Annotated in this window: 94 protein-coding genes, 1 tRNA gene and 19 pseudogenes (2 of these 114 only partly in view); 68 read left to right on the plus strand and 46 right to left on the minus strand. The window is 43.8% G+C overall.

The window, feature by feature from the left end; translation table 11 throughout:
• The 3 genes and pseudogenes from glgX to malQ form a co-directional block, all read right to left on the minus strand.
• Window positions 1-584, minus strand: a pseudogene (glgX, locus tag V6N89_RS12815) (glycogen debranching protein GlgX); it reaches 1,505 nt to the left of the window's first position.
• A 34-nt stretch (window positions 585-618) separates the two neighbouring features.
• Window positions 619-2,810 (minus strand): annotated as a pseudogene (gene glgB, locus V6N89_RS12820) (1,4-alpha-glucan branching protein GlgB).
• A gap of 127 nt (window positions 2,811-2,937) precedes the next feature.
• Window positions 2,938-5,139, minus strand: a complete 2,202-nt coding sequence (malQ, locus tag V6N89_RS12825) for a 4-alpha-glucanotransferase (protein ID WP_338517876.1) — start codon at window positions 5,137-5,139, stop codon at window positions 2,938-2,940.
• A gap of 233 nt (window positions 5,140-5,372) precedes the next feature.
• Between malQ and gap the strand changes: the two genes are divergently transcribed.
• Window positions 5,373-6,368, plus strand: a complete 996-nt coding sequence (gap, locus tag V6N89_RS12830) for a type I glyceraldehyde-3-phosphate dehydrogenase (RefSeq protein ID WP_338517878.1) — start codon at window positions 5,373-5,375, stop codon at window positions 6,366-6,368.
• 206 nt (window positions 6,369-6,574) lie between these two features.
• Entirely contained in the window at window positions 6,575-7,426 is an 852-nt protein-coding gene (locus tag V6N89_RS12835; protein WP_346992779.1) for a D-hexose-6-phosphate mutarotase, read from the plus strand.
• Between the two features lie 115 nt (window positions 7,427-7,541).
• On the opposite strand, the gene V6N89_RS12840 is transcribed toward V6N89_RS12835, so the two are convergent.
• From V6N89_RS12840 to zwf, 5 genes and pseudogenes are all read right to left on the minus strand, one after another.
• Complete coding sequence (locus tag V6N89_RS12840; protein WP_346992780.1) at window positions 7,542-8,186, minus strand: bifunctional 4-hydroxy-2-oxoglutarate aldolase/2-dehydro-3-deoxy-phosphogluconate aldolase; 645 nt, start codon at window positions 8,184-8,186, stop codon at window positions 7,542-7,544.
• 3 nt (window positions 8,187-8,189) lie between these two features.
• Window positions 8,190-9,145: pseudogene (locus V6N89_RS12845) on the minus strand (glucokinase).
• Window positions 9,145-10,973 (minus strand): annotated as a pseudogene (gene edd, locus V6N89_RS12850) (phosphogluconate dehydratase). Before edd ends, V6N89_RS12845 begins: the two co-directional pseudogenes overlap by 1 nt.
• A 33-nt stretch (window positions 10,974-11,006) precedes the next feature.
• Window positions 11,007-11,675 carry a 6-phosphogluconolactonase gene (pgl, locus tag V6N89_RS12855; RefSeq protein ID WP_346992781.1) on the minus strand — a complete coding sequence of 223 codons (669 nt, stop codon included), beginning with the start codon at window positions 11,673-11,675 and terminating at the stop codon, window positions 11,007-11,009.
• A 1-nt stretch (window position 11,676) separates the two neighbouring features.
• Window positions 11,677-13,170 carry a glucose-6-phosphate dehydrogenase gene (gene zwf / locus V6N89_RS12860; RefSeq protein ID WP_338517886.1) on the minus strand — a complete coding sequence of 498 codons (1,494 nt, stop codon included), beginning with the start codon at window positions 13,168-13,170 and terminating at the stop codon, window positions 11,677-11,679.
• Window positions 13,171-13,454: 284 nt separating this feature from the next.
• Here zwf and V6N89_RS12865 point away from each other — a divergent pair.
• Both V6N89_RS12865 and pyk read left to right on the plus strand, forming a co-directional pair.
• Window positions 13,455-14,307: pseudogene (locus V6N89_RS12865) on the plus strand (MurR/RpiR family transcriptional regulator).
• A 329-nt stretch (window positions 14,308-14,636) separates the two neighbouring features.
• Window positions 14,637-16,076, plus strand: a pseudogene (pyk, locus tag V6N89_RS12870) (pyruvate kinase).
• A gap of 129 nt (window positions 16,077-16,205) precedes the next feature.
• Here the strand turns inward: pyk and V6N89_RS12875 are convergent.
• Window positions 16,206-16,583, minus strand: a complete 378-nt coding sequence (locus V6N89_RS12875) for a hypothetical protein (RefSeq protein WP_338517887.1) — start codon at window positions 16,581-16,583, stop codon at window positions 16,206-16,208.
• A 336-nt stretch (window positions 16,584-16,919) separates the two neighbouring features.
• Window positions 16,920-17,520: pseudogene (locus V6N89_RS12880) on the minus strand (BON domain-containing protein).
• Window positions 17,521-17,823: 303 nt separating this feature from the next.
• Here V6N89_RS12880 and V6N89_RS12885 point away from each other — a divergent pair.
• Window positions 17,824-18,807, plus strand: a complete 984-nt coding sequence (locus V6N89_RS12885) for an endonuclease/exonuclease/phosphatase family protein (protein ID WP_346993805.1) — start codon at window positions 17,824-17,826, stop codon at window positions 18,805-18,807.
• Here the strand turns inward: V6N89_RS12885 and V6N89_RS12890 are convergent.
• A complete protein-coding gene (locus tag V6N89_RS12890; RefSeq protein ID WP_338517893.1) occupies window positions 18,794-19,345 on the minus strand; it encodes a hypothetical protein in 552 nt (183 codons plus the stop codon). The two genes, V6N89_RS12885 and V6N89_RS12890, sit on opposite strands and share 14 nt — an antisense overlap.
• A 511-nt stretch (window positions 19,346-19,856) precedes the next feature.
• On the opposite strand from V6N89_RS12890, the gene V6N89_RS12895 reads away from it, so the two are divergent.
• Together V6N89_RS12895 and V6N89_RS12900 are read left to right on the plus strand one after the other, a co-directional pair.
• On the plus strand, window positions 19,857-20,786 hold the full coding sequence (locus V6N89_RS12895) for a glycosyltransferase family 2 protein (protein WP_338517894.1): 930 nt from the start codon (window positions 19,857-19,859) through the stop codon (window positions 20,784-20,786).
• 131 nt (window positions 20,787-20,917) lie between these two features.
• Window positions 20,918-23,050 (plus strand): response regulator, encoded by a 2,133-nt coding sequence (locus V6N89_RS12900; protein ID WP_346992782.1) that lies wholly within the window; start codon window positions 20,918-20,920, stop codon window positions 23,048-23,050.
• 65 nt (window positions 23,051-23,115) lie between these two features.
• On the opposite strand, the pseudogene V6N89_RS12905 reads toward V6N89_RS12900, so the two are convergent.
• The 6 genes and pseudogenes from V6N89_RS12905 to V6N89_RS12940 form a co-directional block, all read right to left on the minus strand.
• A pseudogene (locus tag V6N89_RS12905) lies at window positions 23,116-24,001 on the minus strand (WYL domain-containing protein).
• 223 nt (window positions 24,002-24,224) lie between these two features.
• Window positions 24,225-24,764 carry a hypothetical protein gene (locus V6N89_RS12910; protein WP_346992783.1) on the minus strand — a complete coding sequence of 180 codons (540 nt, stop codon included), beginning with the start codon at window positions 24,762-24,764 and terminating at the stop codon, window positions 24,225-24,227.
• Window positions 24,765-24,782: 18 nt separating this feature from the next.
• Window positions 24,783-28,829 (minus strand): annotated as a pseudogene (locus tag V6N89_RS21780) (ExeM/NucH family extracellular endonuclease).
• Window positions 28,830-29,144: 315 nt separating this feature from the next.
• A complete protein-coding gene (locus V6N89_RS12930; RefSeq protein ID WP_338517901.1) occupies window positions 29,145-31,745 on the minus strand; it encodes a M1 family metallopeptidase in 2,601 nt (866 codons plus the stop codon).
• 139 nt (window positions 31,746-31,884) lie between these two features.
• The gene (locus tag V6N89_RS12935) at window positions 31,885-33,780 is read right to left on the minus strand and encodes a methyl-accepting chemotaxis protein (protein ID WP_338517903.1); all 1,896 of its coding nucleotides are present in this window, start codon (window positions 33,778-33,780) and stop codon (window positions 31,885-31,887) included.
• A gap of 154 nt (window positions 33,781-33,934) precedes the next feature.
• Window positions 33,935-34,186, minus strand: coding sequence for a hypothetical protein (locus V6N89_RS12940; RefSeq protein WP_338517904.1), 252 nt, complete (start codon window positions 34,184-34,186; stop codon window positions 33,935-33,937).
• Window positions 34,187-34,359: 173 nt separating this feature from the next.
• Between V6N89_RS12940 and V6N89_RS12945 the strand changes: the two genes are divergently transcribed.
• The 4 genes from V6N89_RS12945 (at window position 34,360) to V6N89_RS12960 (ending at window position 35,978) form a co-directional block, all read left to right on the plus strand.
• Window positions 34,360-34,593, plus strand: a complete 234-nt coding sequence (locus V6N89_RS12945; RefSeq protein WP_338517905.1) for a hypothetical protein — start codon at window positions 34,360-34,362, stop codon at window positions 34,591-34,593.
• Between the two features lie 158 nt (window positions 34,594-34,751).
• Window positions 34,752-35,153 carry a hypothetical protein gene (locus tag V6N89_RS12950; RefSeq protein WP_346992786.1) on the plus strand — a complete coding sequence of 134 codons (402 nt, stop codon included), beginning with the start codon at window positions 34,752-34,754 and terminating at the stop codon, window positions 35,151-35,153.
• A 104-nt stretch (window positions 35,154-35,257) separates the two neighbouring features.
• Entirely contained in the window at window positions 35,258-35,560 is a 303-nt protein-coding gene (locus V6N89_RS12955) for a hypothetical protein (RefSeq protein ID WP_346992787.1), read from the plus strand.
• Between the two features lie 13 nt (window positions 35,561-35,573).
• Entirely contained in the window at window positions 35,574-35,978 is a 405-nt protein-coding gene (locus V6N89_RS12960) for a phosphate ABC transporter substrate-binding protein (protein ID WP_338517907.1), read from the plus strand.
• A gap of 65 nt (window positions 35,979-36,043) precedes the next feature.
• Here the strand turns inward: V6N89_RS12960 and V6N89_RS12965 are convergent, their stop codons facing one another.
• Together V6N89_RS12965 and V6N89_RS12970 are read right to left on the minus strand one after the other, a co-directional pair.
• On the minus strand, window positions 36,044-36,595 hold the full coding sequence (locus V6N89_RS12965) for a substrate-binding domain-containing protein (RefSeq protein ID WP_338517908.1): 552 nt from the start codon (window positions 36,593-36,595) through the stop codon (window positions 36,044-36,046).
• Between the two features lie 19 nt (window positions 36,596-36,614).
• Entirely contained in the window at window positions 36,615-36,953 is a 339-nt protein-coding gene (locus V6N89_RS12970; protein WP_338517909.1) for a LysR family transcriptional regulator, read from the minus strand.
• 109 nt (window positions 36,954-37,062) lie between these two features.
• On the opposite strand from V6N89_RS12970, the gene V6N89_RS12975 reads away from it, so the two are divergent.
• From V6N89_RS12975 to V6N89_RS12985, 3 genes are all read left to right on the plus strand, one after another.
• Window positions 37,063-37,920: a type 1 glutamine amidotransferase domain-containing protein gene (locus V6N89_RS12975; RefSeq protein ID WP_338517910.1), complete on the plus strand. Its 858-nt coding sequence runs from the start codon at window positions 37,063-37,065 to the stop codon at window positions 37,918-37,920.
• Window positions 37,921-37,934: 14 nt separating this feature from the next.
• Window positions 37,935-39,089, plus strand: a complete 1,155-nt coding sequence (locus V6N89_RS12980; protein WP_346992788.1) for an iron-containing alcohol dehydrogenase — start codon at window positions 37,935-37,937, stop codon at window positions 39,087-39,089.
• A gap of 249 nt (window positions 39,090-39,338) precedes the next feature.
• Entirely contained in the window at window positions 39,339-41,231 is a 1,893-nt protein-coding gene (locus V6N89_RS12985; protein ID WP_346992789.1) for a putative bifunctional diguanylate cyclase/phosphodiesterase, read from the plus strand.
• On the opposite strand, the pseudogene V6N89_RS12990 reads toward V6N89_RS12985, so the two are convergent.
• Window positions 41,228-41,900: pseudogene (locus V6N89_RS12990) on the minus strand (nitroreductase). The gene V6N89_RS12985 and the pseudogene V6N89_RS12990 overlap by 4 nt on opposite strands.
• 219 nt (window positions 41,901-42,119) lie before the next feature.
• Between V6N89_RS12990 and V6N89_RS12995 the strand changes: the two are divergent.
• The 6 genes from V6N89_RS12995 (at window position 42,120) to V6N89_RS13020 (ending at window position 48,160) form a co-directional block, all read left to right on the plus strand.
• Complete coding sequence (locus V6N89_RS12995) at window positions 42,120-43,649, plus strand: DUF3369 domain-containing protein (protein ID WP_346992790.1); 1,530 nt, start codon at window positions 42,120-42,122, stop codon at window positions 43,647-43,649.
• A complete protein-coding gene (locus V6N89_RS13000; protein WP_338517916.1) occupies window positions 43,646-45,028 on the plus strand; it encodes a sensor histidine kinase in 1,383 nt (460 codons plus the stop codon). The genes V6N89_RS12995 and V6N89_RS13000 overlap by 4 nt, the downstream gene beginning before the upstream one ends.
• 99 nt (window positions 45,029-45,127) lie before the next feature.
• Window positions 45,128-46,030, plus strand: coding sequence for an aminotransferase class IV (locus V6N89_RS13005; protein ID WP_338517918.1), 903 nt, complete (start codon window positions 45,128-45,130; stop codon window positions 46,028-46,030).
• 14 nt (window positions 46,031-46,044) lie between these two features.
• Entirely contained in the window at window positions 46,045-46,761 is a 717-nt protein-coding gene (locus V6N89_RS13010) for an HAD family hydrolase (RefSeq protein WP_338517920.1), read from the plus strand.
• Between the two features lie 22 nt (window positions 46,762-46,783).
• Window positions 46,784-47,665 (plus strand): helix-turn-helix transcriptional regulator, encoded by an 882-nt coding sequence (locus V6N89_RS13015; RefSeq protein WP_346992791.1) that lies wholly within the window; start codon window positions 46,784-46,786, stop codon window positions 47,663-47,665.
• 48 nt (window positions 47,666-47,713) lie between these two features.
• A complete protein-coding gene (locus tag V6N89_RS13020; protein ID WP_338517925.1) occupies window positions 47,714-48,160 on the plus strand; it encodes a carboxymuconolactone decarboxylase family protein in 447 nt (148 codons plus the stop codon).
• Window positions 48,161-48,216: 56 nt separating this feature from the next.
• On the opposite strand, the gene V6N89_RS13025 is transcribed toward V6N89_RS13020, so the two are convergent.
• On the minus strand, window positions 48,217-49,650 hold the full coding sequence (locus V6N89_RS13025) for a hypothetical protein (RefSeq protein WP_338517926.1): 1,434 nt from the start codon (window positions 49,648-49,650) through the stop codon (window positions 48,217-48,219).
• A 104-nt stretch (window positions 49,651-49,754) separates the two neighbouring features.
• On the opposite strand from V6N89_RS13025, the gene V6N89_RS13030 reads away from it, so the two are divergent.
• The 7 genes from V6N89_RS13030 to V6N89_RS13060 all read left to right on the plus strand — a co-directional run bounded on the left by V6N89_RS13030 (window position 49,755) and on the right by V6N89_RS13060 (window position 54,353).
• On the plus strand, window positions 49,755-51,068 hold the full coding sequence (locus V6N89_RS13030; RefSeq protein ID WP_338517927.1) for an ATP-binding protein: 1,314 nt from the start codon (window positions 49,755-49,757) through the stop codon (window positions 51,066-51,068).
• A gap of 5 nt (window positions 51,069-51,073) precedes the next feature.
• The gene (locus V6N89_RS13035) at window positions 51,074-51,760 is read left to right on the plus strand and encodes a response regulator (RefSeq protein WP_338517929.1); all 687 of its coding nucleotides are present in this window, start codon (window positions 51,074-51,076) and stop codon (window positions 51,758-51,760) included.
• A gap of 91 nt (window positions 51,761-51,851) precedes the next feature.
• A complete protein-coding gene (locus tag V6N89_RS13040; RefSeq protein ID WP_346992792.1) occupies window positions 51,852-52,445 on the plus strand; it encodes a Crp/Fnr family transcriptional regulator in 594 nt (197 codons plus the stop codon).
• Between the two features lie 110 nt (window positions 52,446-52,555).
• A complete protein-coding gene (locus V6N89_RS13045) occupies window positions 52,556-53,182 on the plus strand; it encodes an NAD(P)H-dependent oxidoreductase (protein ID WP_338517933.1) in 627 nt (208 codons plus the stop codon).
• 1 nt (window position 53,183) lies between these two features.
• Window positions 53,184-53,363: a DMT family transporter gene (locus V6N89_RS13050; protein ID WP_346992793.1), complete on the plus strand. Its 180-nt coding sequence runs from the start codon at window positions 53,184-53,186 to the stop codon at window positions 53,361-53,363.
• Complete coding sequence (locus V6N89_RS13055; protein WP_346992794.1) at window positions 53,312-53,638, plus strand: DMT family transporter; 327 nt, start codon at window positions 53,312-53,314, stop codon at window positions 53,636-53,638. The genes V6N89_RS13050 and V6N89_RS13055 overlap by 52 nt, the downstream gene beginning before the upstream one ends.
• Window positions 53,628-54,353 (plus strand): GNAT family N-acetyltransferase, encoded by a 726-nt coding sequence (locus V6N89_RS13060; RefSeq protein ID WP_338517935.1) that lies wholly within the window; start codon window positions 53,628-53,630, stop codon window positions 54,351-54,353. Before V6N89_RS13055 ends, V6N89_RS13060 begins: the two co-directional genes overlap by 11 nt.
• A gap of 102 nt (window positions 54,354-54,455) precedes the next feature.
• Here V6N89_RS13060 and V6N89_RS13065 read toward each other — a convergent pair whose 3' ends face one another.
• Together V6N89_RS13065 and V6N89_RS13070 are read right to left on the minus strand one after the other, a co-directional pair.
• Entirely contained in the window at window positions 54,456-54,950 is a 495-nt protein-coding gene (locus V6N89_RS13065) for an NfeD family protein (protein ID WP_431189802.1), read from the minus strand.
• Window positions 54,924-55,860, minus strand: a pseudogene (locus V6N89_RS13070) (SPFH domain-containing protein); the annotation flags it as partial. The pseudogene V6N89_RS13070 and the gene V6N89_RS13065, both read right to left, overlap by 27 nt.
• Window positions 55,861-56,077: 217 nt before the next feature.
• Between V6N89_RS13070 and V6N89_RS13075 the strand changes: the two are divergent.
• Window positions 56,078-56,992 carry a hypothetical protein gene (locus V6N89_RS13075; RefSeq protein ID WP_338517937.1) on the plus strand — a complete coding sequence of 305 codons (915 nt, stop codon included), beginning with the start codon at window positions 56,078-56,080 and terminating at the stop codon, window positions 56,990-56,992.
• A gap of 39 nt (window positions 56,993-57,031) precedes the next feature.
• On the opposite strand, the gene V6N89_RS13080 is transcribed toward V6N89_RS13075, so the two are convergent.
• From V6N89_RS13080 to V6N89_RS21785, 5 genes and pseudogenes are all read right to left on the minus strand, one after another.
• Complete coding sequence (locus V6N89_RS13080; protein WP_338517938.1) at window positions 57,032-57,730, minus strand: CPBP family intramembrane glutamic endopeptidase; 699 nt, start codon at window positions 57,728-57,730, stop codon at window positions 57,032-57,034.
• A gap of 116 nt (window positions 57,731-57,846) precedes the next feature.
• On the minus strand, window positions 57,847-58,284 hold the full coding sequence (locus tag V6N89_RS13085; RefSeq protein ID WP_338517940.1) for a helix-turn-helix domain-containing protein: 438 nt from the start codon (window positions 58,282-58,284) through the stop codon (window positions 57,847-57,849).
• A 136-nt stretch (window positions 58,285-58,420) separates the two neighbouring features.
• A complete protein-coding gene (locus tag V6N89_RS13090) occupies window positions 58,421-59,689 on the minus strand; it encodes a serine hydrolase domain-containing protein (protein ID WP_338517942.1) in 1,269 nt (422 codons plus the stop codon).
• A gap of 453 nt (window positions 59,690-60,142) precedes the next feature.
• Window positions 60,143-60,289: a hypothetical protein gene (locus V6N89_RS13095; RefSeq protein ID WP_338517944.1), complete on the minus strand. Its 147-nt coding sequence runs from the start codon at window positions 60,287-60,289 to the stop codon at window positions 60,143-60,145.
• 33 nt (window positions 60,290-60,322) lie between these two features.
• A pseudogene (locus V6N89_RS21785) lies at window positions 60,323-60,388 on the minus strand (IS66 family insertion sequence element accessory protein TnpA); the annotation flags it as partial.
• A gap of 154 nt (window positions 60,389-60,542) precedes the next feature.
• Here V6N89_RS21785 and V6N89_RS13100 point away from each other — a divergent pair.
• Window positions 60,543-60,692 (plus strand): annotated as a pseudogene (locus V6N89_RS13100) (IS481 family transposase); the annotation flags it as partial.
• Between the two features lie 58 nt (window positions 60,693-60,750).
• Here V6N89_RS13100 and V6N89_RS13105 read toward each other — a convergent pair.
• The 4 genes and pseudogenes from V6N89_RS13105 to V6N89_RS13120 form a co-directional block, all read right to left on the minus strand.
• Window positions 60,751-61,125 carry a GNAT family N-acetyltransferase gene (locus V6N89_RS13105; RefSeq protein WP_338517945.1) on the minus strand — a complete coding sequence of 125 codons (375 nt, stop codon included), beginning with the start codon at window positions 61,123-61,125 and terminating at the stop codon, window positions 60,751-60,753.
• Between the two features lie 109 nt (window positions 61,126-61,234).
• Window positions 61,235-61,684 carry a MarR family winged helix-turn-helix transcriptional regulator gene (locus V6N89_RS13110; RefSeq protein ID WP_338517947.1) on the minus strand — a complete coding sequence of 150 codons (450 nt, stop codon included), beginning with the start codon at window positions 61,682-61,684 and terminating at the stop codon, window positions 61,235-61,237.
• A 226-nt stretch (window positions 61,685-61,910) separates the two neighbouring features.
• Window positions 61,911-62,039 (minus strand): annotated as a pseudogene (locus tag V6N89_RS21790) (transposase domain-containing protein); the annotation flags it as partial.
• A 599-nt stretch (window positions 62,040-62,638) separates the two neighbouring features.
• A complete protein-coding gene (locus tag V6N89_RS13120; protein WP_338517948.1) occupies window positions 62,639-64,177 on the minus strand; it encodes a sigma-54 interaction domain-containing protein in 1,539 nt (512 codons plus the stop codon).
• Window positions 64,178-64,364: 187 nt separating this feature from the next.
• On the opposite strand from V6N89_RS13120, the gene V6N89_RS13125 reads away from it, so the two are divergent.
• The 6 genes from V6N89_RS13125 (at window position 64,365) to V6N89_RS13150 (ending at window position 69,232) form a co-directional block, all read left to right on the plus strand.
• On the plus strand, window positions 64,365-64,628 hold the full coding sequence (locus V6N89_RS13125; protein ID WP_338517950.1) for a hypothetical protein: 264 nt from the start codon (window positions 64,365-64,367) through the stop codon (window positions 64,626-64,628).
• Window positions 64,629-64,667: 39 nt separating this feature from the next.
• Window positions 64,668-65,267, plus strand: coding sequence for a hypothetical protein (locus V6N89_RS13130; protein WP_338517952.1), 600 nt, complete (start codon window positions 64,668-64,670; stop codon window positions 65,265-65,267).
• Window positions 65,264-66,133: an SDR family oxidoreductase gene (locus tag V6N89_RS13135; RefSeq protein ID WP_338517954.1), complete on the plus strand. Its 870-nt coding sequence runs from the start codon at window positions 65,264-65,266 to the stop codon at window positions 66,131-66,133. The genes V6N89_RS13130 and V6N89_RS13135 overlap by 4 nt, the downstream gene beginning before the upstream one ends.
• Complete coding sequence (locus V6N89_RS13140) at window positions 66,130-66,705, plus strand: NAD(P)H-dependent oxidoreductase (protein WP_346992795.1); 576 nt, start codon at window positions 66,130-66,132, stop codon at window positions 66,703-66,705. Before V6N89_RS13135 ends, V6N89_RS13140 begins: the two co-directional genes overlap by 4 nt.
• Before the next feature lie 147 nt (window positions 66,706-66,852).
• Window positions 66,853-68,013 (plus strand): serine hydrolase domain-containing protein, encoded by a 1,161-nt coding sequence (locus V6N89_RS13145; protein ID WP_338517959.1) that lies wholly within the window; start codon window positions 66,853-66,855, stop codon window positions 68,011-68,013.
• On the plus strand, window positions 68,003-69,232 hold the full coding sequence (locus V6N89_RS13150; protein ID WP_346992796.1) for a hypothetical protein: 1,230 nt from the start codon (window positions 68,003-68,005) through the stop codon (window positions 69,230-69,232). The genes V6N89_RS13145 and V6N89_RS13150 overlap by 11 nt, the downstream gene beginning before the upstream one ends.
• Window positions 69,233-69,519: 287 nt before the next feature.
• Here V6N89_RS13150 and V6N89_RS13155 read toward each other — a convergent pair whose 3' ends face one another.
• A complete protein-coding gene (locus tag V6N89_RS13155) occupies window positions 69,520-70,503 on the minus strand; it encodes a LysR family transcriptional regulator (RefSeq protein ID WP_338517964.1) in 984 nt (327 codons plus the stop codon).
• Between the two features lie 120 nt (window positions 70,504-70,623).
• Here V6N89_RS13155 and V6N89_RS13160 point away from each other — a divergent pair, with 120 nt between their 5' ends.
• The 4 genes and pseudogenes from V6N89_RS13160 to V6N89_RS13175 all read left to right on the plus strand — a co-directional run bounded on the left by V6N89_RS13160 (window position 70,624) and on the right by V6N89_RS13175 (window position 73,296).
• The gene (locus V6N89_RS13160; RefSeq protein WP_338517966.1) at window positions 70,624-70,980 is read left to right on the plus strand and encodes a nuclear transport factor 2 family protein; all 357 of its coding nucleotides are present in this window, start codon (window positions 70,624-70,626) and stop codon (window positions 70,978-70,980) included.
• A 20-nt stretch (window positions 70,981-71,000) separates the two neighbouring features.
• Window positions 71,001-71,575: pseudogene (locus V6N89_RS13165) on the plus strand (NADPH-dependent FMN reductase).
• A gap of 66 nt (window positions 71,576-71,641) precedes the next feature.
• The gene (locus tag V6N89_RS13170; protein ID WP_338517967.1) at window positions 71,642-72,541 is read left to right on the plus strand and encodes a DMT family transporter; all 900 of its coding nucleotides are present in this window, start codon (window positions 71,642-71,644) and stop codon (window positions 72,539-72,541) included.
• A gap of 209 nt (window positions 72,542-72,750) precedes the next feature.
• On the plus strand, window positions 72,751-73,296 hold the full coding sequence (locus V6N89_RS13175) for a hypothetical protein (RefSeq protein ID WP_338517969.1): 546 nt from the start codon (window positions 72,751-72,753) through the stop codon (window positions 73,294-73,296).
• A gap of 195 nt (window positions 73,297-73,491) precedes the next feature.
• On the opposite strand, the pseudogene tnpC reads toward V6N89_RS13175, so the two are convergent.
• Window positions 73,492-74,546: pseudogene (gene tnpC, locus V6N89_RS13180) on the minus strand (IS66 family transposase); the annotation flags it as partial.
• 25 nt (window positions 74,547-74,571) lie between these two features.
• Between tnpC and V6N89_RS13185 the strand changes: the two are divergent.
• The 6 genes from V6N89_RS13185 to V6N89_RS13210 all read left to right on the plus strand — a co-directional run bounded on the left by V6N89_RS13185 (window position 74,572) and on the right by V6N89_RS13210 (window position 80,391).
• On the plus strand, window positions 74,572-75,246 hold the full coding sequence (locus tag V6N89_RS13185) for a hypothetical protein (RefSeq protein WP_338517970.1): 675 nt from the start codon (window positions 74,572-74,574) through the stop codon (window positions 75,244-75,246).
• Window positions 75,247-75,704: 458 nt separating this feature from the next.
• Window positions 75,705-75,965 (plus strand): hypothetical protein, encoded by a 261-nt coding sequence (locus V6N89_RS13190; protein ID WP_338517972.1) that lies wholly within the window; start codon window positions 75,705-75,707, stop codon window positions 75,963-75,965.
• Window positions 75,966-76,043: 78 nt separating this feature from the next.
• The gene (locus tag V6N89_RS13195; protein WP_338517973.1) at window positions 76,044-76,268 is read left to right on the plus strand and encodes a hypothetical protein; all 225 of its coding nucleotides are present in this window, start codon (window positions 76,044-76,046) and stop codon (window positions 76,266-76,268) included.
• Between the two features lie 89 nt (window positions 76,269-76,357).
• Entirely contained in the window at window positions 76,358-77,053 is a 696-nt protein-coding gene (locus tag V6N89_RS13200) for a hypothetical protein (protein WP_338517975.1), read from the plus strand.
• Between the two features lie 4 nt (window positions 77,054-77,057).
• Complete coding sequence (locus V6N89_RS13205; protein ID WP_338517976.1) at window positions 77,058-78,092, plus strand: hypothetical protein; 1,035 nt, start codon at window positions 77,058-77,060, stop codon at window positions 78,090-78,092.
• Window positions 78,093-78,537: 445 nt separating this feature from the next.
• A complete protein-coding gene (locus V6N89_RS13210; RefSeq protein WP_346992797.1) occupies window positions 78,538-80,391 on the plus strand; it encodes a hypothetical protein in 1,854 nt (617 codons plus the stop codon).
• A gap of 198 nt (window positions 80,392-80,589) precedes the next feature.
• On the opposite strand, the gene V6N89_RS13215 is transcribed toward V6N89_RS13210, so the two are convergent.
• A complete protein-coding gene (locus tag V6N89_RS13215; protein ID WP_338517980.1) occupies window positions 80,590-80,991 on the minus strand; it encodes a hypothetical protein in 402 nt (133 codons plus the stop codon).
• Window positions 80,992-81,666: 675 nt separating this feature from the next.
• Between V6N89_RS13215 and V6N89_RS13220 the strand changes: the two genes are divergently transcribed.
• From V6N89_RS13220 to V6N89_RS13255, 8 genes are all read left to right on the plus strand, one after another.
• A complete protein-coding gene (locus tag V6N89_RS13220) occupies window positions 81,667-81,930 on the plus strand; it encodes a hypothetical protein (protein ID WP_338517981.1) in 264 nt (87 codons plus the stop codon).
• A 1,603-nt stretch (window positions 81,931-83,533) separates the two neighbouring features.
• Window positions 83,534-84,574, plus strand: a complete 1,041-nt coding sequence (locus tag V6N89_RS13225; protein WP_338517982.1) for a phage major capsid protein — start codon at window positions 83,534-83,536, stop codon at window positions 84,572-84,574.
• Between the two features lie 62 nt (window positions 84,575-84,636).
• Window positions 84,637-84,987, plus strand: coding sequence for a hypothetical protein (locus V6N89_RS13230; RefSeq protein WP_338517983.1), 351 nt, complete (start codon window positions 84,637-84,639; stop codon window positions 84,985-84,987).
• Between the two features lie 766 nt (window positions 84,988-85,753).
• The gene (locus V6N89_RS13235) at window positions 85,754-86,167 is read left to right on the plus strand and encodes a hypothetical protein (RefSeq protein WP_338517985.1); all 414 of its coding nucleotides are present in this window, start codon (window positions 85,754-85,756) and stop codon (window positions 86,165-86,167) included.
• Window positions 86,164-86,676, plus strand: coding sequence for a ribonuclease H family protein (locus tag V6N89_RS13240; RefSeq protein WP_338517986.1), 513 nt, complete (start codon window positions 86,164-86,166; stop codon window positions 86,674-86,676). The genes V6N89_RS13235 and V6N89_RS13240 overlap by 4 nt, the downstream gene beginning before the upstream one ends.
• Window positions 86,677-86,855: 179 nt before the next feature.
• The gene (locus V6N89_RS13245) at window positions 86,856-87,065 is read left to right on the plus strand and encodes a hypothetical protein (protein WP_338517988.1); all 210 of its coding nucleotides are present in this window, start codon (window positions 86,856-86,858) and stop codon (window positions 87,063-87,065) included.
• Window positions 87,066-87,607: 542 nt separating this feature from the next.
• Window positions 87,608-88,117: a terminase small subunit gene (locus tag V6N89_RS13250; protein ID WP_338517989.1), complete on the plus strand. Its 510-nt coding sequence runs from the start codon at window positions 87,608-87,610 to the stop codon at window positions 88,115-88,117.
• Window positions 88,118-88,423: 306 nt separating this feature from the next.
• Window positions 88,424-88,738, plus strand: coding sequence for a hypothetical protein (locus V6N89_RS13255; RefSeq protein WP_338517991.1), 315 nt, complete (start codon window positions 88,424-88,426; stop codon window positions 88,736-88,738).
• 239 nt (window positions 88,739-88,977) lie between these two features.
• Here the strand turns inward: V6N89_RS13255 and V6N89_RS13260 are convergent, their stop codons facing one another.
• From V6N89_RS13260 to V6N89_RS13270, 3 genes and pseudogenes are all read right to left on the minus strand, one after another.
• Complete coding sequence (locus tag V6N89_RS13260) at window positions 88,978-90,021, minus strand: tyrosine-type recombinase/integrase (protein ID WP_338517993.1); 1,044 nt, start codon at window positions 90,019-90,021, stop codon at window positions 88,978-88,980.
• A 211-nt stretch (window positions 90,022-90,232) separates the two neighbouring features.
• Window positions 90,233-90,309: transfer RNA gene (locus tag V6N89_RS13265), tRNA-Pro, on the minus strand.
• Window positions 90,310-90,418: 109 nt separating this feature from the next.
• Window positions 90,419-90,883, minus strand: a pseudogene (locus V6N89_RS13270) (YHS domain-containing (seleno)protein).
• A gap of 222 nt (window positions 90,884-91,105) precedes the next feature.
• Between V6N89_RS13270 and V6N89_RS13275 the strand changes: the two are divergent.
• A complete protein-coding gene (locus tag V6N89_RS13275) occupies window positions 91,106-91,762 on the plus strand; it encodes a cupin domain-containing protein (protein WP_346992798.1) in 657 nt (218 codons plus the stop codon).
• Entirely contained in the window at window positions 91,722-91,886 is a 165-nt protein-coding gene (locus V6N89_RS13280) for a helix-turn-helix transcriptional regulator (protein ID WP_338517995.1), read from the plus strand. Before V6N89_RS13275 ends, V6N89_RS13280 begins: the two co-directional genes overlap by 41 nt.
• Window positions 91,887-91,926: 40 nt before the next feature.
• On the opposite strand, the gene V6N89_RS13285 is transcribed toward V6N89_RS13280, so the two are convergent.
• The 3 genes from V6N89_RS13285 to apbC all read right to left on the minus strand — a co-directional run bounded on the left by V6N89_RS13285 (window position 91,927) and on the right by apbC (window position 95,295).
• Window positions 91,927-93,363, minus strand: coding sequence for an SLC13 family permease (locus V6N89_RS13285; protein WP_338517996.1), 1,437 nt, complete (start codon window positions 93,361-93,363; stop codon window positions 91,927-91,929).
• A 97-nt stretch (window positions 93,364-93,460) separates the two neighbouring features.
• The gene (gene dcd / locus V6N89_RS13290; RefSeq protein WP_338517998.1) at window positions 93,461-94,054 is read right to left on the minus strand and encodes a dCTP deaminase; all 594 of its coding nucleotides are present in this window, start codon (window positions 94,052-94,054) and stop codon (window positions 93,461-93,463) included.
• Between the two features lie 131 nt (window positions 94,055-94,185).
• The gene (gene apbC / locus V6N89_RS13295; RefSeq protein WP_338518000.1) at window positions 94,186-95,295 is read right to left on the minus strand and encodes an iron-sulfur cluster carrier protein ApbC; all 1,110 of its coding nucleotides are present in this window, start codon (window positions 95,293-95,295) and stop codon (window positions 94,186-94,188) included.
• Window positions 95,296-95,403: 108 nt separating this feature from the next.
• Here apbC and metG point away from each other — a divergent pair, with 108 nt between their 5' ends.
• The gene (gene metG / locus V6N89_RS13300; RefSeq protein ID WP_346992799.1) at window positions 95,404-97,431 is read left to right on the plus strand and encodes a methionine--tRNA ligase; all 2,028 of its coding nucleotides are present in this window, start codon (window positions 95,404-95,406) and stop codon (window positions 97,429-97,431) included.
• Window positions 97,432-97,515: 84 nt separating this feature from the next.
• Here the strand turns inward: metG and V6N89_RS13305 are convergent, their stop codons facing one another.
• Complete coding sequence (locus V6N89_RS13305; protein ID WP_346992800.1) at window positions 97,516-99,150, minus strand: methyl-accepting chemotaxis protein; 1,635 nt, start codon at window positions 99,148-99,150, stop codon at window positions 97,516-97,518.
• Window positions 99,151-99,288: 138 nt separating this feature from the next.
• A pseudogene (locus V6N89_RS13310) lies at window positions 99,289-100,085 on the minus strand (class I SAM-dependent methyltransferase).
• Between the two features lie 85 nt (window positions 100,086-100,170).
• On the opposite strand from V6N89_RS13310, the gene gloB reads away from it, so the two are divergent.
• From gloB to V6N89_RS13325, 3 genes and pseudogenes are all read left to right on the plus strand, one after another.
• Window positions 100,171-100,962: a hydroxyacylglutathione hydrolase gene (gloB, locus tag V6N89_RS13315; RefSeq protein WP_338518004.1), complete on the plus strand. Its 792-nt coding sequence runs from the start codon at window positions 100,171-100,173 to the stop codon at window positions 100,960-100,962.
• 64 nt (window positions 100,963-101,026) lie between these two features.
• Entirely contained in the window at window positions 101,027-102,691 is a 1,665-nt protein-coding gene (locus tag V6N89_RS13320) for a lytic transglycosylase (RefSeq protein ID WP_338518005.1), read from the plus strand.
• 33 nt (window positions 102,692-102,724) lie between these two features.
• A pseudogene (locus V6N89_RS13325) lies at window positions 102,725-103,761 on the plus strand (ion transporter).
• 28 nt (window positions 103,762-103,789) lie between these two features.
• Here the strand turns inward: V6N89_RS13325 and V6N89_RS13330 are convergent.
• On the minus strand, window positions 103,790-104,224 hold the full coding sequence (locus V6N89_RS13330) for an Lrp/AsnC family transcriptional regulator (protein ID WP_338518006.1): 435 nt from the start codon (window positions 104,222-104,224) through the stop codon (window positions 103,790-103,792).
• 327 nt (window positions 104,225-104,551) lie between these two features.
• Between V6N89_RS13330 and V6N89_RS13335 the strand changes: the two genes are divergently transcribed.
• Together V6N89_RS13335 and V6N89_RS13340 are read left to right on the plus strand one after the other, a co-directional pair.
• Window positions 104,552-105,160: an arginine deiminase-related protein gene (locus V6N89_RS13335; RefSeq protein ID WP_338518007.1), complete on the plus strand. Its 609-nt coding sequence runs from the start codon at window positions 104,552-104,554 to the stop codon at window positions 105,158-105,160.
• The gene (locus V6N89_RS13340) at window positions 105,160-105,507 is read left to right on the plus strand and encodes an arginine deiminase-related protein (RefSeq protein ID WP_338520271.1); all 348 of its coding nucleotides are present in this window, start codon (window positions 105,160-105,162) and stop codon (window positions 105,505-105,507) included. Before V6N89_RS13335 ends, V6N89_RS13340 begins: the two co-directional genes overlap by 1 nt.
• 101 nt (window positions 105,508-105,608) lie before the next feature.
• Here the strand turns inward: V6N89_RS13340 and cysS are convergent, their stop codons facing one another.
• A complete protein-coding gene (gene cysS, locus V6N89_RS13345) occupies window positions 105,609-106,991 on the minus strand; it encodes a cysteine--tRNA ligase (RefSeq protein ID WP_338518008.1) in 1,383 nt (460 codons plus the stop codon).
• Between the two features lie 177 nt (window positions 106,992-107,168).
• Between cysS and V6N89_RS13350 the strand changes: the two genes are divergently transcribed.
• The 4 genes from V6N89_RS13350 (at window position 107,169) to V6N89_RS13365 (ending at window position 111,006) form a co-directional block, all read left to right on the plus strand.
• Window positions 107,169-107,663: a peptidylprolyl isomerase gene (locus V6N89_RS13350; RefSeq protein WP_338518009.1), complete on the plus strand. Its 495-nt coding sequence runs from the start codon at window positions 107,169-107,171 to the stop codon at window positions 107,661-107,663.
• An 86-nt stretch (window positions 107,664-107,749) separates the two neighbouring features.
• The gene (lpxH, locus tag V6N89_RS13355; RefSeq protein ID WP_338518010.1) at window positions 107,750-108,481 is read left to right on the plus strand and encodes a UDP-2,3-diacylglucosamine diphosphatase; all 732 of its coding nucleotides are present in this window, start codon (window positions 107,750-107,752) and stop codon (window positions 108,479-108,481) included.
• Window positions 108,482-108,599: 118 nt separating this feature from the next.
• Window positions 108,600-109,214, plus strand: a complete 615-nt coding sequence (locus V6N89_RS13360; RefSeq protein WP_338518011.1) for an OB-fold-containig protein — start codon at window positions 108,600-108,602, stop codon at window positions 109,212-109,214.
• Window positions 109,215-109,290: 76 nt separating this feature from the next.
• Window positions 109,291-111,006 (plus strand): flotillin family protein, encoded by a 1,716-nt coding sequence (locus V6N89_RS13365; RefSeq protein ID WP_346993807.1) that lies wholly within the window; start codon window positions 109,291-109,293, stop codon window positions 111,004-111,006.
• Between the two features lie 77 nt (window positions 111,007-111,083).
• Here V6N89_RS13365 and V6N89_RS13370 read toward each other — a convergent pair whose 3' ends face one another.
• The gene (locus tag V6N89_RS13370) at window positions 111,084-112,322 is read right to left on the minus strand and encodes an aspartyl protease family protein (RefSeq protein ID WP_346992801.1); all 1,239 of its coding nucleotides are present in this window, start codon (window positions 112,320-112,322) and stop codon (window positions 111,084-111,086) included.
• A 144-nt stretch (window positions 112,323-112,466) separates the two neighbouring features.
• Between V6N89_RS13370 and V6N89_RS13375 the strand changes: the two genes are divergently transcribed.
• The 3 genes in view from V6N89_RS13375 to V6N89_RS13385 are tightly spaced (at most 32 nt apart) and all read left to right on the plus strand, a layout consistent with a single transcriptional unit that may run on beyond the window.
• Window positions 112,467-113,174: an ABC transporter ATP-binding protein gene (locus V6N89_RS13375; protein WP_338518014.1), complete on the plus strand. Its 708-nt coding sequence runs from the start codon at window positions 112,467-112,469 to the stop codon at window positions 113,172-113,174.
• Window positions 113,167-113,595, plus strand: a complete 429-nt coding sequence (locus tag V6N89_RS13380; protein WP_346992802.1) for a hypothetical protein — start codon at window positions 113,167-113,169, stop codon at window positions 113,593-113,595. The genes V6N89_RS13375 and V6N89_RS13380 overlap by 8 nt, the downstream gene beginning before the upstream one ends.
• A 32-nt stretch (window positions 113,596-113,627) precedes the next feature.
• Window positions 113,628-115,343, plus strand: partial view of an ABC transporter permease gene (locus V6N89_RS13385; RefSeq protein ID WP_346992803.1) — the 5' portion only. The gene runs 303 nt beyond the window's last position; only the first 1,716 of its 2,019 coding nucleotides appear in the window; the start codon lies at window positions 113,628-113,630; its stop codon lies beyond the right edge, outside the window.

Raw genomic sequence — 115,343 nt, forward strand, 5'->3', positions numbered from 1 at the left:
CCAATGCTTTTAAATGCGATATCACGCTTGGGTGGGCTGCACCTATGAACTTCCCTCGATGGGCTTTAGGAACGTCTGGGTGAAGTTTTGTCAGGCCTTTCACATGCGCTTCATAAACAATTCGTTTGTGTTTGGGCACGCTGGGAGATGATACGGGGCGCTTCGCATACGCTGACTCATCTATCACTATACATTTAGGTATCATGAATTGAGAGTCATGCTTGTACTGTCTTGCGTCCCATTTAATCGGACGACTTAATTTTCTTGCGTACGGGTCAATAAGTAACTTGTGCGTGGGAACAGCGTGTAAGCCTCCCTCACCGCGTTCAACGCGATATCCATAGTACTGACCTAGCCTTTATCCCATTAAAGAAACCATGCCAAACGTCACCTGTTTTCTCAGGCAACATATATTCCACCGTTGCTTCTTCGGTGTCCTTGTTAAAGAAGCAAAGAATCACGGCTTTTGCGTCCGGTGCATACACCGCAAAATTACATCCATCAGAGGATAGCGTTGCCCCTAGAGGAAACGCTTCACCTGCGCTTGGTTCAACTGCTTTTACGGTATTGCAACTTTCGTTCACAAGTCTCTCTTAATTTGTAGAGTGTTCAATGACGTTACACTTCTTCTGTGACATAAAACACAGTAGAAAGAGGAGGTAAATTAATTTCGATTGAATGTTGCCTGTCATTCCATGGGGTTGGCGTTGAAGCAACATGCTCAACCGCATTGAATCCGCTTCCCCAAAATATCTTGTCATCCGTGTTAAGTGCAAGACTTAATCGACAGGCATTATCTACACCTATTCTGAAGTTATTGCGTGGAACTGGCGTAAAATTCGATACCACGTACACTTTTTGTTTGCTTTGCTTCGCATTGCGAACAAAAGACACAACGCTTTGCTCTGAATTGTTGTGGTCAACCCAAGCAAAACCCGCAGGTGTATGATCTTGCTCGTACAGCGCGGGAGTACTGCGGTACAGCTGATTTAATGCTTTATATAGAGCCTGCATGCTTAAGCATGCTTTTCATAATCCAGCAAATGCCAATCCAGACTGCTATCGTGATTCCACTCTCTAGACTGGCCTAACTCATTGCCCATGAAGTTAAGCTTTTTACCTGGGTGACCATACATAAAGCCAGCGTAGCAGCGCAGATTAGCAGCTTGTTGCCATTCATCGCCCGGCATTTTGCGCAACATACTGCCTTTACCATGCACTACTTCGTCATGAGAAATGGGTAGAACAAAATTCTCATCAAAAGCATAGACCATGCTAAACGTAATATCACCGTGGTGGTAGTTGCGATAAGCCGGATCTTTAGCGATATAGTGGAGTGAGTCATGCATCCACCCCATATTCCATTTAAATCCAAACCCTAACCCGCCATCAAATACTGGACGCGATACTTTTGGAAACGATGTCGACTCTTCGGCAATCGTCATCGCATCAGGAAAGTGCTTATACACCTCCTCATTCATCCATTTCAACAGGCTTATTGCTTCGTAGTTTTCATTCCCACCATCAACATTGGGTATCCACTCGCCATCATTACGCGAATAGTCAAGATAAAGCATGGAAGCGACGGCATCAACGCGCAAACCGTCCACGTGAAACTTATCCAGCCAGTACAGCGCATTGGCAACTAAGAATTGACGTACAGTGTCTTTACCGAAATCATAAATACAAGAGTTCCAGTCAGGATGCCAGCCTTTGCGAGGGTCTTCGTATTCATAAACACAAGAGCCGTCAAATCGCGCCAGGCCGTGGCCGTCCTCTGGAAAGTGGGCGGGAACCCAGTCAATAATAACGCCAATGCCAGCTTGGTGACATTGATCGACGAAATACTTAAAGTCGTCTGGATTTCCAAATCTGCTGGTCGGCGCAAACATGCCTACTGGCTGATAGCCCCATGAACCATCGAATGGAAACTCAGAAATAGGAAGCAGCTCTAAATGGGTATAGCCCATTTCACTGACATACGCTATCAAGTCATCAGCGAGTTCACGATAAGTCAGGTATCGCGCGTCTGAATCATCACCTGGGCGCTTCCATGACCCCAAGTGCACTTCGTAAACGCTCATTGGATTTTCATATTTATTGATGCTTCGCGCAGCCATCCATTTTTCATCATTCCACTTATAGGCGCTGTGGTTATAAACTTTTGATGCATGTGATGGGTACTGCTCGGCACTGAAACCAAGAGGGTCGGCTTTGTGCGGAAGGTCATGGCCTCTTGCATCTTTGACCTGATATTTATATCGCTCACCAGCTGTCATACCGGGGATGCATAGCACCCAGTAACCCATCGATGTTTTTTCCATCGGATGGACACGTCCATCCCACGCGTTGAAATCTCCGATTACTGACACTGCACTGGCATTAGGGGCAAAAACACAAAACCTAACGCCCTCAACACTCGTTCCATGTGAATCTGATAACGAGAGCAACTGTGCACCCGCTTGTTTGTACAAGTTTTCTGGGCTTGAGTCGATATAGTGCACTGCATGATATGCGCTATCTTTGAATTGATAAGGGTCGACATAATCGTACTGCACGTCGCCATTATCAATAAAAACGCGATACAGTGCCTCTGCCTGAGCTCTCGATATTGCCCCTTCGAAGAGACCGTTAGACTGGTTTGAAATAAGAGAAACGTCTGCAAGCGCTGCATTTTCCCATTTGACTGTTACTGACTTAGCATCTGGGCGATAAATGCGAAGTAAGTATTTTCCTTTGTCTTCTGTTATACCTAGTTGAGAAAATGGCTGTGAACATAATACCTGTTCTAACTGCTGCGCTAAATGCATTCGCTACTCCTATTAAAAACCCGCACTAAAGCGGGTTTGTTTTAGTAAAGCGTCACTGTCGACGCTTTATCTTACTCGATTAAGAAGTCGTTCGTCACTCCCTAATCAATTCCGACTTTATGACACGCTATTTATTGCTGCTCGCCTGCTTTCTTGCATGTGTAAGCTTAGACGCTAAATCATTTATATCATGTCTGTTGAACATAGACTCGATATTCTCAGTTAGCTTACGACGCCAGTTAGGATATTCGTCAAAAGTGCCCGGAATGTTTACTGGCTTATCCATTTCTAACCAATCTTCTAACTGCAAACTAAGTAATGCGCTAGAGCCACCTGCCATATGAACTTGCATACCGTTATTTAACTCACGATTCATCCCGGTATAATTAACATCGCGGCCTAGATGTTCTGGCACAGAACCATGACCGTGAAGCGTATCAAGTATTGCTTGCTTGTTCTCATGACGATCGGCATAAAGCGTTTGCAAAATCTCTTCTGTAGGATAAAGACCAATGTCTCTACCTAGTTCCAAATCTAAACAGTGCCAATAGCCAATCAAGGTCGGCATATCGTGCGTTGTCAATGTAGACATCGACTGCACCGGATAGTGGCTTGGCGAGAAAAAGCCTCCATCTTCTGCTTGCTCAAAAAAGAACACGCGATAAGAGTACACACCATTTTCTGCAAGCTTACTACGAATTTCTTCAGGTACTGTTCCGAGGTCTTCACCAATAACAAGGCTTTGGTTACGCACACTTTCTAGCGCAAGAATGCCGAGCAGATCGTCGACTGGATAATAAATATAGCCACCGTCTTTCGCATTATCGCCTTTGACTACCCACCACAAGCGCAATAACGCCATAACGTGATCAATACGCAACGAACCTGACGATGCCATATTCGACGCAAAAAGGTCGATAATAGGCTGGTAACCTTGCTCGTATAGTTTTCTAGGATCCATCGGTGGAAGACCCCAATTTTGACCCAACGGACCAAGAATATCTGGCGGCGCTCCAACGCTTGCATCTGTACAGTACAAATCTTTATTACCCCAGATTTCGGCACTACCTTCACTGACGCCTACTGCTAGGTCGCGATAAAGCCCGATAGTCATTCCGGCATCTGTTGCTTTGTTGCTGGCTATTTCCAACTGCTGCGCTGCAATCCACTGCAAGAACAAATAGAATTTAACGTCCTGTTCATTGGCTTTTTTGAATTTAGCCACTGCCGGGTTGTAATAGTCTTTGTATTCTTTCGGGAACACAGGCCATCCCCAGCTTTCTTTGCCCTCTGCTTTTAAATGTGACTGCAAAGCGTCATACACAGCAAGCATATCAAGGCTTTCACCACCAGCTTCCACAAAGGCTTTAAACGCTTTGTTTTGCTTTGTGTTTTTGCGAAGGTATTTTGCGTCGTAGACATCAAATACGGCTCTTAGTGCCGCTAGTTTGATGTGCGCTACTGCTTCGTAATCAACATGCTCTGCATCTCGCGCATGGGCAAGCGTCGTATTGAAGTCATCACTACTGACTACAGCTTGAACCGAATCATTGTCATAACCTTCAATGGCTGTCACATCGATGTATAGATAGTTTAACCAACGTCGTGAGCTTGGACCGTATGGTGAACAGGCGTTTGGATTTGCAGGATACAAGGCGTGAATTGGGTTCAAACCAATAAAGTCTGCCCCTACGCCTGCAGCTTTTTCGATAAGCAATGCCAAGTCAGAAAAATCACCTATTCCCCAGTTGTTTTCACTGCGCACGCAATATAGCTGCACACTAAGGCCCCATATTTTCTTACCGTCTTTTATTTCTTGAGGCGTGTAGCATGCTTGCGGTGCGCGAATAATGCGAGAAGTGCCTAATTGGTCATCATCGGCCATCAAAGAAACACTGTGGTACCCGAGTGGTAAATCCAATGGGAGTGTCACTACGTATTCATGAAACTCGACATCGTCGATGTGCGCCATCGTAGTCATTTCTTGGTCAACAGGCGTGAATCGGTGTTTTAATACGTCACCGTTTTCACACGTTACTACGAGTACGTGCTCGTCGTTGACGAGTTCTATTGGTAGACGAACAGCAAGATTAATGTCTTCGTGACTGCGAACAACTTGGACTGGATCCAGCACAGACAACCAAACTGATTGGACATCTTGTGCTATTTGCGACTGAATCTTTTCGTCGCTTTCGGTGTCATAGCCAAGCGCATTAAGTAATTTTGCTTTGCTTGGTTCTGCGATGGTTGCTGGTTTTCCCCATGCGTCAACGTATTGGGTTTCGATTCCCCGCATTTCAGCCAGTTGTTGCAGAAGTTGTTGTGTCATTGTGTGTTATTCCTGTTATTCGGTGAAAAACGCTTCACGAAAAGCAAAGTGCGTCTACAAACAATTTTTTAACATTATTCTAGAAACAAGGCGTTTTCGAAATCTGAATACGATTGCAAAGGCTGCTGTTCGTAATTTTGCAACACTTTAGCTTTTTATTTTGCTAATTATGGCATTTTGATCCATAATTTATGTAATTTATTTTCATTTTATTTAAATAATCGGGGTACGTTATGACAATTCGCATCGGTATCAATGGGTTTGGCCGTATTGGACGTTTGGTAATGCGCGCAGCGGCAGAGCGTCAAGACATTGAAGTTGTAGCTATTAACGACTTGCTAGACACTGACTACATTGCTTATCTATTGAAGTACGACTCGACACACGGTTTATTCGACGGCGATGTTACGGTAGATAACAATAGCTTGGTTGTAAATGGCAAAACAATCCGTATTACTTCAGAAAGAGACCCAGCAGCACTAAAATGGGACGAAGTAAATGTAGACGTGGTTGTTGAGTCTACTGGCCTATTCTTAACCAAAGAAACAGCAGCGAAGCACCTTGAAGCTGGCGCGAAGAAAGTGGTTATGTCTGCGCCATCTAAAGACGATACGCCAATGTTCGTTATGGGCGTAAACCAAGACAGCTACGATGGCGAAACTATTGTTTCAAATGCATCATGCACAACCAACTGCCTTGCACCGCTTGCAAAAGTACTTAACGACAAATTTGGTATTGTCGATGGCTTGATGACTACGGTTCACGCTACAACGGCAACACAAAAAACTGTTGACGGTCCATCAATGAAAGACTGGCGCGGTGGTCGTGGCGCAGGTCAAAACATCATTCCTTCATCAACAGGTGCGGCTAAAGCAGTAGGTAAAGTTATTCCTTCGCTTAACGGTAAGCTTACAGGTATGGCGTTCCGCGTACCGACTCCGAACGTATCAGTTGTTGATCTTACGGTGAACCTAGCGACGCCAACGAGCTACGAAGACATCTGTGCAGCAATGAAAGAAGCGTCTGAGGGCGAACTTAAAGGTATTATGGGCTACACTGAAGATGCAGTTGTGTCTAATGACTTTGTAGGCGATGCACGCACTTCAGTATTCGACGCAACAGCAGGTATTGCGCTTACTGATACTTTTGTAAAATTGGTGTCGTGGTATGACAACGAATGGGGTTACTCAAATAAGGTTCTAGACCTTGTTGCTCATATTTCAAAATAATTACTCAAATTAATGTAAATATCTCATTTACTTGTAGATAAGTTGAGTTAACCTAAAAGGTGTAAGCGTAGTGTTTACACCTTTTTTGTTTTCAAGCATCCATTATTTTATAAACTTTCTATAATATAAAAATCTGATGCTTATTTTCAGTGGCTACAGTATTTTCGTCGCCATTCAAACCTTCTCTTTTTGTCCAAGGAGGGCTTATGCCGCCTGCTGATTCAGTTAACGTTAGTGAGTCTAACGGACTGACTTTTTTAGAAATAGAAAATTCAATGGCTACTGCTAAAGTGAGCTTGTTTGGCGGTCACGTACTGTCTTTTGTACCTAAAAAAGATAATAAGGAGCGCCTTTGGGTAAGTCCACACGCTTATCTCAACGGTGAAAGACCAATACGAGGTGGAATTCCCGTATGTTGGCCTTGGTTTAGTGATGACCACGGCAGAGACAAAGGCTCCCTTCCCTCTCACGGTTTCCTTCGAACGCAAGTATGGAAGTTTGTTGGCTCTCAAGAAACGTCGAGCGGTACCGAGCTAACTTTGACTCCAAGCTTTTCTCGCGCAGAAGGATTTGAGTACGACTGTAATGTAATGCTTGTTATCAATGTTGGAGAAACCTTAGAAGTATCGCTGATTACGGAGAATACCGGCGTTGTGCCCTTCACCTTTAATTGTGCATTGCATACGTACTTTCACGTTGGTCATATTCAAGATACACGACTAGATTCTATGGAAGGCGAATACAAAGATAAGCTGGCAGATTGGGACATCAAAGAAACACCTTCTCCCTATACCATCAATAGTGAGACAGACCGCATTCATTTGACTCCTATTGAAAAGGCAACCATCAATGTAGAAGACAACGACTTTACTGATGTGTCATCAAGCGGGCACGATTCTGTCGTGGTGTGGAATCCATGGCAAGGCGCTGCATCAATCTCGGATATGGATCCCTTTGGTTATAAGCATATGCTATGCGTAGAAACAGCAATCACAAAGGGAAAAAGCCTTGCACCGGGCGAGCGACATGTAATGACGCAAACGGTTAATCCTTGCTGATGTTCATGTCGCGCTGTTTTGAATAACGCATAAAGTAACTAGTGAAAATCATTTGCTAAGAAAATAAAAAAACCTGCTCGAGGCAGGTTTTTTTATTTAAAGAAGACGTATTGAACTACTGATTTGCACCAGCAACCGCTTCCTTCGCCAGCTGCGTAATACGAGCCCAATCACCCGCTTCTATAGCATCATCTGGCGCTAACCACGAACCACCTACACATTTAACATTTTTCAGTGCTAAGTAATCGTTATAGTTGTTCGGACCAATACCGCCCGTTGGGCAGAAGGTTACGTCAGGGAATGGGCCACTTATTGACTTTATAGCTTTAACGCCACCAGACGCTTCTGCTGGGAAGAACTTCATGTGGGTATAGCCCGCATCTTTGCCTTTCATCAGGTCAGATGTCGACGAAATACCTGGAATAAGTGGAATGTCAGCATCCATACCCGCTTTTAGCAGGTCTGCCGTCATGCCAGGGCTGATAGCAAACTTTGCACCCGCCTCGACTACCGCTTTTAACTGCTGAGCATTGGTTACAGTTCCAGCACCGATAAGTGAATCAGGTACTTCTTGTGCGATGCGCTTAATGACATCAATAGCAGCAGGCGTGCGAAGCGTAACTTCCAGTACTTTAATTCCACCTTCCATGAGCGCTTTAGCCAAAGGAACCGCTTTTTCAACGTCATTAATCACCAATACTGGGACCACTGGACCGGCTGCAAAAATTTCCTCTGGAGTGTATTTCCATTTCGTTGTCATAATTTAGCTCGCTGTATTTTGATTTAGATAGGCAGCAGCACCAAGAAGGCCATGGTCAGGCTCTGCTATCAAATAGGTGGGAATGTCTTTAACGTAATGCTTCATTTGGCCTTTCGCTTCAAAACGCGCTCTAAAATCGCTGTTTTGAATAAACTCAGGGAAGCGGTTTGCGATGCCGCCGCCAATGAAGATACCGCCGGTTGTTGCCATGTTCAGCGCCAAATTACCAGCAAAGCTCCCCATGATGCGGCAGAATTGCGTCAATGTCGCTTCGGCCACTTTGCACGTCCCCGCAAGAGCCGCATCAGTAATCTGTGCAGGCTCAGTAAACGCTACAGGTTCACCTAAGCATGTTTCGCCAATGCTGTGTAAATGTTGTGTAGGCCACGGCCTGACATTACTTCTTCCGCAGAGGCGCGGCCAAATGTCGCTTGAAGATGGCGCCATACAATGATGTCGGTCTCATCAACCGGTGCAAAATCAATGTGACCACCTTCGCCGTCAAGTGTCTGCCAACCGCTCGACGTCATGGTAATGTGTTCGACGCCAAGGCCAGTACCTGGACCAAATACAGCAATATTACCGTTTTCTTTCGCGGTGCCTTCACCAATTTGAACAACTTGCTCTTCACCAAGTACAGGTAGAGAGTGGGCAACTGCGGTAAAGTCGTTAATAACGTAAAGAGCATCTAACTTAAGCTGCGAGCGCAATGCGTTTTGCGAGAACGCCCAACTATGGTTGGTCATTTCAACCTGATCACCGAGTACAGGGCAAGCAATACCAATACAGCCTTCGGAAAATACGTAGTCAGGCATATCTCTAAAATACTGCGCAATGGCAAGATCAATACTCGCAAAGTCATTACACATGTACTTTTTAATGTCTGCCACACCAGATTCAGTAACCCGTGCTAAGCGAATATTGGTGCCACCAACATCCGCTACAAACTTATGCCCCATTACGCTTGCTCCTGTTCGTAAAACAGTGAACATGCACCCTCTTCAGCACCAGTTAAAATTGCACGAATGCTTAAGCAAACATTTCGCGGCCCATGCCCACGTGATGTTTCGCCAAATTAGCTGGCTGTGCTTCGCGAGATGCTAATGTCGCTTCATCAACATGCAGCGTAAGCTCGCCTGTTACTGTGTTAAGCTCAATCAAGTCGCCATCATGTACTTTGGCAAGAAGTCCGCCTTTATACGCTTCTGGGGTTACATGGATAGCTGCAGGTACTTTACCTGATGCGCCCGACATACGGCCATCAGTTACCAATGCAACTTTGAAACCTCGGTCTTGCAGCACACCCAGCGGTGGCGTTAAGCGGTGTAGTTCAGGCATACCAATTGCCGATGGGCCTTGGAATCGAACAACAACGATACAGTCTTTATCCAGTGCACCAGACTTGAAGGCTTCGTCAAGTTCGAACTGGTCTTCAAACACAACCGCAGGCGCTTTCAGCGTACACTGCGGCTCGCGCAATGCAGATGTTTTAATAACACCGCGACCTAAATTACCGTCAAGTACGCTTAGACCACCGTCAGGCTTAAACGGTGTTTCAACCGTAGCGAGTACTTCTTTGTCCAGTGACTCTGTTGGGCCATCGCGCCATTCAAGTTCACCGTCAACCAATACCAGCTCTTTGGTGTAGAAATCTAGACCTTCACCACAAATGGTTTTCACATCATTATGCAGTAATCCAGCATCAAGAAGCTGTCTAATTAGCAGTGACATACCACCAGCAGCAACAAAATGGTTAATGTCCGCTGAACCATTTGGATAAATACGTGTAAGAAGAGGTACTGCACTCGAAATATCTGAGAAATCATCCCAGTTCACAATGTAACCTGCAGCGCGCGCCACAGCGATTAAGTGCATTGTGTGGTTAGTTGAACCATAGGTGGCAAGAAGACCAACAAGGCCATTCACAATCGCTTTAGCATCAACGATGTGACCAATTGGGGTGTAGTTGTCACCTAAATCAGTAAGACGTGTTGCTTGTACTGCAGCAGCTTTCGTTAACGCGTCGCGAAGTGGCGTGCCTGGATTAACAAACGATGAGCCTGGTAAGTGTAAGCCCATGATTTCCACAACCAACTGGTTAGAGTTAGCTGTACCGTAGAAAGTACAAGTACCTGCGGAGTGATAAGACTGTGACTCGGCTTCAAGTAATGCATCGCGACCCACCTTGCCTTCAGCAAACTGCTGTCTTACACGTGCTTTTTCTTTGTTTGGTAGACCTGAAGGCATTGGACCTGCAGGCACAAATACCGTGGGTAGGTGACCAAAGGTCAATGAGCCAAGCAGTAGTCCAGGTACAATTTTATCGCAGATACCCAGCATAAGCGCGCTATCAAACATGTTGTGTGAAAGCGCGATCGCAGCGCCCTGAGCGATGTTATCACGGCTCATCAGGCTTAAGTCCATACCTGATTGACCTTGTGTTACACCGTCACACATTGCAGGAACACCGCCAGCAAACTGCGCTACACTGCCCACTTCGTTCACTGCTTCTTTGATGATAGCAGGGTAAGTTTCATACGGCTGGTGTGCAGAAAGCATGTCATTGTATGCAGAAACGATAGCAACGTTAGCCTTCGTCATTGAACGTAGGTCAGCTTTGTCACTGGATCCGCAAGCAGCGAAGCCATGCGCAAGGTTACCGCAAGACAGAGCACCGCGGTGCGGGCCTTGGCGACGAGCGTTCTCAATCTTTTCTAAATATGCTTTACGCGTCTCTTTACTACGCTCAATAATTCGTTGCGTAACTTCAGCAATTTTTGGGTTCATAATCGTCTCCTATGGCGCCCACATCAGAGTAACCTATGCGCGATTGACAACGGCAGTGATGGGCTTTTGCGCTTCGGTCGCGTTCTCAATAGCATCAAGTAACACTTGCTTTTTCTTTTCGCCTGTAAGGTGAAGAAAAATATTTCGGCTATTTAGCAACGCAGGTAGCGTTAATGAAATACGTTGGTGAGGTGCTGTTGTAGGTTGAACAGCGATGCATGTCTTACCGCTGTTCATATCTAAGCCGTCTAGCACTTGTTCTGAGCACGGGAACAACGATGCAGTGTGACCGTCTTCACCCATTCCCAAAATTAAGGCGTCGAAAGGTTGTGACATGGTAGCAAGAAGCTTTTCGGCTTCGCTAACACCGTCATTCGCATCATCGACGTTACTTTTAAGCGCCACAAAGTGCGCTGCTGCGGCTTTATTTTGAATTAAATTTTGCTTAACAAGCGTGGTATTACTGGCCTCATGACCTTCTTCAACCCAGCGCTCGTCTGCCAATGTGATGTCAACTTTATCCCACTCAAGCTCAGTCTCGCTGAGCTGTTTGAATAAGGCTAAAGGCGTGCGCCCACCACTAACTACCAGCGATGCGCGACCACGGGTTTTAATACCCGCTTTAAGAATACTGACCAAGTCTTGCGCAAACGCATTCGTAAGGGCGTCAGGCGTATCAAATGAAAGTGTAGTAAGTGCCATGTTATTTCTTCTTCGCTGTTTTACTTTCGTACCAGCTGCGGTTTTCACGCGCAAGCAAACCGATAGAGTCAACTGGACCCCATGTACCAGCCTGATACGGCTCCGGTGGCTCACTAGACTGTTTCCAAGCTTCTAGAATTGAGTCAACCCATGTCCAAGCCTGTTCAATTTCGTCACGACGCACAAATAGCGCCTGATTACCTAGCATCACTTCTAACAGCAGTTTTTCATAGGCATCAGGAATACGCTCATCAGCGAACGCTTCTGAGAAGCTCAAGTTAAGCTTTGACTTTTGAAGATCCATTGAGCCCGAGCTTGTTAAACCAGGCACTTTATTCATTACTGTGATCTCAACGCCTTCATCTGGCTGCAGACGAATAACAAGCTTGTTTGGTGGTAAGTTTTTGAAGCTGTCGCCAAACAGGTTGTGTGGCTGACGTTTGAAGTAAATAACAACCTCGCTCACTTTAGTTGGCATGCGCTTACCCGTGCGAAGGTAAAATGGCACGCCAGCCCAGCGCCAGTTATCAATTTCAGCTTTTATCGCGATAAACGTCTCTGTCTTACTCTGCGTGTTGGCGCCTTCTTCCTCTAAATATCCAGGAACTTCCTCACCTTTAACGAAACCAGACGTATACTGGCCTCTTACCGTGCTCTCGTTGATATTAAACGAGTTAATTGGACGTAGCGCTTTGAGCACTTTTAGTTTTTCGTCTCGAATACTGTCGGCATCAAGCGTTGTTGGCGGCTCCATTGCCACTAAGCTCAAAATTTGAAGTAAGTGGTTTTGAACCATGTCACGCATCTGACCTGCATCATCGAAATAACCCCAACGGCCTTCAATACCTACAGATTCGGCAACTGAGATTTGTACATGGTCGATACAGTTGTGGTCCCAGTTCGTTGCAAAAATTGAGTTAGCAAAACGAAGAGACACAAGGTTAAGTACCGTTTCCTTACCTAAGTAATGGTCAATACGATAAATTTGTTTTTCGTCGAAGTATTCGGCGACTTGCTCATTAATGACTTTTGACGATGCCAAGTCATGACCAATTGGCTTTTCAAGCACGACGCGTACACTTGAGTCAATAATTTTACAACTGTGCAAACCACGGCAAATATCGCCGTAGATCGCCGGAGGAGTAGCAAGGTAGCATACCATTGTACGCGTAGGGTCAACGTGGTCATCTAGCACACAGTAGCTTTGGATGTCCTTCATATCTACGCATGCATAGTGAAGACGTGCTTTCATGCGTTCCCATGTTTCTTCACACAGGTCTTTCTCACCGAACTTGATAAGATTCGTATGCACTTCTTCGATGTACTCGTCTAACGTCATTTCATGACGCGCGACACCCACAATAGTGGTGTCTGGGTGCATCAGGTTAGCTTTTTCTAATTGATATAATGAAGGCAATAACTTGCGTCGTGAAAGATCACCCAATGTACCGAAAAGTACAAAATCACAGGGTTCGTAGGAATTATCCAATACCATATTCGTCGACCTTTTAAATGAATGTGTCCGCGGCGTATTGTACAGTTATTTACAACACTAACGACTATTTTTACCGTATAGTTAACACCAAATGTAGTAAAATTACAACTTGAACCAACTACAGGATCTGAATCTTTCTAGTTTCCCTCAGTTTACCCTGATTTAACCTTGCTAAAACAATAAAAAATGTCAAAAAATTACATTTTTCTTGTCACAGACGTCACATTGGGTACTATTACAGGGTACCTTACAATAATTTGCGTTACTTATATTGCTATCTCTGTATGAACATATTAGAAAAAATCACACAAAATAAAGCTGCGTTTAGTAAATCTGAGAAAAAGGTAGCTGAAGTTATATTGGCTAACCCTCAAACCGCCATACATTCTAGTATAGCAACACTCGCTAAAATGTCGGACGTGAGCGAGCCAACGGTAAATCGTTTTTGCAGACGTCTAGATACAAAGGGTTTTCCTGATTTTAAACTTCATCTTGCGCAAAGCTTGGCGAACGGTACACCGTACGTAAATCGCCATGTAGATGAAAACGACAGCCCAGACGAATACACCAATAAGATATTTGAATCCACCATGGCGTCTCTCGAGGTAGCAAGGCAATCTGTCGACGTAAACATTGTAAATCGCGTGGTAGATTTGCTCACACAAGCACAAAAAATTTCATTCTTTGGTCTTGGCGCCTCTGCCTCTGTGGCCCATGATGCACTGAACAAGTTCTTTAGGTTCAATGTCCCTGTCGTGTACTTTGAAGATATTCTTATGCAGCGTATGAGCTGTATGAATTGTTCTGATGGTGATGTGGTTGTGCTAATTAGCCACACAGGACGCACCAAAAGCTTGGTAGAGATTGCTCAGATAGCGCGAATGAACGATGCAACCGTAGTTGGCATTACTTCAGCTAAGCAGTCCGCTGGCGCAAGAGTGCAGTTACGTGCTGTCTTTGGAGGTTCCTGAAGATACGGATATGTATATGCCGATGGCGTCGCGTATTGCTCAATTAACGCTAATCGACGTGCTTGCCACTGGCTTCACACTTCGCCGCGGGAACAAGTTCAGAGAAAACCTTAAACGCGTAAAAGACACACTTCGCGGCTCGCGATACGAAAAGCGCAACGACTAACAAAAACATAACCACGCTGCCATTTGAACAATTCAAATGGCAGCGTGGTTTTCAGTTTTACTGTTTTTAAACGCCACTCATAGATTTTGTTGTCACAAAATAACAATCGACGATATCAAGACTTTGGCGCAGTATTTGTACAAATCGCGGTATTCTGTGCCCCAACTGGTCGAGCCAGTTAGTAGATTTTCTTTCTTTCATTCACATTTTTGTCAAATTCAACTACTATTCTGTAATAAAATTACGTAAAGCGATTACAGGCAGCCCCATTAGGTGCACTGCCTAACACTCTTTGTCTTTCCTAACTACAGAAACAGCGACGGAATCTCATGACTAGAAGAACGAAAATTCTTGCCACCCTAGGTCCTTCAACCGATTCATTGGAAAAAATTCAAGCACTAATTGCTGCGGGCGCGAACACCGTACGAATGAATTTCTCACACGGTCAGGCGGAAGATCATATCGAGCGAGCCAAGCGCGTTCGTCAAGCAGCGAAAAACTTAGGCAAATACGTCGCTATTTTAGGAGACCTTCAAGGCCCGAAAATTCGTGTAGCTCGCTTTGCAGATGGCCCGGTTCACCTTGATATTGGTGCAACTTTCGTTCTTGATGCAGAACTTGGTCGCGACGAAGGTAATGCACATCAAGTGGGCATTGATTACAAAGCCTTGCCTGATGACGTATCTGCTTAGGTGACATTCTTCTTTTAGATGATGGTCGCATTCAGCTTAAGGTTACTGGCGTGGAAGGCCGAAGAGTTATTACTGAAGTCACCGTAGGCGGTAAGTTATCTAACAATAAAGGTATTAACCGCCAAGGTGGTGGTCTATCAGCTGACGCGTTAACTGAAAAAGATAAAGAAGACATCAAAACCGCCGCGAAAATAGGCGTTGATTATCTTGCTGTTTCCTTCCCTCGCAGCGGCGCCGACCTTGATTATGCGCGTGAACTTGCTGAAGCAGCGGGTTGCTTTGCCAAAATATGCGCCAAAGTAGAGCGTGCAGAGACAGTGGCTACGGATGAAGCAATGACCGACATCATCAAAGCTTCTGATGCAGTTATGGTTGCACGTGGTGATTTAGGCGTTGAAATTGGTGATGCCGAGCTTGTAGGTGTTCAGAAAAAACTGATTGCGCGCTCTCGCCAGCTGAATAAAGTTGTGATCACCGCTACGCAAATGATGGAGTCGATGATTGACAGCCCAATGCCAACACGTGCAGAGGTTATGGATGTTGCTAACGCGGTTTTAGATGGAACTGACGCTGTTATGTTGTCTGCTGAGACAGCAGCCGAGTAACTTCCCTATCGAAACAGTAGCCGCTATGGCCCGTGTATGCGAAGGTGCAGAGACGCATCCAAGCGTTAAAATTTCAAAGCACCGCATGGATGAGCAATTTTCATCAACGAGTGAGTCAATCGCGCTATCAGCGGTATACGCGGCTAATCACTTACCCAGTGTAAAAGCTATTGTAGGGCTTACAGAAAGTGGCAGCACGCCAACGCTAATGTCTCGCATTACTACTGCCCTTCCAATTATTGCTATGTCTCGCCACGAATCAACACTCAATACTATGGCTCTTTGCCGTGGTGTTAAGCCTGTTTTCTTTGACTCTTCTGAGAGTGAGCCAGGCCGCCTAAAATACGACGTTGTGGCCTCGCTGAAAGAAAAGGGCCTGGTATCAAGTGGCGATAGCATTATCCTAACTTATGGCGATGAGATGGAAAAAGTAGGCGCGACCAATACGCTCAAGATTGTTGATGTTGAATAATCAACTTCATAAGGTAGCGTTTACTAATCGTGCATGTAAGGTGTGCCGATAGCAGTTATTGGTTCCATTATCCTTAGCAAAACGAATGTAAAAAATAAAAGCGAAGCCAAATGGTTTCGCTTTTATGTCTTAACTAGAAGATAACGTGTAGGTTTGAGACTCTTGTGAAATATGAGTCGCATATTGTGTTAAGTGATGAGAGAGAACGTTTTCAGCACGTTCCACGTAATCATCTCGCTTTCTATCCCACCCTCTTAAATCAGCCTGTTTAGCTTGAGTAATGAACTGCTCCATTCGCATTTTACGTAACAGGTGCGACTTTCGCTTGAGGTCAAATTCAACCCCAGCAAAGTGCTTTTCTAACTTAACTATCTCAGGGTGAAGTTTACGTTCTTTGTCATCTGCACTCGCCTGACTTAACAACGTATTGCCACTATTTGCCATGCCAACCAGAGCGATGAAAAATGAAAAAACTAAAGCTGAAAAAAACCAACGTAACATGTTCATAAAACTCTCCTTGCAAAACTAACCCTGTATTATGCACCAAGGTTACTCATCTATGTGCAACGATAGTTCTGCAGGGATTAGGCCACAAATAAAACCCATTAAAAACAGATGGATAAGTTCAAGGACAGTACAAAGTGGTAAGCGAGTGAGAAAGTTCTACACACATGTTTGAACAATTAACGATGTGGTGCTATTCAAACTTTTTTAAAAGTAAAAGTGTAATTGTGTTTCGCCATCAGCGTCTTGCTGTTTTCAATAACGTCTTGGTTTACTCAATATAAATTTTAGGCACAAAAAAAGGGGCTAGCGCCCCCTTTTTAGCAACGTAAAGACAGGTTAGTTCATCGCAGTTTCCGTTACAATGCGCAGATTATCTTCGACGTCTTTAACATCAGACGCATTCTTAGCAATTTCAATGACTAAATCGCGCTCAGCATCTGAATCGACTTCACCCGTGAGAGTAACGTTTCCGTCTTCTACATCAACATCAATATCGAAACCTGAGATGTCAGTGTCCATGAGAAGTCGCGTTTTGATCACTGTTGCGATTTTAGCATCGGTAAGTTCACTCGTGCCTTCGTCGTAGGTCGACTCCATATCGTCTGAAACACTTGAGTCGCTCTCATTGTTGGCGATTATCGTTAACTTATTGTCAACTGACCTCACACCATCAATGTTTGCAATGAGCTCTTCAGCAAGTTTTTTATCAACCGAGTTTTCAACTTTACCGAGTAAGAATAACATTACCGTTTTTAACGTCAGTGTTGATATCAAAGGAATCAAGGTTGCCATTGAACAACAGCGTCGCTTCTGCTTTGCCGTCAATCCATGCGTCTTTGGCTCCCTTTTCCCATTTATTGTCATTATTCATATCACCTGCATAAGCAGCAGTCGTTAATGATGTAGCAACAATCATAGAAAGTAGTGTACGTTTCATAACATTTCTCCTTTGTCGAAACTCGATTTTACTAATGCCAAATTGATGCCACACATATAAGCAATTGTTTAGTAAAGAAATTAACGAAATTTAAGGATAGTAGGCTTTTCAACTATTTGAAATCTTTGCTTGAATTTAGAAATTTTTACTCAATTCAAAACCTCGGGCTCACTAATGCGTTTTACCAATGCAGTTAAACTTATCCATTGGATACCCCGTAATCAAACTACATCATCTGCACGCTACGAAAAGGCGAGCTTGCGAAAATACTCGCTAGCTAATCATTCAAAGGAAACGAGCGCCATGGACACTATTTTCTATGTTTTTTCTGCTGTTGCGATTGCATTAAGCTTTGTCCCTTTGCTTCCCTCCTCTCATTGGACAGTTCGTGTGTGGGAATTTCCAAGGCTTCAGATTGCGGTAGTGCAGTTTTTACTACTATTGTTAGGCATCGTTTTGCTCGCCGACAAAGGATTAACAGGCTTGCATACTGGTTTATTGGTGGGACTAACGATTGCGCTCATTTATCAAACTGTTTGGATTGTGCCTTACACACCACTTTATAGAAAGGAAGTGAAATCGTGTGAAACGGCGCAGCGCACTACCCTGCGCATATTGTCCAGTAACGTTTATATGCCCAACAGCAATTTCGAGGCGCTACTAGCCCTTGTAAAGAAATTCGATCCTGATTTTCTGGTAACCCTAGAGTCAAATAAAAAATGGCAAGACGGACTTTCTGCGCTATCTAGCAACTACCCGCACCAGCAGAGATGCCCGCTGGAAAACTTGTACGGAATGCACCTATACAGTAAGCATCCATTTCGCAATATCGAACTGCGCTTTCTTGTAGAAAAGGATGTACCGTCTATTAAAGCCGATGTTGAAGTTAATGGTCATAGCATTACGCTATACTTTGTGCACCCGAAGCCGCCAAGCCCAACTGAAAATCATTACGCGGCGCCCAGAGACAAAGAATTGCATATTGTGGGAAAGGAAATTGCCTCGGATATTGAAAAGCATCAATCTATTATTGTTGCAGGTGATCTCAACGATGTTGCTTGGTCACCTACGACTCGTAAGTTCAAGAAAATAAGTGGGCTTCTTGACCCAAGAATAGGCCGTGGTTTTTACAACACATTTCATGCCCACTACCCGCTTGTAAAATGGCCTCTTGATCACGTATTTCACTCGCGTCATTTTGCACTGTCACGCATAGAGCGTCTTGAAGACATAGGGTCTGACCACTACCCCCTATTCACCGAACTGTGTATTTCTAGCGAAGCTTAGCACTTTGCCTTACACACCACATAACGCTCTCGCACGCGTCTTCTCTGCGTTTAAAATGCGCTAAGCCAATCAGTTTAGCGGCATGAGGCCACACAGCTTGTTTTAATACAACTTTGTCTTTGTCGCTTAGTTTTTCGTTATCTAACAGAATTTCAACCGCTTTTTTATTCGGCTTAATGATGCCGGGTTTCGCTCCCGTCACTAGATGTGCGTCTACGCATATGTACTCTCTGGCTACCGGGTCTTTAACAACGCCTATGTATCCTTCATCACAAATAATAGCGGGCCACCCCTCAGAAATGCGGCTTTGGCCAAACATAACAAGGGTAAATGCAACGAGGACAAAAAGTGTCAAACCTATAAATTGCGTACTTAAATCTGGTGCGACGGCAACAATAACACCCACCACTGCAGCAAAGAATATCCAGCCTCCGAAAACACGACGCATCGCATTAGGAGAAATACCAGAAATGACATCGACTGATTTCAGCGAATGTTTATCGTAATGACGAAGAACTACAGAAGATTGCTCTGACACAGTGTTTACACCACTTATGAATTAAACGACCGACTTTATATACGGTTGAAGAAAAGCCATGGACTTACAATTACTATTTTAGACGATTTTTGTGCACAAGAGATTTCAAAGTTAATTTTAAAAACAGTGAGTTACGCGCACTGCGTTAGGATAGCAAAACAAGCACTCCTGGCAAAGCAATTAGATAATCTAGATGTGTAACTCTTTCTCAATTGTGGGTCAGTTATACCGACTCCCACGCAAGTTGTGATAAAGACTAAAGCATTAAAAACCCAATAAAACAACTAAAATCAATAACATAAATAAGGGGCGCGATATTTGCCTACTAAGGTTTGCGGATAATGAATGCGAGCACAATGACTTACGCATTGCTAGACAGTAAAAGTAAATTGACGTTCTGTATGGCAAGCGACTCGTGTTTTTATCGGTATTAAATAAGCGATAGCGAGCACAGCACACCTGTTTTTAGTGTACCTGAGCGACAAATTACTGATGACGAAAGGAGAAGCAAATGACATTGCCTATGAGTGCTATCACTATAGTCAAAAATCGAACGCAACAGCTTTCATCGTTAATCACTCAACTTGAATCAAGCAGCGCGAAACCAAGTGAGTTAATTGTCGTTTGGATGTCATCCCCGTCTGATTTATCGCTAATACAAAGTAGCCACTTTGACGTGATCCACAAGTTTGCTAACCAAGACGAACTCCCCATTGCAAAGGCAAGAAACAAAGGTTTTAGCGAAGCGAGATACAATTCAATTGTCTACTTTGCGGTAGATGCGGTGATATCCCCCACGCTTATTGACGAAGGTTACCGTACCCTTGACGTAAATACGTTGGTGAGTACATCTGTAAAACTGCTTCCTATTGACCTTTGTGATGCCCTTGCTTCATCGAAATCAATTAATGCGTCCAAATCGCAGGCACTATCAAAAGAGAATGATTTAAAGGAAAACTACTATGGAAAGCCTAGTTACGCTAGCACTTGCTGTTCAGCTTTTTTTATTTGTAAGACAGACTTTGAAAACGTCGGCGGTTTCGATGAACACTTCCAAGGTTTCGGGCTAAACGATGAAGACTTCATTACCCAGTGTAAATGCAGCGGGTTAGTCTTAAAAAAGATTTCCACAGTGACATTCACACCGTATCGCCAGCAGCATCGTTGCCCGACAAATCATTTACTTAACTATGTATTAAATGCCAAGCGCTTTTACCGTAAATGGGGGAGTTATCCGTGTAAAGAGGTACTCAGCGCTTTTGCATCCAAGGGATTGATCAATAAAGACTACGAACATTCAGGCCTGAAAGTTACGCGTATGCCCGCACACTCACACAATGAAAAGACAACACCTATTGCAGACAATTTACTGCCAATAAATAGTGTTGAGCGCATAAGCACTGCGAATTCAGCAAAGCATGAAGCTCAAGCGCACGTATAATGGTAGCTTACGGGTTATTCGCGCTTAGTTAACCTATAACGTTCAGAAAATACTTGGAATTTCCCACAAGCGTTTGCGTTACCCCTGTGCATCTATTATCTTGATATGAGTGCTAACAAACTCTCATCCCTATGTCGATTCGCTTTCGCTACATTGTTGCATTATTGCTAACTGCAGCGCTCGTCACGCTATCGTTTTTTGTCGTTCGCAGTTTAATTAACGAACAAAAATACGATGCTGAAATCATCAATATTGCAGGGCAGCAACGTATGCTTTCACAGCGTATCGCCATGCTCATTAAGTCAGGCGAAGCATGTAAAGGCGCCATTGAAGAGATTTATCTTGAGCGAGCGCTTGAAACCTTCACGGTAAATCACCTGAGGTTGACCTCGCTAGACAACCTGCCAAACGCAGTCCAAGACACTTATTTCGGGCCCAGGCAGCTCGACAGTAAAGTTAACAAATACATTAACGAAGCGCAGAATGTGCTTAAAAGCCCGATGTGTGACAACACATTGAGTTTCACTATCGAAGATGTCACAGACTTACTCCAAGACTTAAACAAAGTAGTAGATTTGTTTGAGCAAACAGCATCAGAGCGTGTTACTGATGTCGCGCATATCGAGTTTCTTATATGGTTAGGCGCCTTACTGTTGCTGTGTATTGAAGCGCTCGTTATTTTTTGGCCTTTGGAGAAATTCATCAAGGAAGCGTTTGACCAACAAGTCGCGCTAAGAAACGAAGCCCAAGCGTTAGCAGCACAAGCGGAAAAGGCCAGTAAGGCAAAATCAGAATTTCTGTCGAGTATGAGCCACGAGTTGCGCACACCGATGAACGGCCTATTCGGAATGATTGAACTCGCGCTAGACAACCCGGAAAAAAGCAATATTTATCTTAAAAAAGCACGGGCATCAGGTAAGCAACTCCTTGTGCTTATTAACGATATTCTTGATATTTCTAAAATTGAAGCAGGTAAAGTGATTGTAGAGCAAGCGCCTGTAGATTTACTACAAGTGCTCGATGACGTGGTATCGCTGCAACGCGTGGCTTGTCAAAGAAAGGGATTGGTCTTCAACTATTACAAAGACGCAGCCCTCCCCCATGTCATTGCGGGTGATATTACCCGTATATCACAGATTCTGCACAACCTGCTGAGTAACGCGATTAAGTTCACAGAAAAAGGCAGTGTGACACTACAGGTTTCCTACCTTCGCGATACGCGAAACAACATGCTAACATTTGAAATCACTGATACTGGTATCGGTATTGAGGCGTCTAAAATTGAAGGCATTTTCAATAAATTCGAACAAGCGGATAGCTCCACAACACGCTCATTCGGCGGCACAGGCCTTGGCCTTAGTATAGCGAAACAACTTGCGCAGTTAATGAACGGTGATATTGCGGTTCGCTCTACGATAGGAAAAGGCAGCACATTTACTTTTACCATGTCAGCGGAAGAAACTCAGCTTCCACCTTTGACTGTCAAACCTAGTGCAAACGTGACCTGTGCGATAGTGGATGATCTGCAAACCAGCCGCGAATACATTAAGCATGTAGTATCTACGCTTTCTATACCCAGTAAGAGCTATTATAGCGCCACGCAATTTCTGGCCGACGACCCCTTATCCTATGACGTGATTATTCTGGATATTGCCATGCCCGAAATGAGCGGCATTGACCTCTTGCGCGAGCTCAACAAATCTAAACCGGTAACGTTTCCACGGGTGTTACTGATTTCTGCCGAATTAGACCGCTTAGATTATGAAAATGATATTGCACCGCTTATATGGAAAACCCATGCCAAGCCCATTAATCGTCGCGAACTGGAATATGACTTAACATCTTTACTTCAAAGTGAAGAAGCAACGCCATCGAACTCGCAGGAAGACAATCATAATAAGCGTATACTATTAGCGGAAGACAATGACATTAACGCGGAAGTGGTGAAAACTATGCTTAAGAGTGAAGGCTATAAATGCCTTCATGTGAAAAATGGAAAAGATGCAATTGACGCGTGTAAACGCCATACCTTTGATTTTGTTCTAATGGATTGCAATATGCCCATTATGGACGGTATTGAGGCGTCTAGTATTTTGCGCAACACGATGAACCTGACAACGCCAATTGTTGCACTTACCGCAAATGCATTTTTAGAAGACAAGGAAGAATGTTTGGCCGCTGGTATGAGCGACTTTCTTACAAAGCCACTCGACAAGAACACACTACTCACATGCATACAAAAACACCTAAAGCCGTCACAGTAGTGACACTATAGAGCTCTGCGCATTTTCAGGACACTTTTTGTTTATTCCAATCAGGTTTTAAGCAATTATTGGTAAGCCGTCTGTTGCGATATATATCCAGGCGCTATGGCGAGATTGTCCGTATTATCAAGCGAGCCTTGGTTGCGCAACCACAGTTGATACTCACCAGTTCTTAAGCTGGCATGCTTGGTACAATCCACATTCCAACGACGTAATAAATAGCTAAGCCATGGCAGCACGAACTTCGAGCGTAAGTACCCCCTCCTCCATTGCGTAATCAAGCTCTATCGCTGTCGGATATTTAATGTTTTTTGGGTGGGGAATAATTTCCAAAGGAATTAAGCGTTGCCATTGTTCATCTAGCTCAATACATTCATATGACTCTGGTTCAGACTTCACTGTCACTTTGCTAATTCGAGTAAGGACAAAATCCCTAAAACTCTGAGATTTTCTATCGTACGCCCTAACATGCCATCGCTGCCCGTTATCAACAATACTATGAGGCACGATTTCCCTTGCGGTACTGCCGCTAGACAACGACGTGTATATAACGCTGATAGCGCGCTTGTTGACGATAGCTTGTACTACCTTTGCTACGACGAAAATGTCGGGCACATTCAGTGATGACGCACTTTCAACAGGAAAATGAATATCGCCAATTGCGTCAAAACCATCAGAAATGTCATTTGCCAATTTAACCAGCGTGCGTTTTGCATCATGTTCAAACAAAGGGGCAAACTCGTCGGTTTGAAAATAGCGTTTTTCCCGAGGATCATAATACAAATTGTTGGGTGCGAGCTCTTTGTAAAGGGTAAAGTCCCGAGACCCCGCTGAAAGTCCAACTTGAAAACGGTTTATGAGGTCCTGACGGTGGATAGCACCTTTAAACATTAGGCAAAAATCGATGTAAGCCAAACGTTGGCGTTGCGAAAAGGAAATAGTATCTAGCATAGTAAGCGCGTATTGTTTTTCTTTAGTGTGGTTTATTTTAAGCCGCATGTAAAGTGACAAATATATCTTCAAGAAATGAGCCCTATTTTTTTAAAACATACTCCCTGACAATTACAAAAAAGCCCAAGCAAATTGCTTGGGCTTTTTACGTAGTTTAGTGCTATTTATCTTTTGCTTTGTAGACTACGTAGGGTTAAACCCACCAGCGCGAGTAAAACAATAGCTAACGAACTAGGTGCTTGAGTACCTCAGCAATGGTAAAGCTTACTCCTTCGTTCCCCACGCCTACAAGAGGAAAACCAAACGCGTTAGATAATTGTGCCTCGAAAAGGCTTAGTTCAACCGTCCCCACATCTAATGCCATTAACTGGAAAGAGAACAGAGAAATAGCGTCAAGGCCTGTCTGCGCGGCTTCCGCTCCGTTAAAGAAAGGAATAAACATCGCATTAATGTTTTGAATAGCATTCAAAGACACAAAGTCAAACGCGTTATTACTTAGGTTAAGTTCAGGCATATCACCAAGCGCACCCAAGTCCTGAATAGAATTAACGTCGTACGATATTAATGAACTATTAATAGCGATAGACGAATTAAATCCATAGAAAAAGGTTTTAACGCCATTAGGCAGCAAATCTAAAGCGTTTACTGTCACGTTGATTGTATCACCCACATTATACTCAGCCTTATCGGTGGTAAGGGTAATAAGTGCAGCATTTGCATTAAATGTCATTGCTGCTAAAAGTACTAAGATTAGTTTTTTCATTATATCTATTTCCAAAAATTAAACTGCACAGCCAGCGCGTGAGCACATAGCCATTAATGCTTGAATATCGAAGAAGTTAACCACGCCATCGCCATTAAAGTCGTAGCGTTCGTCGTTTGCTTGACCTGAAATAAAGGCTTGATAGAACATCATAATGTCGTCGTAATCGACGTCGTTATCACCATCCAAATCGCCTACCATTACTGCGTCTGGGAAGTTCATTACGACAACAACGGGGTCGTGGTCTGACGAACGATAAGCGTCGCTGCCGTAGTAGCTAGCAAGCTGAGTTTCAGATTTAAACTCTACGTTGTAATCAAATACACGCGGTTCGTCAGCATTAATGTGCCATACCGTAGTGTCTACAACGTATTCAGTGAGCGAGCTGCTTGTCAACGCATGATCCAAATAGCCTATTTCACCGCCGAAGCTATAAGAATAAGCATTTGAGCCATCAAACAGCTCTACCAAGTTAGAATAGCCCTCTGACTCCAGTGTCAGAATTGGTGTTTCTTTGGCATAAGCGTTAAGGTCACCCATGATGAGTACGCGGTCAGATAACACTTCACTGTTCTGTGCAATTAATGCAAGCAAACCTTGCGCAGCTTCTGTGCGAAGCTCATTCCAACAGCCTTGGCCATCGCCTAAGTCAGCATTATTGCCTGTAGCACTACTACAGCTGCCTTTTGACTTAAAGTGATTAATAGCAAACGCAAAGCTTTCGCCATTACCATTAACACTGAAGTTTTGAACGAGCGGCTGTCTGTTACCAAAATCAAATGGCGCAGCATCAGACGTAATTGGCGAGCCAGTTGGCGTAACAACAGCTGGTTTGTACAGCATGCCCACTGCAATTTCATCGCCACCAAGCTGTGTCTCTAGCGCTACGTAGGCGTATGCATCACTGCCTAACTCAGCGTTTACGCTGTTAACTAAACCAACAATAGCAGAGTCACTGCCGTAACCATCATTTTCAATTTCGACAAGACCAAGCACGTCAGCGTCCATAGCAACGATTGCAGCTACTGTTTTTGCTTGTTGACGCGCAAACTCTTCGGCACTGTCTGCGCCGCGAGAGGTTGGGAAGTCAGGCCCATTGAAATAGTTAAGCACGTTAAAGCTTGCCACTTTTACGTCGCCAAGCGCATTCAATTGTGGTGCAGGAGTTCTAGCGTTGGTACGAACGGTTTGCACATCTCCAACCGGAATCAGGTTATAAGCCCCAAAAGCGAAGTGCACCACGCCTTGCAGGCTTTCTACACTGTCACCTAAGCGCAGCGTGTTGTTGTGCGAAAGTCCGCCCACTGGGAACTCAAGACCGTCACGGTTTTGAGACGTATAGCCATCATCAACTAATAAAGCGTCACGTGCGTTTTGCTGCTCCAGCGCTAGCGCTTCTTGTGAATTTGCTTCAAATTGATTTGTAGGGATCATCAAGCGCTGCGACGATACTGCAAATTGACCGTAACGGCCTAGATTGTAGATGTCAGTCACTTTTAGCGTTTGCTCGAAGCTAACTTGCATGCCTTCGACAGCTTCTAAATCGGCGTCAGCTTGCAATGGTAGAGAAATCGGTGTGTATAGCACTGTGTCACCAGCACCGATAACTTCAACGTCAGCGGTTGACGTTAGCTGCGTTGCGCCAAATCGCTCACCGACTGTAGCGGCTACACGGACCAAATCACCAGGTTGTGGAAGTTGGCCTGAAGAACCTGCATAAACAAACACACCCTCAGACGTTGCGGCGTTGTCATCAGAGTCATTTGCTTCTTCTTGAACGAAGAAACCATCCATGCCAGGCACGACTTTCGTAACAACCGCTTCAACAACCACATCAGTGCCTACCATTGCAGACGCATCACCTTCACCTTGTATAGCACTAATAAGCACTACCGTCGGCGCTGGGTCCACTGGATCAGTTGGGTCTGTTGGATCTGTTGGGTCTGTTGGGTCTGTCGGTTCAGCAATAACACCATTGTGTGCGCCAAACTGATCAAGGGTATCTTTCGCATAGCTGTCCCACTCAGCGCTTGGGTCAAAGCTACTATTGCGATTTGGATTGCCCCCGGTCACCGTGCTCTTGCGCACTAGCGTAACGTCTTTACCCCAGTTTGTTTTTACTGAAAACGTTCCCAACGCATCAACCACTTCACCGTTGTACGTCAATTCAATGTAATCATCACCATTAAAGTTAATGACAAAGTTACTAATTGTTGAGCCGTCTGTCAGCAATGCGTCTGCTTGGCTATTTGCATATGTTGCAACGCCACCAGAAGCAATAGAGCCTTCTAGTTCTAGTACCTTACCGTCATTTTCACCAGACGCACCGTTGCTATAAAGAACAAGGGCATAACCAGATAAGCTTACCGATTCTGACGAACTATTGAAGAGCTCAATACCTTTATTAAAGCCACCACCCTCTACGTACTCTGAAATGTAAACACTGTTGCTTGAAGTGGGTTCGCTTGGGTTAGTATCTGGATTAGTACCGTCACCTAGGTATCAGGGTCTGTGCCACCTGTGTCAGGATCAGTACCACCTGTATCAGGGTCAGTAACGCTTCCATCACAGCTTTCATTGTATATCAATGAAGCTAGTTCAGGCTTGTCGATGAATGGGTTACGGTTGCCTTGGAATTCAAACACACGCTCATTACGACGACGCTCGAAGTCATCTACTGGGTCACTCTCATGCCACTGAAGCAGCACACATAGCTTGCCAAATGCCGCTTCGTCGGTCGTTGTTAGACGATTAAGCAACACTAGGTCTTCTTCTGTATCACCTGCGGTGTTACCGTCGTATCTTACATCCATGTAAAGCATTGAACGTGCAACATCACCTTTTACAGCATCACGAGGCTCAAACGAGTCACCATCTACACGATTAGCTGGTGCTTCACTAAGCGCGCTATCACTGAAATCAAAGTCTAGATTACCGCGTGAACTGTTGACCGAGATATCCGTTGGGCGCAAATGCAAAATATCAGTATAAGCAGTTAGGCTTGAACTAGAAAAACCGTGGCTCTTAGCCCACACGTGCTCTCTATTCCAGTTGTCTTGGTTGGTACTTTGAGAGCCACTTCCGTTTGTACTTTTCGCTTGAGACGTTCCTTTGTAGAACAACAACACATTGTTTGTGTTAGCTGGGTCTTCATCTGTGTATGTCAATGATGTCCAAACTTCTGAGTAGCTCAGCATTCTGTGACCGTTTTCGATGATGTCGTGAGCGGTTGATTTAAGCGTGACCGCATTTTCACTGTTGGCAATAGCCGTATTTAATGCCGCGTAATAGTCAGACTCAACATAGTCACTCGCCAAATTAATTGCTTGTAAGTCAGGGCAATTGAAGCAACTGCCTGATAAAACAAGTAACTCTGTTGATGGCTCACCGCCATTGTCCGGCGTGTCTCCACCATTATCTGGGTTATCGCCGCCTGTGGCGCCCGATGCAACAACTTTAACGCTGTCTAGGTTATAATATTCACTGCCTGCGCCGTTAAGCAGTGCCACACGGACAACCAAGGAAGAACCAAGCCCCTATATTGGCCGTTACCAGTGTATTGTCGAAGTCATCATTAACCGTGTTGCTATCGCCGTTGTTTTGCGTAACTAAATGGAACGCACCACCGTCAAGTGAGTAAAACACATTGATGTAGTCATCATCTTCAAACGTCCCGCTTTCTGATAGCGCAACCTCTAAACTGATATCACCTTGACCACTGATATCAATACTTTCAGTTTCCCAAATAGCTTCTCCGTCAACATCACGCGCCTGCATCGCGTTGTTGTTAACTCTGAACCAGTCGCTAGAAGCTGTAATTTGTGCATTGGTCACATCGATTGACCAGCGATCTACGCCGTCTACCACGACATTATCGCCAACAGGGATTGGGCCTGTTGCCCCTTTACCTTGAAGCGATGCTGCCTCAAAGTTCTCTTCCCATATCGTTGTCGCTGATGCATTTAACGAAAGTAAGCTAAGTGACAATGCGCCAGTAAGAAGGGCATTAACAACTTTAGCTGACTTCCTCAATTGAAGCTTGTGTGTGTTATTCTTGATAATCATTATTTTGGTCGTCCGTTGTATAGGAAGGTATAAAATCCAATACATACGTATACACAGCAAGCACTTAAGCAAAATAATAATATAATCGTCACACTGCTTTAAAATCAGCAACTTGGCGCTTTAAAATAAGTTTATTTATTAGTTAACTCTGCTGTACTACAGGACAGGGAAAGCTGAGTTGTCACAATGCCAATTCACTCAAACGCGATACACTCTTGCGCCTATTTGTTTGCAATTATGTGGTGCACAATGCGAAAGATACGCACAAAAAAAGAGCACCCAAAGGTGCTCTTTTTAGCGTTGCGTTTTTATTTTTTACTCGGCATATGTGCTAAGAAATGCGTCAAAGTCAGACTGAAATGCATCTTTCAAACGCATACATTGCATTGACTCGTCTTTCATTATATCCACGCCTCTAGACATCCCTTGATGCGCTTCAGCGATAGGCGAATAAAATTGCGTTGCCAATTGAAGGTTTGCCTTTTTGCATGTCACTGAGACAAACTCCGGCATACGCGACACGTGGTAGTCTGGCATTTTAGCAATAAGCTTATCTTTGTTTTTGTTCAACCATTCGTACAACATGGAATGGTCATCTAAGTTACGGGCGACACGCACCACCATGTAAAGCGTATTTGCTGGTGTAATGCTGTCAGTAAGCGACAAGTCAAGCATCTTAAATACCGTCGGCTTGTCACTAAAATGCATTGAGTAAATCAAAGTGCTTTTCACATTAGGAAGTTGCGCCTTGTTGAACGCCTCTTTAATGCTCGCAAACCATTTTGCGTTATCTTCACCTTCGCTATACTTAGTGGCAATAGCAATCGCAGTACCAGCAATACCCGACGGCACTGTGCTGGTGTCGTTAATATAACGTTTCGCAATATTCCGGCTTTCATCAATAAGCGCCTGGTTGTTGGCGTGCATTCCAATTAAGGTGTACAGCTGGTTGCGCAAGCGAATAACGTCCGCAGAATCACTGTCGCTTTGCTCTAAGGTGAGTGCCTTCAATAACGGTAAATAATCTTGATTGAGTAATGCGGCAAACTGCTTATCGTTATTTTCATTAACAAGATAATCGAACTCTGCCAACACACTAACCGCTGCACGAATAACGGCAGGGTCTTCATCTTTCGCAAGCGCGTTAAGCACGTTTATTACGCTATCGACACCTACCTCATCAGCATTAAGTAAGGCTTGATAGTTATACAGTACGTTTTTCTTTTCTCGCTTATTTAGCGCATTAATATCGTTTAAAAGCGCGTCTAACTGCTGCTCATCCACTGACCAACGGAAATAACCTGTTGCGTTGTCATTAGGATAAACCCACTTCGCTTCAGCCAGCTGCGGTAATAACGTCGTTTTTTCATCAATAAACACAATATCGTGCTTAATCTCATCGCTAATTTTATAAGTCAGTTTAAGCGGTACGGCCCAAGTTTGCTCTTTGACCTCAGCACCAGCTAGATGAAAACGCGACTGCGAAACTTTGCCATCTTTGCCAATATGAATCAGTGGGTATCCCGGCTGCTCTAAATAAGCTTTCATCATGGCACTTAAGTTGAAGTCTGACACACCATCCAGTGCAGCCCATAAGTCGTCTGCTACTGTGTTGCCCCATGCGTGCTTATTCATGTAGTTGCGCACGCCTTGGCGGAACTTGTCAGTACCAATCAACGACTCAATCATTTGCAAAATTGACTCGCCTTTGGAGTAGTTTAGCCCTAGCCCATCCATCACATCAGGTTGGCTTTTTACCACTTTCTTAACGGGTTTAACTGTGGGGCTGGCATCTGCACCAAATGCGCCTTCTTGAACAATACGGTCAGCATAATTCAATTCTGGATACAGGGTTTTCATAGTATGGCTGGCCGCCCATGAAGCAAACGCTTCATTTAGCCATAAGTCGTCCCACCAAGCCATAGTAACCAAGTTACCAAACCATTGATGCGCAAGTTCATGTGCAATAACGTTCAGTGGACGCGAGCGCTCAGTCACACTGGGGTTATCTTCCAACAAAAGTAAGCTGTCGCGGTAGGTAATAAGCCCAACGTTTTCCATCGCACCATGCGTGAAATTGGGAACTGCCACGAAGTCCATTTTCTTGTAGGGGTATTTGATGTCGAAAAAGTTTTCAAGGGATGCCAATATCTCTGGCGTATGTTTGATAACAAATTTGGTTTTATCTACATACCCTTTTGGAACATAGATACGACCAGGAATTGGCAGCCCAGTCATTTCTGCACTATCAAATGGACCAACTGTGTAGGCAATCAAGTAAGTCGGCATTGGTTTTGTTTTCTCAAACAAAACCGTTTTAACACCGTTGTCTACGGTTAGCTTTTCAACTGGCGTATTTCCCACCACCACTTGGTGCTCTGGCGCGCTTATTGTCATTTGATACGGTATTTTAAATATAGGCTCATCAAAGCTAGGAAAAGCCTTACGCGCATGCATATCTTCAAACTGCGTGAAGATGTAATTTCGCTCTTCAAAGCGTGATAAGTACATACCATCTGACGACGTGTTCACTTTACCTTCAAAGGAAATTCGAAGTGTATACTGCCCCGGCAATATGGGGGATTGTGACATTCCCCAGTTTATGTCGTAGTCGCCTATCGAGACTGTTAATGTTGTTTCTTTGTCCTCTGACACAAGCACGGCTGACGTTACTGTTAAGCCTTGTTGATAGAAACCAACCTTTTTGGTGGTTTCATTCACGGTTACCTGAATATCTGTCGTACCAGAATAAGTAGGAATATCTGGGTCAAGGTTTAGGTGAATGGATTGAAATGTAGGCGTTACTGACTGTGGTAATCGGTAATCTACGTCTGTTGCATGCACAGGTGTGCTAAGCAGCGATGCAAAAGCCGTCATCGTCACTACAGCACGTAGGAGCGCAGTAATTCGTTTCATGTTTTTTATCCGTTATGCGGGAATTTTCCCTTTATTTTTTCACGCGTAAGGATAAAGACGTCATAATGCGATAGCAATCTGGAGCAACGTATAGCGCGCTCCAAATTGTTACTAATCATTTCAGAGCGGCCACCTCAGGCTAAAACTGATAGCGGCGGAGCTGCATTTGCATCTGTTTTATCTGTGAAACCAATTGCTCACAGCTAATTGCGACATCATTGGCATACGCTGTATTTGCATTTCCAACGGCATGAATAGAATTTAACCCCTGTTTAACTTCATCGGCCACCTCTTTTTGCCCTTCAGCCATACTCGTCGCCTCCTGATTTAGCGCAGTAATTCGCGCAACAGCATTTAAAGCCTGCTTCAACGAGCTTCCTGCATGCTGAGTTACTTCCACAGTGCTGAATGCCGTTTCTTTGTTTTGCTGCATTTTATCTGACGCAACTCTACTCCCCTGTTGCAGGCGCTCTATCATGTTCCTGATCTCTTCCGTTGAAGTTTGAGTCCGACTTGCTAGCGACCTCACTTCGTCGGCCACAACAGCAAAACCTCTGCCCTGCTCTCCGGCTCTAGCCGCTTCGATGGCAGCGTTCAAAGCAAGTAAATTAGTTTGTTCCGCGATGGTGCGGATAACTTCCATAACGCCACTTATTTCTTCGCTCGCTTGAGCAAGCTCTGAAATTACTTGCACAGACTCATCCACATCGTGGGCTTGTGACTCAATGTCTTTTATCGTTTGACCTAACACTTGTACACTATTGCGAGTGTCACTGTCGGCAGCCATTGCTGCTTCACTAGAGCTGCGAATGTTATTAGCAACGGTATCCGCATTTTGTTGCAATAACGCTATTGCAGAATCAATTTTTTGTGTTTCGTTAGACAGCTCATCCACTGACGCCTTTGACTTACCCGCAGTAATGTTCAACGTTTCTGACTTGGCAAGCATGCTCTCAGTGGCTTCATCCACGTTTTGTAGTGTTTCCTGCAGTTGACTAAGTAACTGGTTGAAAGCGCTAGCCATAGTTCCAAATTCATCCGCACGCGTAGCCTGAAAGCGAAACGTTAAATCTCCTTCGCCTGACGACAAGTTGTTTACGACATTTATAAACTCTTCCAGTGGTTTGCCTACTATGTGCTTCACCAAGAACCAAATAGTAAAAAGTATGCCCGCACTTGCCAGTATTATTTTGATGATCACTGCCAATACCGCTTTGGTGATAAGCGCAGATTTTTCATCTGAGGACGCAGCAAGAATGATGTCGTAACCCCAGGGAGTGAAAGGTGTTACGGTTACCAGCCAATCTTCGTTGTTGGCAAGTGCTTTGCGCACATCGGCATCACTAACATGCGAAGAGTGCATACGAATGTTTCCTTTAGCATCTCTTAAGGCAACAAAACCATCGTCAAGTACATGACTTTGCGTTATAGCTTCTTCAAGCACATTGAGGTCCGCTGAATAGCCAACGTACCAAATACCGACAACCTCGCCAGCGCTGTTAAACATAGGCTCATATCCTGTTAAATAAGGGCTACCAAGGATATCGACCGCACCATAATAGGCCTGTTTTTTCTCAATTTGCTTGATAGCCTTGCCTTCTGGCGCAAGTTTTGTCCCTATTGCTCGTTGTCCATCTTTAATCACATTTGTGCTTACGCGAATAAAATCATCACCCGTCTTGCTAAATAAGGTTGCAGTCCCTCCCATTACCTCTGTCAATCCATCAACCAACAAAAAGTTATTCGCCTGTGGGTTTGTCCCTAGTAATAACTCGTTTGCTTGGGTTGATTTAACTGTTACTCGGGAAGATTGACGTGGTGAGCCAAGAGCAGCTCCGCGCAGCTTCAGCAATGCCATGCTGCTTTTCACTCGCTCTAACATAATGGCGTCGGTAACCGTGAGAATATTGTTAAGCCGATCAGCGGTCTCTTTTTTCTGTTGCACGATTTGCTGGGTTATTGCGGAGGAGGTTGTAAAAACGGTTATAAGGGCAATCACAAGTGCAAAAAATGCAATGACAGCTGTAACTGCCAAAAGAAATTTTCGTTGAATTGACATGTACTTTTCTCACTTATTATCAAGCGTAACGTGCCAGCACAGCCATGTGAGTTAAGGTGATGAATCCTTTAAGATTAAATTTAGGTCAAAATAGAAGAAGAGCAAACTTTTGCTCTTTATACTGGACAAATTATTTCATCGTTACTTTGCCGCCGATGATTTTTAGTGAGGGCTCACCGCGTATCATAGCGCTGCGCGCAAAATGGCCGCCACAAGATGGGCACACGCCTTCCTCACGGGTATAGTTTTCGACAATTCGCGATTTAAAACATTTCACCAGCGCGCCCTTACCCCCTTTGCGGTATTTGTATAGTTGTCCCTTACATTTTGCGCAGTAAATTTGAACGGTCTTCACTGGTCCTTTGGCATTTGGCTTTGCCATTTCCTCTCCTTTAAGTGCTCCAAGCCCATAAATCACAATCTAACTGCTTACGGTCACATGATTGAAATCTTGACAATTTTTAATGTATCGACTTCTTTTAAAAGGCAACAGCTTAACGAAAGCCTGTTAATAAGAAAATGCATTTACTAATGTTAATGTCAAAGGAAACACACATGAAAAAACTGGCAACATACTGTACGGCAGCCGCTGTACTAATCGGTCTGCCTGCGTTTGCGCAAGCAAATGATGATTTTCGAATCTCCGGATTTGCGTCACTCGTAGGTGGCACAGTGGTAGACGGAGATGGTTATTGGGCAAGACTTCCAGAGGCAGCTGGACAATATGATTCTGGGCTAGAATTTCAAACTGAATCTCGACTTGGCTTACAAGCACGATACCAAGCTTAGGTGAAAAGCTATCTTTAACTGCGCAGGCTATTTTTAGGGGAATAAACGACTTTGAACCCACGCTGGAATGGCTTTACGCATCCTACGAAATAACACCCAGTTTAGAGGTCAATGCTTAGGTAGAATGCGATTGCTAGGTTTATCATTTCTCAGACTATATGGACGTGGGCATTGCTTATCCGTGGTTGCGCGTTCCTTCTGATGCTTATTCTCTTGCGGTAACCAACTATCACGGCATAAGTTTACGCTACATGCTGGATTGGGACGCAGGTACAACAAACTTCCTTCTTTATGGTGGGCAACAAGATACTGATCCAAACGATCTCATTACCACCATCGAGCAATACAAAACGGAGCAGCTCTACAACGAAAATGGCGGATTTAGAGGCGTAAGAGGTATTCGCACGACCAAAGACTACGAGGATATGAAAGGGATAGTCGTCGATACGCAGATTGATTGGTTTAATTTGCGCCTTTCCTACCTTGAAGGCAAAGAGAATTTCACGTTTTTCGCTGAGGGCGACTATCCATCAACCCCCTTTTCGGTGATGAGTGGGTAGATACCCAATTCATCGACGTATCCACGTCGATTGACTATAACAACTGGTTCTTTATTGCAGAGTGGAACGAATACGATACCATCTACACATCATGGTTTGCGTCTTTGGCAAAAACATTTGGCGATTGGACACCTTATGTTTTCTATTCAAATTTCGAAGGCGAATTCAGATTTATCGCGCCAGGCGGTATCTCAGCGGGCTTTGAGGATGGTGCTACAGGAACGCTGGATGACGACTATAATTCAATAGGGGTTGGGCTTCGCTACAACATTAATCCACGAACAGCACTTAAATTTGAAATAACTGACTTTAATGATGACGGTGATGCTGCTGTCTTTATTGATGAAGACCAGGACGGTGATACTGATGCTACTGCGGTAGCAATTTCTTTAGACCTCGTTTTTTAAAGGCGTAATAATTATGAAAAAACTCGCACTTTTATGCCTTGCTCTTGCTATGCCAGTAAGCGCAGCCAATGTTGTAATTGTTAATGCAAACAACGCTTCTGCAACAGACATGGACGCCGTTCAGCGTATATACCTTGGAAAACTAAAAGCCTTCCCTGACGGCAGCAAGGCGCTGCCGCTTACCTACGACCAAGGAGACGGTACTAGGGAGTCTTTCAACAATACGGTGCTGGGTAAATCTGAAAGTCAGTACTCGGCGTTTTGGTCAAAGCTGGTCTTCACAGGGCGTGGCACTCCTCCTGAGACTGTTGCATCTCAAGAAGAAATGGTAAAGCTCGTAGGGACTAACCCAAATACCATTGGTTATGTTGATGAAAGCCTAGTAAACGATACGGTGAAAGTCGTGGGCACATTCTAACGTTGATACTATGCACATCAAAAGGAGGGCTTGGGGCCCTCCTTTTTTATCGCTTCAGACAAAAGTTAGTTAGGGTATTCAGTGAGATAGTTAAGATTAGCAAATGCCATTATCACGTCTTTTGCGAAACCTACCCGAGGGTGCCTTAGCGCTCCCTTTTTCCAAACAAGATAAATATCATTTTCGGGCCCTACATCGCCCAGCGATACTAGCTCCCCCTGTGCTATGCCTTCTTTACATAAGTAGTCCGGCAATACTGAGTATCCAATCCCTGCCTTAATAATGGTGCTGATAGCTCGAATGTCTGGACAAACTGCCGCTACTGGCGATTCGCACGGCGCATTAAACACCGCTGAAAAGTACTGCCTAATTAACGGCAACTGCTCATCGTAAGTTACGACCTTATGCTTGTTTAGCATCTGCGCGGTTATCTCTTTTTCCCTTAGCAACTTGCCCTGTACCCTATTCATGACAAGTATTAGACGCTCTCGATCCAACTTTTGGTATTCGTACATAGCATCACTGGGTTCTGATGCCGTAATGGCCAATTCGACAACATCCGTTTCTAATAGCTTATATGTTTGGGATTTGTTGCCTATGTGCAATACCAAATTCACTTTGTCGGCCTGCAGTAAATTAGCAAGCGCAGGACCTGCGACAACACTTAAATACTCTGCTTAGCCCTGCTAAATGAAGCGTACCGTGATCGGTCGACGCGCGACTTCTTATCGACGCAACTTTTTGTTCCAGCACGTCGATATGACTAGATACTTGAAGCGCAAGATCATCAGCGATAGCCGTGGGCTCGACGCCCCTTGCTTTTCTAATAAAAAGCTCTTTTCCCACAATAGCTTCCATCGCTTGGATATGAGAAGTCACAGCAGGTTGTGACATATGAAGACGAGAGGCAGCACGCGTAATATTACCGCTGCGATAGACTTCTACAAAGGTTTTTAACTGTGTTAAGTAAGACATGGCCCCTACCCATCAGATTTTTGATGACTCATAACAATTTATCTGAGTTCTCCAGATACTCCAAACGGCTTAAGATGCTTGCACAATTTGATGCGACAGGAGTATGTCTATGAAATCAACATTATCAATTTTATCACTCGCAATAGCTGCAAGTATGTCTCACAGCGCTATCGCTGATATTCAAAAACTGGCAAAAGGCGAAGTACTTGTCTTGTTATCAAGTGAAAATATGATGGCACTGTCAGAGGGTAAGCAGGAACCCACAGGCTATTACTTAAATGAGTTTGGTGTTCCTGCCAAAGCATTGGTTGAAGCAGGCTACAAGTTGGTACTTGCCACTCCAAAAGGCAACGCACCTTCGGTTGATAAAAAGTCTGTCATTCCTCAGTACTTTGATGGCAGCGAAGCCCAAATGAAGAACATAGAGGCATTTGTAGCATCGCTAGACGGAATAGATGACACACTTTCATTCTCTGAGGTAATAACTGCAGGTTTGGAAGACTACGAAGGGGTATTTATTCCCGGGGGTCACGCGCCGCTTATTGATTTGGCAAACAACCCTCAAGTAGGACAAATACTTTCTCATTTTCATGAGAACGGTAAACCCACTGCCGCTATCTGTCATGGGCCGATTGCCTTACTTTCTGCGCAGCTCAACCCACAATCTTATGAGATAGCATTGAAAAACGGCGAGCAAGCCACATCCTCTGATTGGGTATATGATGGCTACAAAATGACGATTTTTTCAACGCCAGAAGAAGAGTATTTTGAAAGCACTCTTGATGATGCTTCATTGCTCTATTATCCCGCTGATGCTATGGCTACCGCGGGTGGCAATATGCAGTATAAAGAAATGTGGGCGCCTAATGTAGTCGTAGACCGTGAACTCATTACAGGGCAAAACCCATTTTCAGATGACTTGTTAGCACAAAAGCTGATAGAGCAACTCAACACAATTAGTCAATAAGGACAGGCAAAACTATGCTTAATTTTACATTTAAAAACCAAACCGAAATTTTATTTGGTAAAGGCCAACTAAGCGAAGTGTCTACACGCTTACCGAAAGACGCAAAGGTATTGTTCTTATATGGCGGTGGCTCTATCAAGAAAAATGGCATTTACGACAAAGTTATTGCCTCTCTTGAAGGCGCCGATGTCGTTGAGTTTCAAGGCGTCGAACCAAATCCAGAATTTGAAACATTGATGAAAGCGGTTGATGTGGCGCGAGCAAGCGAGGTTAACTTTATCCTTGCTGTGGGGGGAGGTAGCGTTATTGACGGTGCGAAGTTTGTTGCCGCTGCGGTCAATTTTGCAGGTGATCCATGGGAGATTTTGACCAAAGGCGCTGCTTTTGAAAACCCTCTGCCTATTGGCGCTGTTCTTACGCTACCGGCTACAGGTTCAGAGAGCAATGGAAACTCGGTGGTCAATCGCAAAGAAACGCAACAAAAGCGTGCGTTCTCATCAGAAACAGTGCAGCCCGTATTTGCCGTACTTGACCCTGAGTTCACCTATTCACTGCCGCCTCGTCAAGTGTCGAATGGCGTAGTAGATGCTTTCGTACATGTTATCGAGCAATATCTGACATACCCTGTCAACGCACCTCTTCAGGACCGTTTTGCAGAGGGTATTTTACAGACACTTATTCAAGAAGGGCCCAAAGCATTAGCGACGCCACATGACTATGATGTGCGTGCAAATGTCATGTGGTCAGCCACAATGGCGCTTAATGGTCTGATTGGAAAAGGTGTACCTCAAGACTGGGGGACACATATGATTGGTCATGAGCTTACTGCTTTGCATGGGCTTGATCACGCTGTGACCCTCGCCATAGTATTGCCATCTTTGATGTTCGTACAGCGCGAGAAGAAGCAAGAAAAAATTCTTCAGCTTGGGGAGCGTGTATTTGGCATTAAAGAAGACAACCACGAAAAAGCGATTGATTTAACCATCAAAGCGGTTCAAGACTTCTTCGAAACGATGCAAATTAAAACGCGACTTTCAGATTACGACATTGAGTCATCAGCCATTGACGGTCTTATCGGCAACCTAGAACGTAACGGATTAACCGCTCTCGGTGAACACGGTGATATTGACCTTGAGAAAGCTCGTCAAATCCTGACTTTAGCAGCGTAACTCTATCCCGTAACAAGCTACGCGCGATATGCCTGCACCTTATGCGCACTGGCTGGCTCGCTATGATCCCTCTAACGAGCGATAAAAGCGTTGGTCTTTTAAAGATACAAAAAGCGACATCATGAGTGTCGCTTTTTTATTTTCCCATCGCATATGCACTGTAGAGCTAAAAATACCTTTCAGTCGCGCTAACTTGCTTTTTTTCCTATTGACGGTATGGTTTTCTAAGTACAGTTGTAAGAGTAGAGCATGCTGGAAACTGAAACTCCCCCGATGACCGTAAAGCGCGATGAGCTTGGTAACCTGCGTCGAAAGCGCATTTTACAGATAGGCAATGTGACAAGTGTTGGACTTGGTGTTTGCTTGTTTGTTGCTAGAGGAGTTACGTTTGATATCTTTGCCCTCAGCCTCATTTCCATCCTTTTCGCCACGTTGCTTGCCTATAAATTTATTACCTCGGTAAGCACTTACCTATTGCTAGGCTCTTTGTCGTCAATGCTCTTTGCACTAGCTGCGACAGGCGCGGGGATTTTTGATATGGCGATGCTTGGCTACCCTGGTGTCATCATCTTCGCTGCGCTCTTGGGAGGTCGTACCTTATTTGCAGGTGTGCTCTCTTTTGTATTGGCGCAGTGCGCCCTTATGACATGGTTAATAATGGGAGGAACTATCACACCGCATAGTCCCTTCCTTAGCTGGTCTCATCTCGTATTCATAATGGTTATATTTTGCGTAATAGGTTTTGGCGTGTATGTACTGGTACAAGATATTCGCCGCTTAATGGTCTCGCTTCAGCAAGAGAACGCAAAAGTTGAACAAAACCGAATCCATATCCAACACCTTGCCCATCACGACCCATTAACCAACTTACCGAACCGAATTTTAGGTGAACGCCTTTTTTCAGAAAAGCTAGAAGAAAGTGAGCAAAAAGGGCTTCAGTTAGCATTATTGTTTATAGATTTAGACAACTTCAAGCCCGTTAATGATGCTTTAGGCCATGCTGCTGGCGATCGTTTTTTGCAGAAAATCTCGCAAACCATTACTGATAACCTATCAGTCAATGAACGGCTCATCCGATTTGGTGGCGACGAATTTATAATACTGGCCTCAGAAATACAGGATAAATCACAGATAGACAGTCTATGTCACAATCTAATCTCGTGGTGCTCATCTGAGTTTGAAGTACTGCAAACTAAAATTGTTGTTTCTTGCTCCATTGGCATAGCTCAGGCTCCATATGATGGTATCAAGTTCAAACAGCTTTGCCGAAAAGCGGATATTGCGATGTATGAAGCCAAAAGAAATGGTCGCAACCGATTTGAATACTATGACGCAAAGTTCGATAAAGAGAGCGACGAAAAATTCAAACTTATTCAGCGCCTCAGGCCCGCTGTCGCTAACGGTGAGCTTGAAGTCTATTACCAACCGCTTGTCGACTTGGCTTCAGGCCATATATGTTCGGTAGAAGCGCTAGTCAGATGGCCTCAAGCGGATGGCACCGTTGTGTCGCCCCACAAATTCATTCCTCTTGCCGAGAGCAGCGGCCTCATTACGCCATTAGGAGAATGGGTGTTAAATGAGTCCTGCGAATTTTGTGCTCAGCAACATCAGTTAGGTAACACCGACTTAACCATTGCTGTAAACCTGTCTTTTGCGCAGTTTAAAGATGGTTCTCTACCCAAAGCCGTTGCAGCGGCATTAGAGAAAAGTGGACTTACCCCTGGCGCATTGGAGTTAGAGCTCACCGAAAGCATACTTGCCGAGTCGACCAACAATGTTACGCAACAGCTTGATTATATAAAGGCATTGGGGGTTAAATTTGCCATTGATGATTTTGGTACCGGTTATTCAAACCTTAATTATTTGCGAACATTCAGCGCACACAAACTCAAAATTGATCGTATTTTTGTAAAAACGCTCGGCCTTAACAAAAATGAAGAGCCTCTCGTTTCAGGTATTATTAATATGGCGAAAAGTTTAGGAATGGTCACCGTTGCCGAGGGAATTGAAAACGAAGCGGCATTGGCAAAGCTCATTGAGCTGGGTTGCAACATTGGACAGGGCTACTACTGGAGTAAACCCGTCCGTCATGCTGAAATAAAAACCTTGCTTTACGTAAATAGACAGCGCGCAAAGCGCTAAAAACCATGATAAGTGACGAACTCGCTATTATCAGCCCGGGTAGAACGCACATCATTCGCAGGAAAGTCAGGGTCGGGATAACCTAACGCTATACAGATCATTATGGCTTCATCATCGGGAATGTTGGCATGTTTATGTACTACGTCTGATTGCATGATACCTTGACCATTGATGACACACCCAAGCCCTAAGTCCCATGCTGCTAACACAATGCCATAGGCCAATGAGCCTAATCCAAACTGCGTTATACCCGCAGGTTCCAGTGTTTTATCGTAAGTCAGTACTAATGAAACGGGTGCATCAAACTGCCTAAAACCTCGCATCATCCAGTCCATGCGTTTTTCTTTATCTTCTCGCCCTATTCCCATGACCTCAAAAAGCTGAATAGCCACATCAATTTGTCGTTGTCTGTGGACACCCTCATAGTCCTCTTTGTAGGGAAAATCGCGTTTGTGGGGTTTTCCGGCCAACGTGTTTTCAGTGTTACCTTGTCGAATATTGTCTAAGACATCATAGAGTAACCACATGAATCTTCCAAGTTTGCGTATTGTAAGACGATGGCGCCCATTTCGCCGCATTGATAATTGCATCTACCGTCTCTTTTGTGACGGGCTGCTTGGTAAACCCACGGACACTTTTTCGAGATGCAGCAAACTCAGCAAAATTCATAGCTTTCCTTCTTTATTACCCAAACCAAATGTTAATGTAGAGTAAACAGAGGTACCAATCGATGCAATGGCGGGCGCGGACAATTACAATTGTTTGTTCTTATAGTTATGTATAGCTTAACGAGCGCTATACTTTCGAACAAAATTTAGCTTCTGATTTGCGAGTTTTCACTTTGTGTCATACGTTTTAGGTAACCGTATTGTTTGACTTTAGGTGTGTATGCCACTTTTCAACGATTCTGAGCAGTCATCACAATCGTCAAATCTTGATCCCTGGAAAATAGCGATAATTGACGATGAAAGCGGCGTACACGACGTCACAATATTAACCCTAAAACGGTTCAATTTCGAAAGGCGCGGCGTTACTTTTTTATCAGCACACAACGGGGAAGAAGGCTTAGCACTCTTCAAAATGCACCCCGATATCGCGCTTGCCTTTGTCGACGTTGTCATGGAAACCGATGACGCAGGACTTAAGTTAATTGATAAGATAAGAAACGAGCTAAATAATCACAGCACACGATTAATTTTACGTACTGGTCAACCCGGGCAGGCGCCTGAAGAGGATGTCATTCGCCAATACGACATTAATGATTACAAAGCCAAGACCGAACTCTCATCACTTAAATTAAAGTCATGTGTCTATACCGCAATCCGCTCCTATCGCGACATAACAACTATTGAGAAAAGCAAACAAGGCATGGAGGATGTATTGCGTTCTTCGTCCAGTGTACTGGAAAGCCAGTCGCTATCTCAATTTGGTTCAGCCGTATTAAAGCAACTCCTCACTCTGCTTAACCTCAATAGCTCTGTACTATATCTATCTACTCAGCATACCGATTTGTATGGCGACACGAAAATGACGGTGTTAGGAGCAAGCGGTGACTTAGTGAGTTTATGCACACCAGGAATTTCAGCAGAAATCCCAAAGCCAATAGAAGAAGAAGTAAAAAAGGTACTGCAAAGCCAAACGCATTTTCAATCTGAAAAACGTTTTATTGGTTACTACCCTACAAGTAAGGCAAGCCATAACATCTTATACATTGAACTTGATGGGCCTCTTGATGATTTACAGCGAAAAACGTTAGAAATGTTTGCCTCAAATGTTGCTGTCATTTTTCAAAATTTGACGCAAAAAGAAGACATTCAGCAAACGCAAAAAGAACTCATCATGGTGTTGAGCGACGCCATAGAAATGCGCAGCAAAGAAACCGGTGGTCACGTGAAGCGGGTTATCTTGATGACCGAGCTACTCTCAGAAAAATTGTTCATGAGCCAAGATTTTATAGACACGATTCGCTATGCGGCTGCGCTTCATGATGTGGGAAAAATAAGCATTCCAGAAGCAATACTTCACAAGCCAGGCAAACTGAATGACGAAGAGTGGGAAGTGATGAAAACACATGCCCAAAAAGGCTATGAGTTGCTATCGGGCACAGACAGGATTGTGGCAAAAATGGGCGCCGTCATTGCAAAAACACATCACGAAAAATGGGATGGCTCCGGTTATCCAGATGGCCTAGCAGGCGATGACATACCTATTGAAGGGCGCATAATGGCCATCGTTGATGTTGTCGATGCTCTGTTATCTAAACGATGTTACAAGTCTCCATGGGGCGTTGAGGAGGTTAAGTCATACATAAGAGAAAACGCTGGAAAGCAATTTGACCCTATCATCACGCAAGTTTTGCTGGAAAATTTTGACCAAATTTTGGCATTGCGTGAATTGGCACCGGATGACGACGAATGAGAGATACCTTAGAATCGATATTGCTTCAGGTAAGCCAAAATGCGGATATCGATAAAGGCGAATTGTCTATTGCCTCTAGACTCATCATTAACTCAGTCTGTGAGGGATTAACGATCAGCAGAGCTGGTATATGGTTGTATGACGACGCTATGTCCCTGATAAAGTGCCAACTGCTTATCGACCAAGGTAATCACCTAGACAGTGAAAGCCTTGCGCTTACGCGAAAAGAATTTCCGCACTACTTTAAAGCGCTAGACACCGAGCGCAGTATTGCAGCAAACGACGCCCTCACCCACGCGGCCACATTTGAATTTGCAGAAGTGTACTTAACACCTTTGGGCATAGCCTCTATGCTCGACGTGCCAATAAGACACAGAGGGAAAATGATTGGCATTATATGCTGCGAGCACCAAGGCGAAATGCGCCAATGGCACGAAGATGAAATTGTATTTGCAGCATCATTGGCTGATTTGTATGGACGAGCAGTCAGTGCCAATGAACGTGCGGTGTATGAAGCCAAGCTTATCGAGGCTAACCAGACTCTTGAAGACAACGTAAAACAACGTACTTTGGAGCTTGAAAAAACGTTGCAAACACTAAAAACCGCGCAGGAAAAGCTCGTAGAGTCGGAAAAAATGGCGGCTCTGGGCAATTTAGTTGCAGGTATTGCGCATGAAGTAAATACGCCTTTGGGCATTGCGCTAACGTCAGTAACGAACTGTCGAGACGAAGTTAATGCTATACATCGCGATTTTGAGGCTCAACGTTTATCAGAACAGAGCTTCAAAGAATTCACTCAACATTGTGCGCAAGGACTTGATTTAGCTGAAGCCAGTCTAACAAGAGCGGCCCAGCTTATTCAGGACTTTAAACGCACATCAGCCGACCAAACTTCTCTTGAAGTCGAAACATTCAATTTGGACGATTACATTCCGCGAATCTGCAACCCGTTAAAACCCATGCTCAAAAAAGAAGGAATACGGCTAGAGCTGGACATAACACCAGATTTGGTTATCGAAACATGCCCGGGCACTATCGCACAAATCATAACCAACCTTATTTCCAATGCACAACGTCATGCATTTAGTGAATCACGCGATAATACAACTCCCCAAATCGAAAAGCGGGTTGTGGTGACCTGTAAGCATACTCCCTCGGGTATCGCGCTAAGCGTTAGTGATAATGGCAAGGGCATCCCCCTGGCTATGCATAAGAAAGTATTTGAACCTTTTTTTACAACTGCAAGAGACAAAGGAGGCACTGGGCTGGGGCTTAATATTCTTTATAACTTGGTGACTCAAAAACTCAATGGCGAAATAACGCTCACGTCCCAAGATAACCAAGGTACGACAGTGGGCATACTCATACCCGCCACTTAACAATTGATTGACAATCTGTTCCCACCTCTCTAAAACTGTAGCTCTTATAGCGTTGTCAATTCATAGGTAGTTCGTTGACGCACAACAAGGGAGAAAGTTATGGAAGACGTGAGTACGCATACGGCGATAGAAGACGCACGCAACGAAGACATCCTCATTTACGTTAACGGTGATATTGTGCACCGCGACGACGCTAAAGTGTCCGTTTATGATAGCGGCTTTATGCTTGGCGATGGTATTTGGGAAGGATTGCGGCTTTACAGAGGAAAATGGGCTTTTCTGGATGACCATATAAACAGGCTATTCGAAGCATCGCTTGCCATTGACTTAGGTTTGGGCATGTCCAAAGAAGAGGTAGTGAGCGCACTTGAACAAACGCGCAAAGCCAATGACATGCACGATAACGTGCACGCGAGACTTATGTTTACGCGCGGCGTTAAAAGTAAGCCTTTCCAACATCCTGCCCTTTCAAAACAAGGCCCAACCCTAGTAATTATTTGCGAGCATTCCAAAGCGGCAATTGCACGCCCTATCAAACTAGCTACTGTGCCCCATTTACGTGGCTTACCGATGACGCAAGATCCAAAGCTTAATAGCCATAGCAAACTAAACTGTATTTTGGCCTGTATTGCTGCTGAAAAGTGCGGTGCCGATGAGGCACTTATGCTGGATATCAACGGGTTCGTTAACACCACTAACGCCTGTAACTTTTTTATTGTTAGAAATAATGAAGTGTGGACATCCACTGGTGATTACTGCATGAACGGCATAACACGACAAAAAGTCATCGACGTGTGCCGGGCCAATGGCGTGACAGTGCGAGAAAAGAATTATTCGCTGGTTGAAACCTACAGCGCAGATGAAGCGTTTCTAACCGGGACATTTGGTGCGCAAACTCCAGTATCACATATAGATGGGCGTCAAATAGGCAACGCTCATCCAGGCCCTATGACACAAAAAATAAGGCAATGGTACTTTGACTTAGTTAACCAGACACAATAACAAAGGACGTTGCTATGCGAATTGCCATGTGGTCAGGCCCAAGAAACCTCTCAACCGCCATGATGTATGCTTTTGCAGCACGTGACGATTGTGCAGTGGTAGATGAGCCTTTTTACGCCGCCTATCTTACCGAAACTGGTCTTAAACATCCTATGCAACAGGCCATACTCGATTCGCAGCCTCATGATGCACGGGCGGTCGTATCACAGTGCTTGGGCGATGTACCCGGCAATAAGCCGCATTTTTATCAAAAGCACATGACACATCACATGCTAGCGCATTTCAGCCTTGGTTGGTTAGAAAACACAACCAATGTATTTTTGATTCGCCACCCTGCCCGTGTGGTAGCAAGCTACCAAGCAAAGCGTGAAAACCCAACGCTTGACGACATAGGGTTTGTTCAGCAGCTGCGAATTCTTCGATACGTACGCGATACTCTTGGCCAGAAACCTATTGTTGTAGACAGTGACGCCATTTTAGAAAATCCATCAGCAGCGTTGAATACATTGTGTGACAACATTGGCATACCTTTTCAAACTCGAATGCTTTCGTGGCCTGCAGGCGGAAACGCTGCTGACGGAGCATGGGCACCTCACTGGTATGAATCGGTATGGAACAGCACTGGGTTACAGGCTTCACGGGTAAAACCATTGCCTACGTTGAACAAACCTTTAACCGACATTGTTGAAAGCGCGTTGCCTCACTACAATGAAATGGCAAGCTACTGTTAAGCAAACGAATATAAACACAAGCATGGAAGACGATTTGAACTTTGACCTTACCGACATTCAGTCAGGCATTATTCCAGCTGCCAGTTTTGCCCATGTCAGTATGCGCTTTGTTGGCGTTCCTCAACCGCTTATCCCCTTTGTCCAATCACTATGGTTTTTAGAGGGCGCCAAAGGCAATGAACAGTACTTTACCGAAAAGCTATATCCCAATGCATCATGCAGCCTAACATTTCAACTTGATGCAGCGGGATGTGTGGTGAGAGCACGTCAACACTACTGCCTTGTACGTCAACAGTGGGACGCCAGTGCTTGCTATATTGGTGTTGTGTTCAAACCCGGTGCATTTAAGTCACTGTTCGGGCTTTCCCCGGCAAGTGAAAGTGACGACAAATTACCCTTTATTCCCCTGCGCTCGCACCGGTTTGCGCACTACGATTCGCTCAATACGTTGTGCGACACGCTAGAAAATATGGACGCTACGTTGAGTCCTTCCGTGACATGCGGGCGCTCTGCGTTAAAACAACAAGTATTGATGGTAAAGAGCTGGCTATTGGAGCTAATAACGAACGCGGATACAGTTAGCTTTAAGTGGCAGCCCCTACTCAACATCGCCAACGCTCAGTTATTGTCTCCGGCGCAGTTAGCCAAGGAATGCGCAATGAGCAGAAGAACGCTAGAACGTCACATGCGCAAGTATTTTAACGTTACGCCTCATCAGTTTTTTCAATATTCCCAGCTACGCAAGGCAAGAGAGTTATTGTTGTCGAACCACTACACGTTAAGTGATATTGCTTTGGCCTGTGCATACTACGATCAGGCCCACTTTACCCATGTTTTTAGTCGCAGTACATTTGAAACCCCAAACCACTATAGGCGCCGTAAATTGTCGCAAATTTACAATTAAACAGGCTAACTGCTGATTACACTTTGCTAAATTTTTTAGGAGAGTGCCATGAACAGCGCAATAACACCCAATGAGCTTTATCAACGTTACCCGAACATAGTTACCAGCCTAGCTAACTTAATAAACGACGAAGCACTGCAAAAGCTGCCCTCGACACTTACTCATTTGATAAGACTTCGTGCGTCACAGTTAAACAACTGCAAGTTTTGCCAAGCAATGCATATCGAAGAAGCGCTAAAGGCAGGCGAATCACAAGAAAGAGTTGATGCGGTGTCAACGTGGTTAGATTCGACGCTTTTTAATAAGCAAGAGCAACAGGCTCTGGCATGGACAGAAACCCTCACCCTTCTTCACGCTGAAACTGACGTTACCCTTCAGTTTAACAACACGCTTTCAGTATTTGGTGAGCAGAACCTGGTAGCATTAACATCTATTATTTTGCAAATAAATAGTTGGAATCGCATAGCCATGGGCTTAGGTTTCAATAATAACTAACACGTTTAAACAATCTGCATAAATAAAAAAAGCGGCTCTCGCCGCTTTTTTTGTGTTTATTGACTGAACTCCAAGTTGTCAATAAATGCGCTATCTTCTCCGTTGCTTACGCTACCATCTTTATAGTAACGCCACTCCACAACTGTCTCTCCTTGAGAAATTGCTATGGAATACGTTGACCAATCGCCATTTTGCACTTGCAGAACTTGTTCGTCATTGACATACACCCTAAGAACATCACAGCACGATTCAGAGGAAACTTTTGCATCAAATGATAAGCTACCATCTGCGAACAGGCCCGTTAGTGTAAGTGAACTGGTTTGGTTGTCGTCGATGTTGCCCGAGCGTGCTACCTGTTCACCATCTTGTGGTTCAAACGTACTGACTTCCCAAGGTGCATCGCTAGTGTCTGTTGTACCAAATAAACTTGATAATTCATTTCCTTCAAACGACTCGCTGAAACTTGTAATCGCTTCTGGCACCGAATCAGGATCAAGAGGGTCGGTTTGGTAAAGTAAAACTTCGTCACCATCACTAAACGTATCATTGTCCGTATCTGACTCTATTGGAGAAGTACCATAGGAGTTCACTTCTTCACCGTCACGTAAGCCATCATTGTCTGTGTCGGCGCGCACAACATTGGTTAAGTGTGTATTAACTTCAGCACCATCCGTGAGCCCATCACTATCGGTATCCTCATCGGTAGGGTCTGATTTATTTGTGTATTCTTCAATGTTAGTAAGCCCATCCGCATCGTTATCATCAAATGCATCCATGGCATCTTCATCAGATAACCCGTAAGCTAACTCCCACCATGCAGGCATACCATCACTGTCACCATCACCCATTTCAAACAGCGTAAAAGTAAATTCGCCATTATCACGTCCTACCATGACAAGTTGATTTTCCCAGCGGTACGCAGCCATAATGCTCTGTTCTAATGGTTCGAAATGCTCAAGCGCAAAGCCCTCATGGCTGTATACATTTAAGGTCTGATTACCATCATTGTCTTCACTTATCGCTACAAATACATCATCAAAACTCGCGGCATCGACAATATTGATAGCGGTGTTAAACAATAGTGTTAAGTCTGTGGCGTCGTAAATTGCACCACTACCCAACAGTACTTGGCTACCATTATTTATCACTGTGATTGGGCCAGATATGTACTGATTTGTGTGATATGGGGATTCACCTGACTCTGTGATCATTCCACTGTTTTGGTCGATGGTTTCATAGTGCAAATCATTTGGCGATTGACTATCTCTAAAGAAATACACTCGACTATTCGTTGGGTTCCACGCGTACGCTGTAGAGTAGTAATTCCAGTCCTTACTGTCAGTAAGAACGCCATTCATATCAAGAATGTAGTGTGTACTCCAAGCACCACTTCCATCTTGAGCAAGGATATAGTCTCCTGTAGCGACAAGCCCACCAACAGACAATGGAAGCCGATAGAAATGTTCTTCGCTCGTATTGCTGTTGTTCACATTACGTCGTTATACTCAAAGCTATGAAACTATCTCATAAGCTATTGATTGTCCTTATAGGGTTTACTTGCCTCTCCTTGCTCCTTTCGCTTGTGATGGCGCGTATGAGCTTTGAAAGTGGCTTTAACAAGTTTATCGTCGGTCAGGAGGAGAAACGTTTAGAACATCTCAGTGCTCGTTTAGTGAATGACTTTGTTACCAACGGAAACCGCTGGGACGGCATTGTACTTAATAACGATGGTAGCAGAAGGGCGCCACCATCACGCAGAATGGCGCCTCCAGGTCCACCACCGCATCGTGCGCCATTAAGAAGCGTGGCGCTGCACCCTCCAACGGCAATCTTTGATGCCAACGGCAGTATAGTATCGGGCGTTGTTGATACCAGTGACGAGCATATTGAGGTTTCGGTGGTGCTGCGCTATCAAGAGGAAACCATCGGAACACTTCGAAGCTACCCACCTAAGACGCCGAGTTCAAATTTAGAAACCACGTTTTTAAGCGAGCAACACTCTGCCTTTATGATGATTGGCGTTGTGTCGTTGGCTATTTCGCTGCTCATTGCCCTATTGGTTATTCCCAAAATGCTAGCCCCTTTTAAAGAAGTGCTTAGCACAGTAAAAAACCTGACTGCGCGCAACTATGATGTAAATATCGACACGCAAAGAAAAGATGAATTTGGCGATTTAATGACCCACATTCACGCGCTTGCTGTCGCGTTAAAAAAGCACGAAAGAACGCAAAAACAGTGGTTAGCCGATATATCGCACGAACTTAGAACGCCATTGTCTATTCTTAAAGGTGAGATAGAACTTGTGCAAGCTGGTGCAAGGCAGATGAATGATGCCCAGCTGGCGTCGTTTGACCAAGAAGTAAATCGCCTCTCTAGGCTGGTTGACGATTTGTATCAATTGTCGCTAGCCGATAATGATGGCTTGCACTTTGATTTCACCTCGATTGATTTTTCGGAGCTAGTGACAACGGCACTTGATACGGTTGCAGTTAAGCGTGAAGACAAAAGGCTTACCTTGACAGCCACCATCACACCTACTATTGGGGTGAAAGGCGATGCACAGCGATTGTCTCAGGTGTTGCTAAATATATTGTTAAACGCTATTGAGTATACAGATAGCCCAGGCCACATAATGGTGTTGCTTGGTGCCGATGAAAAATCACTCACATTAGAAATACATGACTCGGCCCCCGGCGTGCAGCCTGATCATTACGAACGCTTGTTCGACCCGCTTTTCCGAGAGGATGCCTCGCGTCAAGCAAGAGCAGAAGGCGCGGGCTTAGGGTTGGCAATTTGCCGAACCATTGTAGATGCGCATAGCGGAAGCATCATTGCTGCACCGTCTTATTTAGGTGGGTTACAAGTGAAGATAATATTGCCCATAGACAAACGTCATTTAAATAGTTGAGGCCTATGACACATCAGCATCATATCCTTATTGTCGAAGACGAAGTTAAAATAGCGAAAATCCTTGCCGACTATTTTGCGCTAGAGGGCTTTACATCAAGCATGGTCCATTGCGGCGCTAAGGCAGAAGAGAAAGTTAAATCGCTTTCACCATCGCTCATCATTCTTGATCGCATGCTGCCTAACGTTGATGGCGTCACGCTTTGTAAGCAAATTCGACGTTATTCTGATGTCCCCATTTTAATGTTGACGGCCAGAGTCGATGAAATTGATAGGCTTATTGGCTTGAACGCAGGCGCAGATGACTATGTTTGCAAACCGTTTTCCCCCAAGGAGGTGGTGGCAAGAGCCCAAGCTATTTTGCGTCGTAGCCAGCCCAAAGCGGCGCCGAGCAGTCTCAGTACATTATCCCATGGTGACTTACATTTAGATTTAGATGCTTATGTTTGCCAGCACAACAACACGATGATTGAGCTTACGCCTGTCGAATTTCGGTTTTTGAAAACACTTATGCAAAAGCCTGGAAAAGTATTTTCAAGAGAGCAACTAATGGAAAAAGGTTACCTTGACGATCGTATTGTTAGCAACAGAACCATAGACAGTCACATGAAGAACCTGCGCCAAAAGCTTGATATTGCGGGCAATGATAGCCCTATTCAAGCAGTATACGCGGTTGGATATAAACTTATCTAATGCCCGAATGCGTAAACTGCGTAAAAGGCGTAAGTCGAATTAATTGCGTTAATACACGCGTACACAGATACCATGTAAACAGGGGGACATTTTGAGTCAAGAAAGCGTGTTGATGCTACGTAAGGTAATGGAAACCTACGCCCCTTTGTCTGATGACACATGGCGCGATATAGCGCTGTTATGTAAAACGCGCACTATTGCCAAAAATACCAGCATTTATGCTGCAGGCGATATCCCCACCAGCTTTGCCTTTGTCGCAAAAGGGTTGATACGCTGCTTTACCTTCAATGAGAGCGGTCACGAGTACAATAAAAACTTTTTCAGTGAAGGACAATTTCCAGGGGCAATGACAGCGTTACTTACCGCTACGCCATCGCGATTGGTATTTGAGACGATTGAAGAAAGCCACGTAGTGACAATAGATTTTGCTGGCTTTCGTCGCTTGTTGTTTAGCAATAGTGAACTGATGGCATTTCAAATACACTACTTAGAAAAAAACTGGTTGCTGCACAAAGATGCGCGAGAAATCGAATTAGTCCAAGATGACGCAACCCTGCGCTATCAACAATTTACTCGGGACTTTCCTGCCCTAGTAGACCGATTACCGCTTTATCATATTGCGTCACACCTTGGCATAACCCCAACACAACTTAGCCGAATACGCAGCAAGCTAACTACATCGTAATTGCCTTTCACGTTTATTTTTTGAAAATCAACCTATGTAAAGGAAACCACCCTTTCATCTCGATAATCTAGCGCCAACTTACGGCAAAAATGAAATATCGAGGTAGAACTATGCATGTTATCGACGCTCTTAACTGGCGCTACTCTGTTAAACAGTTTTCTGACCAGACGTTGCAGCCATGGCAAGTAAACCAACTGCTTGAAGCTACGCAACTCAGTCCGTCCTCGTATGGCTTACAGCCTTATAAAGTATTGGTGGTAACTTCACAAGATGTTCGAGAACGCTTAGTGCCGTTTGCTTTTGGGCAAAAACAAGTGGCAGAAAGTTCACACCTTCTTGTTTTTGCTACCCGCACTGACATTGATACCCCGCTTGTTGACGAATACATTTCACTGGCTAAAGCAAAAAATGGTGCCTCACCAGCGTCTTTGGCCGGATTCGCAGAAATGGCGAAAGGTGCAATTAATGGCATGAATCAAGCTCAAAGAGCACGTTGGGCCGAACAACAAACGTTTGTAGCCCTAGGCAATATGATTACCAGTGCCGCCATGATGAAAATAGACACCTGTCCCATCGGCGGATTTGAGCCCGACGCATTTGACCGCATTTTGGGGCTTAAGGAAAAGCAGCTCACCTCATCGGTTATTTGCCCCATTGGAATACGCGATGAAAATGATAAATACGGTCAATACGAAAAAGTTCGTTTTGATGTAAGCCATCCTTTAGCGGAGCAGTAACATGTGGGCCTTTCCTATACTTGCGGTATTTGCGGGCGCCGCCATTACACTGCAAGCGGGCATGAACGCGCGGCTAGGTGTATTGTTTAAAAACCCATTACTTGCCACGGCCATTGCGTTTTTGTTGGCATGTGTATTTACGCTGATATTCATGATGGCCACACACCGACAGCTCCCCTAGCCAGTGACTTCAAATCCATACCTACATACTTGTGGTTTGGCGGCATTTTAAGTGCGTTTGGCGTGGGCAGCTACTATTACCTTATACCCAAAATGGGCGTAGGAAGCCTAATGTCATTTGCCCTTTCTGGACAACTTATTCTAGCCGTGGTTGCGGGACATTTTGGCTGGTTTGAACAGCCTATCAAACCCATTACCGTGAAAACAATTGTTGGATTGTTTGCAATGGTAGTGGGTATCATCTTCATAAACGGGGGAACAACCAATGCTCATTAATCAGTTAAACCTACACAACTTAACCTCATTGTGGAAAAAATACGGCGCTTCAACTGTCGCTGAAACATTCAGCAGTGCACTATTGGCATCGAACAGTTGGCCTTATCGCGCGTGGGTTGAGGGCAAACCAGACCTAGCGCTTCAGGTGACCAAAACCCCACATAGCCACCGTTTATTTATGCATTCTGGCAACCCTCAAAACCAGGCAGTACAACAAGACCCAACCACTCAACTTAACAGTGATTGGCAACTTGAATTTGAGCAAACTGCGATGTATTTGCCGCTGAAAAATTATCAAACCAAACCGATAGAAGACAGCAGTTTCGTGATGTCTAAAGTAACGGATTACGCGCATCTACAAGAGTGGTTAGCAATAAGTAGCGAGGCCTTCAACTACGAAATGGACGAGAACGTGTTCACGCCGCTTTTAAACGACCCCGATATCGAAATTTATTTGGGAAAAGTAAACGAAAAGCCAGCGGTAAGCGCCCTTCTCTATAAAACACAAAATGTTACGGGCCTGCACCAAATGGGGGTGAAAAACGCCTTTCAAGGGCAAGGTCTGGCTAAAAAAGCTATGTACTTGTTGCTAGACAAAGCCGTGAAGCACGGCTCAGATTTTATGGTGCTTCAAGCATCACCGATGGGCCTTCCTCTTTACCAGAGCTTGGGCTTTGACAGTATTTTTGAGCTTAAATACTTAAAGAGAAAATAAGATACGCTAACGTAATGTAAGTAAGATGGCTTGGCGTATGATTATTCAAGTAAAAAAAGCACCATGAAGGTGCTTTTTTACATACTTTCAAAAACGTCTTACTTAACTTCCCGCAGGTTTAACATGCAAGACACCTACTTCTACTCTGACAACTTCAACCGTTGTACCCTGCGTGATAGGTATCGCAGTTTTTACCGTCCACATAACGCCTGAAAAACGTGCCGAACCTGGTGCACCTGGCGCAACGTCAGATTCTAAATCAAAGGTCGTACCAATCCAGTCAGATTTTACCTCTTTAGGCGTCCGGTCGCGTTGCAGCATTTTAAGAGGTCGCCAGACAATGACAGTAAGCACCGCATCAACTGCGGCTATAACCACAAATGCGGACAATAACGACTCATCAATAATCCCTACATACATAAGCCCAGACGTAAGCATCAGAGAAATGCCTAAAGTCAAAAGCAAAATGGTAGTGAACCCCATAATGACTTCAAGAATGAGCAATACAAGCCCTACCCCGAGCAGAAAGTGAGGCAGATTGGTTAGCATATTGTCCATGGCTACGCCTTCTTTGCCAATGGTATTGGCAATGGTCATTGCCTGTGCAACCACATTACCTATTTCAGTGCTGCTATCTGGAAGCAAAACTACCGAAGATTCTTTTGCTATCTTCTCTTTCGCCACAATAGCCCCTTTCGCTAAGTCTAACTGCACGGCCTTCTGCCCTTCTTCGGTAGCAGCTGCTCTACCTACAGTTTCAAGGGCTTCGGCGTCGGCTTTTGCCACGCGAATAATGGCTTGAGCCTCACCATCGGCTTTTAATATTTGTTGCTCTCTGTCAGCCTCAGCGGCTAGGACAATAGCTTGCTTATCACCTTCAGCGCGATTAATGGCTGCCTGTCGGTCACCTTCAGATTCCAAGATTTGTGCACGCTTTAAACGCTCCGCTTTCATTTGCTGTTCCATCGCATCTAGAACAGAGTTCGGCGGATTGATATCTTTAAGCTCATAGCGCAATACCTGCACGCCCCACGGCGCTGCTGCTTCATTAAGGGCAGAAACAATATTGGTATTTAACAAGTCGCGTTCTTCAAAGGTTTTGTCTAATTCCATTTTACCTAGCTCTGAACGCATTGTTGTTTGCGCCAGTTGAGTAACAGCAAACACGTAGTCTTCGACCCCATAGGTTGCTTTATAAGGGTCAACGACTTTGAAATACAGCACCCCGTCTACGCTTAAGGTGATGTTGTCTCTGGTAATAGCAGACTGTTCTGGAACGTCACCAGCTTGTTCTTTCAACGAACGATTGGCTGCAACCGTATCGATAAAGGGCACAATGAAGTTTAAACCTAGCCTCTAGGGTGGTATTGTATTTGCCAAATCGCTCAATAATGAATGCGCGGTTTTGCGGTACAAACTTAATTGACGATTTTAGGCCAACAACAATTAGCACCAGTAAGATGACTTGATACGAAAATACGTAATCTAACAATGTCTCTAATTCCATTTACAAACTCCTACAATGGGAAAACAACCAGGTTCATATGTTTTTATACCACAAAACAAATTTAGTTTTGTGCACAATAAAGCGCACTATTTGCAAATGCGGTTTTGCGCTACTACATCAACGTTTAGCTCTACACATAAAGAACAATATTAAAAAGAAGTGAAACAACTACACTAAAAGTATAAATAGACAGATAAAAAGATGGGCGACAAGGAACATGAACTGGTACAAATATGCTTTTATTGTTGGTGCTTATGTTCTATGTGTTTGTGATGTTGTCGCTAATGCGCAAAATGATAAAGAGAATGTCAGTGTTCAAAGAATAAAAGTACTACAAGATAGTACCAATCAAGACGGCAGCATTGATTATTTCCATACGCTATTGTCCCAAGCGCTTGACGCCACCACCAAGGAATTTGGTGACTATAGTTTTGTTAGAATAAGCTTGCCCTATTCTCAAGAACGTTCTTTGCATTTTTTGAATGAACGCAACCGCCTTGATGTCATGCATACTATGACCAATTCAGAACGAGAAAAAACCTATAGAGCAGTCAAGGTTCCCTTACTAAAAGGCTTAATGGGATACCGAATGTTGATAACCAATAAGCGTACTCTCGCGAAAATACAGAAGATAACTAGCGGTGAAAGCCTAAAGTCGTTGGTCGCATGCCAAGGCCAACACTGGCCAGACTCTGACATTTTAGAGTATAACGGGTTTCAAGTGGCCAGGGTCGTCGTTTTCGAAGCAATGTACGAAATGCTTTCAAAAGGACGGTGTGACTATTTTCCCCGCGGGATCCACGAAGCATTTTCAGAGTACACGACTTTTATCGAACAATACCCCAACCTTAAGCTTGTCAAAAACGTGCTGCTACATTACGACGCACCAGTGTATTTTTTTGTTGGCAAGACAAACCAATACCTAGCCCAACGATTAGAAACTGGACTGAAACGCCTTGATAACACCGGGCGTTTAGACGCATTATTGAAAAACAATTCCACTACAGCCCGCATATTTCCGCTTGAGCAATGGCAAGGCGTAAGAGTGATCACGCTAGAAAACCCGAAACAAGACAGATTAATTGATACTTCACGCTTCATTAAGCTAGGGAGCCGCACAGCATCACATTGACAAACATCTATGTTTTAAAAAAATGATGCTAATTGAGCGCTACTCTACTTCAAGGTAGAGCGTCGTGAAGGCCAGAGAATCGACAACACCATGAACTAAAATCACTGGCCATAAATTTCTTTTCAATAGTAAGAATGAAATACCAAAGGATAACCCTATTAAACCTGTCGTAACCAAGCCTCTAAAGCCTTGGTAGTGATAGTGTCCATACCCGAAAATGAGTGCAGGAACTAAAACGGCAATAATCGTTGCCAATCGCGAACGTGGCAGGGCTTCTTGCAACCGAGTAATAAGGTATCCTCGGAAAAACATTTCTTCACCAAACGCTGCTGACACCCACACAATACCTAACCACATAAGGAAGTAAGGTAGATTGCCCCGTACTTCACCAAAACGCGCTTCAACACCCTCAGAAACCTTGACTAGGGCTTCTATTTCAAAAACATTAGCAAATACCAGCACACTACCGACTGCCGCGGCAAAACCGATTGCAACCAGTAACGCCTGCGGTACTACCATCAACTTGGGCTTCACGCCTTTTAATGGTGTAAGGCCATAGTGTTTCCATTCCATGCCGCCTCGGCGCATGTAAAGTGTTAGAACAATCAAGGTACCGATAAGTGTAATGGGCCCTGCATATTTGGGTGTCCACTCCAGCACTAACGCTTTTGTCCCAAGCGCAAACACAACAAAAAACAGTATCTCTAGCAAAACAGCAATGCGACTTGAGAAAGCCATAGTGTTACCTCATAGGTGAAAATATGGGCTGACCAACAATGGTGCTTCAAGTATAAAAACGCCCTATTATTCTAGGGCGCATGAAGAAGCACAATTAAATTCAAAACAGATGTGCTCTACCACATCTTCTTTTTGTCTACCCAAGCAATGGCAGCTGCAAACCAGCCTGTCGCCATCAAAAACAAGCTAAGCCAGAGAAATGCAGACGGCTTGGTAGGCTCGCCCCACCCGCCGTACACATAAAATATTGCGCCACAAACAAGTAACATGATAACACTCAACATTGCTTGTTTTCGCTCCTTGAAACCAAGTAGCCCAAACGACACCCACATTGGCACTGACTGCCAAACTTCAGATTTTTTATCTATCATTTTCACTCTCTCTGTTAGTTTAGAAATATCAATTTCAAAAACAGAAGCTAATGATTTTAGTGTTTCTTTACTGGCTGGGTTGCCAGCTTCCACTCGTTGAATTGTTCTAAGACTAAGCCCAGCCATATTAGCAACCTGCTCTTGTGACCAGTGCTTTTCCTCTCTTAAATTCTTAACAATCATAAACTCTGCCTCTGCGGGGTAAAAATTAGTGAAATAATTCGACTGTCGGTGACGACCTTATAGCGCCACCCATGCGTCAGTTCATAAAAATCAAATAGTTAACTAGAAAACACTTTTTTCATGCTAGCCATCTTGGCTACTTGCGCTTTGCTTTCTTCGAAACTCTAAGGTAAACAACCATCAAGATTATCCAGCCCAACGAGCCTACTAAAATGGGAATTACCGACGCATTAATTGCTTTATTCGAGAAGATGAAATCTGGCTTACCGCTTTGCCACAATACCCATTCAAAACCTATTTCAGACGCCAAGGTTTTGTGACCTGAGAACAATGCAATGTAACCGTCGCCAGTAATCGGGTTTACCCTGATACTGGTATTGATGGCAGGGTCATTGCTGCCATCGTGCCCTATGACAAACTGCCCATCTGATAAGGGGGCATATAACATTGCGCCCTGCCCCCAAATGGGTGCCCCCATCACTGTTGCCATTGGCGTAGACAAGGCGTTAACTAATTGAGGTTCAGCAATAATAGATTGAAGCAAAGCCACCAAATCATTGGCCGATGTATTAAGTGCTGTTGCGGCAGACGAGGCATACTGAAATGCAGCTACTTGTTGACCAGCGCTATCGTAAATTGGTGTGCTGTTTTCAGACGATGCAATGAAATTAAAATTAGACCGTGCTAACCCTCTGGGTTTAAGAATATTGTGCGTAACCCACGACTCGTATCTGTCACCCGTGATGTCTTCTACAAGCAATTCGAGAAGTAAATAACTTCCGCCTGAGTATTTAAATTCTGTACCTGGAGAAAGCCCCACTGCAACTTGCTTTTCGTCATTTGAACTGCGGGGGTTATTTAGCGTCTCAATAAGGCCGGGTACGCTTTCATCTTCTGTATAATCACCAAAACCTAGGCCATCGGTTAGCCCTGCAGTATGACTCAACAAACGAGCAATGGTGACCTGCTCATGATCAAATGCACTTTCAGGTAGCTTCCAGCGTTTGATGTAGCGCTCCACGGCGCTGTTTACCGAAATCTTTTCTTGTTGCGCTAGAGTGTGAATAGAAACGGCTGCGATAAGCTTACTCATAGACGCTGCAGGGAATAGCGTATCTCCATTTACTGTTAGAGCGGTGCTTTCATTATTGGCATTATTGGCATTATTGGCGGCTGCATTGTGATAATGACGACCTACTACCTTCCCCTCTTCTAGCAATATCAAAGCGCCATTGCCTTTCAAGTTATCTGACACCGCCATTTTTGCGTATGCCATAAACTCATTATGATCATTTGGTTCTGCCACTGGCGTCATCCAAACACCTTCAAACGACAAGAATAGTGCAACGGGAACCCATAAAATTGCGGGTAATAGCACAAGTGTAATTTTGGCAGCTTTACTCATCTTGAAGCACCTTCTATTTAGTCTGTAACAGTAAAAACGAGTCAACGTTTAAACATTAAACCAGTGCGAGAGTTTTGAATTGATGCCGAGTACAAAAGTTGTTGCAAATCGTGCGGTGTTAGCGTTTTTTCGGAGTTTTCTGCGGCTGTATTGGCACTAGTATGAGATTTAAAGTTTTAGGGTTGAATCAGTGTGATGGAGGAAGAAGCTCTCTGCGCGTAAGCGCATTCCATTAGCGTAATGCTGTATAAGCCAGTAAACACTTCTAATGAGTGTACGTTTGCTATTGGAGATAATAAGTTTATGAGGATAAGGAAGTTGGTCGGTGTGAGAGGATTTGAACCTCCGACCCCTAACACTCAATGAAACCAGAAAAAATAACCAACGACCCCAATTTTTCAATAACTTAAGCCCATAAAACATCGTAAATGTCGGCAGGCTCTACGAACATTTTCATTCGGCCAATGCCTTCATCACAGTAGCAACCCAGTGAGGGTTAATATTGGTTGGCACGGTAAGTTGTGCACTTCCAAGTTGCAAGAGAAGTTCACCACCCATTTCCTCGATGTAGGACTCAACCTTCGTGACTTCGCGTTTCACCTGAAAGAACTTGCTACTTGTTCGTTGAAGCCGAATATCACGGCGCCTGGTATAGTAGGTTTGAACGTTAATCTGCTGCCGACGACAAAACTCCACCACAGTGAGACCGCTTTGTTTTTGTTGCTCAAATAGATTGAGCCAATCTTACACTTCTCTTCGTTGATGTTGCTGCACGGTCATTCTCCTTTGCATAAAAGAACACCATGCCGTAGCTAATTTATGAATTGAATGTGGGGATTACCGGACGCTCACAGAAGAGCTTCAAAAAGATCTGGACGTGTGGATGGATTACTACAACAACGAAAGGACTCATCAGGGCAAAATGTGCTGTGGTAGAACGCCACTGGAAACATTAATCGATGGGAAACAGGCTTGTGCTGAGAAGAATCTAGCTCAAATCTAATCTAACAGCGGCACTTAAAAAACGGGTAACTGTCACATCAAGTCTGAGCTAGTACACATCATTTCAAACAAAGTTCCATTTGCACATCACACCTCGCATAGGGCGATGTCGCCCCTTTGATGTTTTTAAAACCTAACTTTTCATACAAACTCACCGCTGGAGTTAAAATTGAGTTACTCTCTAAATAGAGTCTTTTTAATCCCAAGCACTTAGCTCTTTCTATAATACTTCTACCTAAAAGCATGCCTACTCCTTTACCCTGAGCTTTCGGTGACACAGCCATCTTTGCTAATTCATAGGTAAAAGCGTTTTGTTTGATAAGAGCACAGCAGCCTATCGGCTCCCCCTTCTCTATCGCAATTAAAATGACACCCGAGTCATTTAGAATATAACCTTCAGGATCGTCGAGTGCTTTAAAATCAGGCTCTTCCAATTCCCAATATCTGCTTATCCACTCAACATTAAGCGATTTAAATGCCTTGCGATATTTTGGTGCATAATCAATTACTTTAACCTCAGGCTTGTCACCGTTAACTCTTGCACTAATAGGCTAGGTATCTAAGATGCCTCTCAACTACTTTAACCGTTTCCCATAAATCGAAACCTGTTTCTTCTTTTAATTCATGCATGGCAGCGTCTATGGCATCACACTGTTTTTCCATTAGGGGTACCATTGCTTTGGCCTTTTGATTTAGCGCGACAAGTGTAATCCGAGAATCGTCGGGGGACTTGTAATTAACAATTAAATCCCTCATTTTCAATTCCTTCACGATTTTACTTACTGATACATGTGAATGGTTTATTTCCTTAGCAATATTCACGACAGAATTAGCACCTTTAGATGCGAGCACATAGAATACTGGGAACCATTTAGGCTCTATCTCAAAACCAAACTTCGCGTATGTACTTTCCGCATCTTTCGACACTGAAGCGGCTAATTGCCTTAAAGCAGTACCTAAGGCGATATGCCCCAATTCATTATATGATTTCACTAAAACAAAACTCCGTAACCAGTTACGGATATGGTTAAATAAAACTCTCAACAAGTCAAATGCATTGATACTCAATAATCAAAAAACTCGAATTACTTAGTACATGTCAGTAAAAAAGAACAAACCTCTAAACGATTAACTTTTAGTTGAAACTATTGTCGATACGCCAAATCTCAATTCAAGTCGAATCATAGTTGGGTAAGCTGTAAGCGTCCGGTAATCCCACCTAGCGCTTAGCAGACAACCATGGTAGCAGTAGCTCAACACCGACGTTAGGCTTGCTCAGTTCACCAAGACAAGCCATCACATACTCGAACACATTGAGGTCGTTGGCCTTTGCCGTTTCGATGTTGCTGCACGGTCATTCCCCTTTGCAGAGAGAACACCATGCCGTAGCTAACTTATGAATTGAATGTGGGGGTTACCGGACGGACACGCACTTTCTGCGAAGTTAAAGCCATTAATTGGAGGTGAAAAAGGCCGAAGGCGATTCAATAAAATTAGTGGCGTAATGTTTTTAATGTTTGGAATAGTTTTAGGGCTAACTACCACTAGTTGAATGGTAGCTAGCCCTTCCTAAACAAAGTCGGGGCAATGTTGTTAAAGTGCTTGAAAGTCTTTGGCACGGAGAAGCCGTAACTATCTATATATTAAAGCTCTCAGGCTTTCTAGAGCGATAATGGACGGGCGCTCAATGCTCAATTCATGCAAAAGCTATTAGTCACTTTGCTTCTTCCTAGCAAAAATAAGCCTTCAGAATCATAAGCTTACATATATTTTAAATTAACCATAAATATATTCTTTCTGCAATTCTAGATGCTCTTGTTGCAACCACCAAGATGCGCTTTCTGTTTAACACAAGGTTCTGACTCAGAATATTGTAGTAAAGAGAAACCGCATTGTTTTCCACGCAAAAAAACGTCGGCCAATTAGTTCGGTGAATATGTTTTCGCGTTATTTAAATGGAATGTTTAGTTTGCGCATTCGGCTTCGTAGGGTATTGGGGTTAATTTTTAGTAACTCAGCAGCACCGTTATTGCCATGGATTTGACCATTACAAAACGCAAGTGCGTGTTTTATGTGGGCTTTGATCGCATCATCCAGGCTAAGAATATTGTCTGGGGTAGAAGAATTACTCGTTGTCATTGATTGCGCCTGATTAGGTTGCTTTAGCTCTGGAATTGACAACACTTCTCCTTCATTGATTATCAATGCTCGCTCAATGACGTTTTCAAGCTCACGCACATTGCCGGGCCATTCATATTGGCAAAGCTCTTCAACTAGCGATGGCGTTAATCTGGGAGGCTGACCCAGTTTCAGCAATTGAGCTTTGCGTTTTACGAAGTAGTCTAACAGTGCTGGAATATCTTCTTTTCGTTCACGAAGAGAGGGTACCTTAATGGGAAATACGCTGAGTCTAAAGAAAAGATCTTCCCTAAATGTTCCCTGTTCAACCATCTTATTAATATCTCTGTGCGTCGCTGCGATCACTCGTATGTCGACTGGCAAAGTTTCAGTCCCACCGACTCGTTCTACTTCTGAATTCTGCAGAACTCTAAGCAGCCTAACTTGTGCTGCAAGTGGTAATTCTCCTATTTCGTCCAGAAAAATGGTGCCGCCATTAGCACGCTCAAACTTACCTCGCTTCAGTCCAACTGCTCCTGTAAATGCTCCTTTCTCATGACCAAAGAGTTCGCTGTCCATAAGTGATTCGGGAATAGCACCGCAGTTAACCCTGACAAAGGGGCCGCTATTTCGAGCCGAAACGTTGTGAATATAACTCGCAATGACATCCTTTCCGGTTCCTGTTTCACCTAGTAAGAGTATCGGACTGTCATGCTGAGCAGCTTTGCTTGCGAAGGAGAGAGTTGGTGCCAAACCAAAATCAGCGCCAATAATGGTTGAATTGGCGTCTGCCCCCAATTCCTGTTGTAGCATCCTATTCTCTTCAGCAAGGAGGTCTTGCAAATATAATACTTGGCGGTGCTTTAATGTATTACTGATGGATATTGCGCAGGGCCTATCTAGTAACGCAAAGATTTCGGCGTCCATGTCTGTGTATTTATAGCCAGACTCGCAAATGATAACCATACAGCCTAACACTTCATTTTCTAATGCTGGATTCAGCACCATAATGCTGCAATCTAGCGTACCACCGTATGAAAGCACCATTTGTCGAGCAACGTCGTTGTTGGTGAGATCATTAATGATCAGAACAGATGGAGAATCGATATCGGCATTTCGAGCAGCGACATAACGCTTGAGATCAGCGCCTATGGGCACTTTCCTATCAAGTTGAACTCCTCCATTTTTATTGGCTTCTGCCAGTACATGTACAACACCTAAATCGAAGTCATAAGCCTCTAGGAAAGTCCGATCAATAGGGATGTGTGATTCCAACACCTGAAATGCCGCAAAAAGGGAATCTTTGGGATGCAAGTGTCGGCAAATTGCACTGGTGAAGTTATAAAAAAGCTGATGTTTATTGGACATATCGCTCTCACTTGATTGTGATATTTAACATTATTAAAGTTCTCGTTGTTAAATATCACAACTTAATTTGTTAAATAAAACAACTTTAATTAATGTGCTTTTATAACTTATTGATAAGTAATGAATTATAAGGTTGGCACTAAATCTGTAATAACTCTTGCATCACAGTAACGGAGTAAAAGACAGTATGTGGCTTGAAACACTAATCCTGCAAACGCATCAGTCATATCGCGATGAGATAGAAGCAATCTGTCATGAATTATTTGGGTGTGATGAGCATCTAGCTTCTGCACTCGAAATCTACCTGTATGAAAGTACCGTGCTCAACGTCACTTGTCATCTGCGACATGAGACAGGTGACCATACAGAGCGCTCATTGCAAGCAACAAGGCTAATGGCCGTACTTCAACATTATGGCCCGGTTCAGCACCGTGCTTGGCTACCACTCTGAACCAAATGACGTGATTATTAACATATTGAGGAACTTACTATGCTAAGCCGTAACGAACTAATTACTTCAACTCCACGCATTGGAATCAAAGGTCATTGGGACAAATTCATTGGTCCAGGCGCAAGCATGGCTGAAAACCTAGTGGCTCTTGTTCCTGCTGTAGTATTTGGCGGGTTTGTAGTGGCAATGGCCTTTTATCAAAATGCGGATTGGCACTTAGGTCTATATTTTGCGGCGTGTTTTCTAGCATTTGATATGGTAGGCGGTATCGCCACCACGGCAACGAGGGCGGCAAAAACCTGGTATCACAGACCAGAACAGAATTGGCAACAGCACCTTAAGTTTATCGTTCCACATACTGCTCATCTAGCGTTGTTTGGTTGGTTGTTTGTTGGTGACAATCTTCTGTTTTTTGCTGTTTTTTTAAAGCTTCTTCTGATTGGTAGCGTGGTAATTCTTAGCTCAAGTTTAAGAATTAGACGCAGCATTGCTCATCTTTTGGTTTTTGTCGCAGTGATATTAGGTCAGCTTGATTTTGATATTGATCCGCTGATGCTTTGGTTTATTCCTGCGCTCTTCATCAAGCTGTTTGCAAGCTACCTTCCTGCTGACGGGTTCCAAGAGAGGGATAGCAAATGAAAAACATCGCGGTAGTGGGAGCCACAGGCTATCTGGGGGTATTTATTTGTCAATCTCTGCGAGAGCAGGGATATAAAGTTCGGTGTCTCGCACGTTCAGAAAAGAAGCTTATTGATGAAGGTATTTCGCCTGAGTCAATTCGAGTAGTCGACTTCACTTCACCTAGCTCACTGGAGGGACAACTTGTCGACATCGACTGCGTTATTTCATGTCTGGGGATTACCCGGCAGAAGGATGGGCTCAGCTATATGGATGTTGATTATCAGTGCAACGCAAATGTACTTGATGAAGCTGTGCGAGCAGACGTTAAAAAGTTCATCTATGTATCCGTCTTTCGAGGCGAACTTTTAAAAGACGTCGATCTGTGTAATGCGAAAGAACATTTCGTCGATTACTTAAAGCAGTCCGGCTTAGCGCATTGCGTCGTTAGGCCAACTGGCTTTTTTTCAGATATGCAGGAGTTTTTAGATATGGCGCGAAAAGGTCGTGTCTATCTTTTCGGGGATGGCTCAAAAAAGCTCAACCCTATTCATGGTAAAGATTTGGCTGATGTCATCGTTGATAGCATCAATAAGGGTGAGGCAGTTATGGAGGTTGGAGGTCCACAAGTTTTTAGCCACAAGGAAATTTCAGAGCTGGCTTTCGATTCGTTGGGAATTAACCATAAAACTGCGCTCATTCCAGATTGTTTTCGGAGATTGGTACTGTGGGCAGGTAAACGACTTCTCTCTGAATCGACATTTGGCCCTGTCGAATTCTTTTTAACTGTTATGGCGCATGACATGGTTGCACCAAGTCACGGGCACCGAACGTTGGCAGAGTACTTTGAGCAACTAAATACCAAAAGCGCGGAGATAAATTTATGAGCAAAAAAATATTGATTGTAAACGCTAATCCTAAAACAGAAAGTTTGTGTAAGGCGTTAAGTGAAAAATATGCGGAAGTAGCTGGTGAGAGAAATGATGTGCGTATCCTTCACTTAAACGAGCTAGATTTTCAAATTGATTTAAAAGAGGGATACGACGAAGTTATTCCGCTAGAATGGAGTCTAGAATTTTTCCAAAAAGAACTTACCTGGGCAGAACATGTTGTGATTGTTTCACCTGTGTGGTGGGGAAGTATGCTTACTAAGTTTAAAGGCCTGATTGACAGAACATTTTTGTCAGGTTTTGCCTTTAAGTATGTGAAAGGTAAAACCATACCTAAAAAGCTGTTAAAAGGACGCACATCAGAGATGATCATTACGATGGACACGCCGCCATTTTGGTATAAATGGATGCAAGGAAATGTGATTTATCATCAACTGAAAGAAACAATTTTATCTTTTGCAGGTATTAAGAATGTATCTAAACAGTACTTTGGACCAGTCATAAGTGCTTCTGAAAAGCAGGTACAAAAGTGGTTTATACAGACTGAAAAGTTGGCAAGAAAACATTAAAACTTTTGCTACTTTACTAACAGAAAGAGCGGCCTTGGTTATTTGGGCTGTTTAATTCCTGCTCATTCGGGAATGATCTTTAACTACAATGGAAAGGTGAGTTAGTAGTTTATGTTTATCTTTGAATCGAATTTTGGGTGAAACTATATGATGAACGTCCTTATGTCTTATGTTCTTTTGCTATTGGTAGCTTTTAATGTCCAAGCTAACGACTGGAGAGAGGCTCGAATTGAAGTACAAACTCTGTTCAATAACGCACTATCAGAAGATGATATTTACAACGCGTCTTGGGCAATTTACTCACCTTCAAAAAAGATTGATTGGCACTTTTCTGGTGGACAGTTTAGTAGTGGAGAAAAGGTTACCGGAGCTAATCCATTTTACACTGCGAGTATAGGTAAAACATTTACTTCGACAGCTATTGCCATGCTTTATGAGCGAGGCTATTTAAAGCTGACTGACGAAGTTACCAATTATCTACCAAAAGAGGTAGTTAGCGGATTACATCTGTTTGAGGGGAAGGACTACTCCAGCGAGATAACTATAGAGCAATTATTGCAGCATACCTCAGGTCTACCGGATTATTTTGGGGATGAAACGTATGATGACCTTCCAAATGCAACAGCCTTATTGTTTGCAGAAACAGACAGGATGTGGACGCCAGTAGAATTACTGAACATATCAAAGAAAAGTATGAGGCCGCATTTTAAGCCAGGGGCAAGCTATCGATACAGTGAAAATGGCTACGTGTTGCTAGGCTTAATAGTTGAACAGGTTAGCGGGCTCCGTTTGCATGACTTTTTTCAACAACATATTTTTACGCCATTGAATATGAACAATACATATATGCATTTGCGAGCTAAGCCTAGATTTGCCACAAAGAAAATGTCGGAGGTCTACGTTCAAAATACCAATATATCTACGTTTAAAAGCTTGAGCTTGGATTGGGCTGGTGGTGGATTAGTCTCAACAGCAAGAGATCTGAATAGATTTCAAATGGCACTGCATACCTTTCAGCTGGTAACAGCCGAAACCTTGGAAAAAATGCAGCAATGGATACCAGAAAGCAAAGGCCTTTATTACGGTTTTGGCTTACGTAAAGTGAGTAGCGCGGAAAGGTTTTCATCGAACTTCAACCTCAACATGATTGGACACACGGGAAGTACATCTTCGTTTATGTTTTATTGCCCTGACTTAGATATCTATTTGTCAGGCACATTTAATCAGATCAATCAGGCACAAAAATCTATAACCGCTCCATTCTCCATATTAACCTATTTACAAGGGGATGAATCAAATGAAAAGTAAACTCGTTCTTGCGTTAATTCTTATATCTAACGTTGTCTTGGCGCAGGGCAGTCGTACGGAACAATGGAGATCAGACTTAACAAGCTATCATCAGACATTGGAGCAAAACCATATAGATTTGTATCACCAAATCAACAGAGCTGAGCTTGAGAAGGAGCTCGATACAATTCATGACGCTATTGAGCATTTATCGGACTGGGCTATTGCAACAAGGCTTATGAAGCTCACGCGACGAATTGGCGATGGTCATACTGCCGTTTCCCTTGCTAATTGGGACACCCATGCGTTCCCAATAGGCGTAGAAAAAATCAGTAATCAATGGCGGCTCGTTAAAGTACCTACAGATCAAAGTAAAATGTTGGGAGCGAGCATTGAAACAATCGATGGGGTAAAAATCTCTGATATTGAGCAAACGCTGTCGCATGTCGCTCAATATGTTGAAAACTCTTATTCTGAAGTCGTTCGAATAGGAAGCTATATGCCAATTGGTGAATTGCTTCATGCGTTGAGCATTACCAAGTCACCCAAAAAAGCTGTATTTGGGTTACGGACAATTGAAGGGAAAGAGTTGAATCTGACATTGCCAGCTATATCCAAAACTGAACTAGAGCAGCGCAAATATAAGTACTTAAACGTTACTAGTGAAGCTATTGTTAAGCCTCAAGATGCTGATTTCGAATACTTGTGGTATGCGCCCATTAAAGATACAAAAGCCACTTACATTCGGTTTGACAGCTATCCAAGATTCGAAGAAATGGTGCCTTTTGCTGAAAAATTATTTATGTACACCACTCAAAATCAAAGTGAGCAACTGGTTATTGATTTGAGACACAACGGTGGTGGCGATCTTTATATTGGTTTGGTGTTAGCTAATGCACTAAACCTCGTTGATACGGTCAATTGGAAAAATGGAGTATACGTATTAACAAGTGGTGTTACTTTCTCTGTAGGTGCGAGCAATGCAGCGCTGTTTCGCCAGTTACTTAACGCAACAATAGTTGGCACACCAACAGGCTCAAATCCAACAGGTTACCAAGACATGGGCGAGTTTGTTTTACCTAATTCAAAGCTGCGTATTACTTATTCAAAACGTCTGTTCAGACTTCAAGAAACGTCGACTAATGGTGTTGTACCAGATATCCTAGTTAACCCTGAATGGAATGCGTATGCAAAAGGGGTCGACAATGTGCTAGAGGAAGTGATCAACAAACTTAATTGATCGTAGCTACTGAGTGGGAACTTCCTCTCGCATACTTGGCGGTTAGCTTAACTATGTATGCGAATCGTAAAAATAAGAGAGCCTTAAAACGTTACTTTTCGACAAGCGCAAAGACCCCTTCTACCGAGGAGGGCTTTGCGCTTAGCACTAAATAGCGTGGAGGGAGATTTCACGCTAGTTGTAACGCCAATTTCCTGATGATGTCAATTAGCGTAAGTAACGTAGGAAAACCCCTTCAGGATATAGAGTAATGTGTTGGAAATTGTTGAAAATCTAAAGCAAAGACACTATGCGTAAAGCTGTTTCCATTTCTCCCAGCTTGGCTCATCACCTCCAAAATGATCGACAAGGAATTCTAAGAAGACCTTTACCTTTTTAGGCACAAACTTTCTGTCGGGATAAACAGCGAATAAGTCTTTTGATGGCATTGTGTAATCAGTTAAAACCGGAGTGAGCGATCTGTCTAGAATGAGGCTGCTAGCTAAGAAAGTGGGCAGCCTTGCCAGCCCTGCGCTTTCAATCGCTGCGTTAACTAGTGCATCACTCACATTTGTTACAAAGTTTCCATTAATTTTGATTATTTCTTTTTTAGATTGTTTCATGAAAACCCACTCAACGATATTTGTGTGATGAGCGTACAATAGGCAGTTATGGTCCATTAGAGCCGTAGGAACGGAGGGTATACCTTTTTCTTTCAAGTAGGTTTCTGATCCACATACAACGCTATTTAGGGAGGCTAACTTCTTCGCAATATACGTTGAATCAGGCAAATCACCTGTTTGAAGTGCTAAGTCAAAGCCCTCACCAATAAGGTCTTTTTTAGTGTCACTCAATACTAAATCTACGCTCATACTCGGATACATTCGCAAGAACTCCGGAAGGATTGACGATACTTGAGATATACCAAATGACGTTGGGACATTAACCCTAAGATTACCCTCAGGAGAAACCTGTAATGCCTTTATCTCTCTTTCTGCATCACTTATGACTTCAAGGCTTGATAGCCCTGCTTGATAATATCGATTGCCCGCTTCAGTTAGGGTTAGCTTCCTAGTTGTCCTATGTAAAAGCTTAATGCCGAGACTCTCCTCTAGCTGGTTCACCCGTTTACTAACAGCTGACTTTGTAATGTTCAAGCGTTCAGCCGCTTTTGAAAAGCTCCCACATTTTACAACTTCGATGAAAAAAGGCAGGGCATTTAAAAGTGAATTGGTTGCAGATTGTGTAGTTATACTCAACATAGCGTTTATCAAGGTGCTGTTTATGTACATTAAGTATACAGTTTAAACTGTATAAAACTCAATTGAGATATTTAGTTCCTGTAGGCATAGGTAGTAAGAACAGAGGAATATCTTTGTTTGACAGTTTTTAAACAACCACTGGAGATAGCCATGAGCAAACACGAATTGATTATTGATCTTTATAAAAATGCTGTAGACAAAAAAGATGCTAATTATCTAGCAACATTATTAACTGAGAACGTAAGATTTCGTATTGGAAATCATGATGAAATTGTAGGATTAGATAGTGTCATCGATGCTAATAAGAGCTTTTTTACGACAATCGATACAATGAGCCATACCATCGAGAAAATAATGGTCGAAGGTGACTACTCCGTATGTCACGGGCATGTCGATTATAAGCGTTTGGATGGAAGTCATACTTCTTCTATGTTTGCTACTGTCGTCAAATACAAAGGAGATAAGATCTCAGATTATTTGGTTTTCGCTGATTTATCTGCTTTATAACTTTCGAACTGGAGAATAACATGAAATCAAGCATCAAAATAGTCGCACTTTCTGGTTCAATCCGCAGTGGTTCTAACAGTTCAAAACTCATTAACGCGTTCAGGTTAGAAGCCGAAAAGAATGAAGTAAACGTCAAAATTGTAGACCTTTCTCAATATGAGCTGCCGATTTATAACGAGGACTTAGAGACTCAGGGGGGCTTCAAGAAAACGCTAAACTTCTGAAATCAATCGTGACCGAGGCTGATGCAATAGTGATTGCAACACCTGAGTACAATGGACACGTCCCACCACTCTTGGTAAATACGTTTTGCTGGCTATCCAGAGCCGAAAACAATGAAGCTCCATGTGATGTATTTAACGGTAAAGTAGCCGCAATATTGGCATCTTCTCCAGGTGGTTTTGGTGGCATTCGTGTTATACCTCGCCTTAAAGACATGCTTACAGAGCTGGGCTGCACCTTGTTGTCAAACTCGATTAGCGTACCCGCCGCACATGAAGCATTTCTTGAAAGTGGTGAGCTAAAAAGTGAAGAGACAACGAAGCGTATTCACGCGCTTTTAAAGGCGTTACAAGCTCTTGCACCTCTGTCTTAACTTATCATGTAACAATCCAAGCCACAGTAGGGATACGATAACTGTGGTTTGGATTTAGGGGATACAATGTCTAACTACATTAAACTTTGGGTGATGGGGTGTTTTTTGGCTGTATCAGTCATTTTGGCAAAGCTCTTAATGCAATTTGGCATCCACCCCATTCACCTTGCGATGCTTCAATCGATTGGAAGTGCTATTTTTATCGCAGCTTTTGGCCTTAGAGGCGCACTGAAAAGCCTTAAAGCGAATATGTCTTACTATATTTGGGCATCATTATTGGGATTTACGGTTCCTCAATTGGTAGTGTTCTATTCTGTAGAGCATGTGGGTGTAGGCGTCGTGTCCCTTGCTTATGCTTTCCCACTTATACTTACCTATTTTTTGAGCTCTGCTTTCTCAAAAGTGAAAATGCAGGCAAAACCTGTCTTTTTCCTATTTTGTGCGTTTAGTGGCTCATTGTTATTTCTTTACAAACCTGACGTAATAAATATCAGCCAAGAACACCTTATATGGTTATTACTGCTCAGTACTGCGCCTTTGGTTATAAGTTTTGCAAACATTTATCGCAGTAGCTATTGGCCCCAAAACGTTCCTACACATCACGTTGCACTGCTGACAAATGTCATGTCATTTTTAAGCTATGGCTTATTTGCTGTATTTAAATCACCTGAACTGCCAGAGTTGAGTGAGATTGAACTTGCGCACTATACTTCGATATTTGCCTTAATGATCATCGCCTCAATAGGCCAGTATTTACTATTCTCTTTACAGAAGGTTTCAACTCCCGCTTTTGTCGGGCAAACAGGGAGTATTACAGCATTTTGTGGGGGCATCCTAGGCTTTCTTATATTTGGAGAGAGCTATCAGGTGTCGACACTTATAGGGTCAATGCTGATATTGTTTGGCGTTGCCAAATTTAGCCAATATCAAATTGGCCAGCAAAGCATCGTCGAACGGAATAGTTAAAGCATCAGGTTTAGTGCAAAAATACCTTGCTAGTTTACTATCCTCAATCGAGATTATATGTCTGACTTGGTTGTATGTGTGTCATATATGTCTTCTAGAGCATGGATATACTCTTTTAATCTAGTGTTGCATGTATTTTTATGGCGTGACTCAATCATGAACATGTGTACAGCAATTAGTTGTTAACTTTAAAAATGAGATTGTTAATCATGAGATATAAGCATGTCGTATTTATTTTGCCTTTACTATCATTACCCTTAGGTTTGAACGCTGAACCACTAACAAACAATCAGGGAAGTATTCCCTATAGTCAAAATAAAGCTGCGGGTTATTCGGTTTCAAAACCTGAAAATTTTGTGCTTGGTGAAAGTGTTGAATATATTAAAAAAGAGGCATTAAAGGTCTGTAAGTCGATAGAAGAGAGAGAGATTGCTCCTATTACAGGTCCTCTTGCTAAACTAAGCCAAAACCAAATTGATTGTGAAGGCCTCTACTATGCCGGAAAACCAAGGTCTGTTGAGTTGGTTTTTCAAGATGATCAATTAGATTTGATTTGGATCTTAATTCCTGAACTTGAAAAAGAACATATCAACAATGCAATGACTAAAACATACGGTGCGCCTACTATGGTTATAGATTACGGTGCAATTTATTTGCAAGTGAACGCAGCGGTAAGAAATAAGCCATCTGAGGTTTTATTTGCCTCTTCTAGGCAGACTAAAGTAATGCTTAAAAAGCTTAAGGAAGAAAATTAAAAGCCAATAAAAAGATGCATAAAATTTGATGGTTGGCTAGAGCTTTTAGTTGTAGTCATTCATACTGAGAATCTTATCCTAGTTAGTTCGGGCACCACTTATATTTATTACTGGTAGCATAGAAATAAAGTGATTTTCATTCCGCCATTCAAGTCGAGAATTATCAGGCTTTTGGTAAGCTTCCGGTAATCCCACCTAGCGCTTAGCAAACAACCATGGTATCAGTTGCTCAACACCAACGTTAGGCTTGCTCAGTTCATCAAGACAAGCCATCACATACTCGAACACATTGAGGTCGTTGGCCTTTGCCGTTTCGATGATGCTGTAGAGCATTGCACTGGCGTTTGCACCTGTAGCGGTTTGGCTAAATAGCCAGTTCTTTCTGCCTATGACGAACGGCTTAATCGCGCGCTCAGCGCGATTATTATCGATATTTAGTTGGCCGTCTAGCGTGTAACGCGCTAGCTTTTCCCATTGGTTCAAGCAGTATTGTATCGCTTCACCTAATTTAGTTTTCGGTAACACTTGTTGAACTGATTTCATTAGCCATGCGTGAAGCTGATTGAGCAACGGTAGGCTCTTTTCTTTTCTTGTCTGGTGAGATAGCGCACCTCCACCGTTCTATCTTTTAACTGGGTTTCGATGCGGTAGAGTTTTTGGATGTGATTGAGTGCCCAGTCTGCTTTGTCACTGCCTTTTTTACCCGCACCTTTTTTGGCTTCCATAAACTTACGATGTGCATGGGCCCAGCAACCGATAAGGGTCGCTTGCGTTTGCTCGTAACCTTGATAGCCATCCACTTGTAAGTAGCCGTTATAGCCATTAAGGAAGTCTACTGCGCATTGCCCAGCGCGACTATTGTGATAATTGTACAACACGATATTAGGTGTCTCGGTATCGGGGATACTACCGCTAGGTGAGTCAGCGCCACTGGCGTACAGCCACATATAACTATTCACTTTTTCAGAATCAACGACTTTCAGCGTGGTTTCATCCGCCGCGATAACGGGTTGTTTTAGCAGATGTTGATGAAGCTGTTCATAAAGCGGTTTAAACAACTCAGCGCAGCGGATTATCCAGTCAGCCATCGTCTTACGGCTTAATTCGATACCATGCTGCTTAAACATAGCTTCTTGGCGATAAAGCGGTAAGCCATATTGGTATTTGCTGGTGATAATTTGGGCTAACAAGCTTGGGGTGGCGTAACCTTTTGGGAACACTGATAAGGGGTTTATTTTACTCACATCACAAGGCATCAGAGAAGCTGAGTTTCTGTTGAATAGAGAGCTGCATCTTCGTTCTGATTCGAGCAGAGTCAATGAGCGAAATCTTATACATGACCTTTCAGTACAAATAGTGATTTTGGATTTAGCGAAACGTCAACAGATTACCGGATTCGCATCAGAGAAAGACCTCGCGATACTGCTTGAAAATCGGGGCAACAATCCGCGATTGGTCGATGGATTAGTTGTAGATGCTGACACAGGATGCACTGTCGCCATTGAGATGGAGACATCAAATGCAAAGAATAAGGGTAACGGCAAGCTCCGAGAGGGCATCCTCACAAAATATCTACAAGAGCTTGAAGACACTGATGGCTTATATGAGTTTGTTTACATGTATAGCCACAGGCAGCGCTTTTTGACTCAGATCGAAAAGGCTCATTCGAAGTTGTTTTCAGCTAATCGCTCACAGTTCTCTCGTGATCAACAAGCCCTGCTATCGAGCCGCATTAAGTTTAAAGCACAAGAGTGTAATGTGATTTACGAACTCATGTTCAACAGTAAACGCCAGCTAGGCGACGATAAGTTAGAGCTAGTTAGGAAAGATTCGTATCTGCAACAGTTGGAGGAACTTGAAAAGCTAGCTCACACCACTGAAGACAGAGTTGTTCAAATCCGCCGTGACGGATTCATAGAAGCAGGAAAGCTAATGGGGTTGATCGAATAACAAGCACTCTGTTTGACCTGTAGGGAGCCTGATGGCTCCCTTTTTGTGTCCTCTCTTGCTTCGACAACAAACGCCAATCGCGATGATTATTGCTCATCATCTACAGCCAGCACCTCTTGGCTGGCTGCGAACCGTGGCAAAAGCGCAGTCGAGGTTTACCGCACTTTCAATATTATTCCCATATAACTGAAGAATATGGCTAAAGAAAGTAAGACTGTGGTTCTGCATACATAAATAGATAGTCACCGCCCTGGATAAATTTCCGTTTACAGCGCTTTGTGTATCCCTTTCTGCCAGAATTTTTCTGAAGAATGAAGCTGCTGATAAATTAGATGAATGGCTAGCAGAGATTCGAGCTACCAGGGCCTATAGCAGCACGTTACGAAAGTTGGTAGATAAAAGAATAATTCCCCTATAAAGCTCCTAGTTAGTTACAGGACTAACTAGGAGGAAAATAAATGAGAATATACTATGAAAGCCTTTTTAACGCGTGCCTGAAACTTAGCGGGAAGTGGGTGTCGCTGAGCAATGCAATAATTGCTATTGCGACAGTCAATACACTCTGGAACGTTGCATTTCTGTTACTGGATTATCCAGAATTCATAGAATACCAAGCCCTTTCAATCAGACTTTACCTGATTTCTTTCGGGTGTCTTGGGGTTGCGCTGGCTTTGGGGCTAGTAGCATATGTAATTATGCGTAAGTTAGAAAGCGAATAATATTGAGCACCCGCGAGGGTGCTTTTTTTATAGATATTAAAGTGTAACCTCATGAGGCGTTGAGTAGGTTTATTAAGAGTGGATATTGTGCAAGTAGGCAAACCAAAATTTTCAGGGAAGCAAATCAAAAAAGCGGGGAAGTTCTTAGCTTTTGGAGACTATGAGGATAACAGCACGTTCAACCATTGCTTTGATGTTTTAGTTTTCTGGAGAAGCGAGCATTCCGACTCATTAGAAATTGCCTTCACTTTATTGCAAAAGGTAGTGTTCCCTATAGAAAAAGGACGCTATCGCCCTATTTAAAATCACACGCCCCTTCTAGTCTTGTCTCCTTCCTATTGAAACTCTTTTGCTTTATCTGTATAAAAATAAATCAAAAAAGGATTTTGATCATGCAGGTAAAGCTCTTCGTAATACTTACAACGTTCTTGTGCTGTGTACTTATAACCCCTGTTCACGGACAGGACATTATCGAAGTTTCAAAGAGTGACTTCCATGAAAAATATGCGGATAACGTTGATGTTAGTGGATCAGTTTTGGCCGCATCCTACGTTCCTGGAAGCCTAAAATATGCATCACCTGATCAGCTATATGTATATATCCCAGAATACAGACCGTTTTTAAATATCGTACTGTCCAGTATCGATGGGAAATATAGTGCTGACGCCTCGTTTGAATTATCAGCAAAACAAACAGGCTGGATTCAGATCAAGCTCCCAACTGAGTATCAGAGCGAATATAAGAAGTACCTCCCCAATAGGCTAGTAGCCTTTTCATTTGCCGATAATACCGACATGTTTGGCAATTATATTCAAGAGGTGTTTCCGACCAGTTGGGGAACACCTGCTTCAAATAGATTTACGCTCTTGGTTAACAGTGCTGGCAGTAACCCAAACATCACATTTAAAGATAACAAAGGCAATTTGGTAACAGAGGACTGTCAAAGTATTCGTGAGAAGTTCACGAGAGTATTCAACTACACCTGTAGCCTCAGCGATCACGCTGTAGACATCGCCACAACTTTCACTTTTAGCCCTGATTATCAAAGTAGTGGTAAAGACTACATAATCTGGCCGATTGGTGAGTAAACAAATGAACTCGCCTCGCCGAACAGAATTGGACGTAGAAGAATTATTAAAAGAACTAAACGTTAAAAACCTCTATAAGCCAGCATTAATACTGGGCTTATTAGCAGTTATTGCGATAGTTTTTTTTATTACCATTTTGATTCACGCAATTTTTACTAAACTCGACGCTAATACTGAATATTCAATAAACGTTGCTACTCAAGTAGTGCAATATGAACCTAACGATTCGGCAATTCCAACTGTTAACTTGCCCTCATTTTCTGTTATTAAAGGCTCTAGCCAATGTCGGGGAATTGAAGAGAATGATTGGATAAAAAATGGAGAGTTAACATTCTACGAAAATAGCCATGTGATTTTTCGTGTACATAAAGAAAATGAAATAAAGTTAAGCCTAGAGCCACTAATTGAAAACACCAGGATTGCTCAGCTTATTTCTCCTAAGGGGCGCTGCGTTCTCAAAGAAAAATTCGCATTAACTATGCGCCTAACTGAAGCTGAGCCAGATTTTATTAGTATTCTGGTAGGTAAAGTGACATTAGGTAAAACGCTGAGTTACGCCACCGAAACGATGCCAGCCCTATTACAAAACGGTAGTGTCGAAGTAAAAGATTATAGTTTCTGGTTTGAAGATCCTATTAGCTTGTCGTCCATTACATTGAGTATGGGAGATACTGTACTGCTCCCCGCTGATGAGAGAAACGCCGCAACTGGACTGCTGACAATTAGCCAGGACGAAAATGCGTTCACAGGTGTATTTAATAAGAAAGGCGGGGAAGTAAGAATCACTAAACCTTTCGCTTCAAATCAAGGCAACCCGATCTCCGTTAGTTTCTTTGAACGCCTTTATAACGACAATGCACTCACAATTACACTAAGTGTTAGTTTTATCGTAATACAAGCCTTGATGTTCCTGATAACAACATTAATCAGACTCACATATATCCCCAAAAATTCAGATTTAGAAAAATCTCATTCCGTCCCCAGCAAGGGCGAAGAAGCTTTAGATGATATGGACACCACTAATGAAAAAACTAACTAAGACACTGACTCTGCTATCGATACTGTTTTCAATTCCAGCTTTCGCATCAGACGCATATGTCAGAACTCCGCACCAAGAAGGTCAAGGCATACTGCGACCCATTGGTGATAGTTGTTTTCTATACACTCCCGCCCACGTGGTCACCCGTGCCCAAGGCGTATTGATAGAAACTCGATTAAGGAAAAAACTACAGGGAGAGTTAATCAATACCTACCCTCAAGATTTAGCTCTTGTAAAACTGAAAGATTCCTCTGCCTGTGAAGAAAGTGGTTGGAATGGAGGAGGTGAACGCGTTGATGCAATATTGGATGTTATATCTAGTGGTAGGTTGAACTACAAACATCAGCAAGGCCGTTTAGAGGTATTTGATTTAGAGATTACTAATAAGGCCGTTGATACAACGTTTAACATTAAATTAAAGGATGGTAAGAAGTTTCGGAAAGGAATGAGCGGATCAATAATAACTGTCGGCGATTATCCAATTGGAATGCTGCTATCTGTAGAGGGGGATATAGGTACTGTGCTCAGGATGGACACAATGGCAGATCTATCCAGAAGAGTAATTCTCAGATATGCAACTGATCTAGAAAGAATTGAAATGGGAGATACAAAAGTCAGAAGTGAAAGTAACATTGCTACAGAACCACAAAAACCTGTCGGAATAGAAAACGCTCCCCCCAAACAAACATATGAAAAAAGAGAACAAGTATTCAATGGTCGTATTTCTGAGGGTAAAACTACAGACCACAAAATTCTCGCTCGTGGCAATACTGCATACCGTATAATCGGACAACCACAACGAGATAGCGTAGATATAAGGCTTGAATTTCTCGATGACGCTGGTAATCGCTTATTCTCTGAAACTCATAGAACGAGTAACAAATTAGACTGGGGAGTCGGTGTAACATCGCCAGGAGAATATACCTTGAGAGTTATCGGTACAAGCTATGCCGGACAATACTCGCTTGATGTCAAAACTATTGCGACTCCTGAAGAGCTTACTTCTCCCAGCAATATTGTTGGCACTAACGATTCTGTCCGCGGCTTTATTTCCAATGGGACTTTTGCTGACTACAAAATTCTCGCTCGTGGTAATACTGCATACCGTATAATCGGACAACCACAACGAGATAGCGTAGATATAAGGCTTGAATTTCTCGATGACGCTGGTAATCGCTTATTCTCTGAAACTCATAGAACGAGTAACAAATTAGACTGGGGAGTCGGTGTAACATCGCCAGGAGAATATACCTTGAGAGTTATCGGTACGAGCTATGCCGGACAATACTCGCTTGATGTCAAAACTATTGCGACTCCTGAAGAGCTTACTTCTCCCAGCAATATTGTTGGCACTAACGATTCTGTCCGCGGCTTTATTTCCAATGGGACTTTTGCTGACTACAAAATTCTCGCTCGTGGTAATACTGCATACCGTATAATCGGACAACCACAACGAGATAGCGTAGATATAAGACTTGAATTTCTCGATGACGCTGGTAATCGCTTATTCTCTGACACTCATAGAACGAGTAACAAATTAGACTGGGGAGTCGGTGTAACATCGCCAGGAGAATATACCTTGAGAGTTATCGGTACAAGCTATGCCGGACAATACTCGCTTGATGTCAAAACTATTGCGACTCCTGAAGAGCTTACTTCTCCCAGCAATATTGTTGGCACTAACGATTCTGTCCGCGGCTTTATTTCCAATGGGACTTTTGCTGACTACAAAATTCTCGCTCGTGGTAATACTGCATACCGTATAATCGGACAACCACAACGAGATAGCGTAGATATAAGGCTTGAATTTCTCGATGACGCTGGTAATCGCTTATTCTCTGAAACTCATAGAACGAGTAACAAATTAGACTGGGGAGTCGGTGTAACATCGCCAGGAGAATATACCTTGAGAGTTATCGGTACAAGCTATGCCGGACAATACTCGCTTGATGTCAAAACTATTGCGACTCCTGAAGAGCTTACTTCTCCCAGCAATATTGTTGGCACTAACGATTCTGTCCGCGGCTTTATTTCCAATGGGACTTTTGCTGATTACAAAATTCTCGCTCGTGGCAATACTGCATACCGTATAATCGGACAACCACAACGAGATAGCGTAGATATAAGGCTTGAATTTCTCGATGACGCAGGTAATCGCTTATTCTCTGAGACTCATAGAACGAGTAACAAATTAGACTGGGGAGTGCGTGTAACATCACCAGGAAAATATACCCTAAGAGTTATCGGTACAAGCTATGCTGGTCAATACAATTTAGAATTTGTAGAAAGTAGTCATTGATACTGACTTTGCTGATGTTTGCAGAGATAGTGGGGAAACTATCCACTAAAACACTAACAATTTAGTTAAAGTTGACATGTGCTCATTATTAATTTTAGCTCTTATGATACAAGTTACTTTTTACTACAATATTTCCCATGCTAACAATGTAATCATATCAATAAATCTAAGTATGTAAAAAGGGCTGCAAAGCAGCCCTCAGAGTTTTTCGATATGCTCACCCCATTCATCAATAGCTTCCACTGAGAAGTAGCGTTGCTTCGACAACCCAAACACATTTTCAAATTTGTATTCGTCTGCTTCTTCAGAATTAATGAAGTTAGTAATCTGAACTTCGAAAAGCAGAAACAACAAGCATCTTTCGCCAGGGTCGAAATACTTCTTCCTAAATTCTTCAGGTAGTTGTTCCTTAAGCCCATCCGACAGAACAAATCCGTTGGTGACAAACATTTCATTCTTATGTTCGTAGATATAGTCCAGGGTTTCTGGATTGAAATACCAGCAAACACGAAATTTGTCAGGCCATTCGGTACGTGTACTGCGTTTGAACTGATGAATAAACGTGATTTGCAGATCAGTGTTATTTGTCTTCTTTTTCATAGTTAAGTCCTTAGTTAGTAAACCTCAGAGATAACTAGTTTCGTACAAGGAGAAATTACCTAATTTAGACCTGCATACATTTCGAATACCTACAAAATAGACCTATTGGATTGCAAGTTTAATCTTGAGAACAATGATGTGAATTGTAAGACTAACGACTACTGTATAATGTGACAATTATGGGACAGTTTTGGGATGCTCATTTCGCGAGCAATCAACGAGAGGGGTAAGTCATTGAAAAACAGGAGAAGTTGGTCGGTGTGAGAGGATTTGAACCTCCGACCCCTGACACCCCATGACAGTGCGCTAAATGCGATTACAGGTCCATATAAATCAATAACTTAGAAAAATTATGTGGACCTAAAGGTGGACCTTTCGGTGGACCTAAAGTTATTTTATTCCATACGTCTAACCGCTCATAATTTGCACAGCTAGATATAACCCTTAAGCTAGCTACGTAAAAAAATTTAGGCTTAATACAAGGGATATTTCGGGCTAAACCCTTAGGCCTCCTCTCTAAGTCACCACACATAACGATCCACAAGGTCCCACTTGTAGGATTATCCTAAATAAAACAATAAGTTAACTCATTGACACCCATCTTATACTTTAGTTATTTTATCCCACGTAGCTACGTAACCTTATGTTTTCAATGAAGTAACGAGATAAACCACAATGGACTTAAAACAAATCGACTTGATCCTAGATAATAATCTTTTAGCTTACCTATCGGACCACGCTAAGGACGACCTAATGGAAACCTTATTAGCGTCTAACGAAATAAAGCTACCCGAAGAACTAGACGGGTTATGTGTCGAAGCAATCCATAATTTAGACCCAAGGGAACTAGGTTTACATACGTGGCGCTTCGCTATGGAATCGGAAGTAGATAAAAACAGGCCCTACATTCATTTCTTAGGCGATTTCTACGTTAGTTAATACGTTTCCCTACCTGATACGTTAAGTAAGCTTTAGGGGCCTTAAACGGCCCTTTTTATCGCGTTAATTACCCCACAAATCTTAAAAAAAATAAAAATACCTACAGCCCAGTAAATACGGGGCTTTCCGCAGAGTTCCCTACACTTAGGAGAGAGGTACCTTAGGTAAGCGACTTAAAGGCCCTACCCTGTAGAAAAAATCAAAGTATCTACAGGCCAGTAAATACGGGGGTTCCGCGTAGTTGTCCTCGTATAGGAGAGAGGTACCCAAGATAAGCAACCTAAAGGCCCTACCCTATAGAAAAAATAAAAACGCCTACAGCCCAGTAAATACGGGGCTTTCCGCAGAGTTCATGCCGTATAGGAGAGAAGGATTCGTAAAGTGAATTACCTTAGGTTTAACTTAAGATAAAAATCAAAGTACCTCTAGGCCAGTAAATACGGGGCTTTGCGTAGAGTTGTGTCCGTATAGGAGAGAGGTAGCCAAAGTAAGCTACCTAAAGGCCCTACCCTATAGAAAAAATCAAAGTACCTCTACGCCAATGAATACAGGGGTTTACGTAGAGTTGGGACAACCTAGAAGAAAGGTACCTTAGGAAAGCGACTTAAAGGCCCTACCCTGTAGAAAAAATCAAATTACCTCTAGGCCAATAAATACGGGACTTTCAGCAGAGTTGTTGGCGTATAGGAGAGAGGTACCCAAGATAAGCAACCTAAAGGCCCTACCCTATAGAAAAAATAGAAACGCTCGAAACCCAGTAAATACGGGGCTTTCCGCAGAGTTCCCGCAGTATAGGAGAGAGATACCCAAAGTAATCAGCCTTGAAGTCACATGCTACGGAAAAAACAAAAGTACCTCTAGGCCAGTAAATACGGGGTTTTCCGCGAAGTTGTCGCCGTATAGGAGAGAAGGCCCCCATAGAACCACCTAACACAATCTCTTTTTTTAACGAATTTGCAGCAACGTTAAGCAAACATCAGCACTAAGGAAACTTAATGAACAACCTAATACCGCACCGTGGTAATTACGGGGAATCCCGGACCCGTATAACACTTAACGCAGACCGGGAAACTTACGACCTAATTCTAGCCACACAGCGTCACATAGAGCAGTTAACAGAACTCCCCCGAGTCTAACCGCAGCTATGACCTATCTAATTAAAAACGGTGCTAAGGCTACGAATATCAAACCTTAAGGACCAACCATGGAGAAATCAAAACGGAAACCGTCCCTTAAAACCAACGTTTACCCGGCGTCTAACCTAAAGCATTACCAAATGCTTACAACGCCTAGGTACCAAGGAATGCTTCAAAAGGCACGTCTAAACAAACACAACGACTACCTAATGAAAGCTCGAAAGAAAGTCTAATAGACCCCCACAACAACAATTAGGAAGCCTAAGCGTTTCCGAAAACCAACAATTAGGACTAATACACGGTCCGCTAACAATCTAGGGCACTAAGCCCACACCAAAACCCTTTTAAATCACCTCAAAACTAACCTGTATTCAATCTTTAGGGCCTACCTAAGGCATACCTACAGCCCTAGCCCTTAAAACCTCTTATGAATACTTAAAGTTAATATTTTACCAATAGGAAATTCTATGAACGAACAACTTCAAACCGCATACCAAGCGCGTAACCTTCAAGACCTTATCGAAAACGCTAAACCAGAGCAGATCCCAAAGTTCGACGATAAAGGCGATTACAAAGGAATGCGTACAACACCACCCGCAGTCCTAAAGTTTGGCCTTGATGATTCGATTGTTACCAAGGAAGAACTAGCCGCCCTACCCGAGGACCTTAAACGCCACGTTCGAACCGCTATGATGGATACCGCGAATAGTTCAGACTTAACAGGCACAACACCACGCAATAGCTTTACTTGGCGTCATGTCATTGTATCAGCGAACGTCTTACGTAAAGCGGGTATGTCTATCGATACTAGCGGTACCTTCGAGGGTAAACCTTTCATTGGTGGTTTCGAAACGCAAGTAGCTACTGAATGGTTAGGGGAAAACGCAGAGATACCCGAGTCTAGCCCGGCTACCGTTAATTTCCCTTATGAAATCCATAGTATCGGTGCATTTACTGTAGTAAGTCGTCGTCTACTTAAGCTAGTCCCGGGTTTTATCCCACAACTACAGATCGCACAAGCTAACGCCATCAAAGAAGCTACCGAAATAGCTTTTATCAAGGGAGACCCTGACGTTAACCCAAACCAACCAAAAGGCTTACTGAACCTAGTAGAGAACGCCTTTAGTGGTGCTGGTCAGACTGGTCGCTTGATTACATCCAACGTCTTATATGAACTTGAAACCAATGGTTTAGACCTGTCTGAAATATCAATGATTATGTCCCCTGATGTAGCGCGGAAATTCCGCCATGAGATTGATCTATCCATATTCCCAACGTTAGATGTGAATAAATTGGGGGTATCTAAACACATGCCGAACGGTACACTTGTAGGTGGTCGTTTTAGTGATTTCGTGGGCGTAACAGGTAAGGAAATTGAGTTCCTAGCGCATACCTACACACCTAAGGGTGAACCCGAAGCAGGTAAAACGCGTGTACGCTCTATTTTCGACGTTGATTGCCTTCTATTGAATCAAGATAGCTTCGTGAAGGTTACGAATATCGGTTAACCCAAAGGTAGCCCTAAGGTTTAACTTTGGGGCTAAACCTTTCATTACTTAAGGATGATTCAATGATAATAGATAAATTGACCTCACTAATACCTAACGGTGAGAACCTACAGGTAGCTTTAAATGAAATCCGTGGGGCGTTCTTTATAGAACGTAGCGACGGTCGTGTAGCTATCGACGGTTTAGGCAACTATACGCCGTTTATCGTTACCGAAAATACTAAAGACTGGCTTAGAAGGGCCTACGAGTTAAAACCTAGAGAAGCGGAACGAGCCTATAGACTTCTAATATCTAGGATCCGTAGGTACCTCGAAGAAAAGCGTTACTACGAGGACGCAAAGGACCGTAGGAAACGTAGTAGCTTTTTAGGACGTTCAGACTTCGAGCAATGGAAGGCGGATAACTTTAGGTAACGAAAGACAAGGTATCTTTAGGATCCTTTGGGTTGGGGGTAATAATTTGCAAAAATACCCCTCCACCTTTAGGTGCAGCGTCTTACTACTTTAGGTCCTTTTAGGCCCACCTTTAGGATCCCTTATATATTACAAGACAAATAAAACGTCTTATTACTTTAGGCCCTTTTAGGCTTACCTTAGGTCCCCTTATATATTGCCAGACAAATTACCTGTCTTACTTACCTTGAGGTCTATCGGGCCTACCTAAAGTCCCCCATAAATATTACCAGACAAATAAAAGTTACCCCCTAAAACACCAATATGGATATAGAAGTAATCGAGGAATCCATTAGGGTTAACGATTGTTACTACCTTGGACAAAGCGCCAACGAAAAGCGTAAAGGTAGGCCCCCCTTACCGTCATTAACCCTCTTTCCAACCAACCCGAACAAACCTATAGAACCCCCGAGGGCAACCCTACGGTTTGGCTAGACGATTTAATAACCGGGGCAATACGAGCCTTTAACGAGAAGGATTTACACCGAGGCCATAACAAGAACTACGTGAGTTTCCGCAAGGTCTGTTACGTCTTGTTTTGCCTTGAAGGTAATTTGACGTCCACCCGCATTAGGTACGCCTTAGGTATATCTAGGGATATGTCGTGGCGCTTACTAAAGGTAATAGCCTTCTTAGCCCCGAGTATCGAAAGAAGCCTAAAGGCCACCCAAAGAATTCACAGCTATCAGTTACCCCTGAGGTTCTAAATAATCGCAAGGATTAACAAATGACTAACTACAACAACTTAATGAAGAAATACGAAAACGAATACTACTGCCCAAAGAATACCGATGGGATCCACGTCCTAGTCAATCATGCCGCGTGGAGTGAACTAAAAGGCCGCCACCACGACGGCGCACTAGTACACATAGAAAGTTACGATAAAACAGGCGAAAAGCTCCTTTTAACGATGACTAAGGGGTCAATACGTCTTTTCAATAATCGCCTTAAATTGGCCTTTAAACTTAGCGGAGAATGGGAAAAATCCTTAGCGGACGATGGGGGTTTCTTAGTGTTTGACCCTAAGGACTTACCTAAGGTTACCGAAGCGTTCCAAATCAAACGTAAACAACAACGTAAACCGTTAAGTGAGGAACGAAAGGAACAACTAAGAGCGCAGCTAGCGAGGATCAAACGATGAACGCAAAAGTAAATACAATTTTATCGTACCGTTTACCTACCCAAATCTACGTAGACGGTGCCTGTAGAAATAACCCCGGCCCCCTTGGGTGTGGGCTGGTGGTTTTACAATACGGTGAGCCTACTCTTAAACAATACGGTTTGTATGACGGGAACGGAACGAATAACCAAGCGGAACTAAAGGCCCTTAAGGAAGCTTTGAAGGTAGCGCAAGGTATCGTAAAGGAAGGTAACCCGGTGGAAATCCTAAGCGATTCAGAGTATGCCCTTAATGCTGTCTTTAAATGGTCTGACAATTGGAGCCGTAACGGTTGGCGAACTACTAGTAAAAAGCCTGTACAAAACGCGACTTTGATTAAGGAATGTATTGAACTATTAGGCCCACTAAAGGGAATGATTCAGATTAACCACATCGAAGGACATTCCGGGAACTTAGGGAACGAACTAGCGGACCAATTAGCTAACCTAACGATAGACGAACAGGAAACCGAATGGGTAACCCTTAGTTAATTTCCATAAGCATTTTTTAATAGCCCCCCTACCTTCCACCTATAGCCCCCTTTAGTAATATTAACTCTACTCAGTTTGTACCCGTAGACCGCTTAAGGACTGGCAGAGGGGGAAACGTAACGTTCCGAACAGTACGTAAAGTGTTAGCCGAAACGCGTAAACGTAACGGGTCTTACTTCATGGGTACCACCCGCGACGGTAGACCGATGATTTACCAGCGTTACGCCAAAGGTAAAGTTAAGGCGGCCTTTATAGGCATTAAGAACGCCGACTATGATAAACAGATAGACTTTAACGGTACGATACAGCGTTACGTAAACCTTAAGTACGAGCGGGCGCTACTACGTAACTTAGACAAGTACCTACCCCCGAGCGATAACGAAAGATAGCCCCCGAGTCTATACTTTTTGTACCCCCGGGCTATCTAAGTAAACCCCCACGTAAGCAAAGCGAAGACCCCGAGTTAAACCCCAACGCATACAAAGCGAGAACCCCCAAGTAAAACCCGTATTAACCCCTAAAGGCACCCGAAAGGACACCGTAAGGAGTGTAACGGCATTCTATTCGATTTACCCAACGTAACCCGGCGTAAACCTAGCGCGGATTGTCAGATATTCCGCCCAAAGTATACGCCCTTGTTTCCCCACGTTAGGAAGTCGAAAGAATAGACGAGCGTAAAACCGCGTAGAAGGCCCCCTAAGGGCCTACAAATGCGACCAAAGGCAAACGGATTGCCACAGCCGCCAGAAGCGCACAGGAGGGCATAGCGGCGCAAATAGAGCGTATGACGACTACGAGGTAGCCGAACCGTCCTACCTTACGGGTCCTTTCTAGGGGTTTCACCGTGGGTAATTCGCGCCCCGGGGTTTCAATTGTGGGAGGGGTTTTTGAAGCACTTTCTTTTTATTATAACCAAAAGGAATAACAACCTATGATAGTAAACTTAGAGCAACTAGCCGATATACTAGGCGTAAGCCTACCGACCTTAAGAACTATGGTTAAAAAAGGTATGCCGTACCTTGAGGAGGGGTCTAAAGGTGTACCTTGGGAATTCGATAGCGCCGTGGTTATCGCGTGGCTACTAGCTAAAGAACGCGAAGACAACCAGCCGCAGCCCGAAGATCAAGACCCTAACGCCAACACCGCGAAAGAACTACAGCGCCGAAAGCTACAGGCAGAAACCGAGATAGTCGAAATAGAACTAGCCAAAAAGAAAGGCTTAGTAGTCCTTATCGAAGACGCCGTAGCGTGTATTAGCGATTCAGTAGCAACCGTCCGCGCCCAACTCTTAAACCTACCGCGCCGAGCCGCGCCCCTAGTCGTAGGGGAAACCGACGAAGGGACCGTAAAGGACACCCTAGAGCATGAAGTTGACGAAATCTTACAAGAACTACGTAAAGGGGCTATTGGGAGAGCCGACGAACTTACAAATAGCGATTAACCAAGCGATAGCCCACCTATTGGAAAGCTATGAATATTATTGATATATACGTTTTATGAACGATTCCGCAATATAAGGGTCATACTTACAGATAACACTGGATTCTAAGCAAATAGTCGTGTAGACATAGGTAACTTAAAGGATGTACAAGCATCCTTAATCGTAAGTTCGAATTAAGACATCCTAAAAAGTAGATTGGCCTAAAGAACAATAGTAGTGTAGGCTAAATAGTATACGATGTAGATTGACATATTGAAGCTGCTCTGGGAGAATGCGCGTCCGGATTTTTAAGGAGTAGTTTCAGTAATGGATTTGGATATCAGGGATCTTTATCAACGGTTATTCCGAGTTGCAAACGAATTTCTTGCGTTGTCAATGAGTTTATCAATAAAGGATCTACAAGATCATGATCCTTCTGTATCAGAGATAGCTAAAGCGGCAACCATGCTTGCTGCACTAATGGATGAGTTAGCTGATGATGAATACAGTGAAAAAAGGATAGCTATGAATGCGGCTCAAGCAGCCCTTTTTATGCGTCAAATAGCTATAGCCGTGAGAAAAGACGACCAAGAATTACTGGATAGGTCAATTGCTGATCTAGAAAACATTAATTTTGTTTAAATTAATAATAAGAGTTCCATTAAGGCAACCATATTTAAAATTTTCACTCTTGCAGGAGTTACAAACATGAAAAATACTAAGCTTACAACGGAAAGAAAGCAGTTCATTATAAAGCAAGCTCATAAATGTCTTGATGTGATCGAAACAAATATGAGTATTATCAAAGCAAGTTACAAAAAGAAAGCTGCTTAATTAGCAACAATTCTTGACTAAAGGCCGCATCCATGTGGCCTTTTTTATTATCTAACCCAAGGTCCCAAAACCTTAGCTTTGTGTACCTTCTCTATGTAGGGCCATAGCTCCCCCGTGTGCTTATACTGACTGTAAAGGTCATACGTAAGGGATAACCTCTTATGGCCCGCAAGGATAGCCGCAAGGTGTTCGGGGCACCCTATTTCCTCTAAGGCAGTCGAAAAGTTTTTCCTTAGACTATGGATACTAGCCTTATACCCTTCGACCTTACTAAAGGTACCCGTTATTTTACTTATACGGCTAGAAATACTATTAACGTGGGTTTCGTTGCGTACCTCAGGGAATAACTGAATATCCCCCTCAGACCGCTTTAAGGCGTCTTCTAATAAAGGTTCTATGATAGGGCTTACTGGTAACACTCTTTTCGCGTTACCCGTCTTACCCTTTCGTATCTCGATAAGGTATCTACCGTCTTTCTTTAGGACCTGTTCACGCTTGGCTAAAGCTAATTCGCTAAGGCGGCACCCAAGGAACGGTAGTAATCGCATTAGGTAATACGTGGCGTAAGCGTAAGGGTATGTATCGGTCTTTAACGTTTTTAAGGTTGTTTGCTCTAGTAATGCCTTTCCTTCATCGTTAGTTAGGATCCTAAAGTGTTCGGGTTCGCTCTTGGTTAACGAGGGTTCTACCTTTGCGTCTTTCCATACGTTAGACCCGTCGAACTTTTCCCGGGCTAATCCCCAACGCCATACCTCAGCGATTTTAGACTTATAGTGAACTACAGTGGCTTGCGAACGACCTTCATTAAGTAACGTGTCTATAAACATTTGAGCTATACCGGGCGATATGTTCCCCGGGTAGTCGTCAGCTTCTAGGTAGTCGATAAGTTTAGTCTTAGTGGTCGTAACCGTACTTATATACTTTTGCGGTTTCTTGTCTTTGTTGGCCTTTAGCCAATCGTCGAATAATTCGGATATAGATATTTTGTATTCATCGGGAACGTTACCAGTAAAGACAGCTTTATAGGCTTCCTCATGTGCCTTATCGCTCTTAAAGGTATTGTTTTCAGGATCCGCCGCGTAGGTAAACATGTTTTCCGTACCGTTCGCCTTGGCTTTAGGTACCCTACGACGATACAGCCAAACACCTGTAGGGGACTCTTTGAGGTTTTTTGAGGTTTTTAGTATCCATATAAAATCCTTTAATGTGGACCGAAAAGCGGGCCTTTTTGTGAACCTGCTGATTTGCTATGGATAAGAGTTATATTGCCGTACAGGCTAGAAGTCAAGCGGGGTAAGGAATTGGTCGGTGTGAGAGGATTTGAACCTCCGACCCCTGACACCCCATGACAGTGCGCTACCAGGCTGCGCTACACACCGACCGAAAGAGCGAGTAAGTCTACTTAATTTCAAATACTTTGCAATGTAAAAAACCAAATAACCGCTTAAACGATTATTTGGTAATCAAAATACGTTTTAATTGTGCAGTTTACAGCGCGTTAGCACTTACATCTTTGATTTTTGGCCACTCTTGGTCAGCCTCATCAATGTGGGTAGGAATGCTCTTTGCCCATGCTTTATACACGTTTTCGTCTTTATTAACGTAAAGCACACCATCTACAATTTCAAATGCCTTACCGTTAATTTCAAACTTCTTACCGAACGTTGCACCATAAGCACAGAATCCGCCATATGCTTAAGCGCATATTTGTCAGGGTTGCTGACAAACATGTCTCGGTTTTCCTCAGATGAAAAACGATAGATAGCGTCATTGTGAACAGCAGTAAAATTTGCTTTGCCTAGCACAGGTTTGCCCTGTGTAAAGTAAGCAACTGCATCGTGCCCCGCTAAAATAACGCCGTTTTCATCTGTTTCGGTATCTACACCTAGCCCACGCTGCACCACTGGCAATAAGTGATACCGCCAATACACTGCTCTTTAAAAATGATTTCATACCCCACCCTCTCAATATGTTATGCAGTTAAACACAGTTGCAAAAAAAATTCGAATGAAATACTACGTGGTAAGGTCTTATTCAAACATGTTCCAAACACTTAAATTCTTGTCCCAAACGCCATGAGTAATGTAGAACTACTTTTTGATAGACTTCAAATAACTGCAAATGTGTTTCACAACGGCCAGTATTGCGGCAATTGGCAAGTGGATACCGTAGGCAGTGGGTTTATTAATTTTCACGCCATTACTCACGGCTAGGTGTTTCTTGCACCAACCCGACGGTAGTGTCATTGTGTTGAATAAAGGTGATGTGGTGTTGTTACCGCTCGATAGCCCTCACTTTTTAAGCCCAAACAAACACGACACAAAAAGAAACACATCAATTGTGTCTGTACCCGTTGGCGAAGACATTGCCGAAGAAAGCGCGGTATTGCTTTGTGGCTACTTTGAATACCAACACCCTTTAATGCGCGTAATTGCAAAAGAATTACCTGAGTATTGGGTAATAAAGAAAGATGCAGAGGGCAGTAATGTACTTCACGAGAGTTTGCAGCTGCTCATTAGTGCGTCATTAGAGGCTTCAGACGAGGTTATCACTTCGTCAGTTATTCTTAATAAAATAGCTGAAATTACACTGTTATTTATCGTGAAGCATTTGATGAAGGAACACTCATCAACCGCTGGCGCTATGTTTCACCCCGCTATTGCCAATAGCCTTGAAGTACTGCACGGCTCGCCTGAGAAAAACTGGAGCATAGACAAACTTGCTACGATTGCGAATATGTCAAAGTCGAACTATGCGGCCAAGTTCAAAGACTTTGCTAGGTATTACTCCCATGAAATACCTCACCCAGTGGCGTTTGCGATGTGCAAGTAACGACCTAAAATCCACCGCCGCCCCCATTATTACCATTGCCAATAAGTATGGCTACGAGAGCGAGGCATCATTTTCAAAAGCCTTTAAACGCGAGATGGGCGTGTCCCCCTCTAAACACCGCTGAACGGCTTTTAATAACATTGCCCTTGAGCCCCTGTGAATGCCTATGCCAACGTAAGGTAACACACGCCCGTTACCACCAGCGCGACCAATATATTCAGTACAATGCCTTCTCTTGCCATGGTTTTGATATCAAATTTATCAGTTGAATACGCAATGGCATTAGGTGCGGTAGCAACGGGTAACATAAACGCGCAGCTTGCGCTAATGGCCGCAGGGATCATCAGCAATTTAGGATCTACACCTACCGCCAAACCTGCGGCGGCTAGTATCGGCATTAAGAGTGTGGATGTAGCGGTGTTTGACGTAATTTCGGTCAAGAATGTTACAAACAGGCATATACCAAGTACCAATAAGATAACAGGTAATGTAGACAGGCCAGTCAGCCAAGTTCCCATCAGAACACTTAGCCCTGATGCCGTGAACGCTTTTGCTATACAGATGCCTCCAGCAAATAACAATAGCATGCCCCATGGAATATCGTTTGCCGTTTTCCAATCGAGTAGCTTATCGTTATTACCTTTGCCGTCAACGTGCCCCTTGTCGTTGCCACTGTTCGTTAAAAACATAGCGGCAACACCAGCCACGGCAATTGTACTGTCGCTGATAGTAGAAACATCAATCCATGCCGTCCAGAACGGCCGGAAAATCCACGCCATTGCAACCGTACCAAAAATCATCAGTACACGTTTTTCTGCAACGCTCCAGGTTCCGGGCACTGGCAAATTAATAGTACCTACCTGCTTTATGCCTCTTGAAAGCCACAGCGCCATTATAGGTACACCCACTAAAACAATAGGCACACCGGTTTTCATCCATTCAATAAAACTGTATTCAACACTCTGTGTTTCCTCGTAAACACTCATAAAAATGATATTGGGTGGTGTACCAATGGGAGTGCCTACCCCTCCCAAACTTGCTGAATAAGCAATACCTAGAATGAGTGCAACGCCAAACCTTGGGTTATCTACAGCATTAATTATGGCAATGGCCATAGGCAGCATCATTAAAATTGTCGCTGTATTGCTAATCCACATACTTAAAACGGCAGTGGTTATCATGAACCCAAGCACCAGCTTTAACGGGCTTCCGCTCCCGGTTAAGCGCAGCATATAAATAGCAAAACGTTTATGAAGATTTGCTCTTTCAAGGGCTTTAGAAAGCATAAATGCAGCCATCAGCAATACGATGACGTGGCTACCTAATGAGGAGGCGGCTTCGCTATGTGAAAGCACGCCAAACAAGGGAAATAGTGCAAACGGTAGTAACGATGTTGCTGGAATAGGCAGTGCTTCTGTGACCCACAGCACGGCAACAAATAGCGTGATAGCAGCCGTAAAGAAAATGTCGCTGGGCTGACCGACTGCCCATAGTGCTAAGGCACTGAGCACCGCAATAACAAATGCAAACAAGATAATGCTGTTTTTGCGTGTGGGTGGTTTAGGCGCCTTATCGATTGGCGTTTGAGGGGATGAATGCATCGCGCTTCCCTTTACTGATAGCGTTTATAAGTTGTTATTGTTTTAACTTATATTTTCTACCAGTAATGAAAGGAAAACGCACTAGGCAATTGGAAATTTATTTGTTCTCGTCATCCGATGAAATACGGCTTGCTACTGCGCCAGCTTGGCCTTTGTATTTGGCATCAACGCGAGCGTTGTAGGGTTTTTCAGCAGGTGCCGATAAAACTTCAAAACTCAAGGCGCCTATTTTCATTTTTGGGCGAAGCGCAAGCGGTAACTTCCCACTGTTGTAGAACTCTAATACGATGTTACCTGACCAGCCTGGATCGATACGGTGTGCAGTCACATGCACCATAAGACCAAGACGAGCAAGTGATGAGCGCCCATCTAACCAACCAACAATGTTATCGGGTAACGTCACAGACTCATGAGTAATTGCGAGGGCAAGTTCACCAGGGTGTAAGAAAAAGGCCTTGCCTTCTTCCAACTCAATTTCGTCACTCATTACCTGATCGAGCGCTTCTTGCACTTGCGCTTTGGGGCCGCTTAAGTCAATAAACGGCGCTTGGTGATCTTCAAACACGCGAAACTTATTGCCAAGGCGAATATCAACGGTAACTCCGCTAATTTGATCATAGCTTGGCGCAGGCTCAATATTAATTTTGCCATCTTGCAGGTATTGATAGATATCGCGGTCGCACAAACGCATGGTGTAGTCCTCTATTTCGTAGGCGGCTATTATGCGTATCTCAAGAGCCCCAATCAACTGCGCAAATACAGGTTTTGCCTGCTTTTGCTCAATTATTCGGTTAATTGATTAACTATTTAGCAAAATGATGATTAATCTGACTTACCCACAAACCCAATTGGGTCACCTTTGATGTGTTTTACACCAGCACGTCTTGGCTCAACTGACAGCGCAAGCTGCATTGATAACGCGCGTGCCGCTTCTCGATAACTTTCGCTCAACGGACTATCGGGTGTGCTAATCAAAAGCGGTGTCCCAGCGTCGCCATGCTCTCGTATATGAATATCAAGAGGTAGCTGACCTAAAAGCGGTAAGCCATGGCGTTCTGCCAACGCCTCACCACCGTCTTTAGCAAACACATAGTCTTTAGTGCCGCAGGCTCGGCATTGGTAATAACTCATATTCTCAATAAGCCCAAGTACAGGCACATTAACCTTTTCAAACATGCTTATCCCTTTTTGGGCGTCGGCGAGCGCTAAATCTTGCGGCGTGGTAACCACAATAGATGCCGTTAGGGGCACCTGCTGTGCCATAGTCAACTGGATATCACCCGTACCCGGTGGCATATCCACGATTAAGTAATCAAGTACTGGCCATAAGGTTTCGTCTAACAACTGTTTAAGTGCTCTACTCGCCATAGGTCCTCGCCACACCGCTGCATCTTCCTGAGGCACTAGGTAACCGATAGAGTTGGCCACCAAACCATGCGATTTCAGTGGTTGCATATGCTTGTTGTCTTCGCTTTCTGGATGCGCGTCGGGGTTACCGAGCATAATGGGAATAGATGGCCCATAAATGTCTGCGTCTAAAATACCGACTTTTGCGCCTTCCTGCATAAGAGCAAATGCAAGATTAATACTGGTAGTAGACTTACCTACCCCACCTTTGCCCGAGGCTACAGCAATGATGTTTTTAATATTGGTAACGGGCGCAACCTTAGTTTCACCGCTGACAACACGTTGTTTGAAGGTGAGCGAGACCTCATCAAGCTTACCCTTTAGCTGCTTGAGGACTTCTTTTTTCATTACGTCTAGCTGTGTGGCGATACAAAACGGCAGAGTAACAGTGATACCCGCATCTTCATTTTCAGGCTGGCTGTAAGCGCACCACGGCAAGGTATTCTCTATGTCTAATGATAAATACGTGGCCAAAATAGCAGCAACTTTTTGTGGTAAAGGCTCTGCTTTGCGAGAAAAGAACATAAAATGCCTTACTAGTAGTAGAATTGTGTGAATTACGTAATGCAAAAAACGCGGTTTTCCGCTAGTATTTGCAGCCATTTTGAAACGCAAAGAATCAATAACGTCATTATGTCAGAAAAACGCCGAATTCTGGTAACCAGTGCGTTGCCATACGCAAATGGCTCTATTCATTTAGGACATTTGCTAGAACATATTCAAACCGATATCTGGACTCGTTTTCAGCGCCTTCGCGGAAACGAATGTTACAGTGTTTGTGCCGATGATGCACACGGCACACCGGTGATGCTTAAAGCCCAAGAACTTGGCATTACACCTGAAGAAATGGTGGCAAGAACGCGTGCTGAACATCACCAAGACCTTGTTGATTTTCACGTTGATTACGACAACTACTATGTTACTCATTCGCCAGAAAACAAGGCGTTGTGTGAAGAAATTTACACGCGTTTAGATAACGCAGGGTACATTAGCAAACGCACCATTAATCAGCTGTTCGACCCTGAAAAAGAAATGTTTCTGCCAGATCGTTTCGTAAAAGGCACATGCCCAAGTTGTGGCGCAGAAGACCAAAACGGCGATAGCTGTGATGTGTGTGGTGCTACGTATAGCCCGACTGAAGTAAAGAATCCGCGCAGCGTAGTATCTGGTGCAACCCCGGTACTTAAAGAGTCTGAGCACTTCTTTTTCGACCTGCCAAAGTTTGAAGGCATGTTAAAAGAATGGATCCGTTCTGGCGCTCTTCAAGAAGAAATGGCAAATAAACTACAAGAGTGGTTCACTGAAGGTCTTCAACAGTGGGACATCAGCCGTGACGCGCCGTATTTCGGTTTTGAAATTCCAGGTGCGCCTAACAAGTTCTTCTACGTGTGGGTAGATGCACCTGTTGGCTACATGGCAAGTTTCAAAAATTTCTGCGACAAAAACAATCTAGAATTCGACGACTTTTGGAAAGCCGACTCAGACGCTGAGCTTTACCACTTTATTGGTAAAGATATTACGTATTTCCACTGCCTATTCTGGCCTGCAATGCTTGAAGGTGCGGGATACCGTAAGCCTACTGGCGTTAACATTCACGGTTTTGTAACGGTAAATGGCGCGAAAATGTCAAAATCGCGCGGTACGTTTATTAAAGGCCGTACTTACCTAGACCACCTTAACCCAGAATATCTGCGTTACTACTTTGCGTCTAAGTTAGGTGATGGCGTGACCGACATCGACCTTAACTTTACTGATTTTGCGCAAAAAGTGAATTCAGACTTAGTAGGAAAAGTGGTAAACATCGCTAGCCGCTGTGCAAGCTTTATCACAAAACGTTTTGACGGCAAGCTATCAGACAACGTGATAGAGCCAGAGCTAATTGCAGAATTCCAAAACGCGTCAGACAGCATTGCCGCGCTATTTGAGAAGCGTAAGTATCACCAAGCCGTGCGCGAAATTATGGCCCTTGCCGATAAAGCGAACCAGTTTATCGACAACAACGCACCATGGGTAACCATTAAAGACGAAACCAAGCAGCAGTTCACTCATGATGTGTGCTCGCTCGGTATTAACATGTTCCGTCTATTGGTTATTTACTTAAAGCCAGTGCTTCCTGTGCTTGCACAAAAAGCCGAAGAGTTCTTAAACGACTCGTTCGACTGGAATTCACTGCAAACCCTATTGAAAGGCCACGCCATCAATAAATTCAAGCCGATGATGCAGCGTGTAGAAATGGAGAAAATAGACGCCATGGTTGAAGATTCAAAAGAGAGCCTAGCGCCAGCAGCACCAGCTATCGACCCAGACAGCCCGCTAGGTAAAGATCCTATCAGCGACACTATCTCGTTTGACGAGTTTGCCAAAGTAGATTTGCGTATAGCGCGTATTGCCAAGGCCGAGCACGTTGAAAAAGCTGACAAACTTCTTCGTTTAGAGCTAGATTTAGGCGGCGAAACTAAGCAAGTTTTTGCCGGTATTAAGTCGGCCTACTCGCCTGAAGCCCTAATCGGTAAACACACGGTAATGTTGGCAAACCTTGCGCCGCGCAAAATGCGTTTCGGAATGAGTGAAGGTATGGTGTTAGCGGCAGGCCCAGGCGGCGACGAACTCTATATTCTAGAGCCTCACGAAGGCGCTAAACCAGGTATGCGCGTTAAGTAACGCCCAAACCCGTACAAAAAAAGCCATGTAGCGCATAACGCGCACATGGCTTTTTTATTGTCTTCAGATTATGTTTGTAGCTGTTTAGCGCGTAAATGCCATTAGTTTCGATTCGATATCTGTGCTAATTGACGCAACCCTCTCACCGTTTTGTGCCACATTGCCCGCCAGTGCTTCTGTGCGCTGTGACACATTTTGAATTTTATCGATATTGCGGTTGATGTCATTTACCGTTGTACTTTGCTCAGACACCGCAGCGGCGTTTTGATGCCCAAGCGATACCAGTTGATTGACGGATTGTGAAATTGTGCTGAAGGCTTCTTTCACCCCTGACGAAATCTCCATACTATCGTTCATTTTTGACTGGCTAGATTGAATTGAAGCCACCGCACGTTTTGCGCTCTCTTGTAGCTTAGTTATCATGTCATTAATTTCTGCCGTAGAGGTTTGCGTGCGTCCGGCTAGCGTTCTAACCTCGTCGGCAACAACGGCAAAGCCCCTACCCTGCTCATAAGCGCGTGCCGCTTCAATAGCAGCGTTAAGTGCAAGTAAATTTGTTTGCTCAGCAATGGCACCAATAACGTTCACTACATTTTCTATCGAGTCTGTATCAAGGGCCAAGTTATTGATAACTGCCACTGCATTTTCAATCTCACTATTTAAAGTAGACAGTGTATTGACCGCTTGTGTTATTTGGTTAACCCCAGCGTTGGCATCGTTTTCTACCTCAGAGACAATGCTTGCCACTTGCTCGGCGCCTGTTGATACCTCTTCAAGAGAGTAGGCTAGTTCGTTAACCGCTGAAGCAATCATGGTAATTTCATTGTTTTGCTCTTCGGTTGCAGTTTTGCTTTCGCGACTGGTAGATTTTAGTTCTGACGCCGCACAGGCAAGATCCTCGGCCGAGCCGTCAACCGCTACGACGGCGTCGCGAACTTTACTTACAAACACGTTAAAGTTTTGTGCGAAGGTAGACATTTCATCGCCACCATCATCCACCAATTTAGCCCTTAAATCACCACTGCCACTAGCAATATCAATAAGCGCATCGTTGATGTGCGCGATGGGCAGTGTTATCGAGCGAATAACGAGAAAAACCAAAGCGCCAACTACACCTAATATGAGTAATAGCAACACAATATTTTTTGTTAGCTCCGCCCAGTATTCTTCCTGAACATCGTCTACATACGCCCCTGTTCCAATTACCCATTCCCACGGTTTAAAGGCTTTAAGATAAGAGAATTTAGGTAGCGGTTCAGTTCCACCCGGCTTTATAAAGTAGTATTCAAACGTTCCCTCTCCCACCGTTCTGCCAATGCGCGCAAACTCTACGTAAATATTGGTACCGAGAGAATCTTCAAAGCCCGAAACGTCTGTACCATCTAATTCGGGCTTGAGGGGGTGCATAACTACATAGGAATTGTAGTCACTGATCCAAAAGTAATTGGTGTTATCGTAGCGCAACTTTTTTACAGCAGCTTTTGCCATTTGTTGGGCTTGTTCTCTTGTAAGTTCACCCGACCTTTCAAGCTCATAAAAATAGGTAAATACGCTATGCGCCACTTCAGAAAGGTTTTGGTTCTTTTCATTCTTGGCCCCATACATACTGCTTTCAAGCTGTCCCATTGAGGTGAGCATAATCACCACGAACGCGAACATTGAAATAATCAAAATACTCCACAGGCGGTACTTAATTTTAAATTGACGCAAAAACTGCATAACAAGCTCCAAGGGCAAACATGTAAATATCTCAAACGTCGGCCACTTAGTGACATATCCAACGTGTGAATTAGGCATGATTTTTTATATTTGCAAATGCCTTTTTGATAATGAGTAACATCAAAAAGGTAAATACACTTAAAGCCCTTTTGCAGACCTGCTTTGTGAAGAGGTACAGGCACTGGCGCCCACCGCTGAAAATCTCGGTTTCAGCTTTCGTTTTGGCTTAATTACGGTCATAGGGAACACGCGCTTTTTCGCCAAAATCACATAGACCGCACTACACCATGGCAAATAGGCCGATAAGTATTGCTGAAGCTTAGCAGCGCCTTGCCATTTTTGCTGAAAAAAGAGCGTAGAAAACATCACTTGTCGCTGCTCTACAATCTCGAAACCTAATAATTGAAGCCAATCTTTAATGCGATAGCTGGTAAAAAAACGGGCATCGTGTAGTACGTTATTGCGCTTCACCTAAGCAAAAATTTTGCAATACCAGCTAGGCTGAGCGGGTTAAAACCACTGATAATGACATAACCGCTTTGTGTAATGACTCTATCGACTTCACGCAGAATTTCGTGGGGGTCTTGCGCAAAATCCAGTTCGTTTGCTAACAAAAAGCCGTCAATACTGTTTTCAGCAAAAGGCAAACAGTGGGATTGTCCGACTACATAACTCTCATCATCGAATTCGTTGCCTGAAATACCTCCATCTGCATCAATACAGAATGGAGTGTGGTTAATTTGATGACGAATTGGACTTCTATCCAGTTTTATTGCTGAACTGAGAGAGCCAATCTTTGCGAAGTGATATCCAAAGACACGCTCAGCATAGTCATTACAAACCTGAGCGACCGCTTGCTGGATATGCTCTCCCGCAGGGAAATCTTCCCACTGCGTGGGGTATCTTATGGGTTTGCCTTTAAACGCCGACTTGATTATCACTAAGCGCGCACACCTGTTGCTCTGTTGTTAACAAGCTCTTATAGTAACGCATAATTCTACCTACACAAGCAGGTACACAATGCACACAGATACCCTTCCCCATGGTTTGACGATTTTTCCCATACCCGCGTTTACCGATAACTACATTTGGTGTGTGCACGACCAAAGTCATGCCATTGTCGTCGACCCGGGTGATGCACAACCTGTATTGGACTATTTAAAAGCCAAAGGGCTAGCGTTATCTGCCGTGCTTATTACGCATCATCACAGAGATCACACGGGGGGAATTGCAAAACTGGTATCAGCACATCCAGAACTCACCGTTATTGGACCTAGAGGCGGACACATTAGGGGTCTGACAAAATCAGTCTCACAAGGTGACACGGTCGCATTACCTGTTTTAAATATGTCTCTTCAAGTAATGGAAGTACCGGGACACACTCTTGACCATATCGCATTCCTGGGCCATGGTATTATCTTCTGCGGCGATACCCTATTCTCTGCAGGGTGTGGCAGACTGTTTGAAGGTTCTCCCGAGCAGATGCACCATTCGTTGAATAAAATAAAACGGTTGCCAGATAGCACAAAGATTTACTGTACCCATGAATATACGCAGGCCAATGTAGCCTTTGCGCTGACGGTAGAGCCAAACAACCTCGCGCTGCAACAATATTCAAAATGGGTGGACGAAATGCGAACCGCTAACACGCCCACGCTACCCAGCACGCTCAAAGAGCAGAAAGAAATAAACCCCTTTCTGCGTGCCCATGAACCCAGAATAAAAACCGCTGCAGAAGCTTACTGTAAAAACACCCTAGTTGACGATGTGGCCGTGTTCGCTGCTGTTCGTCGCTGGAAAGATGAGTTTTGATGCAAAAGCACGCTGATTATCGTAAAATAACGGGTTTGCAGTGTTTCAAGAGGTGTCTTCATTTATGAAGTGGACGTTTTACCCGCTTTCGCCATTAATATTGGCATTAGGTTTAACTGGTTGCCAGCTAACCAGTAATAATACCGACAATACACAGTTGGAAAATGACGAAAACACTGTAATTGAAGCCTGTGATGAGCTGCATAAAAATAACGAGGCTATTGCCGATTGTGAACTAGCTCGTGACGGTGTTATTGACGTTATTCATCCGAATGATGATGTGCTTGAAGAGATTGTCGATACAGTCATTACTCAAGAAACAGAGGCTGAAGCGGTAATTACCGACGTATGGGAACGTGCAAGCAAAGAGTTTGCCCTTGCAGTGCCCGATGACCCGCGTATCAACGCGCAAAAGTCATGGTATTTGAAACACCCTGAATACATGGCGAGAGTTGTAAAGAGAGCCAAGCCTTTCCTGTACTATATTGTTGAGGAAATAGAAAAGCGCGATATGCCAATGGAGCTCGTACTGCTTCCCATTGTAGAAAGCGCATTTGATCCGTTCGCTTATTCACACGGGCGCGCTGCAGGCATGTGGCAGTTTGTTCCCGCCACTGGCAAACGCTTTGGCATGCCACAAACATGGTGGTACGACGGACGACGCGATGTTGTTGCTTCAACACAAGGCGCACTTGATTATTTAACATACCTCAACAACATGTTTGACGGCGATTGGCTGCATGCCCTTGCCGCGTATAATAGTGGTGAAGGCCGTGTTATGCGCGCTATTAAAAGCAACAAACGCAAAGGCAAGCCTACCGACTTTTGGAATTTGAGCCTACCTAGAGAAACCCGCGCTTACGTTCCTAAACTTTTAGCGCTTGCTGATATTTTGAAAAACAAAGATGAATATGCGTTTGCTTGGCCAGAAGTGGAGAACGTTGCGGTAATTGACGTGGTTGATATCGGTTCTCAAGTTGATTTGGCATTTGCGGCAGACCTCGCTGGTATCACGTTAAAAGAGCTCCACGGCTTAAACCCTGGTTTTAATCGCTGGGCGACATCGCCTGACGGTCCACACAGGCTAGTATTGCCTATTGATAAAGCGTCAACGTTTTCTCAAGCACTTGCCCAAATCGATCAGAAAGAGCGACTTAACTGGGTGCGTCACAAGGTAAAGTCTGGTGATAGTTTAATAAAGATTGCCAACAAGTATCACACCACCGTTAATGTCATAAAACAGGTCAATGAATTAGACGGTTCAATGATCCGCGTAGGGCAAGCCATCATGGTTCCTGTTGCATTGCAAGAACTTGATTCCTACTCTCTTTCAAAAGAGCAGCGCCTTGCAAGCCTTCAAAACCGTGCATCGTCAAAACAAAAAGTTCGCCACACTGTGAAAGCTGGTGATACGCTTTGGGATATCGCCCGTAAATACAAGGTGTCTACCAAACAGTTAGCGAAATGGAACGGAATGGCACCTGGCGACACGCTAAAGCTAGGTAAGTCGCTTGTCATATGGCTAGAGGGTAAAAGCGACGCTGGCATCACAAAGCAGCTCACGTATACGGTTCGAAGTGGCGATTCTCTCTCACGCATTGCAAGTAAATTTAACGTTAAGGTTGCTGATATAGGAAAGTGGAATGGCCTTAATACCAAGCGTTATTTACAACCTGGCCAAAAGCTCAAGCTGTATGTTGACGTAACACGGTTGAGCTCATCTGGCTAAGCTACCCACGCTTAATAAAGACGGAATACGGACATGCTAAAGATTAACCGAGAAAATTTGCGCAACAGCCATGAAACCCTTTGGTTAATTTTGGACTTGGTCATGCTAGGTGTACTTTTTATCAACCTGGCGTGGCTTATTTTCGATTCGCTCTATGCCACCGACTTTATATACGGACAACTTGGTACATACTTTCCCGCGCTTATTACCGCCTACGACCCCATACATCACAATTTTTTGTTTGTTGACTTAGTCTTCATTGGTATTTTCTTCACCGAGTTCTGTGTTAGGTGGGCTGTCGCTATCATCCGCAAAGAACACTTGCGCTGGTACTTCTTCCCGTTCCTTCACTGGTATGACTTAGTTGGCTTAATTCCTACTGGTGCTACGCGTTTGTTTCGCTTTTTGCGGATATTCTCCATTCTGCATAGGCTTCATAAATACAAAATTATCGATTTAAATCAGACCGCTATTTTTCGCTTCTTTGCATTTTATGCCGACGTATTTGTCGAAGAGCTTAGCGACCGCATCGTAGTGAAGGTATTGAGTGATGCACAAAAAGACATTTCTGCTTAGGTTCACCGCTACTTGATGATATCAACGAGCAAGTATTGGCACCCCGACGCCCTGTCATTACACAATGGCTTGCAGGTGTTGTGAATCATTTAGGCACTGCAATAAGCAGTGATGAGCACGGCGAAGCAATAAAAGAGCATGTGAGAAACAGCGTAGGAAAAGCGGTAAGAAGTAACGCCCAAGTCTCCACACTCAATTACCTACCTGTAATAGGCCGGACCATCGAAAATACACTTGAAGAGTCTGTTACTGATATTGTTACGGCCTCATTAGTTAACTTGCTTAGCGACTTAGATTCTGAGCGTATTGACCACTTTATTTCTGTTGGAATGCGTGATTACACCCCAACAGCAGATGCACTTGATAAAGAGGTATTAAGCGTAGTTAACGAATGCTTGGAGCTAGTTAAAGCACATATTGCACAGCAGCGATGGAAGTCTCACTTGATGGAGAAAGAGTCTGCTATGCCCGTGGATAAGCCTGATATTAGCTAACGAGTATCAACCTTCCTGTACACTTTATTCATCGCTGTGTTGTCGATAATATAATGCTGGTTTCGCTGTTAAGCACTCCTTTTATCGCACGTACTGACTTCAATATATCGTCAAGATGCGCCAAGCTATCTGCGACAATAACGATGAGTAAGTCCCAATTGCCATTTGTTGTATGAAGTCGCTCTACACCGCTTACCCGTCTTAGCTTGCTGATAAGTTGGGTTGTACTTAACCCTTCTAATTCGACCGACATTAGCGCTTTTATTTTATCGGGCTGAAGCTGTTCATTTACGCGTATGGTAAACGCCTCTATTACCCCTGTATTCACCAACCTGTCTATGCGCTTTTGCACGGTGTTACGCGATAGCGACAGTATTTCGGCAAGCACAGTAACGGGCGTGCGAGCATCACGCTTCAAAATATCGAGTAGCGCTCGGTCTTTGGTATCTAAGTCAACAAACACACAACCTCCAATAGACACACTGTGTTGTCTGCAATTTTTTAAAGCTTAAAGGCTCTGGGCACTTCATGGATTAATCATACAAAAGCACAGAGAACAAAAATAAAGCATATTGACAATAAATTTGAGCATATTACTCAAATTAAAGCTCATATTGTAGCACCTTGTAAATAGTGGTTTGAACAACGCAGTTTTAAAATAGAGGAAACAACGTATCACCTGCACAGTCGTTTTTTACTTAACGTTTGATGGGAAGAAAGTTATACCCAACGCACAGGTAGATATGTGCTAATCCTCAGCTTAAATTTTTACTTACTTCTGAGATGTACTATGTCAGCTATTCAACATTCAAATGCGCCGCTAAACACACCTCAACATGTGCTTATGGTGCGTCCTCTTGCCTTTCGCCCCAACGAACAAACAGCCCACGACAATACGTTTCAACACGCTTTGCCGCTAACACAAACTGAACAAAACGCCCTTGCCAAACAAGCATTGGCAGAGTTTGACACAATGGTTAAGGTACTCGATGCTAACGACATAACGGTAAGCGTATTTGACGCGATCGACAAAAATACACCTGACGCCGTTTTTCCAAACAATTGGTTAAGCACACACCCCTGCGGCATGCTTGTTACCTACCCCATGTTTTGTGAAAACCGCAGAGCTGAGCGCAGAAATGATATTGTGAACTACCTGGAAAGCCACTTTCAGGTAACACAGCACATTGACCTTTCTGAGTGCGAAAAAGAAGGGTTATTTGCTGAGGGAACTGGCGCTATGGTCATTGACCATGCCCATAAGTTAGCCTATGTGTGCTTATCACAAAGGGCAAACCAACAAGCAATAGAAAAAGCGTGTAGCGCAATTAAGGTGACTCCCGTTTTCTTTAATGCGTTCAACAAAGAGGGAGTGCTTAGGTTTATCACACCAATGTGATGATGTGCGTTGGCAGTGACTTTGCCATTGTTGCCAGTGACATGATTTCTTCAGAAGATAAACCCAGGGTGCTATCCACCTTAGAAGAAACGGGGAAAAACCTCGTATTTATTGACGAAACACAGGTAAACGCGTTTGCAGGAAATTGCCTTGAACTCGTAAACTACCGCAATGAACGCTTTTTAGTAATCTCTACAACAGCATATGCGTCGCTGTGTGAACATCAACGTGCTGCATTACCTGCTGATTTAACGCTGTTGCCTATCTCTGTCCCTACCATAGAGATGGCTGGAGGCTCAGTACGATGCATGATGGCGGGTATACATCTACCTATAACGAAGCGTTAGAGACTGAACAAACACCAATTACCTCAAGCAATAAACATAAAAAAGCCCACAACTTGTGGGCTTTTTTAAATAGTAGATTGGTTCAGCGTTAACTGACGGAATTAAGCTTTACGCCATGTGGTTCCGCTTGGGCCGTCTTCAAGTACCACGCCTTTAGCCGTTAACGCATCACGCGCAGCATCTGCAGCAGCCCAGTCTTTAGCGGCACGCGCGTCGTTGCGCTGTTTGATTAGCGCCTCTATTTCAGCCACTTCGTCGTCGTTGCCTTCACCACCTTTTAAGAATGCATCTGGATCACTTTGCAGCATACCTAGTATAGCGCCTAGCCCTTTAAGTACAGCACCTAGCTTACCTGCTTCATCCACATTGTCTTTTTGACGGTTCAGTTCTCGCGCTACATCAAACAGCACCGAAAACGCTTCAGGAACATTTAAATCGTCGTCCATTGCAGCTTGGAAGCGCGCCAAGTAACCGCCGTGCGATAAGTCCGTACCTTGGTCTATTTCAACCCCTCGCAATGCAGTATACAAACGCTCAAGAGCAGCTTTTGCCTGCGTTATGTTGTCTTGCGAGTAACTTAGCTGGCTACGGTAATGTGCAGACATTAGAAAGAAACGCAGGGTTTCTGAATCGTGCTCTTTTAACACATCACGCAGTGTAAAGAAGTTGCCCAATGACTTTGACATCTTCTCATCGTTAACTTGTACCATACCCGTGTGCATCCACACGTTTACGTAAGGTGTATCGTAGGCGCAGCACGACTGTGCAACTTCGTTTTCATGGTGTGGAAATGTCAAATCTGAGCCGCCACCGTGAATATCAAAATGCGCGCCCAAGTGCTTATGGTTCATTGCAGAACACTCAATGTGCCAACCTGGTCGGCCTTCACCCCATGGCGATGCCCATGCAGGCTCTCCTGGCTTAGTTGATTTCCATAACACGAAATCGAGTGGGTCGTCCTTTCCGGCAGCAACTTCAACACGCGCACCAGATTTCAGCTGCTCCAAGTCCTGCTTGCTGAGTTTTCCATAATCATCGAATTTACTAACATCAAACAATACGTCGCCACTTTGTGCCTGGTATGCATAGCCCTTATCAACAAGGCGAGCGATGAGTTCAATGATCTCGTCCATATGGCCGCTAACTGTAGGCTCTACATCTGGCTCAACAAGGTTAATGGCGGCAAAATCTTCGTGCATCATACCAATCGTGCGTTGGGTTAAAGCTTCAAAGCTTTCACCGTTTTCATTGGCACGAGCAATAATTTTGTCATCAATATCGGTGATATTGCGCACATACTTCACGTCATAACCTAAATGGCGCAAATAGCGAACTAGGACATCAAAACTCAGATAGGTTCTTGCATGGCCCATGTGGCTGAGGTCGTATACAGTGATACCACACACATACAAACCCACTTTCCCTTCTTCAAGCGGAACAAACTTCGCTTTTTCACGGGTTCGGGTATTGTAAAGATGTAGCATGTCTATATTTCCTGTATATGTCGTTTTGGGGCGCAAAGTTTAGCACTGTCGATGTTTAATTGGTATTGCAAATGGCAAGCCTTTTACTGCTAACCTCGCTTTTAGGCTTGGATTTGCGCTACTATATACCCACTTTTACGATTCATATTTTTCCAGTAACACACAGGACAATGCACAATGGTTACACTAAAAACAAACTTTGGTGACATCAAACTTGAGCTTTTCGAAGACAAAGCACCTAAAACCGTTGCTAACTTTATTTCTTATGTAGAAGACGGTTTTTTCGATAACACTATTTTTCACCGTGTTATCAACAACTTCATGATCCAAGGTGGTGGTTTCACTCCTGATATGGAGCAAAAAGACACTAAAGATCCTATCGAAAACGAAGCTGATAATGGCGTTGCTAATGAAGTAGGCACGATTGCCATGGCGCGTACACAAGATCCACATTCAGCTACGGCGCAGTTCTTCATTAACGTAAATAACAACGACTTCCTTAACCATTCTGGCAAGAGTGTTAATGGCTGGGGATACTGTGCCTTTGGTAAAGTTGTTGAAGGTATGGACGTAGTTGAGAAAATTAAAGCCGTTAAAACAGGCAATCACGGCTATCACCAAGACGTACCTGTAGAGTCTGTGGTTATTGAGTCAGCGACTGTCTCTGAATAACTGACTATTGCGTGAAAATATGTAAAGCCGTATCAGATGATGCGGCTTTTTAGTCTTAAGCAACAGCACCATCAAAAAGAAACTCTATGTCGTTTACCTATTTTATCGCTGATCTACACTTAAGTGCCGACCGACCTGATATAACATCATGTTTAATGAGGTTTTTAGAAGAAGAGGCTATAAAAGCAGACGCGCTGTATGTGCTAGGCGATCTGTTCGAAGTATGGATTGGTGATGATAACGTAACGCCATTTAATACTGCCATTGCCGCAGCATTTAAAAAGGTCAGTGCCCTCTGCCCTATTTATTTTATTCACGGCAATCGCGACTTTGCAATACGCCATACGTGGTTAGACAAAGCAGGTATGACACTACTGAACGAGCAAGAAGTGATTGATTTATACGGAACGCCCACATTACTCACACATGGTGATGAACTGTGTACTAAAGACGTGGCGTATCAGAAGTTTCGAAAGAAATCTCGCGGTTGGTGGTGGCCTAGGTTAATGCTAGCGTTGCCGTTGTGGTACAGACAACGCGTAGCCGACAATGGGCGCGCCGAAAGCAAAAAAAATCAAAAAAACCTGAAACCAGACATCATGGACGTTACACCTGAAGAGGTAGTCAAAGTTCTTGAAAAATGGGGCGTTCAGCGCATGATTCACGGGCATACACACCGCCCAAACATACATACTCTTTCTGCCAATGGTAAGACAGCGACCAGAATTGTTTTAGGCGATTGGTACGACCAAGGCAGTGTGCTGAAAGTAACGCCGACCGATGTACTGCTTCAGTCTCATAGTTTTAAGGCAAATTGATCAGGGCTTACATAACACCGTTTTGGCATCTATCCTAAAGTACAAGAGGGATTCACTAGCTTAAATTTGAGTCTGTGGTATAAAAGAAACTAATTGTTACTCATCACGGACGGTGTAAATGACAGATATCCTTCTATCCCCCGCTAATTTTTGGTTCAGCATAGCCCTTTGTGCCGTATTTGTCGTGCTTGTACTAGAACTGGTCAGCATGTTGTTTGGCATCAGTTTATTGGGTATGGGAGATGACCTAGGCGACATTGATAGCGATGGCTTACTTGGGTCTGAGTTCGCAAGCTGGCTTAACGTAAACCGTGTGCCATTTCTTGTATGGCTTATTGTGTTGTTGACCACCTTTAGTTTAGTAGGCTTTGTACTAAATGGTGTAAGCTCACTTATCATCTCTTCAGCACTACCCGGCTTACTCTCTGTTCCATTGGCTTTGCTACTAAGCTTATTTATCACGGCCAAAACTGTGTTAGTCATTGCCCACATACTGCCCTCCATTGAGTCCAGTGCTATTAGCAGTGACGAGTTTGTTGGCGCAGTGGCTGAAATTACTATTGGCCGGGCTTCTCGAGGAAACCCCGCTGAGGCAAAATTTACCGATAACTATTCACAACCTCACTTTGTGCTTGTCGAGCCATTTGAAGAAAAGGAGCTTTTTGCTCAAGGTGAGCGTGTCATTCTTGTTCAGAAAAATGAACGCAGCTGGTTGGCTACTCGCTACCAATAACTTAAAAAAGAGATAAAAGTATGGATACACTTCAAGCGTCTAACTTGCCGTCAATACTCTTTATTGTTTAGGTGCCATTGTCGTTGGTCTAATTGCCATTGGACTTATTTTCGCCAAACTCTATAAACGAGCCACTAAAGAAACCGCCTTTGTCAGAACAGGGTTAGGTGGCGAAAAAGTTATCAAGGACGGAGGCGCGTTAGTGCTTCCTGTGGTACATGAAATTATTCCCGTCAATATGAATACACTTCGCATTGAAGTGGAGAAAATTCAAAAAGATGCGCTTATTACCAAAGATAGAATGCGCGTCGACGTTAAAGCCGACTTCTATCTAAGGGTCGCGCCAAACACAAATGGCATTTCGATGGCCGCGCAAACACTTGGTACAAGAACCACGCGCGCTGAAGAAGTGAAAAAGCTGATGGAGTCGAAGTTTGTTGACGTGCTACGTGCGGTAGCAGCGGAAATGAGCATGACAGAAATGCACGAGCAGCGCGCTGATTTTGTACAAAAAGTACAGCAAAGTGTCGCTAACGATTTGGAAAAAAATGGTCTAGAGCTTGAGTCAGTGAGCTTGACAGGTTTTGACCAAACCGACCTACAGTTTTTTAACGAGAACAATGCATTTGATGCTGAAGGTCGCGCTCGTCTTGCCAAAATCATTGAAGAAAAGCGTAAAGAAACCAACGATATTCAACAAGAAAATCGCATTCTCATTGAACAACGTAACCTTGCTGCAGAAAAGCAATCTCTTGAGGTAAAACGCGATGAAGAAGAAGCCCGACTTACGCAAGAGCAGGTTTTAGCCTTTAAACGCCAAGAACAGAAAGCAGAAATTGCAAAGCAGCGTGAAATGAAAGAGCGCGAAGAACGCGAAGCCGAAATTGCCAAGAACCGTGCAATTGAAGCTGCGGAAATCGAAAAGTCTCGTGAAATCGAAACACAAGAGATCGCAAAACGTCAGGCACTAGAGCAAGCGCGCATTCGACAACAGCAAGAAGTTGAAGTGTCTGAGCAAGTGAAACAGATTGCCGTTGCTGTTAAATCAGAAGAAGAATCGGCAGCAAGAGCAAAAGCTGCTGACGCTGAGAAGCAAAAAGTTGAAAAAGAAGAAGCCGTTAAGACAGCTCGCTCTGTGGCTGAAGCTGAGCGTAAAAAGCAAATCGAAGTTATTGATGCGCGCAAAGAAGCCGAGCGTGAAGCAGTAGGTATTACTGTTGAAGCGCAAGCCAAGAAAGAAGCTGCTGAAAACTCTGCTGCGGCTATCCTTACGGAGGCGAAGGCAGCCGCCGATGCCAAGATGCTGCAAGCTGATGCTGACGAAAAAGTATTAGCCGTCGAAGCGCAAGGTAAGCAAGCGCTTTATGAAGCAGAAAACACCCTTAAGACTGAGCAAATTGAGCTACAAAAAGCGCTTGCAATGCTGAAAGTATTGCCTGAACTTGTAGCGCAAGCCGTTAAACCGATTGAAAACATTGATGGCATTAAAATTTTACAAGGTTTTGGTCAAGGTGCATCAGGCAATGGTGAACACTCTGTAGCCACTTCGGGCGCTGGTTTGGCCGACCAGGTTACGCAGGCTGCGCTTAATTATCGCGCCAACGCGCCCCTAGTCGACTCAATGCTAAGAGAGGTGGGATTGGTAAATGCCGAAAACGGTACACTAGAAGATTTAGTGACTGGAAAGAGCGATATCATCTCTCGCACGACTAAAGTATCGGCAAAACCTGTACAAACGGAGCCAGTCCACTTAAATGGAAAGTCAGCGCAAGACGAAGCCGCTGCCGAATAACCTTTCTAGGTTGACTAAAAGCCCCTTTATGAGGGGCTTTTTTGTATCAAGTGACCTGTCCTAAAAAACGTAATGGATTACTGTACCGAGGAATAGCCCGGAATCTCTTTACCCGCAATGTCAAAACAAGCGTTGTCTCTTAGTATACAAATACGATGCTCCCCCTTTATCGAGGTAATATCATTGTATTCACTGAGCGAAACACTTGTCGCGGTTACGCCGTCAATATGCGTGACAATATCACCTACTTCAATATTAGCTTCGCTAGCAGGCAAATTTGGAAACACATAGCGCACAACAAAGTCACCACTGCGTATCTTGCGTAACTCTAAGCCGAGCAAGTTGTAGTCTGTAACAAATGGGGCTTGTGGCTCTAAATAAAATGCATCGTTGTTGTAATCGATCACCGTTTTGAATTGATTCATTAACGCATTACCAAGTACCCACCAGTCATCTTCGTCGTCGCTTGGAATAAGATTAACTTTCACATTGTCGATTTCAATATCGCCGAGCGACAGTGAGGGTAAAGTAACCCTGTCATGCTCTACTTTACCGCTTAATCCAAAATCGGCAGCGCGCACGCGAGCAGATGACATTTCGATTTCATTTGATGTGATGTAAGCAGTGCTTAACTTAACGTAATGACGACTACCTGTATCAATGACAAACGGCTCATTAACCGTCACTGAGTCATTAAATGTAAGCGAACCATCAACAGAGATTTTGTTAAACAGCGAACTCATCTGAAGACGCGTAGCGTCAGGGGATGGCGAATATGGCTGCTGCGATAAATAAATTGCATTTTTACTGGCGTCGAACTCCCATGTAAAGTGACGCATCATGTCGTGCCCTATCACACCGTCATATATAGCCTCATCTTCGCGTAAATAATAATGCGTTTGAGACACGGGTATTAGCGCTGCTTTCATGTCATCGAAATAAACCCCGCCCAAGTCGATTCGAGCAATGTCAGTTTGATAGGCTTGGCTGTTGCCGTCTTCGCCCCACCCGCTGAGAGCTAGGTCAAAGCCCCTTGGTAGATTGAGTTTCTTCACGTTTGGTGTATCCATCAAAATAAGGAAACGTGCACCGGTATCAAGAAGAAACAAAAGCTTCTCCCCATTTACAGTCGCATAAATATAAGGTTTTTCACCTTCATATTTTGATTCAAGAGAAATGCGTCCTTCTGCGGTCATGACAGGTTCAACATTGTCATTAATTTGCATCATTCTAAGAGAATTAAAGACATTGCAACCAGTAAGGCTACAACACGTGATAACAACGGTAATTAGCGAACGCGTAAAGTTCTTAAACATATGATGTCCATGGTTTTGTTGGCAATATTCCAACGTTAACCGCCTTACTGTGAAGCAAATGTGAAATACACAGCATGTCCTTTTCACATCCATTTCACTCTTTCCTCTTTATGTTGAGGAGTAACATAACTAGGAGTAAGCACCATGCCCAAGCAGATACGTTGGCAAACACAACAATCAGTGATTGAGCTGCAATCAGTCTCACAATCATTTAAGAATGGCGATCGCAATATTGTGCTATTTGACGATCTAAGCTTTGGTATTCATCAAGGAGAGTCTTATGCCATCACGGGCCCGTCGGGCTCTGGCAAGTCCAGCTTATTAATGTTGGCATCAGGCCTCGAGTCTCCAAGTAGCGGCACAGTGAAATACTTAAGTGCAAAAAAAACGCTAGAAGTTAATGCTATTCGCTCCGACATAGGGTTTATTTTTCAACAATTTCATTTGTTACCTGAGCTAGACGCGCTTAACAATGTTGCCTTACCGCTCAAACTCCGCGGTTGCAAAAATGCCCTATCCACAGCAAGCCAGTGGCTTGAAAAAGTTGGTTTGGGAGGCCGACTTCAGCACAAACCGTCTCAATTAAGCGGCGGAGAACAACAGCGCGTTGCCATTGCCAGAGCCTTGGTTTTCTCACCTAAATTTATTTTTGCCGATGAACCCACGGGAAACTTAGACGCAGTCAGTGCTAAAGAGGTCGCCAAATTACTTTTCGAGTGCTGCAATGCTAACGGCGCAGGTTTAGTGCTGGTCACCCATTCAGAGAGCCTTGCTAAGAAAGCGAACCATAAACTTCATTTTCAGGATGGGCATTGTGCTTGGGTTACAGACAACGAGGTGTATCGTGCGTAAAACAGTTTTCTCATTGATGTGGCATTTGCTACTACAAGACTACAAGGCCTCTCATTTTCGCTTGCTTCAGTTTATCCAAGGGCTTTTGCTGGTATTTTTGATTACGCTTACGCTGGCAAGTGAATCGGTACAAAAACATTTAGCGCACAATATGGCTAACTTGCTTGGCGCAGATGTGGTGGTTTCCCAATACGGTCAAATGCCAGTCAACCATGTAACACAATTGGAAAACCTCAGTAGTGCCCTTACCTTCACACAGAGCATTAAAACAACGTTAACCCAAAACGGAAATTGGCAGCAGTTGACCCTTAAAGCGGTGGATAGCCGTTATCCTTTACAAGGAACGCTTCAGGTTTCCGACACACTAGAGACCCCCCTTATGCTACAGGCCAAACACCCACTATCGGAAAAATTTGGGTAGGCCCTCGCTTAGCGGCGAGTCTTGGCGTGCGAGTGGGGCAAACAATCACCATTGCTGATAATCACTTTTCTGTCTCTCGCATTTTGCATCACGAACCTGACAGACTGATGGAAGGCCACAATGTCGATATGCGAGCGATACTGCATAGAGATGATTTTACTAAACTTAAATTTAGTGATGATACGGTTCGGTACCGCTACCTTCTAGAAGCAACACCATCGCAAATCAACGAAATCATTGCATTTCAAAAAGCAAAGCTTATAAGTGCCGACCTTCGACATCGTCATGGCGCTCACCCGCTCGCGTTGTTTTGGCAGCGAACTGAGAATTTTCTGGGTTTATCTTTCATCCTCATTCTATTTATGGCGGCTATTGCCATCTATCAAATATCCCGTGTCCAAATAAAAAAAGAGCAGTATTTTACCGCCGTTTGCCTAAGCTTAGGTGCTTCACGGCTTCAAGGGCTTGTTGTCTCTATTGGTAAGTGGCTACTGCATACTGCTGTATTACTTCCCGCAGTACTCCTTGTTAGCACTCTCTGCCATTGGGCAATCATTCACTGGCTCTCTAAAACATTGCCGTCGCTTCAATGGCAGCCAAGCGTTGTGTCTGGGCTTATTGCATTTATCCAATGTGCAATGCTGCTTGCGCTTTTCCAATTACCCGTTTGGTTTTCTATTAAGAAGTCCAATGTAAAACAGCTTATCTTCGCTAAAGGAAGCAAACAAAAGCATGCGTTCACGTTTATATGCTTTGCTGTGGCACTTGCCATGGTAGTTTTCGTTTACTCCGATAACAGTATTCTCACCGCAATGCTATTAGGGGCCATGTTTTGCTGTATCGCCCTAATCGCGTTATTGAGTTGGCTATGCCTAACCGTGGGCGAAAAGCTCACGCGGCGTTATTCTGGTTTGCTAGCATTTGCTACTTTTATGATGAAGCAGCGCTTAGTGAGCAAATCGACACAAATCATGGGCGTTGGACTGTGCACTTTTTTGCTCCTTTTTACACTCATGTTGCTGCGAGATGTAGGCAATACTATGCAGTCATATAATCGTCAATTCAACGGCAACTTAGTCATATCACAAGCCAGCAGTGCACAAATGGACTCAGTAATACAGTGGGCCGACACGCACCAAGCGCAAATACGTCAACAAAAAGCGTTTATGTATGCCAAATTGTCGCGAATTAATGACCAACCTGTCGATGATTTTGTCACCACACCCAGTGAAAGTTTATCGACATTTCAACACGCGATAAGGCTTCACTGGACTGATCGCCTACCTAAAAACAATCGTGTCGTCGAGGGACAATGGTGGGACACGCAGCCAGCGCATTGGCAGCAAGTCTCTGTCGAGCATGAAGTGATGACCGATCTTGGATTAAGTGTTGGAGACGAACTGACCTTTGTCATTGCTAATACGGCCATCAACTTCAGCATTGTTGCAAGCCATGAATATGTGCCTGGTGCTGGAACCATGACCTTTTGGGTGCAAATGCCATATAACGCTGCACAGCAAGTAGAAGCTCCCCGCTACCATATGGCGAGTTTGGAAGCCGGGTCTGGTGCGCTTCTCGCGCTTGGTGAACTATGGCAAAAGCATCCCTCGTTACGCATGGTGTCATTACAAGAGATGACGAAGCGCTTTGACGACACCCTCTCGATGATAACGCAGGTCATTGGCGGTTTTGCACTTATTATCTTGAGCCTTGCCTGCATTGTGATCATGTCTTCTGTGTTGACATAT

Origin of the sequence: Alteromonas gracilis (assembly GCF_036870955.2) — a bacterium.
Classification (GTDB): Bacteria; Pseudomonadota; Gammaproteobacteria; order Enterobacterales; family Alteromonadaceae; genus Alteromonas; species Alteromonas gracilis_A.

Coding starts and splice junctions, on each gene's coding strand:
- malQ (WP_338517876.1), bottom strand. CDS start 5,139: ATGACACAACAACTTCTGCAACAACTGGCTGAAATGCGGGGAATCGAA.
- gap (WP_338517878.1), top strand. CDS start 5,373: ATGACAATTCGCATCGGTATCAATGGGTTTGGCCGTATTGGACGTTTG.
- V6N89_RS12835 (WP_346992779.1), top strand. CDS start 6,575: ATGCCGCCTGCTGATTCAGTTAACGTTAGTGAGTCTAACGGACTGACT.
- V6N89_RS12840 (WP_346992780.1), bottom strand. CDS start 8,186: ATGACAACGAAATGGAAATACACTCCAGAGGAAATTTTTGCAGCCGGT.
- pgl (WP_346992781.1), bottom strand. CDS start 11,675: ATGGCACTTACTACACTTTCATTTGATACGCCTGACGCCCTTACGAAT.
- zwf (WP_338517886.1), bottom strand. CDS start 13,170: ATGGTATTGGATAATTCCTACGAACCCTGTGATTTTGTACTTTTCGGT.
- V6N89_RS12875 (WP_338517887.1), bottom strand. CDS start 16,583: ATGAACATGTTACGTTGGTTTTTTTCAGCTTTAGTTTTTTCATTTTTC.
- V6N89_RS12885 (WP_346993805.1), top strand. CDS start 17,824: ATGGACACTATTTTCTATGTTTTTTCTGCTGTTGCGATTGCATTAAGC.
- V6N89_RS12895 (WP_338517894.1), top strand. CDS start 19,857: ATGACATTGCCTATGAGTGCTATCACTATAGTCAAAAATCGAACGCAA.
- V6N89_RS12900 (WP_346992782.1), top strand. CDS start 20,918: ATGTCGATTCGCTTTCGCTACATTGTTGCATTATTGCTAACTGCAGCG.
- V6N89_RS12910 (WP_346992783.1), bottom strand. CDS start 24,764: ATGAAAAAACTAATCTTAGTACTTTTAGCAGCAATGACATTTAATGCA.
- V6N89_RS12930 (WP_338517901.1), bottom strand. CDS start 31,745: ATGAAACGAATTACTGCGCTCCTACGTGCTGTAGTGACGATGACGGCT.
- V6N89_RS12940 (WP_338517904.1), bottom strand. CDS start 34,186: ATGGCAAAGCCAAATGCCAAAGGACCAGTGAAGACCGTTCAAATTTAC.
- V6N89_RS12945 (WP_338517905.1), top strand. CDS start 34,360: ATGAAAAAACTGGCAACATACTGTACGGCAGCCGCTGTACTAATCGGT.
- V6N89_RS12950 (WP_346992786.1), top strand. CDS start 34,752: ATGGACGTGGGCATTGCTTATCCGTGGTTGCGCGTTCCTTCTGATGCT.
- V6N89_RS12960 (WP_338517907.1), top strand. CDS start 35,574: ATGAAAAAACTCGCACTTTTATGCCTTGCTCTTGCTATGCCAGTAAGC.
- V6N89_RS12970 (WP_338517909.1), bottom strand. CDS start 36,953: ATGTCTTACTTAACACAGTTAAAAACCTTTGTAGAAGTCTATCGCAGC.
- V6N89_RS12975 (WP_338517910.1), top strand. CDS start 37,063: ATGAAATCAACATTATCAATTTTATCACTCGCAATAGCTGCAAGTATG.
- V6N89_RS12980 (WP_346992788.1), top strand. CDS start 37,935: ATGCTTAATTTTACATTTAAAAACCAAACCGAAATTTTATTTGGTAAA.
- V6N89_RS12985 (WP_346992789.1), top strand. CDS start 39,339: ATGCTGGAAACTGAAACTCCCCCGATGACCGTAAAGCGCGATGAGCTT.
- V6N89_RS12995 (WP_346992790.1), top strand. CDS start 42,120: ATGCCACTTTTCAACGATTCTGAGCAGTCATCACAATCGTCAAATCTT.
- V6N89_RS13000 (WP_338517916.1), top strand. CDS start 43,646: ATGAGAGATACCTTAGAATCGATATTGCTTCAGGTAAGCCAAAATGCG.
- V6N89_RS13005 (WP_338517918.1), top strand. CDS start 45,128: ATGGAAGACGTGAGTACGCATACGGCGATAGAAGACGCACGCAACGAA.
- V6N89_RS13010 (WP_338517920.1), top strand. CDS start 46,045: ATGCGAATTGCCATGTGGTCAGGCCCAAGAAACCTCTCAACCGCCATG.
- V6N89_RS13015 (WP_346992791.1), top strand. CDS start 46,784: ATGGAAGACGATTTGAACTTTGACCTTACCGACATTCAGTCAGGCATT.
- V6N89_RS13020 (WP_338517925.1), top strand. CDS start 47,714: ATGAACAGCGCAATAACACCCAATGAGCTTTATCAACGTTACCCGAAC.
- V6N89_RS13030 (WP_338517927.1), top strand. CDS start 49,755: ATGAGCTTTGAAAGTGGCTTTAACAAGTTTATCGTCGGTCAGGAGGAG.
- V6N89_RS13035 (WP_338517929.1), top strand. CDS start 51,074: ATGACACATCAGCATCATATCCTTATTGTCGAAGACGAAGTTAAAATA.
- V6N89_RS13045 (WP_338517933.1), top strand. CDS start 52,556: ATGCATGTTATCGACGCTCTTAACTGGCGCTACTCTGTTAAACAGTTT.
- V6N89_RS13050 (WP_346992793.1), top strand. CDS start 53,184: ATGTGGGCCTTTCCTATACTTGCGGTATTTGCGGGCGCCGCCATTACA.
- V6N89_RS13055 (WP_346992794.1), top strand. CDS start 53,312: ATGTGTATTTACGCTGATATTCATGATGGCCACACACCGACAGCTCCC.
- V6N89_RS13060 (WP_338517935.1), top strand. CDS start 53,628: ATGCTCATTAATCAGTTAAACCTACACAACTTAACCTCATTGTGGAAA.
- V6N89_RS13065 (WP_431189802.1), bottom strand. CDS start 54,950: ATGACCATTGCCAATACCATTGGCAAAGAAGGCGTAGCCATGGACAAT.
- V6N89_RS13075 (WP_338517937.1), top strand. CDS start 56,078: ATGAACTGGTACAAATATGCTTTTATTGTTGGTGCTTATGTTCTATGT.
- V6N89_RS13080 (WP_338517938.1), bottom strand. CDS start 57,730: ATGGCTTTCTCAAGTCGCATTGCTGTTTTGCTAGAGATACTGTTTTTT.
- V6N89_RS13085 (WP_338517940.1), bottom strand. CDS start 58,284: ATGATTGTTAAGAATTTAAGAGAGGAAAAGCACTGGTCACAAGAGCAG.
- V6N89_RS13090 (WP_338517942.1), bottom strand. CDS start 59,689: ATGAGTAAAGCTGCCAAAATTACACTTGTGCTATTACCCGCAATTTTA.
- V6N89_RS13120 (WP_338517948.1), bottom strand. CDS start 64,177: ATGTCCAATAAACATCAGCTTTTTTATAACTTCACCAGTGCAATTTGC.
- V6N89_RS13125 (WP_338517950.1), top strand. CDS start 64,365: ATGTGGCTTGAAACACTAATCCTGCAAACGCATCAGTCATATCGCGAT.
- V6N89_RS13130 (WP_338517952.1), top strand. CDS start 64,668: ATGCTAAGCCGTAACGAACTAATTACTTCAACTCCACGCATTGGAATC.
- V6N89_RS13135 (WP_338517954.1), top strand. CDS start 65,264: ATGAAAAACATCGCGGTAGTGGGAGCCACAGGCTATCTGGGGGTATTT.
- V6N89_RS13140 (WP_346992795.1), top strand. CDS start 66,130: ATGAGCAAAAAAATATTGATTGTAAACGCTAATCCTAAAACAGAAAGT.
- V6N89_RS13145 (WP_338517959.1), top strand. CDS start 66,853: ATGATGAACGTCCTTATGTCTTATGTTCTTTTGCTATTGGTAGCTTTT.
- V6N89_RS13150 (WP_346992796.1), top strand. CDS start 68,003: ATGAAAAGTAAACTCGTTCTTGCGTTAATTCTTATATCTAACGTTGTC.
- V6N89_RS13155 (WP_338517964.1), bottom strand. CDS start 70,503: ATGTACATAAACAGCACCTTGATAAACGCTATGTTGAGTATAACTACA.
- V6N89_RS13160 (WP_338517966.1), top strand. CDS start 70,624: ATGAGCAAACACGAATTGATTATTGATCTTTATAAAAATGCTGTAGAC.
- V6N89_RS13170 (WP_338517967.1), top strand. CDS start 71,642: ATGTCTAACTACATTAAACTTTGGGTGATGGGGTGTTTTTTGGCTGTA.
- V6N89_RS13175 (WP_338517969.1), top strand. CDS start 72,751: ATGAGATATAAGCATGTCGTATTTATTTTGCCTTTACTATCATTACCC.
- V6N89_RS13190 (WP_338517972.1), top strand. CDS start 75,705: ATGAGAATATACTATGAAAGCCTTTTTAACGCGTGCCTGAAACTTAGC.
- V6N89_RS13200 (WP_338517975.1), top strand. CDS start 76,358: ATGCAGGTAAAGCTCTTCGTAATACTTACAACGTTCTTGTGCTGTGTA.
- V6N89_RS13205 (WP_338517976.1), top strand. CDS start 77,058: ATGAACTCGCCTCGCCGAACAGAATTGGACGTAGAAGAATTATTAAAA.
- V6N89_RS13210 (WP_346992797.1), top strand. CDS start 78,538: ATGAGCGGATCAATAATAACTGTCGGCGATTATCCAATTGGAATGCTG.
- V6N89_RS13215 (WP_338517980.1), bottom strand. CDS start 80,991: ATGAAAAAGAAGACAAATAACACTGATCTGCAAATCACGTTTATTCAT.
- V6N89_RS13220 (WP_338517981.1), top strand. CDS start 81,667: ATGGACTTAAAACAAATCGACTTGATCCTAGATAATAATCTTTTAGCT.
- V6N89_RS13225 (WP_338517982.1), top strand. CDS start 83,534: ATGAACGAACAACTTCAAACCGCATACCAAGCGCGTAACCTTCAAGAC.
- V6N89_RS13230 (WP_338517983.1), top strand. CDS start 84,637: ATGATAATAGATAAATTGACCTCACTAATACCTAACGGTGAGAACCTA.
- V6N89_RS13235 (WP_338517985.1), top strand. CDS start 85,754: ATGACTAACTACAACAACTTAATGAAGAAATACGAAAACGAATACTAC.
- V6N89_RS13240 (WP_338517986.1), top strand. CDS start 86,164: ATGAACGCAAAAGTAAATACAATTTTATCGTACCGTTTACCTACCCAA.
- V6N89_RS13245 (WP_338517988.1), top strand. CDS start 86,856: ATGGGTACCACCCGCGACGGTAGACCGATGATTTACCAGCGTTACGCC.
- V6N89_RS13250 (WP_338517989.1), top strand. CDS start 87,608: ATGATAGTAAACTTAGAGCAACTAGCCGATATACTAGGCGTAAGCCTA.
- V6N89_RS13255 (WP_338517991.1), top strand. CDS start 88,424: ATGGATTTGGATATCAGGGATCTTTATCAACGGTTATTCCGAGTTGCA.
- V6N89_RS13260 (WP_338517993.1), bottom strand. CDS start 90,021: ATGTTTACCTACGCGGCGGATCCTGAAAACAATACCTTTAAGAGCGAT.
- V6N89_RS13280 (WP_338517995.1), top strand. CDS start 91,722: ATGAAATACCTCACCCAGTGGCGTTTGCGATGTGCAAGTAACGACCTA.
- V6N89_RS13285 (WP_338517996.1), bottom strand. CDS start 93,363: ATGCATTCATCCCCTCAAACGCCAATCGATAAGGCGCCTAAACCACCC.
- dcd (WP_338517998.1), bottom strand. CDS start 94,054: ATGCGTTTGTGCGACCGCGATATCTATCAATACCTGCAAGATGGCAAA.
- apbC (WP_338518000.1), bottom strand. CDS start 95,295: ATGTTCTTTTCTCGCAAAGCAGAGCCTTTACCACAAAAAGTTGCTGCT.
- metG (WP_346992799.1), top strand. CDS start 95,404: ATGTCAGAAAAACGCCGAATTCTGGTAACCAGTGCGTTGCCATACGCA.
- V6N89_RS13305 (WP_346992800.1), bottom strand. CDS start 99,150: ATGCAGTTTTTGCGTCAATTTAAAATTAAGTACCGCCTGTGGAGTATT.
- gloB (WP_338518004.1), top strand. CDS start 100,171: ATGCACACAGATACCCTTCCCCATGGTTTGACGATTTTTCCCATACCC.
- V6N89_RS13320 (WP_338518005.1), top strand. CDS start 101,027: ATGAAGTGGACGTTTTACCCGCTTTCGCCATTAATATTGGCATTAGGT.
- V6N89_RS13335 (WP_338518007.1), top strand. CDS start 104,552: ATGTCAGCTATTCAACATTCAAATGCGCCGCTAAACACACCTCAACAT.
- V6N89_RS13340 (WP_338520271.1), top strand. CDS start 105,160: ATGATGTGCGTTGGCAGTGACTTTGCCATTGTTGCCAGTGACATGATT.
- cysS (WP_338518008.1), bottom strand. CDS start 106,991: ATGCTACATCTTTACAATACCCGAACCCGTGAAAAAGCGAAGTTTGTT.
- V6N89_RS13350 (WP_338518009.1), top strand. CDS start 107,169: ATGGTTACACTAAAAACAAACTTTGGTGACATCAAACTTGAGCTTTTC.
- lpxH (WP_338518010.1), top strand. CDS start 107,750: ATGTCGTTTACCTATTTTATCGCTGATCTACACTTAAGTGCCGACCGA.
- V6N89_RS13360 (WP_338518011.1), top strand. CDS start 108,600: ATGACAGATATCCTTCTATCCCCCGCTAATTTTTGGTTCAGCATAGCC.
- V6N89_RS13370 (WP_346992801.1), bottom strand. CDS start 112,322: ATGTTTAAGAACTTTACGCGTTCGCTAATTACCGTTGTTATCACGTGT.
- V6N89_RS13375 (WP_338518014.1), top strand. CDS start 112,467: ATGCCCAAGCAGATACGTTGGCAAACACAACAATCAGTGATTGAGCTG.